114 protein-coding genes and 1 tRNA gene (1 of these 115 running past the window's edge) are annotated in these 109873 nt (G+C 69.0%); 44 read left to right on the top strand and 71 right to left on the bottom strand.

The window, feature by feature from the left end; translation table 11 throughout:
- Positions 1–32 precede the first annotated feature (32 nt).
- The 4 genes from flgK to BM109_RS06920 all read left to right on the top strand — a co-directional run bounded on the left by flgK (position 33) and on the right by BM109_RS06920 (position 5476).
- Positions 33–1916 carry a flagellar hook-associated protein FlgK gene (gene flgK, locus BM109_RS06935; RefSeq protein ID WP_093341639.1) on the top strand — a complete coding sequence of 628 codons (1884 nt, stop codon included), beginning with the start codon at positions 33–35 and terminating at the stop codon, positions 1914–1916.
- A gap of 20 nt (positions 1917–1936) precedes the next feature.
- On the top strand, positions 1937–3139 hold the full coding sequence (gene flgL / locus BM109_RS06930; protein WP_093341638.1) for a flagellar hook-associated protein FlgL: 1203 nt from the start codon (positions 1937–1939) through the stop codon (positions 3137–3139).
- Positions 3140–3183: 44 nt separating this feature from the next.
- On the top strand, positions 3184–4416 hold the full coding sequence (locus BM109_RS06925) for an HDOD domain-containing protein (protein WP_093341636.1): 1233 nt from the start codon (positions 3184–3186) through the stop codon (positions 4414–4416).
- Positions 4417–4609: 193 nt separating this feature from the next.
- Positions 4610–5476, top strand: coding sequence for an EAL domain-containing protein (locus BM109_RS06920; RefSeq protein WP_256222405.1), 867 nt, complete (start codon positions 4610–4612; stop codon positions 5474–5476).
- A 261-nt stretch (positions 5477–5737) separates the two neighbouring features.
- Here BM109_RS06920 and BM109_RS06915 read toward each other — a convergent pair whose 3' ends face one another.
- The 6 genes from BM109_RS06915 to BM109_RS06890 are packed head-to-tail and all read right to left on the bottom strand — an operon-like array spanning position 5738 to position 11168.
- Positions 5738–6520 carry an SDR family oxidoreductase gene (locus BM109_RS06915; RefSeq protein WP_093341635.1) on the bottom strand — a complete coding sequence of 261 codons (783 nt, stop codon included), beginning with the start codon at positions 6518–6520 and terminating at the stop codon, positions 5738–5740.
- Positions 6521–6538: 18 nt separating this feature from the next.
- Complete coding sequence (locus BM109_RS06910) at positions 6539–7126, bottom strand: cysteine hydrolase family protein (RefSeq protein ID WP_093341633.1); 588 nt, start codon at positions 7124–7126, stop codon at positions 6539–6541.
- Positions 7123–7617 carry an aromatic-ring-hydroxylating dioxygenase subunit beta gene (locus BM109_RS06905; protein ID WP_093341632.1) on the bottom strand — a complete coding sequence of 165 codons (495 nt, stop codon included), beginning with the start codon at positions 7615–7617 and terminating at the stop codon, positions 7123–7125. Before BM109_RS06905 ends, BM109_RS06910 begins: the two co-directional genes overlap by 4 nt.
- The gene (locus BM109_RS06900) at positions 7614–8918 is read right to left on the bottom strand and encodes an aromatic ring-hydroxylating dioxygenase subunit alpha (protein WP_093341630.1); all 1305 of its coding nucleotides are present in this window, start codon (positions 8916–8918) and stop codon (positions 7614–7616) included. The genes BM109_RS06905 and BM109_RS06900 overlap by 4 nt, the downstream gene beginning before the upstream one ends.
- Positions 8919–8943: 25 nt before the next feature.
- Positions 8944–9909 (bottom strand): PDR/VanB family oxidoreductase, encoded by a 966-nt coding sequence (locus BM109_RS06895; protein WP_093341629.1) that lies wholly within the window; start codon positions 9907–9909, stop codon positions 8944–8946.
- Positions 9906–11168, bottom strand: a complete 1263-nt coding sequence (locus tag BM109_RS06890) for a dienelactone hydrolase family protein (protein ID WP_093341627.1) — start codon at positions 11166–11168, stop codon at positions 9906–9908. Before BM109_RS06890 ends, BM109_RS06895 begins: the two co-directional genes overlap by 4 nt.
- 220 nt (positions 11169–11388) lie before the next feature.
- On the opposite strand from BM109_RS06890, the gene BM109_RS06885 reads away from it, so the two are divergent.
- The gene (locus BM109_RS06885; RefSeq protein WP_256222403.1) at positions 11389–12603 is read left to right on the top strand and encodes an ABC transporter substrate-binding protein; all 1215 of its coding nucleotides are present in this window, start codon (positions 11389–11391) and stop codon (positions 12601–12603) included.
- A 9-nt stretch (positions 12604–12612) separates the two neighbouring features.
- On the opposite strand, the gene BM109_RS06880 is transcribed toward BM109_RS06885, so the two are convergent.
- Entirely contained in the window at positions 12613–13611 is a 999-nt protein-coding gene (locus tag BM109_RS06880) for an AraC family transcriptional regulator (protein ID WP_093341626.1), read from the bottom strand.
- Between the two features lie 256 nt (positions 13612–13867).
- Between BM109_RS06880 and BM109_RS41170 the strand changes: the two genes are divergently transcribed.
- The 3 genes from BM109_RS41170 (at position 13868) to BM109_RS06865 (ending at position 15764) form a co-directional block, all read left to right on the top strand.
- Positions 13868–14491: a YiiG family protein gene (locus BM109_RS41170; RefSeq protein WP_177239270.1), complete on the top strand. Its 624-nt coding sequence runs from the start codon at positions 13868–13870 to the stop codon at positions 14489–14491.
- Complete coding sequence (locus tag BM109_RS06870) at positions 14488–15417, top strand: hypothetical protein (RefSeq protein WP_093341624.1); 930 nt, start codon at positions 14488–14490, stop codon at positions 15415–15417. Before BM109_RS41170 ends, BM109_RS06870 begins: the two co-directional genes overlap by 4 nt.
- Before the next feature lie 125 nt (positions 15418–15542).
- Entirely contained in the window at positions 15543–15764 is a 222-nt protein-coding gene (locus tag BM109_RS06865; protein WP_093341623.1) for a hypothetical protein, read from the top strand.
- Positions 15765–15794: 30 nt separating this feature from the next.
- On the opposite strand, the gene BM109_RS06860 is transcribed toward BM109_RS06865, so the two are convergent.
- On the bottom strand, positions 15795–16235 hold the full coding sequence (locus BM109_RS06860; protein WP_093341621.1) for a hypothetical protein: 441 nt from the start codon (positions 16233–16235) through the stop codon (positions 15795–15797).
- A 66-nt stretch (positions 16236–16301) separates the two neighbouring features.
- Between BM109_RS06860 and BM109_RS41165 the strand changes: the two genes are divergently transcribed.
- The 3 genes from BM109_RS41165 to BM109_RS06845 all read left to right on the top strand — a co-directional run bounded on the left by BM109_RS41165 (position 16302) and on the right by BM109_RS06845 (position 18334).
- Positions 16302–17351: an alpha/beta hydrolase gene (locus tag BM109_RS41165; RefSeq protein ID WP_177239269.1), complete on the top strand. Its 1050-nt coding sequence runs from the start codon at positions 16302–16304 to the stop codon at positions 17349–17351.
- Positions 17352–17462: 111 nt separating this feature from the next.
- Complete coding sequence (locus BM109_RS06850; RefSeq protein ID WP_093341618.1) at positions 17463–17693, top strand: hypothetical protein; 231 nt, start codon at positions 17463–17465, stop codon at positions 17691–17693.
- A gap of 128 nt (positions 17694–17821) precedes the next feature.
- Positions 17822–18334, top strand: coding sequence for a hypothetical protein (locus BM109_RS06845; protein ID WP_093341616.1), 513 nt, complete (start codon positions 17822–17824; stop codon positions 18332–18334).
- Positions 18335–18822: 488 nt separating this feature from the next.
- On the opposite strand, the gene BM109_RS06840 is transcribed toward BM109_RS06845, so the two are convergent.
- Complete coding sequence (locus BM109_RS06840; protein ID WP_093341615.1) at positions 18823–20634, bottom strand: hypothetical protein; 1812 nt, start codon at positions 20632–20634, stop codon at positions 18823–18825.
- Positions 20635–20649: 15 nt separating this feature from the next.
- Here BM109_RS06840 and BM109_RS41585 point away from each other — a divergent pair, with 15 nt between their 5' ends.
- The 4 genes from BM109_RS41585 to BM109_RS40675 all read left to right on the top strand — a co-directional run bounded on the left by BM109_RS41585 (position 20650) and on the right by BM109_RS40675 (position 24184).
- Positions 20650–21066: a thermonuclease family protein gene (locus tag BM109_RS41585; protein WP_371268783.1), complete on the top strand. Its 417-nt coding sequence runs from the start codon at positions 20650–20652 to the stop codon at positions 21064–21066.
- Positions 21063–21359 carry a hypothetical protein gene (locus BM109_RS06830; RefSeq protein WP_093341611.1) on the top strand — a complete coding sequence of 99 codons (297 nt, stop codon included), beginning with the start codon at positions 21063–21065 and terminating at the stop codon, positions 21357–21359. Before BM109_RS41585 ends, BM109_RS06830 begins: the two co-directional genes overlap by 4 nt.
- Before the next feature lie 153 nt (positions 21360–21512).
- Positions 21513–22076, top strand: coding sequence for a hypothetical protein (locus BM109_RS40680; RefSeq protein ID WP_143129100.1), 564 nt, complete (start codon positions 21513–21515; stop codon positions 22074–22076).
- A 1418-nt stretch (positions 22077–23494) separates the two neighbouring features.
- A complete protein-coding gene (locus BM109_RS40675) occupies positions 23495–24184 on the top strand; it encodes a hypothetical protein (RefSeq protein WP_143129098.1) in 690 nt (229 codons plus the stop codon).
- 112 nt (positions 24185–24296) lie between these two features.
- On the opposite strand, the gene BM109_RS41790 is transcribed toward BM109_RS40675, so the two are convergent.
- Positions 24297–24878: a hypothetical protein gene (locus BM109_RS41790; protein ID WP_371268782.1), complete on the bottom strand. Its 582-nt coding sequence runs from the start codon at positions 24876–24878 to the stop codon at positions 24297–24299.
- Between the two features lie 24 nt (positions 24879–24902).
- Positions 24903–25175, bottom strand: coding sequence for a cation:proton antiporter domain-containing protein (locus tag BM109_RS41785; protein WP_371268781.1), 273 nt, complete (start codon positions 25173–25175; stop codon positions 24903–24905).
- Between the two features lie 169 nt (positions 25176–25344).
- Between BM109_RS41785 and BM109_RS06810 the strand changes: the two genes are divergently transcribed.
- Entirely contained in the window at positions 25345–25533 is a 189-nt protein-coding gene (locus BM109_RS06810; protein WP_093341607.1) for a tyrosine-type recombinase/integrase, read from the top strand.
- A 38-nt stretch (positions 25534–25571) separates the two neighbouring features.
- Here BM109_RS06810 and BM109_RS06805 read toward each other — a convergent pair.
- From BM109_RS06805 to tolB, 5 genes are all read right to left on the bottom strand, one after another.
- Positions 25572–25647 (bottom strand) — tRNA-Lys (locus tag BM109_RS06805).
- Positions 25648–25732: 85 nt separating this feature from the next.
- The gene (locus BM109_RS06800) at positions 25733–26611 is read right to left on the bottom strand and encodes a tRNA threonylcarbamoyladenosine dehydratase (RefSeq protein ID WP_093341605.1); all 879 of its coding nucleotides are present in this window, start codon (positions 26609–26611) and stop codon (positions 25733–25735) included.
- Positions 26612–26630: 19 nt separating this feature from the next.
- Positions 26631–27389: a tol-pal system protein YbgF gene (ybgF, locus tag BM109_RS06795; RefSeq protein ID WP_093341603.1), complete on the bottom strand. Its 759-nt coding sequence runs from the start codon at positions 27387–27389 to the stop codon at positions 26631–26633.
- On the bottom strand, positions 27389–27913 hold the full coding sequence (gene pal / locus BM109_RS06790) for a peptidoglycan-associated lipoprotein Pal (protein WP_093341601.1): 525 nt from the start codon (positions 27911–27913) through the stop codon (positions 27389–27391). The genes ybgF and pal overlap by 1 nt, the downstream gene beginning before the upstream one ends.
- Positions 27914–27937: 24 nt before the next feature.
- Positions 27938–29263, bottom strand: coding sequence for a Tol-Pal system beta propeller repeat protein TolB (tolB, locus tag BM109_RS06785; RefSeq protein ID WP_172705446.1), 1326 nt, complete (start codon positions 29261–29263; stop codon positions 27938–27940).
- A gap of 201 nt (positions 29264–29464) precedes the next feature.
- Here tolB and msbA point away from each other — a divergent pair, with 201 nt between their 5' ends.
- Positions 29465–31255, top strand: a complete 1791-nt coding sequence (msbA, locus tag BM109_RS06780) for a lipid A export permease/ATP-binding protein MsbA (protein ID WP_093341598.1) — start codon at positions 29465–29467, stop codon at positions 31253–31255.
- Here the strand turns inward: msbA and BM109_RS06775 are convergent.
- Entirely contained in the window at positions 31237–31980 is a 744-nt protein-coding gene (locus BM109_RS06775; RefSeq protein ID WP_093341597.1) for a GntR family transcriptional regulator, read from the bottom strand. The two genes, msbA and BM109_RS06775, sit on opposite strands and share 19 nt — an antisense overlap.
- 100 nt (positions 31981–32080) lie before the next feature.
- Between BM109_RS06775 and BM109_RS06770 the strand changes: the two genes are divergently transcribed.
- From BM109_RS06770 to BM109_RS06760, 3 genes are all read left to right on the top strand, one after another.
- The gene (locus BM109_RS06770) at positions 32081–32863 is read left to right on the top strand and encodes an SDR family oxidoreductase (protein WP_093341595.1); all 783 of its coding nucleotides are present in this window, start codon (positions 32081–32083) and stop codon (positions 32861–32863) included.
- A gap of 43 nt (positions 32864–32906) precedes the next feature.
- Entirely contained in the window at positions 32907–33839 is a 933-nt protein-coding gene (locus BM109_RS06765; protein ID WP_093341593.1) for a 3,5-dioxohexanoate:acetyl-CoA acetone transferase, read from the top strand.
- A gap of 88 nt (positions 33840–33927) precedes the next feature.
- Positions 33928–35262 carry an MFS transporter gene (locus BM109_RS06760; protein WP_093341591.1) on the top strand — a complete coding sequence of 445 codons (1335 nt, stop codon included), beginning with the start codon at positions 33928–33930 and terminating at the stop codon, positions 35260–35262.
- A 12-nt stretch (positions 35263–35274) separates the two neighbouring features.
- On the opposite strand, the gene rng is transcribed toward BM109_RS06760, so the two are convergent.
- The 8 genes from rng to BM109_RS06720 form a co-directional block, all read right to left on the bottom strand.
- Positions 35275–36801, bottom strand: a complete 1527-nt coding sequence (gene rng, locus BM109_RS06755) for a ribonuclease G (RefSeq protein ID WP_093341590.1) — start codon at positions 36799–36801, stop codon at positions 35275–35277.
- Positions 36802–36826: 25 nt separating this feature from the next.
- Entirely contained in the window at positions 36827–37438 is a 612-nt protein-coding gene (locus BM109_RS06750) for a Maf family protein (RefSeq protein WP_093341588.1), read from the bottom strand.
- A gap of 88 nt (positions 37439–37526) precedes the next feature.
- Positions 37527–37994 (bottom strand): 23S rRNA (pseudouridine(1915)-N(3))-methyltransferase RlmH, encoded by a 468-nt coding sequence (gene rlmH / locus BM109_RS06745; protein ID WP_057593347.1) that lies wholly within the window; start codon positions 37992–37994, stop codon positions 37527–37529.
- Positions 37991–38686, bottom strand: coding sequence for a ribosome silencing factor (gene rsfS / locus BM109_RS06740; protein ID WP_093341587.1), 696 nt, complete (start codon positions 38684–38686; stop codon positions 37991–37993). The genes rlmH and rsfS overlap by 4 nt, the downstream gene beginning before the upstream one ends.
- Positions 38686–39312: a nicotinate (nicotinamide) nucleotide adenylyltransferase gene (gene nadD / locus BM109_RS06735; RefSeq protein WP_093341586.1), complete on the bottom strand. Its 627-nt coding sequence runs from the start codon at positions 39310–39312 to the stop codon at positions 38686–38688. The genes rsfS and nadD overlap by 1 nt, the downstream gene beginning before the upstream one ends.
- Complete coding sequence (hemF, locus tag BM109_RS06730) at positions 39309–40235, bottom strand: oxygen-dependent coproporphyrinogen oxidase (protein WP_093341584.1); 927 nt, start codon at positions 40233–40235, stop codon at positions 39309–39311. The genes nadD and hemF overlap by 4 nt, the downstream gene beginning before the upstream one ends.
- Positions 40235–41536, bottom strand: coding sequence for a phosphoribosylamine--glycine ligase (gene purD / locus BM109_RS06725; protein WP_093341583.1), 1302 nt, complete (start codon positions 41534–41536; stop codon positions 40235–40237). The genes hemF and purD overlap by 1 nt, the downstream gene beginning before the upstream one ends.
- 57 nt (positions 41537–41593) lie before the next feature.
- Positions 41594–42319 (bottom strand): YebC/PmpR family DNA-binding transcriptional regulator, encoded by a 726-nt coding sequence (locus BM109_RS06720; RefSeq protein ID WP_093341582.1) that lies wholly within the window; start codon positions 42317–42319, stop codon positions 41594–41596.
- Between the two features lie 286 nt (positions 42320–42605).
- On the opposite strand from BM109_RS06720, the gene BM109_RS06715 reads away from it, so the two are divergent.
- The 3 genes from BM109_RS06715 to BM109_RS06705 are packed head-to-tail and all read left to right on the top strand — an operon-like array spanning position 42606 to position 45176.
- Complete coding sequence (locus tag BM109_RS06715; RefSeq protein ID WP_256222401.1) at positions 42606–43601, top strand: chorismate transformation FkbO/Hyg5 family protein; 996 nt, start codon at positions 42606–42608, stop codon at positions 43599–43601.
- Between the two features lie 28 nt (positions 43602–43629).
- On the top strand, positions 43630–44433 hold the full coding sequence (locus BM109_RS06710; protein WP_256222400.1) for a lysophospholipid acyltransferase family protein: 804 nt from the start codon (positions 43630–43632) through the stop codon (positions 44431–44433).
- Positions 44400–45176 (top strand): glycosyltransferase family 2 protein, encoded by a 777-nt coding sequence (locus BM109_RS06705; RefSeq protein WP_093341579.1) that lies wholly within the window; start codon positions 44400–44402, stop codon positions 45174–45176. Before BM109_RS06710 ends, BM109_RS06705 begins: the two co-directional genes overlap by 34 nt.
- Before the next feature lie 13 nt (positions 45177–45189).
- On the opposite strand, the gene BM109_RS06700 is transcribed toward BM109_RS06705, so the two are convergent.
- The 11 genes from BM109_RS06700 to BM109_RS06650 all read right to left on the bottom strand — a co-directional run bounded on the left by BM109_RS06700 (position 45190) and on the right by BM109_RS06650 (position 56744).
- A complete protein-coding gene (locus BM109_RS06700; RefSeq protein ID WP_093341578.1) occupies positions 45190–46575 on the bottom strand; it encodes an efflux transporter outer membrane subunit in 1386 nt (461 codons plus the stop codon).
- The gene (gene macB, locus BM109_RS06695) at positions 46568–48553 is read right to left on the bottom strand and encodes a macrolide ABC transporter ATP-binding protein/permease MacB (protein WP_093341576.1); all 1986 of its coding nucleotides are present in this window, start codon (positions 48551–48553) and stop codon (positions 46568–46570) included. The genes BM109_RS06700 and macB overlap by 8 nt, the downstream gene beginning before the upstream one ends.
- Positions 48550–49716, bottom strand: a complete 1167-nt coding sequence (macA, locus tag BM109_RS06690; protein WP_093341575.1) for a macrolide transporter subunit MacA — start codon at positions 49714–49716, stop codon at positions 48550–48552. The genes macB and macA overlap by 4 nt, the downstream gene beginning before the upstream one ends.
- 233 nt (positions 49717–49949) lie before the next feature.
- Complete coding sequence (locus BM109_RS06685; protein WP_093341573.1) at positions 49950–50453, bottom strand: disulfide bond formation protein B; 504 nt, start codon at positions 50451–50453, stop codon at positions 49950–49952.
- A complete protein-coding gene (locus BM109_RS06680; RefSeq protein ID WP_093341571.1) occupies positions 50450–51550 on the bottom strand; it encodes a sulfate/molybdate ABC transporter ATP-binding protein in 1101 nt (366 codons plus the stop codon). Before BM109_RS06680 ends, BM109_RS06685 begins: the two co-directional genes overlap by 4 nt.
- A 14-nt stretch (positions 51551–51564) precedes the next feature.
- Positions 51565–52458 (bottom strand): sulfate ABC transporter permease subunit CysW, encoded by an 894-nt coding sequence (cysW, locus tag BM109_RS06675; RefSeq protein ID WP_093341569.1) that lies wholly within the window; start codon positions 52456–52458, stop codon positions 51565–51567.
- A 90-nt stretch (positions 52459–52548) separates the two neighbouring features.
- Entirely contained in the window at positions 52549–53436 is an 888-nt protein-coding gene (gene cysT / locus BM109_RS06670; RefSeq protein WP_093341567.1) for a sulfate ABC transporter permease subunit CysT, read from the bottom strand.
- On the bottom strand, positions 53437–54453 hold the full coding sequence (locus tag BM109_RS06665) for a sulfate ABC transporter substrate-binding protein (RefSeq protein ID WP_093341565.1): 1017 nt from the start codon (positions 54451–54453) through the stop codon (positions 53437–53439). It abuts the gene before it with no gap.
- Complete coding sequence (locus tag BM109_RS06660; protein ID WP_093341564.1) at positions 54450–55025, bottom strand: RBBP9/YdeN family alpha/beta hydrolase; 576 nt, start codon at positions 55023–55025, stop codon at positions 54450–54452. The genes BM109_RS06665 and BM109_RS06660 overlap by 4 nt, the downstream gene beginning before the upstream one ends.
- A gap of 34 nt (positions 55026–55059) precedes the next feature.
- The gene (locus tag BM109_RS06655) at positions 55060–55701 is read right to left on the bottom strand and encodes a peroxiredoxin (protein ID WP_093341562.1); all 642 of its coding nucleotides are present in this window, start codon (positions 55699–55701) and stop codon (positions 55060–55062) included.
- Positions 55702–55829: 128 nt separating this feature from the next.
- Positions 55830–56744: a LysR family transcriptional regulator gene (locus BM109_RS06650; protein ID WP_093341560.1), complete on the bottom strand. Its 915-nt coding sequence runs from the start codon at positions 56742–56744 to the stop codon at positions 55830–55832.
- 135 nt (positions 56745–56879) lie between these two features.
- Here BM109_RS06650 and BM109_RS06645 point away from each other — a divergent pair, with 135 nt between their 5' ends.
- The 4 genes from BM109_RS06645 to BM109_RS06630 all read left to right on the top strand — a co-directional run bounded on the left by BM109_RS06645 (position 56880) and on the right by BM109_RS06630 (position 60814).
- Positions 56880–57527, top strand: a complete 648-nt coding sequence (locus BM109_RS06645) for an FMN-dependent NADH-azoreductase (protein ID WP_093342420.1) — start codon at positions 56880–56882, stop codon at positions 57525–57527.
- Positions 57528–57661: 134 nt separating this feature from the next.
- Positions 57662–59071 (top strand): hypothetical protein, encoded by a 1410-nt coding sequence (locus tag BM109_RS06640; RefSeq protein WP_143129096.1) that lies wholly within the window; start codon positions 57662–57664, stop codon positions 59069–59071.
- Positions 59068–59805: a hypothetical protein gene (locus BM109_RS06635; RefSeq protein ID WP_093341557.1), complete on the top strand. Its 738-nt coding sequence runs from the start codon at positions 59068–59070 to the stop codon at positions 59803–59805. Before BM109_RS06640 ends, BM109_RS06635 begins: the two co-directional genes overlap by 4 nt.
- 22 nt (positions 59806–59827) lie before the next feature.
- Positions 59828–60814 (top strand): hypothetical protein, encoded by a 987-nt coding sequence (locus tag BM109_RS06630; protein WP_093341555.1) that lies wholly within the window; start codon positions 59828–59830, stop codon positions 60812–60814.
- A 21-nt stretch (positions 60815–60835) separates the two neighbouring features.
- Here BM109_RS06630 and BM109_RS06625 read toward each other — a convergent pair whose 3' ends face one another.
- The 4 genes from BM109_RS06625 to BM109_RS06610 all read right to left on the bottom strand — a co-directional run bounded on the left by BM109_RS06625 (position 60836) and on the right by BM109_RS06610 (position 63727).
- On the bottom strand, positions 60836–61393 hold the full coding sequence (locus BM109_RS06625) for an NADPH-dependent FMN reductase (protein ID WP_057593371.1): 558 nt from the start codon (positions 61391–61393) through the stop codon (positions 60836–60838).
- A 57-nt stretch (positions 61394–61450) separates the two neighbouring features.
- The gene (locus BM109_RS06620; protein WP_093341553.1) at positions 61451–62182 is read right to left on the bottom strand and encodes an amino acid ABC transporter permease; all 732 of its coding nucleotides are present in this window, start codon (positions 62180–62182) and stop codon (positions 61451–61453) included.
- Positions 62179–62805, bottom strand: coding sequence for an amino acid ABC transporter permease (locus BM109_RS06615; RefSeq protein WP_218159366.1), 627 nt, complete (start codon positions 62803–62805; stop codon positions 62179–62181). Before BM109_RS06615 ends, BM109_RS06620 begins: the two co-directional genes overlap by 4 nt.
- Before the next feature lie 88 nt (positions 62806–62893).
- The gene (locus BM109_RS06610) at positions 62894–63727 is read right to left on the bottom strand and encodes an ABC transporter substrate-binding protein (RefSeq protein WP_093341551.1); all 834 of its coding nucleotides are present in this window, start codon (positions 63725–63727) and stop codon (positions 62894–62896) included.
- A 197-nt stretch (positions 63728–63924) separates the two neighbouring features.
- On the opposite strand from BM109_RS06610, the gene BM109_RS06605 reads away from it, so the two are divergent.
- The 3 genes from BM109_RS06605 (at position 63925) to BM109_RS06595 (ending at position 67167) form a co-directional block, all read left to right on the top strand.
- Complete coding sequence (locus BM109_RS06605) at positions 63925–64908, top strand: aliphatic sulfonate ABC transporter substrate-binding protein (RefSeq protein ID WP_093341550.1); 984 nt, start codon at positions 63925–63927, stop codon at positions 64906–64908.
- A gap of 14 nt (positions 64909–64922) precedes the next feature.
- Entirely contained in the window at positions 64923–66137 is a 1215-nt protein-coding gene (gene solA / locus BM109_RS06600) for an N-methyl-L-tryptophan oxidase (protein WP_218159361.1), read from the top strand.
- An 88-nt stretch (positions 66138–66225) separates the two neighbouring features.
- Positions 66226–67167: a ketopantoate reductase family protein gene (locus BM109_RS06595; RefSeq protein WP_093341548.1), complete on the top strand. Its 942-nt coding sequence runs from the start codon at positions 66226–66228 to the stop codon at positions 67165–67167.
- Between the two features lie 157 nt (positions 67168–67324).
- On the opposite strand, the gene BM109_RS06590 is transcribed toward BM109_RS06595, so the two are convergent.
- Positions 67325–68683, bottom strand: a complete 1359-nt coding sequence (locus BM109_RS06590; protein WP_093341547.1) for an NAD(P)/FAD-dependent oxidoreductase — start codon at positions 68681–68683, stop codon at positions 67325–67327.
- 107 nt (positions 68684–68790) lie between these two features.
- On the opposite strand from BM109_RS06590, the gene BM109_RS06585 reads away from it, so the two are divergent.
- Together BM109_RS06585 and BM109_RS06580 are read left to right on the top strand one after the other, a co-directional pair.
- Entirely contained in the window at positions 68791–69645 is an 855-nt protein-coding gene (locus BM109_RS06585; protein WP_093341545.1) for an AraC family transcriptional regulator, read from the top strand.
- A 20-nt stretch (positions 69646–69665) separates the two neighbouring features.
- Positions 69666–70661 carry an alpha/beta hydrolase family protein gene (locus tag BM109_RS06580; protein ID WP_093341544.1) on the top strand — a complete coding sequence of 332 codons (996 nt, stop codon included), beginning with the start codon at positions 69666–69668 and terminating at the stop codon, positions 70659–70661.
- Here BM109_RS06580 and BM109_RS06575 read toward each other — a convergent pair.
- From BM109_RS06575 to BM109_RS06555, 5 genes are all read right to left on the bottom strand, one after another.
- Positions 70658–72538 carry a family 2A encapsulin nanocompartment cargo protein cysteine desulfurase gene (locus BM109_RS06575; protein WP_256222463.1) on the bottom strand — a complete coding sequence of 627 codons (1881 nt, stop codon included), beginning with the start codon at positions 72536–72538 and terminating at the stop codon, positions 70658–70660. The two genes, BM109_RS06580 and BM109_RS06575, sit on opposite strands and share 4 nt — an antisense overlap.
- Positions 72539–72628: 90 nt before the next feature.
- Complete coding sequence (locus BM109_RS06570; protein ID WP_093341542.1) at positions 72629–73561, bottom strand: family 2A encapsulin nanocompartment shell protein; 933 nt, start codon at positions 73559–73561, stop codon at positions 72629–72631.
- Positions 73562–73694: 133 nt separating this feature from the next.
- The gene (locus BM109_RS06565) at positions 73695–73964 is read right to left on the bottom strand and encodes a helix-turn-helix domain-containing protein (protein ID WP_057593379.1); all 270 of its coding nucleotides are present in this window, start codon (positions 73962–73964) and stop codon (positions 73695–73697) included.
- 7 nt (positions 73965–73971) lie between these two features.
- The gene (gene epsC / locus BM109_RS06560) at positions 73972–74883 is read right to left on the bottom strand and encodes a serine O-acetyltransferase EpsC (RefSeq protein ID WP_093341541.1); all 912 of its coding nucleotides are present in this window, start codon (positions 74881–74883) and stop codon (positions 73972–73974) included.
- A 32-nt stretch (positions 74884–74915) separates the two neighbouring features.
- A complete protein-coding gene (locus tag BM109_RS06555; RefSeq protein ID WP_093341540.1) occupies positions 74916–75395 on the bottom strand; it encodes a rhodanese-like domain-containing protein in 480 nt (159 codons plus the stop codon).
- A gap of 206 nt (positions 75396–75601) precedes the next feature.
- Here BM109_RS06555 and BM109_RS06550 point away from each other — a divergent pair, with 206 nt between their 5' ends.
- Both BM109_RS06550 and BM109_RS06545 read left to right on the top strand, forming a co-directional pair.
- Positions 75602–75943: a hypothetical protein gene (locus BM109_RS06550; RefSeq protein ID WP_093341538.1), complete on the top strand. Its 342-nt coding sequence runs from the start codon at positions 75602–75604 to the stop codon at positions 75941–75943.
- 54 nt (positions 75944–75997) lie between these two features.
- Positions 75998–76729: a DUF4261 domain-containing protein gene (locus BM109_RS06545; protein ID WP_218159360.1), complete on the top strand. Its 732-nt coding sequence runs from the start codon at positions 75998–76000 to the stop codon at positions 76727–76729.
- 75 nt (positions 76730–76804) lie between these two features.
- Here BM109_RS06545 and BM109_RS06540 read toward each other — a convergent pair whose 3' ends face one another.
- The 11 genes from BM109_RS06540 to BM109_RS06490 form a co-directional block, all read right to left on the bottom strand.
- Complete coding sequence (locus BM109_RS06540; RefSeq protein WP_042579699.1) at positions 76805–77020, bottom strand: TOBE domain-containing protein; 216 nt, start codon at positions 77018–77020, stop codon at positions 76805–76807.
- A 60-nt stretch (positions 77021–77080) separates the two neighbouring features.
- On the bottom strand, positions 77081–77677 hold the full coding sequence (locus BM109_RS06535) for a malonic semialdehyde reductase (RefSeq protein WP_093341537.1): 597 nt from the start codon (positions 77675–77677) through the stop codon (positions 77081–77083).
- A gap of 20 nt (positions 77678–77697) precedes the next feature.
- On the bottom strand, positions 77698–78987 hold the full coding sequence (locus BM109_RS06530; protein WP_093341535.1) for an O-acetylhomoserine aminocarboxypropyltransferase/cysteine synthase family protein: 1290 nt from the start codon (positions 78985–78987) through the stop codon (positions 77698–77700).
- Positions 78988–79018: 31 nt separating this feature from the next.
- Positions 79019–79864, bottom strand: a complete 846-nt coding sequence (locus tag BM109_RS06525; protein WP_093341533.1) for an ATP-binding cassette domain-containing protein — start codon at positions 79862–79864, stop codon at positions 79019–79021.
- A gap of 1 nt (position 79865) precedes the next feature.
- The gene (locus BM109_RS06520) at positions 79866–80852 is read right to left on the bottom strand and encodes an aliphatic sulfonate ABC transporter substrate-binding protein (RefSeq protein ID WP_093341531.1); all 987 of its coding nucleotides are present in this window, start codon (positions 80850–80852) and stop codon (positions 79866–79868) included.
- Between the two features lie 10 nt (positions 80853–80862).
- Positions 80863–81711: an aliphatic sulfonate ABC transporter permease SsuC gene (gene ssuC, locus BM109_RS06515; protein WP_057593388.1), complete on the bottom strand. Its 849-nt coding sequence runs from the start codon at positions 81709–81711 to the stop codon at positions 80863–80865.
- A gap of 10 nt (positions 81712–81721) precedes the next feature.
- Positions 81722–82891, bottom strand: coding sequence for an FMNH2-dependent alkanesulfonate monooxygenase (ssuD, locus tag BM109_RS06510; RefSeq protein WP_093341529.1), 1170 nt, complete (start codon positions 82889–82891; stop codon positions 81722–81724).
- Complete coding sequence (locus BM109_RS06505) at positions 82891–83847, bottom strand: sulfonate ABC transporter substrate-binding protein (protein WP_093341527.1); 957 nt, start codon at positions 83845–83847, stop codon at positions 82891–82893. The genes ssuD and BM109_RS06505 overlap by 1 nt, the downstream gene beginning before the upstream one ends.
- Before the next feature lie 38 nt (positions 83848–83885).
- Positions 83886–84923 carry a sulfonate ABC transporter substrate-binding protein gene (locus tag BM109_RS06500; protein ID WP_093341524.1) on the bottom strand — a complete coding sequence of 346 codons (1038 nt, stop codon included), beginning with the start codon at positions 84921–84923 and terminating at the stop codon, positions 83886–83888.
- Between the two features lie 128 nt (positions 84924–85051).
- Complete coding sequence (gene ssuE, locus BM109_RS06495; protein ID WP_093341522.1) at positions 85052–85636, bottom strand: NADPH-dependent FMN reductase; 585 nt, start codon at positions 85634–85636, stop codon at positions 85052–85054.
- A gap of 106 nt (positions 85637–85742) precedes the next feature.
- Positions 85743–86786 (bottom strand): sulfate ABC transporter substrate-binding protein, encoded by a 1044-nt coding sequence (locus BM109_RS06490; protein WP_093342412.1) that lies wholly within the window; start codon positions 86784–86786, stop codon positions 85743–85745.
- Positions 86787–86930: 144 nt separating this feature from the next.
- On the opposite strand from BM109_RS06490, the gene BM109_RS06485 reads away from it, so the two are divergent.
- Both BM109_RS06485 and mnmC read left to right on the top strand, forming a co-directional pair.
- Entirely contained in the window at positions 86931–87203 is a 273-nt protein-coding gene (locus BM109_RS06485; protein ID WP_093341520.1) for an oxidative damage protection protein, read from the top strand.
- 19 nt (positions 87204–87222) lie between these two features.
- Positions 87223–89085, top strand: coding sequence for a bifunctional tRNA (5-methylaminomethyl-2-thiouridine)(34)-methyltransferase MnmC2/FAD-dependent 5-carboxymethylaminomethyl-2-thiouridine(34) oxidoreductase MnmC1 (gene mnmC / locus BM109_RS06480; protein ID WP_093341519.1), 1863 nt, complete (start codon positions 87223–87225; stop codon positions 89083–89085).
- A 6-nt stretch (positions 89086–89091) separates the two neighbouring features.
- Here the strand turns inward: mnmC and BM109_RS06475 are convergent, their stop codons facing one another.
- Positions 89092–89421: an antibiotic biosynthesis monooxygenase family protein gene (locus tag BM109_RS06475; protein WP_093341517.1), complete on the bottom strand. Its 330-nt coding sequence runs from the start codon at positions 89419–89421 to the stop codon at positions 89092–89094.
- Positions 89422–89542: 121 nt separating this feature from the next.
- On the opposite strand from BM109_RS06475, the gene BM109_RS06470 reads away from it, so the two are divergent.
- Together BM109_RS06470 and BM109_RS06465 are read left to right on the top strand one after the other, a co-directional pair.
- Complete coding sequence (locus BM109_RS06470) at positions 89543–90445, top strand: transglutaminase family protein (RefSeq protein ID WP_093341516.1); 903 nt, start codon at positions 89543–89545, stop codon at positions 90443–90445.
- Between the two features lie 183 nt (positions 90446–90628).
- Positions 90629–92143 carry an alpha/beta hydrolase family protein gene (locus BM109_RS06465; protein WP_093341514.1) on the top strand — a complete coding sequence of 505 codons (1515 nt, stop codon included), beginning with the start codon at positions 90629–90631 and terminating at the stop codon, positions 92141–92143.
- A 46-nt stretch (positions 92144–92189) separates the two neighbouring features.
- Here the strand turns inward: BM109_RS06465 and BM109_RS06460 are convergent, their stop codons facing one another.
- The 4 genes from BM109_RS06460 to BM109_RS06445 form a co-directional block, all read right to left on the bottom strand.
- Entirely contained in the window at positions 92190–93392 is a 1203-nt protein-coding gene (locus BM109_RS06460) for a glycerophosphodiester phosphodiesterase (RefSeq protein WP_093341512.1), read from the bottom strand.
- 138 nt (positions 93393–93530) lie between these two features.
- Positions 93531–94454, bottom strand: a complete 924-nt coding sequence (locus BM109_RS06455; protein WP_093341511.1) for a crotonase/enoyl-CoA hydratase family protein — start codon at positions 94452–94454, stop codon at positions 93531–93533.
- Positions 94455–94570: 116 nt separating this feature from the next.
- Positions 94571–96064: a sensor histidine kinase gene (locus tag BM109_RS06450; protein WP_093341509.1), complete on the bottom strand. Its 1494-nt coding sequence runs from the start codon at positions 96062–96064 to the stop codon at positions 94571–94573.
- Positions 96061–96792 (bottom strand): response regulator transcription factor, encoded by a 732-nt coding sequence (locus BM109_RS06445; RefSeq protein WP_093341507.1) that lies wholly within the window; start codon positions 96790–96792, stop codon positions 96061–96063. Before BM109_RS06445 ends, BM109_RS06450 begins: the two co-directional genes overlap by 4 nt.
- 97 nt (positions 96793–96889) lie before the next feature.
- On the opposite strand from BM109_RS06445, the gene BM109_RS06440 reads away from it, so the two are divergent.
- The 5 genes from BM109_RS06440 to BM109_RS06420 all read left to right on the top strand — a co-directional run bounded on the left by BM109_RS06440 (position 96890) and on the right by BM109_RS06420 (position 100030).
- The gene (locus BM109_RS06440) at positions 96890–97522 is read left to right on the top strand and encodes a cytochrome b/b6 domain-containing protein (RefSeq protein ID WP_093341505.1); all 633 of its coding nucleotides are present in this window, start codon (positions 96890–96892) and stop codon (positions 97520–97522) included.
- Positions 97523–97820: 298 nt separating this feature from the next.
- Complete coding sequence (locus BM109_RS06435; RefSeq protein ID WP_093341503.1) at positions 97821–98612, top strand: molybdopterin-binding protein; 792 nt, start codon at positions 97821–97823, stop codon at positions 98610–98612.
- A gap of 105 nt (positions 98613–98717) precedes the next feature.
- Positions 98718–98969 (top strand): pentapeptide MXKDX repeat protein, encoded by a 252-nt coding sequence (locus BM109_RS06430; protein ID WP_093341501.1) that lies wholly within the window; start codon positions 98718–98720, stop codon positions 98967–98969.
- Positions 98970–99075: 106 nt separating this feature from the next.
- Positions 99076–99777, top strand: coding sequence for a peptide-methionine (S)-S-oxide reductase MsrA (gene msrA, locus BM109_RS06425; protein WP_093341500.1), 702 nt, complete (start codon positions 99076–99078; stop codon positions 99775–99777).
- A 7-nt stretch (positions 99778–99784) separates the two neighbouring features.
- On the top strand, positions 99785–100030 hold the full coding sequence (locus tag BM109_RS06420; protein ID WP_093341498.1) for a hypothetical protein: 246 nt from the start codon (positions 99785–99787) through the stop codon (positions 100028–100030).
- Between the two features lie 36 nt (positions 100031–100066).
- Here BM109_RS06420 and BM109_RS06415 read toward each other — a convergent pair whose 3' ends face one another.
- From BM109_RS06415 to BM109_RS06390, 6 genes are read right to left on the bottom strand one after another with little or no spacing between them, the layout of a single operon-like run.
- Positions 100067–100846, bottom strand: a complete 780-nt coding sequence (locus BM109_RS06415; protein WP_093341497.1) for a tetratricopeptide repeat protein — start codon at positions 100844–100846, stop codon at positions 100067–100069.
- Positions 100843–102138 carry an acetyl-CoA hydrolase/transferase family protein gene (locus BM109_RS06410; RefSeq protein WP_093341495.1) on the bottom strand — a complete coding sequence of 432 codons (1296 nt, stop codon included), beginning with the start codon at positions 102136–102138 and terminating at the stop codon, positions 100843–100845. The genes BM109_RS06415 and BM109_RS06410 overlap by 4 nt, the downstream gene beginning before the upstream one ends.
- Before the next feature lie 47 nt (positions 102139–102185).
- A complete protein-coding gene (locus BM109_RS06405) occupies positions 102186–103211 on the bottom strand; it encodes a class I fructose-bisphosphate aldolase (protein WP_093341493.1) in 1026 nt (341 codons plus the stop codon).
- A 46-nt stretch (positions 103212–103257) separates the two neighbouring features.
- Positions 103258–104430: an NAD(P)/FAD-dependent oxidoreductase gene (locus BM109_RS06400; RefSeq protein WP_093341491.1), complete on the bottom strand. Its 1173-nt coding sequence runs from the start codon at positions 104428–104430 to the stop codon at positions 103258–103260.
- A 28-nt stretch (positions 104431–104458) separates the two neighbouring features.
- Entirely contained in the window at positions 104459–105358 is a 900-nt protein-coding gene (locus BM109_RS06395; RefSeq protein ID WP_093341489.1) for a delta(1)-pyrroline-2-carboxylate reductase family protein, read from the bottom strand.
- A 10-nt stretch (positions 105359–105368) separates the two neighbouring features.
- Positions 105369–106532 carry a branched-chain amino acid ABC transporter substrate-binding protein gene (locus tag BM109_RS06390; RefSeq protein ID WP_093341488.1) on the bottom strand — a complete coding sequence of 388 codons (1164 nt, stop codon included), beginning with the start codon at positions 106530–106532 and terminating at the stop codon, positions 105369–105371.
- 206 nt (positions 106533–106738) lie between these two features.
- Here BM109_RS06390 and BM109_RS06385 point away from each other — a divergent pair, with 206 nt between their 5' ends.
- Positions 106739–107638 (top strand): LysR substrate-binding domain-containing protein, encoded by a 900-nt coding sequence (locus BM109_RS06385; protein ID WP_057596715.1) that lies wholly within the window; start codon positions 106739–106741, stop codon positions 107636–107638.
- Between the two features lie 6 nt (positions 107639–107644).
- Here BM109_RS06385 and BM109_RS06380 read toward each other — a convergent pair whose 3' ends face one another.
- From BM109_RS06380 to BM109_RS06370, 3 genes are all read right to left on the bottom strand, one after another.
- Positions 107645–108673, bottom strand: coding sequence for an aldo/keto reductase (locus tag BM109_RS06380; protein ID WP_093341486.1), 1029 nt, complete (start codon positions 108671–108673; stop codon positions 107645–107647).
- A gap of 104 nt (positions 108674–108777) precedes the next feature.
- Positions 108778–109644 carry an alpha/beta hydrolase gene (locus BM109_RS06375; protein ID WP_093342410.1) on the bottom strand — a complete coding sequence of 289 codons (867 nt, stop codon included), beginning with the start codon at positions 109642–109644 and terminating at the stop codon, positions 108778–108780.
- Between the two features lie 137 nt (positions 109645–109781).
- Positions 109782–109873 carry the end of a demethoxyubiquinone hydroxylase family protein gene (locus BM109_RS06370; protein ID WP_218159358.1) on the bottom strand. Its footprint extends 436 nt past the window's final position, so only the last 92 of its 528 coding nucleotides appear in the window; its start codon lies beyond the right edge, outside the window — the gene reads right to left on this strand; its stop codon occupies positions 109782–109784.

Raw genomic sequence — 109873 nt, 5'->3', positions numbered from 1 at the left:
CGCACAGGCCAGTCCCCGAGAAAGATCCCGCCATGAGTCTGCTCAACGTCGGCGCCCGCGCCCTGCTCGCGAACCAGGTCGCGCTGTCGACCACCGGCCACAACATCGCCAACGCCAGCACCGTCGGCTACTCGCGCCAGACCGCCGTGATGGGCCAGGTCGCGGGCCAGTACACCGGCAGCGGCTACATCGGCAAGGGCGTCGAGGTCACGACCATTGAGCGCGCCCACAACGAGTTCCTCACGCGCCAGGCCGCGGCCGCGCAGTCGGTGCAAGCCATGGACGCCACGCGCGCGGCGCGCCTGTCCTCGCTCGAGGACATCTTCAAGGGCGGCAAGACCGGCCTGGGCGCGGCCGTGTCGGACCTGCTCAACGCCTTCTCCGACATCGCGAGCGCGCCGACCGACGTGACGGCGCGCAACGTGGTGCTCACGCGCGCCGACGAGATGGCCGCGCGCATGCGCGATGCCCAGACCCGGCTCGACGACCTGCAGAAGGGCGTGAACTCGCAGCTCGGCGACGCGGTGCGCAGCATCAACGGCTTGGCCGCGCGGCTGGCCACGCTCAACGAGCAGATCGCGCGCGCCAGCGGCGGCGGCCAGAGCCCGAACGACCTGCTCGACCAGCGCGACCAGCTGCTGCGCGAGCTCAACCAGCAGGTGCAGACCACCACCGTGCAGGCCGACGACGGCTCGCTCAGCGTGTTCGTGGGCAGCCAGGCGCTGGTGCTGGGCAACAAGGCGGCGCAGGTCGCGATGAGCACCGACGACGCCAACCAGAGCAAGCTGACGCTGATGCGCAGCGGCCTCTCGACGACCATCGACGAGGCCACGCTCGGCGGCGGCGCGGTCGCGGGCCTGCTGCGCTTCCAGAACAGCGACCTGGCCGAGGCGCGCGACGGCCTGGGCCGCATGGCGCTCACCCTGACGACCGAGATCAATGCCCAGCACCGGCTCGGCGTGGACCTCGACGGCAAGGCCGGCGGCGATTTCTTCAAGCCGATCGCGATCCCCGATGCCATGGGCGCCGCGAGCAACACCGGCAACGCGGTGATCGGCGCCACGGTGTCCAACACCTCGGCGCTCGCGGCCTCGAGCTACCAGGTCAAGTTCGGCGCGGGCGGCAGCATCGAGGTGCAGCGGCTGTCGGACGGCAAGACCACCAGCTTCGCGGGACCGATGCCGATCGAGATCGACGGGCTCAAGCTCGACCTGAAGTCGGGCAGCGCGGCCGAGGGCGACAGCTTCGTGCTCAAGCCCTATGCCTCGGCCGCCGGCGACATGGCCACCGTGCTGCGCTCGGCGCGCGGGCTGGCCGCGGGCAGCCCGGTCGAGGCGCGCGTGGGCACCGGCAACACCGGCGGCATGGCGGTCGGCAGCCTGGCCGCGACCTCGGCCAATGCCAACCTCAACCAGCCGGTCACGCTGACCTTCAACGGCGCGGGCGGCTTCGACGTGTCGGGCAACGGCACTGGCAACCCGACCAGCGTGCCCTATGTGGCGGGCCAGCCGATCAGCTACAACGGCTGGACCATCGTGCTGTCGGGCACGCCCAAGGCCGGCGACACGATCACCGTGCAGGCCGCCACCACCGCCTACGGCGGCAGCAACGCGGGCAATGCGCAGGCGCTGCTGGCACTGCGCGACAAGACGGTGTTCGACGGCGCCCCCATGACCGACGGCTATGCCGCGCTGATGGCGCAGGTCGGCGTGCGTTCGCAGAGCGCGCAGTACGCGGCCGAGATCTCGGGCTCGATCGCCACCTCGCTCGAGACCGACCGCACCAGCCAGGCCGGCGTGAACCTCGACGAGGAAGCCGCCAAGCTGCTGCAGTACCAGCAGGCCTACCAGGCCTCGTCCAAGATGATCCAGATCGCGCAGAGCATCTTCGATTCGCTGCTGCAGAACATGAACTGACCCGGGAGACAGGAAGAACCATGACAGCCACCCGCCTCGCCAGTGCCACCACCTACGACAACGCGGTGCGCCAGCTCACCACGCGCCAGTCCCAGCTCTCGAAACTGCAGGAACAGCTCAGCGCCAGCAAGAAGGTGCTGCGCCCCAGCGACGACCCGACTGGCGCCGCACAGGCCGAGCGCGCCATCACGCGCATGGCGCGCGTCAGCACCGACCAGCGCGCGCTGGAACTGCAGCGCAACGCGGTCTCGACCGCCGAGTCGACCCTGGGCAGCGCGACCGCGGCCATGGCCGAGTTCCGCACGCTGGTGGTGAACGCCGGCAATGCCACGCTGTCGGCGGCCGACCGCGCCACCATCGCGCAGCGCCTGACCACGCTGCGCGGCCAGCTGCTCGGCTATGCCAATGCGCAGGACAGCAACGGCCAGTCGCTGTTCGGCGGCCTGGGCAGCACCGCGGCGCCTTTCGTCGACAACGGCAGCGGCGTGCGCTTCGACGGCATCGCGGGCCAGGCCGGCGCCGCCAGCGACACCGCCATCCCCTCGATGCTCGACGGCTACGGCACCTGGATGGACGTTCCCACCGGCAACGGCGTGTTCACCGTGAGCCAGGCCGCCGGCACGCGCAACGTCTACAGCGACGCCGGCAAGGTGGTCGATCCCTCGGCGCTGACCGGCCACGGCTACCGCGTCGCGTTCAGCGTCGCCAACGGCGTGACCACCTACGACGTGATCGACACCACCACGCAGGCCACGCTCAAGTCGGGCCAGCCCTACACCGCGGGCCAGGCGATCGAGTTCGCCGGGATCTCGCTCACGGCCAGCGGCGTGCCGGCCGACGGCAACGCTTTGACCGTCGCGCCCAGCGGCAAGACCAGCCTGTTCGGCGTGCTCGACCAGGCGATCGCGGGCGTGAAGGACGGCAGCAACAGCAGCGGCCAGCTGGCGCAGAACGTGGCGCAGTCGCTGGTGCAGATCGACGCCGCGAGCGCGCGGCTGTCGGCCTCGCGCGGCCGCGCGGGCGACCTGCTGAACCAGGTCGACAGCATCTCCGACCGCCAGTCCTCGCGCAGCCTGCAGCTCGAGGCCGACCGCTCGCGCGCCGAGGACCTCGACACGATCCAGGCGCTGTCCGACTTCAAGACCCAGCAGACCGCCTACTCCGCGGCCCTCGGCTCCTATGCCGAAATCCAGAAACTCTCGCTGTTCAACTTCATCGGCTGACGCGGCGTGACCGCCCTTTCGTTCTTTCTCTCCTTCTCGTCTTCATGTCTCAATCGGTACTCGGCAGCCTGACCTTCGGCTACCGCCCGTTCTGGAACCGGCCGCGCGCGCTCGCGGGAGTCCAGCTGTTCGTCCACGAGGACCGCCAACGCATCGACGGGCGCCACCTGCTGCGCACGCTGGCCGAGACCTGGAACGCCGATTCGCCGACCCTGCTGCTGTCGATCCAGACGCCCGAGTTCCTGCGCGACATCGCGAGCAGCGCCGAGGCGGCCGGCCCGATGCTCGAGATTCCGCTCGGCTGGATGCAGGACGCCGGCCTGCGCCCCGCGGTGCGCGCCGCCGCCCGCCGCGGCGTGCGCATGGTCGCGAGCGGCGTGCCGACCCAGATCCCCGATGCCGAGGCCGCGCCCTGGTTCGAGCGCCGGCTGCTGCGGCTGGCACCGGAAGACGCGATGGACGCGCTGCGCCTGGCGCAGGTGGAGCGCGACACCACGGTGTTCGACCGCGGCATGACGCACCCCGGCGAGAGCAGCCCGGTGCGCCCCGATGCGCTGATCGACGGCGTGGCCAGCCGCGCGCTGGCCGAGCATGCGCTCGACCAGCAGAACGCCTGGGCCGTGGCCGGCTGGCCCAGCGAGGACGTGCTGCACGGCTACGGCGGCCAGCCGCTGCCGCCGACGCGGCGCGCCATCGTGCGCGTGATGAACGCGATCGACGCCGAGGAATCGCTCGAGCGCATCGACCAGCTCGTGAGCCGCGAGGCGGCGCTGGTCTATGCGCTGATGCTCTACCTGAACTCGCCCGGCCTGGGCCTGCCGAACCGCGTGGCCTCGCTGCGCCACGGCTTCATGATGATCGGCTTCCAGCGCCTGAGCACCTGGCTGTCGCAGCAGCTGCCGACCGCCAGCGAGGACGCCAACCTGCGTCCGCTCAACACCTCGATGGCGATGCGCGGCCACCTGGTCGCGCAGCTGATGGACGCCGGCATCGAGGACGACCTCAAGCGCGAGGTCTACCTCTGCGGCCTGTTCTCGCAGCTCGACCTCGTGATGGGCGAGCCGCTGCGCACCAGCTTCGGCCGCATCCCGCTGACCGACCGCATCGTGGCCGCGACCATCGCGCAGAACGGCCCCTATGCGCCCGCGCTGCAGCTCGCGACCGCGCTCGAATCGAGCAACCCGACCGCGCTGCGCAACCTGCGCCGCACCCATGCGGTCGATGCCGAGGAAGTCAACCGCGCGCTGCTGCGGATGATCGCCGCGGGCGGGTTCTAGGCCAGCCCTCCTCCATTGGGAGGAGCCCGCCTTTTTTTTGCCTGCCGACCCGCTTTTTTCCTCAAGTCTTCCGCCGCCGCGCCGAAAAAGCGGACATGCGGCCCCACGTGGCCGCGCCCAGGAACCGGAGAACAGCATGTCGAGCATCCCGCAACGACTTTTCATCCACGGCCCCCGGGCCTGAAGGCCATCCGTGTCCAGTTCGGCATCGTCGTTGGCCCTCGATCTCAACGCCCGCCCGCCGGGCTACTGCAGCGCCGCGCGCGCGCTGACCATCAACCGCCTCCAGCAGCCGGCCACCCAGGCCAGCAACGATGCCTCGGCGGTGCTCGACTTCGCCGCCAGCTGCCCCGCCTTCACCATGGCCTTCCAGCCCATCGTCGACGTCGACAAGGGCGAGGTCTACGCGCACGAGGCGCTGGTGCGCGGCATCCACGGCGAAGGCGCCGGCCACATCCTCGGGCTGGTGCATGCGCGCCACCGCGTCGAGTTCGACCGCGCCTGCCGCGCCAAGGCGATCGAGCTCGCGGCCGGGCTGCGCATGGCCTCGCGGCTGAGCCTCAACGTGATGCCCAACGACACCGGGCGCCAGGGCGAATGCTTCCAGAGCGCGGTCGAGACCGCCGAGCGCTTCGGCTTCCCGAAGGAGCGGCTGATCTTCGAGGTGACCGAGTCGGAACGCGTCGAGGACCTGCCGCACCTGGTGAAGGCTTTCGAGATGCACCAGCAGCACGGCTTCTCCTCGGCCATCGACGACTTCGGCGCCGGCTTCGCGGGCTTCGAGCTGTTCGTCGCGCTCAGGCCGCACATCGTCAAGCTCGACATGGAGCTGATTCGCAACATCCACACCGACGGCGTGCGGCGCGCCGTGGTCAAGGGCTTCGTGTCGACCTGCGGCGAACTCGGCATCCACGTGGTGGCCGAGGGCGTGGAGATCATGGAAGAGGTGGTGGCGCTGCGCGAGCTCGGCATCCGGCTGTTCCAGGGCTACCTGTTCGCGCGGCCGGTGGTCGAGACGCTGCCGGCGGTGAACTGGGAGTGGGAGCAGCGCTTCGACTAGGGCCTGTTAACACTATTCAAGGGGTCGCGTTGCCCCGCAAAGGGGCTGGATGCAAGGCGCCCGCGCGCAGCAAGGCTGATGCCTTGCAAGCGCGGGCAACGCCGCAGACGGCCCCTTTGCGGGGCAACCCGGAGGGAAGCTCGCCAAAGCCCGCCCCTCGGCGTTGCGCTCCTAGCGTGTGCGGACGCACACGCGTCGTCGCGCGCCTTGATGGGCGGGCTTTGGCGAGCTTCGCGACCCCTTGAATAGTGTTAACAGGCCCTAGCTCGCGAACCAGTCGCGCGCCGAGCGGCCCTGGTCGGGGCCCAGCATCGAGAAACCGCCATCGACCGGGATGTCGGCGCCGGTCACGAAACGCGCCGCGTCCGAGCACAGGAACAGCACCACCTGCGCCACGTCGTCGCCGTCGCCTGCGCGGCCCAGCGGATGCAGCGGCGCCGCCATACGGTCGGCCTTGGCGCGGTCGCCGCCGGCCATGCGCGAGAGCGCGTCCGACCAGGTCCAGCCCGGCGACACCGAATTCACGCGGATGCGCCGCGGCGCCAGGGTCGCGGCCTGGTTGCGCGTGAGCTGCAGGATCGCCGCCTTGGCCGCGGGATAGAGCGCGCGGTCGGCGGTGCCGAACTTGCCGCCCACGCTGCCCATGTTGACGATGGCGCCGCCCTGCGCGGCCAGCGCCTCTGTCGCCTTGTGCACGAGCAGCGCGCCCGACACCAGGTTGACGTTGAGCGCGCTCAGCCACTCGGCGCGCTTCGCGCCCATGCCGCCGTCGTTGTAGACCACGGCGTTGTTGACCAGGCAGTCGATGCGGCCCTCGATGCGCAGCGCATCGGCCACCAGCGCGTCGAGCGCCTCGTCGTTCGCGATGTCGCAGGCGGCGAAGCGGCAGGCCGCGCCGAGTTCGGCCGCCAGCGCCTGGCCGCGCGCCGCGTCGATGTCGACCGCGACCACGCGCGCGCCGGCCTGCGCCAGGGTGCGCACGATGGCGCTGCCCAGCATCGCGGCGGCGCCGGTGACGATCGCGACCTTGCCTTGCATGTTCATGAGATGTCCTTCATCGGTTCAGGGGCCCATCTGGGCGAGTGCGTCCTCGACGCCGATCACCTGCGCGAGCATCGACAGATTCTCCAGGCTCGCGGCATGCAGGTGCGGCTGCGCCGTGTTGCAGGCATCGGCCACCACCGCCACGTCGTAGCCCAGGTCGCTCGCATGGCGCGCGCCGTGCTCGACCACGTGGTTGGTCGCGATGCCCGCCACGTAGAGCCGGTCGGCGCCGGTGGCGCGCACCGCCTGCTCGAGCCCGCTGGCCCAGAAGGGGTTGTTGCGCTTGTGCGTGACCACGGCCTCGCCCGGCAGCGGCGCGAGCTCGTCGTAGAACTCGGCGCCCCAGCTGCCCTCCTGCACCGCGCCGCTCTGCGCCACGCGCCGGAACAGCGTGCAGTTGTCGAGGCAGTCGACGTAGCCGGGCGCGAAGGCGATGCGCACGAAGATCACCGGCACGCCCGCGGCGCGCGCGCCCGCGATCAGCCGGCCGGCCGAGGCGATCAGCCGCGGGCGTGCCGGATCGTCGGCCGCGACGCCCACGCGCACCTTGCCGTCGGCGTGCAGCACGTCGTTCTGGTAGTGCATCGCGAGCAGCGCGGCCGTCACACGAACACCTGCAGCGCTTCGTGCGCGGCGTCGCAATTGACCAGCTCGACGCGCTTGAGGTGGATGCGCAGCTCGCCCTCGTGGCGGCGCAGCGTGTGCAGCACGCTGCCGCCGAACATGCGCTGCTCGGTCTTGCGCCATTCGAGCAGCACGAAGGTGGAGCGCACGGTGCAGCCGCCGTTCTGACCCTCCTCGCGCGCCTCGATGCCGATGTTGCCCACCACGTGCACGGTGCGCGTGGGCGGCTGCTGCGAATAGGCCCGCGCCTGCTCGAGCCGGCGCGCGCGCATCGAGCGCAGCAGCGCGTCCTCGCAGAACAGCGAGGCATGGTTGAGGTGGTCGGCCTGGCCGTGCACCAGCGGCACCCAGTACAGGCCGTCGGGCGTGAACAGGCGCTGCCATTCGTCCCAGCGATGCTCGTCGAGCAGCCGCGCCTCGTGGTGCAGGAACTGCGTGATCTCCTGCTGTTCGTTCCAGTCGAGGAAGTTCATGCGGCGCTCCCGGTGTCCACGCCCATGTACTTGGCCCAGGCGCCGAACATGTTGCGCGCGGGCATCTCGCTGTTGCCATTGGAGGCGCGCCCACCGGGCAGCGGCTGGTCGCGTCCCACGGCGCGGTGCATGCTGACCCAGTCGCCGCCGTCCGAACCCAGGCCCTCCTGCACCCGGTTGTAGGCCTCGAGGTCGTCGGGCATCACGTTCGACGAGGGCGAGTTGACGATGTTCGTGTACTTGAGCGTGCGCTGGAAGGTGGCCTCGGGCGCGCCCTTGAGCCGGAAGCTGAAGATCTCGACCAGCGTGCGGTCGACCGACAGCGGCCGGATCACGCGGATCTGCTGGAACGAGGTGTGGGGCGAGCAGCTCGGGTAGACGATGGTGTTGTGGCGGTTCACACGCAGGATCTGGTCGGCGCGCTCGGCGCCCTGCGCCGCCTCGAGCGCGGCCACGTAGGCCAGGCTCACCGGGTCGGTCGGCGGCACGAAGATGCCTTCCATGAAGCCGTGGCCGTTGTCGTAGCCCTTGAGCTCAAGCTTCTCCCAGAACTCGAGCGGCTCGCCGTTGCCGTCGACGATCACCACCTCGAAGGGTTTCTGCGTGCCGGCCGGCATGGCCTCGAACTCCTCCTTGGCCGCGCGCCACGACGACTCGTGCGTGGCCACCGCATGGATGGTGTCGTGCAGGTTCTCGAAGAAGATCTTCCAGTTGTTGCGCTGGATCACGCGCTGCACGCCGCCGGCCACCTCGACCTCGCCCTCGGGCGCGCGGTCGCAGAAGTTGTCGAGCGAGGTGGCGACGCCGCCGAGGAACTCCTTGAGCTCGGGCCCTTCCTTCGACAGGCTCGCGAACACGAAGCCGCGGTGGGTGGCGACGCGCGCCACGTTGCGCACGCCGTACTGCGGGTCCTTGAGGTCGAGCCCCGTGTCCTCGTAGCCGCTGCGCAGCGGCACCGACAGCAGGCTGCCGTCGCACTTGAAGGTCCAGCCGTGGTAGAGGCAGCGCAGGAACTTGCCGGCGCTGCCGCTGCCGTCGGGCACGATCTTGGCGCCCTTGTGCGGGCAGCGGTTGAACATCACGTGGATCTGGCCGTCGGTGTGGCGCACCATCACCACGGGCTCGCGGCCGAGCCGGGTGGTGAAGTAGTCGCCGGGCTTGGGCACCTGGCTCTCGTGGCCGACGTAGAGCCAGGCCTGGCCGAACACGCGGTCCATCTCGAGCTCGAAGATCGCGGGGTCGGTGTAGACGCGCTTGTGGACGCGGTCGGGCTGCACGAGGGACTGCAGGTCGATGGTCATGGATGGGTCTCCTGGAATCGTGGGATCAGATGTCGAGCACCAGCTGCGGCGTCCTGGCGCGCGACACGCAGGTGCAGATGGTGCGCCCGTCGGCTTTCTCGCGCGGGCTCAGGTTGTGGTCGCGGTGGTCGGGCACGCCCTCGACCACGTCGACGGCGCACACGCCGCAGTCGCCCTGGCGGCAATCGTAGAGCGGGTCGAGCCCCGCGGCGATCAGCACGTCGAGCAGGCTCCGGCCCGGCGGCACCGTCAGCAGATGGCCCGAGCGCAGCGTGCGCACCTCGAAGGCCGCGTCGCCGGCCTGCGCGAGCGCGCCCGCGAACAGCTCGAAGTGCACGTGGTCGTCGGCCCAGCCCTGGACACGCGCGGTGTCGACCACGGCCTGTACGAGGCCGCGCGGGCCGCAGACGTGCAGATGGCGCCCGGGCACCGGCGCGGCCAGCAGCGCGCGCAGGTCGAGGCCGCGCGCGGGATCGCCGCCGTCGTGCACCACGCGGCCGCCGAGCGCGCGCACCTCGTCGAGGTAGGCGGTGGCTTCGGGGCTGCGCGTGGCGTAGTGGAACTCGAAGGCGTGGCCCTGGGCCACGAGCGCGCGCGCCATGCACAGCAGCGGCGTGATGCCGATGCCGCCCGCGATCAGCAGCGGCGCGGCCTCGCCCCGGCGCAGCGCGAAATCGTTGCGCGGCGCCTGCGCGAGTACGCGCGCGCCCTCGGCCAGGCCATGCATCCAGGCCGAGCCGCCCGCGCCGTCGGGCTCGTGCAGCACGGCGATCTCGTAGCGGTCCGGCGCGCCATGGGGTTGCGCCAGCGAGTACGCGCGCTGGCCGGCCTGCCCGTTGGGCTGCATCACCTGCACGCCCAGGTGCGCACCGGGTTCGAACGGCGGCAGCGCCTCGCCGTTCGCGCTGCGCAGCACGAAAGCCTTGATGGCCGGCGTGAGCGCGCTGACCGAGGCCACCACCAACTCGAGCATGGAAGGCGCGGTGCTCATCCGAGCGGCAGCGCCGGGTCGGCGATGGTCAGCGCGGTGGACTTGGCCCAGCGCGGCATCAGCGTGTTCGACGGCAGCGTCTCGTCGACCAGCTTGCGCGCCGTCTCCACGCCGGCCACCGGCAGGCCCTTCGGATCGAGCAGGCCGATCTGCGCGAGCACGCTGGCCTGGTCCCAGTAGATGTGTTCGTGGTAGAGCTTGTCGCCGCGGAACTTGACGATGGCCACCAGCGGGATCTCCACCGGCCGGCCCGTGGGCGCGATGCCCGGCAGCATCCAGTCGATCTCGACCGTGTGGGTGAAGCAGAACAGCATCTCGTCGACGATCTGCGTGGCGCCCACGGTGCGCGAGATCGGCGTGAGCCGCGTGTCGGGCGGCGTGGTGGGAATGAAGTGGTGCTTGTAGAAGCGCGACAGCTCCTTCGCGCCCACGCCGCCGGTCATGGTGGGGATGTGGTTGACGTAGGGCTCGGCGACCATGGTGCCCATGGTGGCGACCACGTCGCGCGTGGCGAACTCGTACTCGCAGTGCTTGTCCCACAGCGCCGACAGGTCGTAGACCGGGCCGATCGCCTCCTTGAACAGCGCCATGGAACGCTGGTGCGCCATCAGCGTCGAGGGCTTGTCGAAGTGGTCGCCGCCGGTGCGCGCGAAGGCATGGTCGACGCCGGGGTAGACGTACATCTGCGCGCCGGGCCGGCCCGCGAAGGCCTCGAGCACCTGGGCGCGCGCCTCGGGCGGGCAGAACTTGTCGAGCTCGGCGAAGTGCAGCGCGATCGGGCACGCGATCTTCGGCACCAGTTCGAGCGCGCCCTCGATGCCGACGCCGTAGTAGCCGACCGCCGCGTCCACGCCCGAATGCGCGGCCGCGAGGTAGGCCAGCTTGCCGCCGAGGCAGAAGCCCAGCGCGCCGACCTTGCCGGTGCAGGCCGGGTGTGCGCGCAGCGCCTGCACGCTGGCGGTCACGTCGGCGATGCCGGCCTCGATGTCGAACTGCTGGAAGAAGCCGAAGGCGCGCTGCCAGTCCTCGGGCGAGTAGCCGAGCTCGACGCCGGGCTCCATGCGCCAGAACAGGTCGGGCGCGAGCACCACGTAGCCTTCCTCGGCATAGAGGTCGGCCACCTCGCGCACGTAGTCGTTGATGCCGAAGATCTCCTGGCACAGCACGATGCCGGGGCCGCGGCCCGAGGCCGGCAGGGCCAGGTAGCCGCGGAAGCTCTGCGCGCCGTCGCCGGCCGGGATGTCGATGTAGTGGCTCATCGGGGTGTCTCTTTCGAAGGGGTGGATCGTCGTGGCGGCGATTCTGGCGAGCGCCCGCGTCGGCTGTCTGTCCATTTCCGGCAGCGGGCGGCGCTGCAGGAAATGGATAGCCGCGCCGAGGGGCGCTGCCCAGACTCCGGCTTGCGTACATTTTCCTGACGCTTTTTCCATCCAGCCTTGCCACCCACGTTCGGCGGACCACCGCCAGAGGAGTTCCTTCATGCCGTACAGACGCCAGCGCACGACCACCGCCGCCGTGCCCTCGGTCATCGCCCTCGCCGCCTTCGCCGCGGTGCTCGCCGTGTCGCCGCAGGTGCGCGCGCAGACCGTCAAGGTCGGCCTCGCGATGGACCTGTCGGGCCCCTTCGCCGTCGGCGGCGCCGAATCGAAGGCCGGCTTCGCGGTCGCGATCAAGCAGCTGGGCGGCAAGCTCGGCGGCGTGCCGGTCGAGTTCGTCGAGGCCGACACCGCGGGCAACCCCGAGACCGCGCGCCAGGTGGTCGAGCGCATGCTGATGCGCGACAAGATCGACCTGTTCACCGGGCCGGTCGGCTCGTCGGTGGCGCTGGCCGTGGCACCGCCGCTGTTCGCGGCCAAGGTGCCCTACCTGTCGAGCAACACCGGGCCGAGCGACCTCTCGGGCGCGCGCTGCAATCCCTACTTCTTCGGCGCCTCGTACCCCAACGATGCGTACCACGAGGCGGCCGGCAAGTTCGCGGGCGACAAGGGCTTCAAGAAGGTGGCGCTGATCGCCCCCAGCTACCCGGGCGGCAAGGACGCCATCACCGGCTTCAAGCGCACCTACAAGGGCGGCACGGGCGACGAGCTCTACACCAAGCTGGGCCAGCTCGACTACTCGGCCGAGCTCGCGCAGATCCGCGCCTCGAAGCCCGACGCGCTCTACTTCTTCCTGCCGGGCGCGATGGGCGTGGCCTTCATCAAGCAGTTCGTGGGCGCGGGCCTCTCGAAGGACGTGGCGCTGATCTCCACCGCCTTCTCGGCCGACGAGGACATGATCCCCGCGGTCGGCGAGCCGATGCTCGGGCTGTTCAACACCGCGCACTGGTCCTTCGACCTCGACAACCCGGCCAACCAGCGCTTCGTGGCCGCGTTCCGGCAGCAGAACAACGGCCGCAACCCCTCGTTCTACGCGGGCCAGGCCTACGACGTGCTGATGGCGATGGACGCGGCGGTGCGCGACGTCGGCGGCAAGGTGGCCGACAAGCCCGCGCTGCTGAAGGCGATCAAGGCCGCCAACTACAAGTCGGTGCGCGGCGACTTCCGCTATGGCGCCAACAACTTCCCGGTGCAGAACTACTACCTGCGCGTGATCGCCAAGGACGGCAGCGGCCGCATCGCCAACAAGGTGATCGGCACCGTGCTGACGAACTACCAGGACACGACCGCGGCGCAGTGCGCGATGAAGTCGTCCTGATCCCGTGCCTCAATGCCGCGCGGTCTCGCGCGGCAGGTGGCCGAAGCGCTCGCGGTAGCAGGCCGCGAAGCGGCTCAGGTGCGAGAAGCCGCAGTTGAGCGCCACCTCGGTCACGCTGGCGCCGTCGTGGCGCGCGAGCTGCGCATGCGCGGCGTCGAGCCGCATGTTGCGCAGCACCTCGCCGGGCGAGAGCTCGCGGTAGCGCCGGAACAGCAGCGCCAGCCCGCGCCGCGTGAGGCCGGCGGCGCGCGCCACGTCCTCGAGCGACAGCGGCGTGTCGAGCCGCTCCTGCATGAACTCCTCGGCGCGCCGCAGCTGGCGCAGGCTCGCGGCCTCCGAGCCGTGCCGCGCCTCGTCATGCCGCTCGCGCACCGAGTTCGGCCGATGGCACAGCAGGTAGAGCATCAGGTTGTCCTCGCAATGCGAGAGCCAGCGCGCGTCGTAGCCGGCATCGCCCGCCGCGGGCAGCAGCGAGGTGAGGCTGGCCACCATGCGGCGCCATTGCGTGCCCGCCGTGTCGTCGAGCCGGAACGGCATCTCGAAGTCGATCTCGCCCACCGCATCGGCGCCGCGCAGCGGGAAGGCATGGCGCGCCACCTCCTGCAGCCGGCTCAGCTCGATCTTGAGCATCAGCTGTTCGCAGTCGGCATGCCAGCGCAGCCGCACCGGCTTGTGGGCCGAGATCACCGCGCCCTGCCCCGGATGGATCTGCAGGCTGCCGCCCGCGTGATGGATGTCGGCGTGGCCGCGCAGCGGCATCTGCACCAGCACGAAGTTACCGAGCGCATCGGGCTCGATGTCCACGTCGCAGCCATAGCGCAGGATGCACAGCGAGAGTGCGCTCAGCTCGGCGCGGCAGAAGATGGCATCGACGTCGCCGCGATGCCAGACGCTGCGGTGCGGCTTCAGCTCGCAGGCGATGCGCGCATGGGTTTCGTCCGCCGCGCGGGAACGGAAGACCTCGCGCCCGTACAGCGGCGAGAGTTGCTGGCTCGACCATGCTTCCACGGACACTCCTGCGATTTCAAGGTGGGGAACCGAACGCTTGTTGCGTCTTGTGCGGCGGCGAATCTACGTGCAAACGCCGCGGGCCGCCATGGCGGTTGCCCTGAGGCGATGCACACGGAGGTATTCGCGCAGCAAGAAACCTGCCCGCGAGGCTGAAGCGCAAAGCAGCGGACGTTGCGATTGCTTGCATGTCGCACGGCCGTTCTGGCCGAGGGCGTGGCTATCATCCGCGCCCTTCGGGAGAGAAAAGACGCCCATGAGCGAACGAGAAAGAGGGAGGGTGGCGCATGCGCGCCTGCTGCTGCCGGGCCTGTGCTGCGCCCTGCTCGCGGCCTGCGGTCCGAGCGACCGCACTGCGACGGCGCCTTCGAACGCGGCTCCCCCGGCCCTGGCCCGCCCCACCCTCGACAGGCTGCAGGCCACCACCCGCGGCGCCTACGGCACGGCCTACTACCGGCTGGTCGCCGACAACCGCAGCGTGGCCGCGAAGTACCGCAGCTACCTGCGCATGAACGTGCCCGGCACGACGCCGAACGTAAGCGCCTTCCATGGCAGTCCCTCCGAGCTGCATCCCATCCTCTCGGACCTCGAGGCCGCGCGCATCGACGGCTCGGGCGACGCGGCACTCGACGCCGCCGTGGACGGTGTGCTGGCTGCGGGCGACAGGCTGGTCGACGTGTGGACGCCGCTCGACGCCTATTACGCGTCCAAGGGCTTCCTCGAGGACCACTGGGCCCGGGCCCGCGCTGCCGACGACGACATGCGCCGCGCCTTCATCGGCCTGCTCGAACGCATCGACACGCTCGGCACCGAGCTCGACCGCGTGCAGGATGCGTTGCATGCCCAGCGCTCACCCCGGCTCAAGGAGATCGTCGAATGAGGAAATCGACCGCCATCGCGGTGCTCGCCGCGCTGCTGCAGGCCACCGTGCCGGTGGCGGCCCAGGCTCCTGCCGACTCGGCCTCGCCGAGGCAACAGGAGCAGCAACCCTCGTATGACCTGCGGATCTTGACCGAGAAGCTGGCGTTCCGGGTGTACGTCAACGACCTGCTGATCCAGGCCTTCCCGACCCGGCGGATCGGCTCGATGAGCATGCCGCTCAACCCCGCGATCCTGCGCAGCGGCCCGCAGAAGCTCACGATCCGCCTGCTGCCCGCGGCCGGGCAGGACCGGCTGCCCGACACGGACGACCTCAAGGTGGAGCTGGTCGTGCGCAGCAAGACCGCGCCGCCGCGCCACACCATGCTCTATGAACTGCCCCCGCTGCGCGACGGCAGGCAGGCGCAGTTCACCGACCCGCGGGGCTTCAGCCAGACCGTGCAGTTCGAGGCCCAGGTGCCCTACAGGCTGGCCGGCTGGGAACGCAGCGTGCCGCTGCTCGATGCCGGCGATCCCAAGCTCGAGGCCGAGGTGGTCGAGGCCTACCGCCGGCTGATCGACGACATCGGGAACAGGAAGGGCGAGGCCTTCATGGGCGCGCTGGCCAAGGCCCAGCGGCTGCTCTACCCGACCATCTACCTGTCGGCCAGGGAGGCGCGGGAGCGGGATGCCGAATGGGTGAGCTTCATCGACAAGGGCACCGGAACCGTCGTGCCGCTCGAGCACCACGCGCTCGAGATCCGCGGCGACGGCAAGCTGGTGCGGCTCAGGCGCACCGATCCGGCCAGCGTCGACGAAGGCGTGGTGCGCATCGCGTACAAGCGGGGGCCGCAGCCCCGGACCATCGTCTACGACATCTACCTGCACCGGCCCGCGCCCGGCGCGAAGCTCGAGCCGATCTGGTACTTCATGACCGACTTCAACTGACGAGACGGCCCTGAAGGCCGGCCGCTGCCGATGCCGGATCGCCCACGGCAATCGGTAGCAATAAGTTGAGAACCAAGGTACTATTTCCTGGCTTCGCAGGCCTCTCGCGCCTACGCTCGCCACCCATGCACTCAGCCCACATCTCCGTCGACCTCCAGGATGGCTGGAATGGTTCGTTCTTCTGCAGGGAGACGGTGCGCGGCAGCTATTCGGGCGTGGCCCGGATCACCTGGCACGGCATCCCCAAGGGCGACCTCGTCGTGATGCGCCAACCTTCGCTGGAAGCGGCCGTCGAACGCGTGCGGCTGCGCGGCGGCCAGTTCATCAAGGCACGCACCCAGCCCTGAGCCCGCCCCTCTCGTTCGCGCGCGGCCTCGTCAACCGAGGCTCGAGCGCTTGCAGTTGAACACCGTGCCGCTGTCCGCCGCGCGCAGCATGGGCACCTTGCCCACGAAGCTCAGCGTGGCGCTGGTCAGCCGCCATTCGCCGGCCTTGAACAGCTTGAACAGCGTGGTGGTCTCCACCTCGGAGGTCGGGATCGAATTGAACACGTAGACCGGCTCGCCGGACGATTCGTCCATGCCGACCAGGTCCGCGCGCATCTTGCCCAGCGTCTCGGTCTCGCGCGTCTTCGACCGCACCACATCGAGATTGACCGTGCGCGAGAACTCGTCGATCGCGATCCTGCGCACCGTGTTGAACGGCGCATTGCCCGCGACCGGCCCCGGCGTGCAGACGATGGTGGCGGCCGATGCGGCCGTGCAGGAGGCCGCCAGTGCCAGCAGCAGGCAGGCCGGGCGGCTTCTTCGGGTGGTCATGGATCGTCCCTGGTCTGTGGTTCCGGAGGTGGACCACTGTAGCGTGCGGCCATACCCCCGATCTTCGTGCGCCCGCGTCGCTCGCGCCCCCTGCCGACTACAACGATCTTCGTAACTTCCATTCGACGACATCTTCTGACCCAATCGCTCTCCACCAATGCGCAAGCCATTGGCCGCGCGATGCCATCCCGCATCGGCGAGCACAAGCAGGATGCCCCGCGCATCCGCAGCACGAGGAGATTCAGCATGCAGGTTCATCGGATGTTCCGCCGATTCACGTTGACTCTGGCCGCCGCATTCGTGCTCGGCCTCGCCGCCTGTGGCGGGGGTGGCGGCGGCGGCGGTGGTGGGCTGCCGCTGCTTCCGCCGGTGGCCGGTGAACCGCCGCCCGCGCCGCCACCGTCCAGCACGAGCCGGGTGATCAATGCCACGCTGAAGTCGAACGCGAACGGCGACACCTATCCGATCCAGATCTACCTGCCCGCCGCCTACGATGGCGGGACATCGACCTATCCCGCGATGTACCTGACGGACGGCGATGCCAAATTCAATTTCGGCACGTCGCGCTTCCAGAACTTCGTCGACATCCTCGAGCAGCAGGGCAAGAAGGCCATCGTCGTCGGCATCGGCGGCACCGCGCACCGCAACACCGACTACCTGCCGCCCGGCTCCACGGCGTATCACGACTTCGTCACGCGCGAACTCGTGCCGTACGTCGAATCGAACTACCGCGCCAACCCGGCCAAGCGCATGCTCTCGGGCCTGTCGAACGGCGGCATCTTCGTCGCGAGCGCCTTCTTCATGGAGGGGGCGGGCCAATTCACCTTCCAGTACTTCTTCTCCTCCGAAGCGCCCTTCAACGGCCCGCTGGCCGCGCCGATGGATCAGCTCGAGAAGCAGATGTACGCCAACGCCGGCACCCGCGATGTTCCCGTGACGCTGCTGCTGGCCTATGCCCTCAACAACAGCGGCGGCCCCACGATCACCGCGATGCACGACACGATCGCCAGCCGCAACTACAAGGGCCTGAAGCTGAGCCTGAAGGGGTATGCGGGCGGGCACACGCAGATGGATATCCCTTCGCTCGGGGACATCGCGGCGCGGTTCATCGACTAGCTGCACGCGCTTCGGACCTCGCTCGCGTGCGCCCTTCCTCCTCCTCCCAACGGAGGAGGGATCGAACTCCATGGCAGGCACAGAATCGCGGCCAGCCAGAAGGAGTCATCGATGCTCGAGAACAAGACGCTCGTCACCGCCTGCCTTGCGCGGGTCAGCGCGGGGGCGTGGCCGGAGGTCGAGGGACATCACCTCGAGGTGCTGCAGACGGCGGGGTTGATTGCGGCGGTGGAGACGCCCTCGCTGCAGATACATGCGAGGCCGTCGCGGCGGTTTGCTTATCAGTTGACGCCGGCGGGGAAGGAGTTGCTTTGGCCGCGGAAGAGTCGGCCCGCGACGTGAATCGACCCGGTGGTTCCGGGAGCACCCGGACTTCATCCGCTTGTTGACCATCTGGATCCGGCGGACAAAGGTGGATCCGGCATGCTTATGGGTGTACATCTGGATTCAACCCAGCCATCGAAATCCCCATGAGCATGCACATCTGGAACACGCGAAAACTCAGAGACGATCTGGTCCATGACAGGCTCGATGAAACCGATGGCCTGAAGTACATGCTGGCGGCGGCGCTGCTCTATGTGATCCTGAACTATTCGGCGCTCTGGTTCGGTGGCTACCGAAACTGGACCTTGCTCTTCGAGGCCGCCCTCACCCTCGCCATCAGCTTCGTAGGCACGCACGAAGCATTTGTCGCGAACGGTGCGGCTTCCGGGCGCGACTTCGTTCGTCGCTATTGCGTCATTGCGGTTCCCATCGGATTCAAGGTCCTGGCCCTCAATCTTCTGGTGGCGACGCTCATGCACTTTGGACTGCCGCATGTGCTGACAAGCGACACGTTTCGGGATCCGGCTTTCGTTTATCGCCTGCTCGTGTTCGTCGCGTCGCTTGCCTACACCATCATCTACTTCATGCGGATTGCTCATCACATGCGCAAGGTGGCGATGGCTACATCGATTCGCGGCGGGGGCGATCGATCTGAATGATGAAAAAGAGCGAGTGCGCGTTGGCATCGAAAGCACTCGCCATGGCAGGGCTGCGGGACAGCGATCGGATGATGGAAGGGAAGCAGCGAAGGGCGCCAACCCCAAGCGGCCACCTCTTCAGTGAAGCCGCTGTGGTTGGCTACACACTTCAGGCGTCTGCATTTGCTGCGAACGAAGACATGGTAGGACGTACTGCATCCGCAAGAAGCCCGAGAACCCGCATGGCGCTTTTATTTTCCTCCACACTCAGGGCCTCAATACCATCCACCGAATTTGGAGACCCTCTTCGACTGAGGGGCCTTCCACTAGAAGACGCTGCCGCATGACGCGATGCTTTGCAGGTTCAGCGCGAATCGATGACCCGCACGAACCGAGCGAGAGTTGGAGAATGCAGAGCGCCTGCCCCCTCAGCGCTTTGGTGAGGTGCAACCTTTCACCAATCGTCGATCGCGTGGCTCGGTCTGCAGAGCAGCTTTCCGAACCGAAAATTAGATGCTCATCGTCTCGATATAGACGCGGCCATAGGCATAGATGCCGTTCCCGTTGGTCATTTCAACATAAACGCCATCGGTCACCACGGTATCGACGGGGATCGGAAGGTCATACATTTTCGGAGTAGTACTAGCGCCTCCTGTCATGGCGATGGTGGACCCGATCTGAATAGTCTTCGCGGCGTCGGCAAACACCTTGATGGTTCCATTGACCACCACCGCCTGCGAGTGTATTAACACACGCACAGCCCGAAGGAATGCTGGCTGCCCGTAGTGGGGCATCGAGAACGTCACGGGAGTGGTTCCATTCAGCAGCGCGCCACCTACCGAAGCACCTGTGAACGTCGCCCGGTTGAGAACCGCTTCAGCAGGCACCGCTGCATTGAAGCCCTGTCCGTTTGCCACACCGGTGATGCAGATGTTCGGACGGTCTTGGCAGTCCTGCCACACGGCGCCGGGGTACGACTGGTTTGTTCCTCCGGTCGCATCGAACACGAGATTCGCAGGGCTCGGTGAGATGGTGCAGTTCTTGAACTTCGTGTAGGTCGCGAACACCTGCGCGCCGAAAACCGACGTTGGTACCTGCTTGTAGTGGCGCATCTTGATCGTCGCTGCCCAGTTCCCGCCCTCGAACTCGATCGTTCCATTGGAGTTGCGATTCACGATCTGATAAACGGATGGATCGGGCGTGCCGCCAGCAAGGCCGCCACCCTTGAAAAGTACTTTCGCCGTGGTCGCGACATTCATGACGACGAGTTGCGTGGTGCCAATTGCGCCACCCTGCGGCCAGTGTTCGAACTTGCAGTTGTCGGCCACATACAGGGACTGAGGGCCGCCGTTGCCTGAGAGGTCCAGAAACTTGCCGGACATGACCACGTTGCAAGTGTCGAAATGCGTGTGCCCAAAGCCCGCGACCTTCAAAACGCTATCCACTGTGCCGATGAAACTGCATTTTGAAAAGTTGTTGATGATCCCTTGATTGTTCGTGGCCTCAAGGAAGATATTGAAATTGGTGAAGTAGCACTCGGATGCGTAATTGGTGTCACCGTTGAGGCTGCGGCTGCCGAAGTCAATTTGCTTGTTGAAGCCATGCACGCGGAGGCGCTTGAGGATCAAGTTCTGCCCGATGCCAGAGCCGGAAAGGTCGAGCCACGTCGTCGTCCAATCTCCTTTTTTGGCTAGGGCGCCGGCATGGTTGATACCCATGTCAGCAAACGTCAGGTAGGAGTACAGCGTTTGCGTGAACATCGCGCCCGTGTCCACCGTGCGGCGAAGTTCGGTCGCACCGAACCCTTGGCCGCGAATGACAAGCCCGCGAGCCTCTCCCAGAGCGATGGAGCCATTGCACAAGTACACGCCGCGCCCAAAAACCAACGCGCCCAGTCCTAGCCCAACGCCGGACCTCGTTGCCATCAGATAGGCAGCAGCAACAGACACGGCGGAAGAGCTGTCGACCTCGCCAGTGTTGTCAGCGCCAAACCAATCGACCATCACGTCACCGGTGAAAAGGCGCTTCCAGCGACGGTTACTAGCATCCAAGATGATCGTTCCGCCATTGTCTGCAGAGGTGGTGTCACTGATGTCGCGCTGGAAGGTGCCTGCGATGCCGGCACTCGTGATGCGCAGGCCGAGCGCGCGTCCCGTGTACGCACGCAGCTCGGCGTAGTTCTGAAGGGGCAGTGCGTTGTCAAAAATGCTCTGCGCCTCCTCGGCGTCATACCCATATGCAGCCAAGTTAGCTGGGGCAGCAAGGTCTTCACGCGTGACATAGGTAGCCATGAAACGGATCTCCTCGCAGTCGTTGAGCAAGGCACGATTGCCAGGTTGTCTCGTGACCGCATAAGCCAAAGACTACCGTTCACTGTTCAATTGCCGTGGTTAAACGTTGATGCTCGGCGGCGCTCCGGCCTCTCATCACGTCGGCGTTCGGAGCCCGTCGAGCTCGACTGCCGCAAGGTCGACCGGTACGGCCGCAGCGTGTGCCGCGTGCACGTCGCGCCCGCCTCCGCGCCGCGCGGCCCAGCCACGCTGGACGCCGGCTTAGCCATGATCACACTAGGTTTGGCTTGGTGGTATCGCGACTACGCGCGAGAGCAGACAGCGCAGGAGCGGGGCCAGTATGAGTTCGCTGAGCAGGAAGCTCGAGCCAAAGGCGTCGGTCTCTGGAGCGACAAGCAGGCGGTTGCACCATGGGAGTGGCGCCAGCTTCAGCACTCCGCGAAAGACCGCCTCGACCCATGAAGGCCGCGGATCTCGCAGGCGCGGCGTTGAACGCGTGGATCTCAAAGGCTTCGGGCGAGCCGGCCATCGACTACCTCGCCGACTGGCCCGGCTTCGATCGTTTGCTCGAGCGCGAAGCAATCCATGTCGCCCCGATGCCTGGCAAGAACCGGCAGTGGTGCGCGATCGTCATCAGCAAGCCTGGCGGTCGGCTGCCTGAAGGCCGCGGCCCCTGGCCGGAAGGCGCGACGCCGCGCGCCGCCGTTGGCCGCGCCATTGTTGCGGTGCGGTATGGTGCCGAGGTGCCCGATTGACCGGCGTTCCATGCGCTGGCACGCTCGGCGAAGATCACCCCTCGCTTAGCAATGCGGACCGCTCAACGAGAGCCCGATACCTGGGAACGCTGATTCGCACTGAGCCTGGGCTAATGCCTGTATCGGACCGAAAAGTCTTAAAACGGAGGATCGATGAAGAATTTTTTTATTGGCGTCGCTATGTCAGCGGTCGCTCTGGGCGCTGGAGCGCAATGGGCCCAAGAGCCAACGTCTGTCATGGGCGTCGAGCTCGGCGGTCGGAGGGAAGCCATTCCGCCTTGCCCGCGTGGTGCAGCCGCGTTCAAATCCAAAACGGTGTGCCTCGAGAGCATCGCGGGAAACCCCGCGGTCGGAATACTGTGGGGGTTGCCGCTGAACTTTACTCGTGACGGCGCCAACGTAAATTTCGTCGATGGCCGTGTGCAGCTCATCACTTTTGCCGTTAGCCGCGATCAGAACTATCAACGCCTCAAGGCAACCCTTGCCGAGCGATATGGCCCCGCCCATATGGTCGAGACTGCTCATGTGACTGCAAACAGCGGCGCGGTGCTGAGCTCGGAGGAAAGTACCTGGGGAGGCCCGAACGTGGTGATTGCGCTCTCCGAACGTTCGGGCAGCATCGACCGATCAGTCGTGATCTTTGGTTATCTTCCCTTGGGCGAGAAAAAGCGCCGAGACGACGCCAGAGACGCAAAGTCAAACGCCTCCAAGCTGTAGTCCTCAACGAGAGCCCGATACCTAGAGGGTGAGGCGGCGGCCACCAATGCGCTGCAAAGCGCGAACGACCACCACGGCGGCTACGCGCTTGCAAAGGGCGCGATGGAGTTGATCCGCCCGATAGCTGCGCAGTTGGCATCGGCACCTGTTGCCCAGATCGCCTAACGGCATCCGAGAGCCGCAAGCCCGCTCTCCGGCCGGCACGGTAGTCAAGCGGGGATCGCTCGCATGACCAGCAAGATTGCATTCACGTCTCAAATCACCGCTCGCGGCCTTGCGGCGAGGCCGGCATGCTGGCTCCTTTGAAAGGAAGTTCCCATGCCTACGCGCCCTGACCTCTTCTCCTTCGCCAGTGACCTCGTACAAGTGGACCATCAGAACCTTGAACACTTGCTCGGTGGCCCAGGCTGCATGACCGTGGACGATTTCGATCTCCTGCGCAGCTATGTGCTATTGCAAGACTCGAACGCCAAGCCCGTCTACCGCCTTGAGCCGTAGCACCCGAAACACGCTGGGGCGGATACTGCATCCTCGTTGGCGAAGTCTGCTCACCGGGCGACCGCAGGGGCCAACCATGTCTGATGAAAATTCGCGGCATGCGCTTCCGCCACAGTGATGACCGGGCTTCCGGATAGTCGAACCTGGCCAATTTCTCCCGCCCCTTCTGCGTGACCGCCAGCACCTGGGCAGCCAGACTGTCACCCGAAAGTGTGAGCGGATTGGACGGCGCAGGAATCATCGCCACTACGAGTCCCGCCGCCCTCAGGATCCGGACTTGATCGATGTCTTCGGTTCGGTAGAACGAGACAGGCAGGCGGGAAGTCGCGATCTGCCGTAGCAAGTTCATGGTCATTGAAGCCTCCTTTTTGGTTGACCAAAACTTCGACGGTGGTCAATCCAGGAGCGGCGGGGCAAACTTTCAAGACCCCAGGTGACCAACGCTCCCCACCGAGGGCCGTCCACAAAAAAAAGAGCCCGGCGCGCGGCCGGGCTGAGGTTTACAGCAAGGTGCCACGGCAAACGCCAGGGCGTCAGAAATGTAGGGCTCCCGCGCTTTACGCCATGTCGGACAAATTTGATTCCTGTTATTTGTGACTGCCAAGATCATGCCCGCACGCTGACGGGAAGGCGCCAGCGACGACGCGCGAGCCCGTGGCATCAGGTGTAGCCGGCCTCCCCTAGAGCGGGGCCGGCACGAAATCTAGGCTCGTCGCGCGGTTCTCGCGGCCGCATCCGTGTAGGTGCCTAGGCTGGCTGACCGCAATCGCCGCGCCCCAGCAGCAGGGACGAGCCTTGCCCCGTGAAAAACGCGCCGCACCCACAGATTCTGGTAGTTGCCTTTGATGAATGCAATTCTGAGAATCACTCATGACCGCAGGCTAGGCTGCACTTTTCTCAATCAACCGGAGTGAATCCTAATGGCGTCCTTCTACATAGAAATGGGTCAGGGCGTTATGGCTCAATCTTGGTTTGAAGATAAGACGGAGATGGCTCAACCTTCGCTTAAAGAAAAGTACGAGCGAAGCGAAGTTCGCGTGACAACGTCCCAATTGTATTCATGCGCATTCATAGGTGGATATAACGAAAACACCGGTTGGGCAGGCGCGTTTCACTATCCTGCGGAAGAACTAAGCTACCTCACTATCGCGGAGACCTTGAAGAGGCGATTCCCCCTTAGATTCAAGGGCCAAATGAAGGAATCCGAATGGAGCAAAAAAAACTGGGCAACGGCTAACAAGTATCTGGATTGCGGCATAAAGACGACAGACGGAATGTTGTCGTGGGCTCAAACTCTTCGGCCGACGGCATGCATATTATTAGAAGGCCCAGAGTCTAGCGTTCAGGATATGAACAAGCTCCAAACATTTCTTGAAGGACACGCACGAGTAAAGGTGATCCGTCGAAAGGCCCGAGGCCGCGACGTCGCAATGATGTCGACTCGTAGCAATACCCTACAGGTTGCAGATCAATTCGACTTCTCTGACCGCATCGACTTTCGCACGCGCATCGACGTTCAAAGGTTTTCGGCCGGCCAATTTTTCGCCATCGGGTCACGAGAAATGTTCATCGTGGATGGACACAACGTTGAGGCACTAGACCTCTCCTAGCACGGCTTCAAGTGAAAGGCGAAAGCGCACGAAGTTGGGTGGCCCCGCAGTGATTGCGACATAGAACAACCCGACATCGCCATTGTCGGGACCCTCGACCGCCTCACGGGCATCACGGCGAGTGATGAACACTCTTCTCAATCACGACAAAGTCCATTCCGAAGTACACGACCAGTACCTTTGTTTCGAGGGTCAGCGGCACAGGGTAGTTGTACTGCAGCGCCCACATTGGCGCGCAAAGTTGTCCGTCCGTGCACTTGTGTGTGCGGCTCAGAGCGCTTAATTGCGAAGTCTCTATTCGGTCACTCCAGCGCGGAGCTCCCATGAGTCCGTGCACTTCGGGCAAGGTCATCCCAACCCGCACCTCATCGAATGCAGAGCCTTGAGGAAGCAAACTGCTAAGACGTTGTAAGAGCGTGACCACGACCAGGATCACCAGCCCAACGAGCATCTTCCTGCGCAAGGGCATCCGGCTGAAGCGTTGAAAGTTTCGAGAGAGAAAAAACATGCCGTCAAGAATCTTGATGCCTTGAAATGACGACATCGTAGTCAAGCGGATCAGCGCGCGCGGCCACATGCGCGTGCAGGCGGCGATAAGAGCCGTGCGCCCCGACCAGATTCTGATCAGCTGCGCCGTGAACGTCTCGTTGGTGACGATCGCCTTGTCCAGCAGCACGTTGGCGAAGATGATCATGATGAGGGCCTTGATCTACAGCAGTCAGCCGATCAACGAAGACTCACCCGGTTGCCAGCGCAATAGCCGCCCGGCCAGGCGAAGCCCGATCAGTTTTCCGGCCACAGACGCAACCAGCAGCACGGCAGCCGTGAGGAAGACCGCGGCGCCACCGACCTGCCAGTTGGTGCGCAGGCCGGTGCTCAGAAAGAACACCGGCATGATCGCCAGCAGCACGTCGTGGCGTAGCCCGTCCACCTGCTGCTGGTCAACCCACTCCGCGTCCATCACTGCGCCGGCGATGAAAGCCCCCACCATGTAGTGCAGGCCCGACCAGTCAGCGCCGAGCCCGCAGGCTGCCGGTCAGATCAGTCCGGCGTGTGATCGCGCTCCGGGACGCGGACCATCAGCCAGCGGAACAGGATCGAAGCGACTTCGAAGACTGCCAGGAAGCCCGCCTGCCTACGGCCACGCCAAGCTGCACGACATGCGCCACAGCACCGCGAGCGAGATGCTCAACGGCGGCGCGCACCTCAACACCGTGGGCAGCGTGCTGGGTCACCTGTCGCCAGTGAGTACGCGCCGATACGCGCACCTGGTGGTCGGCACGCTGTCGGCCGCCGTGAAGCTGGTGGGCAAAAAGTCCCCCACAATGGCAAATAAAAAGGCCGCTTAAAAGCGGCCTTTGAGGGTGGTTTTCATTGGGAAAACGGGTGGTAGGACGTACTGGATTCGAACCAGTGACCAACGGATTAAAAGTCCGCTGCTCTACCAACTGAGCTAACGTCCCGAATTCGGTTTCCCTTGGAAGGGAGTTCCTCGTTCTTGTTCTTCCTGGTGCTTCGCCGCTGTGTCAAACGCGGCAAAGCCCGAGATTATAGCGTGGTATTTGCAGCCACCCGATCGAGGACCCACCCCGCCGCGCACTGGCCGAAGGTGGCGGTCACGCTGACCACCGATCCGTAGCCATGGCAGTTGAGCGAACCGTCGCCGCTCTCGATGGCGCACGAAGCATCGGGCGGGGCCACGCTCTCGCGGCTGAAGACACACGTGACGCCGATCTTGCGACCCTCGCGCGGCGCGCCGTGCGACTTGCGCAGGCGTTGCCGCAGCTGCGCGAGCAGCGGGTCGTGCGTGACCTGCGAGAGGTCGTCGATGTCTACCTTGTGGGCGAGCCGCTTGCCGCCCGCCGCGCCGACGGTGACGAAGTCGGTGCCCCGCGCGACGCCGCGGGCCCAGGCGGCCATCGCGAGCTTGGCCTTCACCTGGTCGCAAGCATCGATGACGGCATGCACGGGGCCGTTGGCGGCCTGCGCGGCTTCGAGTAGCGCGGGCCAGTTGTCGGGCTCGACGAACTCGTCGATCGGCAGCACGCGGCACTCGGCATTGATCTGCGCGATGCGCTCGCGCATGGCCTCGACCTTGGCCTGGCCCACGGTGCTGTCGAGCGCATGGATCTGGCGATTGATGTTCGACTCGGACACGTGGTCGAGATCGATCAACGTGAGCCGCCCCACCCCGCTACGCGCCAGCGCCTCGACGGCCCACGATCCGACGCCGCCGATGCCCACGACGAGCACGTGCGCGTTGCGGATGCGCGAGGCGCCGCTCACGCCGTACAGGCGCTCGAGGCCGCCGAAGCGGCGCGCGAAATCGGGCGCCAGCGCGTCGTCGCCAGACGCGACAAAACCGGCGGCTGCCTCGGGGGCAGTCGCCGGTTCGGTCGTGGAGACGGGCTCGTGAACGGCGCTCAAGCGGAGGGCTCTGCCGGCACTAGCGCAGTCGCGAGAGACGCTCGCGGCCTGCCTGCGCGGCTTCCGATTGCGGGTAGGCCTTGGTCAGGTCTTCCAGCGTGCGGCGCGCGGCGCGCGTGTCCTTGAGCTCGATCTGGCAGTTCGCGATCGACAGCACGGCCTCGGGGGCCTTGGCGTGGTCGGGCGCGAGCGAGAGCATCGACCGGAAGTTGGCGATGGCCTCGTTGTAGTTGCGCGTGGCGTACTGGGCATTGCCGAGCCAGAACAGGGCCGAAGCGTTGTAGCCGCTTTGCGGGTAGCGCTTGACGAACTCGGCGAAGGCGGTCTGGGCCTGGGCGAACTGCCCGGCGCGGAACACGCCGAGCGCGGCTTCGAAGTCGGCCTTCTCGCGCGGATCGGCATTGAACTCGCGGCCATCGACCGTGACCTTCGAGGGCTCGTTCTGCTTGAGCCGATCGTCGATGGTGGTCTGCTTGGACTGCAGGTCGCTCACGGCGCGCGTGAGCTGCTCGTTCTGGCCGGTCATGCGCGCCAGGTCGCCGCGCATCTGCTCGATCTGCGTCTGCAGGTCGAGCAGGCTGCGCCGCAACTGGCCGTTCTCGTCGCTCAGACGCTGATCGGTCTGCTGGCGCACGGCCTCCACGCGCTGGCGCAGGTCGAGGATGGCCTTGCGGGCCTCGTCATCCTCGAACAGCGCGGCCTGCGATCCGGCCGAGGCGCACAACAGGGCGGCCGCCAGGGCCGCGCCACGCCACAGAGCGCGTTGGGCGGGTCGCATCACCGGGTGTAGCGGATTTCGGCGCGACGGTTCTGCGCCCAGACTTCTTCACCCGCGCCGGTCACGGCGGGCTTTTCCTTGCCGAAGCTCACGGCTTCGATCTGGCTGTCGTTCACGCCCAGCAGCGTGAGCGCACGGCGCACGGCTTCCGAACGCTTCTGGCCCAGCGCGAGGTTGTACTCGCGGCCGCCGCGCTCGTCGGTGTGGCCTTCGATCGAGATGCGACGCTGTGCGTTGGCCTTGAGGAAACGGGCATGGCCGTCGATCAGCGACTGGAACTCGGGCTTGACCGTGTAGCTGTCGTAGTCGAAAAACACGATGCGCTCGACGCCCACCGGGCCTTGCGCGGTGCCGGCGTTGGGATCGATCGTGACGGGCGCCACGGAAGTGGTCGCGCCCTGGTTGCCGGCACCACCGGTGGTGCCGGTGCGGTCGGTCACGGGCGTTTCGTTGAGCTTGGTGCCCGACGAGCAGCCTGCGATCAGCGCCACGATGGCCAGCGAATAAATCGTACGTTTCAACATTTCGAACTCCTCAGATAAACCTAATCATTGCTTTTGAAACGGACCCCAGTCCGGTTCCCTGATGTCTCCTGCCTGACCCGCCAGCCGTGCCTTTATTTTTCCGTCCAGCGTGGTCGTCATGAGGGCTTCGCGACCTTGCAGTTGCGTGGCGTAGACGATCAGCTTGCTATTGGGGGCAAAACTCGGACTCTCGTCCGCCGAGGTGTCGGTGATGGCGGTGACATTGCCGCTGGCCAACTCCATCACATGGAGTTTGAAGGCCCCTCCCACACGGGAGATGTAGGCCAACCACCGGCCGTCGGCGCTGACGGAAGGAGAAATGTTGTAGGTACCGCTGAAGGTGACCCGGGTCGGGTTGCCGCCGTTGGCACCCATCTTGTATATCTGCGGCGCGCCGCCGCGGTCGCTCACGAAGTAGATGGTGCTGCCGTCGGCCGAGTAGACCGGTTCGGTGTCGATGCTCGCGCTCTGGGTCAGCCGGCGCGGCTCGCCGCCGCTGGCCGGGATGGTGTAGAGCTGCGAGCCGCCGTCGCGGCTCAGGGTGACGGCGAGCGTGCTGCCGTCGGGCGCCCAGGCCGGCGCGCTGTTGGAGCCGCGGAAGTTGGCGACCAGCCGGCGCTGGCCGCTGGCCACGTTGTGCACGTAGACGACGGGCTTGCGCGACTCGAAGGACACGTAGGCCAGCTGCTGGCCGTTGGACGACCAGACCGGCGAGATGATCGGCTCGGGGCTGGCCAGCGCGGCCTGCGCGTTCTCGCCGTCGGCATCGGCCACCCACAGCGAGTAGCGACTGCCGCCCTTGGTCACGTAGGCGATACGGGTCGAGAAGATGCCCTTGTCGCCCGTGAGCTTCTCGTAGACGTAATCGGCGATGCGGTGCGAGGCGAGCCGCAGGTCGCCCTGGGGAACGATGTAGCTCTGGCCGCCGAGATCGCCGCCGTTCGGTCCGCGCACCACGTCCCAGAGACGGAAGCGCACGTCGTAGCGGCCGTCGGCCAGGCGCGTGACGCTGCCGACCACGAGCGAGTCGGCGGTGCGCTGGCGCCAGACGGAGAAATCAGGACGCGAGCCCTCGTCGAGCGCCTGGCCCGAGGCATCGACGCCGCGGAACTGGCCGCTGCGCTCGAGGTCGGCCTGGACGATCTCGGAGATCTTCTGCGGCGAGGAATCCTGGCCGCGGAACGGCACGAGCGCAATGGGCAACTGGGTCAGCCCCACGCCCGACACCTCGACCTTGAACTGGGCGAGTGCGGGCAAAACGGGGGAGGCAGCCAGGGCCGCAATGACCGTGCGGCGACCCAAAAGCGATGAAGAAGGAGTTGGAGAGAGGGCTTGCAACGGCTTGTTCATGCGGTTTCGGAGAGATCTCGGGTTGAAAAAGTTTCTCCCCTTGTAACGGGGCCACATGGTACACATTGCTTTGATGGCGCCATGGCAAAACGTTCCATGCGGGGCCGGGTCCTACATTCAAAATGCTTCAGGAAAGCGGTCCGAAGCACCGGCCCGGGCGGCTGAAAGGGTGTTCCGACCCGCCCCGTAGAATCCGCCGCCATGCAGACACCCCCCGGCAGCGAAGCCGCACGCCCTCCCCTGATGCGCCGGCTGGCGCGGCTCATGACCTGGTTCGGCGGCTCGCGCCAGTGGTGGGCGCTGGGACTGAGCGGCGCGATGCTGGCCGCCATCACCGAGCCGCTGATGGCGGCCCTCCTCAAGCCGCTGCTCGACCGCGGCTTCACGCGCGGCGAAATGCCGCTGTGGTTCGTGCCGGCCGCCGTGCTGCTGCTGTTCGCGGTGCGCGGCATCGCCCAGTTCATCTCGCAGTACGCGCTCTCGCGCATCGCCAACGAAGGCATGCAGCGGCTGCGCAAGGTGCTGTTCGACCGGCTGCTGGGCGCCGAACTCGCGCTGTTCGCGCGCCAGTCGGCCAGCACGCTGTCGAACACCGTGGTCTATGAAGTGCAGACCGGCGCGATGCTGCTGGTGCAGGCGCTGCTGGGGCTGTCGCGCGACGGCTTCACGCTGGTGGCGCTGCTGGGCTACCTGGTCTACCTGAACTGGAAGCTCACGCTGATCGTGGCCTTCCTGGTGCCGAGCATCTCCTGGATCATGAAGGTGTTCTCCAAGCGCCTCTACAAGCTGACGCAGCAGGGCCAGCAGGCCACCGACGAACTGGCCTACGTGGTGGAAGAGAACGTGCTGGCCCACCGCATGGTGCGCCTGCATGGCGCCGAGACGGCCCAGGCCCGGCGCTTCGAGCAGCTGAGCCAGAAGCTCAACCGGCTGGCCGTGAAGTCCACCATCGCCCAGGCCGCGACCACCCCGCTCACGCAGATGATGGCCTCGCTGGCGCTGTCGGTGGTGGTGATGATCGCGCTCTGGCAGAGCGGCAAGCAGGGCTTCACCGTCGGCGGTTTCGTCGCCTACATCACGGCGATGCTGATGCTGATCGCGCCGATCCGGCGCCTCGCCGAAGTGGCCGGCCCGATCACCCGCGGCCTGGCCGCCCTCGAGCGCGGCCTGGCGCTGGTCGACGAGGTGCCGACCGAGCCGCAGGGCAGCTTCGGCATGGCGCATGCCCAGGGCCGTATCGAATTCCGCGACACGCGCGTGAACTACCGCGGCGACGACGAGCGCCCCGCCCTCGACGGCGTGAGCATCGCCATCGAGCCGGGCCAGAACGTGGCCTTCGTCGGCCCCTCGGGCTCGGGCAAGACCACGCTGATGAACCTGCTGCCGCGCTTCGTGCTGCCCAGCGGCGGCCAGGTGCTGCTCGACGGCCACGACATCTCGGAATGGGAGCTCAAGAGCCTGCGCTCGCAGTTCGCCATGGTGAGCCAGGACGTGGTGATGCTCAACGACACCCTGGCGGCCAACGTGGCGCTGGGCGCCGACGCCGAGATCGACCGCGACCGCGTGCTGGCCTGCATCGCGGCCGCCAACCTCAGCACCCACGTCGAAGGCCTGCCCCAGGGCATCGACACCGTGCTGGGCCACAACGCCACGCAGCTCTCGGGCGGCCAGCGCCAGCGCCTCGCGATCGCGCGCGCGCTCTACAAGGATGCGCCGGTGCTGCTGCTCGACGAGGCCACCTCGGCCCTCGACACCGAATCCGAGCGCCTGGTGCAGGACGCCCTGCAGCGCCTGATGCAGAACCGCACCACGCTGATCGTGGCGCACCGGCTGTCGACCATCCAGCATGCCGACCGCATCATCGTGATGGAACAGGGCCGCGTGGCCGAGCAGGGTTCGCATGCGCAGCTGATGGCGCTCGACGGCCTCTATGCGCGGCTGCAGACGAACGCAGTGCGCAGCGCCGCCGCGGGTCAGGATCCGACGCTCTGATCCCGGCCGCCGGGCGACGCCGGCCTTGAAACGCCCTCCGTCACCAGCACGCCCGCCGAGAGGATGAACTCGGCCGCGCTGCGGATGTCACCCTCGAGCGCGGCCCGGGCCTTGGCGCCGTCGCGCCGCTTCAGCGCCGCGAGCAGCGCCGCATGGTGCACCACCCCCGTCTTCTCGCCCACGCGGCGCGAGCCGGCGCGCAGGTCGTAGTTGAGGATCGGCCCGATGCGCAGCCACAGCGCCTCGATCATCTGCAGCAGCATCGGCATGTCGGCCGCGGCATAGACCGCGAAGTGGAATTCCTTGTTGAAGGTGACCAGCCTCGAGCCATCGGGACTCGCGGCCTTCATCTCGGCGACGAAGGCATCGTGACGTTCGGCGATCTCGCGCAGCGCCACGGTGCCGACCGCCGCGGCCGCGGCCTCGGTCGCCAGCCCCTCGAGGTTGGTGCGGATCACCGTGATCTCCTTGAACTGCGCGGCCGTCATGCGCGGCACGCGCAGGGTGCGGCTGGGTGTCAGCTCGAGCGCCTGCTCGGCCACCAGCCGCTGCATCGCCTCGCGCACCGGCATCACGCTCACGCCCAGCGCCGCAGCGGCGCTGCGCAGCGAGATCTGCTCGCCCGGCATCATCTGCCCGCTCATCACCAGGTCGCGCAACTGGTCGTAGACGTTGGCGCTGAGCGTCTGGCGCTTGAGCGGGGTGACGAGGTCGGAGAGCTCCATGCCGCGGAGTATACGGTTCGGGGTATACCCTATGCGATATCTGTGATCACAGATCTACGATGCCGATCGTTCACTGTCACACCCCAAGGAGCTATTCAGAATGTGGAACGGAAATTCCCTCGCCGGCCAGCGCGTGCTCGTCACCGCGGGCGCCAGCGGCATCGGCCTCGAGATCGTGCGTGCCTTCGCCGCGGCCGGCGCCCGTGTCTTCGCCTGCGACGTGCAGGCCGAGGGCCTGGACCGGCTGTCGACCGAACTGCCCGAGGTCGGCAGCTGCCTCGCCGACGTCTCGAGCGAGGAACAGGTCGCCCGGCTGTTCGAAGCCGCGGACCGCAAGCTCGGCGGCCTCGACGTGCTGGTCAACAACGCCGGCGTGGCCGGCCCGACCGGCGGCATCGAGACCCTGTCGCTCGACGACTGGAACCGCACGCTGGCCGTCAACATCACGGGCCAGTTCCTCTGCGCCCGGCTCGCGGTGCCACGGCTGCGCCAGGGCCGCAATCCCTCGATCGTCAACCTGTCCTCGGCGGCCGGCCACCTCGGCATGCCGGGCCGCTCGCCCTACTCGGCTTCGAAATGGGCCGTGATCGGCTTCACCAAGACGCTCGCGCTCGAACTCGGCCATGACGGCATCCGCGTCAACGCGATCCTGCCGGGCGCGGTCGACGGGCCGCGCATCCGCGCCGTGATCGCGGCCAAGGCCCAGGCGCTCGGCAAGCCCATCGAGGAAGTCACGCGCATCTACACCTCGCAGTCCGCGCTCAACCGCATGGTGACGGCGGGCGACATCGCGAACATGGTGCTGTTCGCCGCCAGTGACTTGGCGGCCAGCGTCACCGGCCAGGAGCTCGTGGTCGACGGCCACACCCAGGCGCTGAGCTGACCCGCCCTCTTCCTCTCTTCCCGACCTCACCCGAATCCCGACCATGGCCACCCGCACCAAAGCCATCATCACCTGCGCCCCCACCGGCGCGATCCACACGCCGAGCATGTCGCCGCACCTGCCGGTGACGGCCGACGAGATCGCCGCCGCCTCGATCGAGGCGGCCCGCGCCGGCGCCGCGATCCTGCATCTGCACGCGCGCGATCCGAAGGACGGCCGCCCCTCGCAGGACCCGGACCTGTTCCGCCCCTTCCTCTCGAAGATCAAGGCCGCCACCGACGCCGTGATCAACATCACCACCGGCGGCAGCCCGCACATGAGCGTCGAGGAACGCATGCGCCCGGCCACCACCTTCAAGCCCGAGCTGGCCTCGCTCAACATGGGCTCGATGAACTTCGGCCTGTTCCCGATGCTCGAGCGCTTCAAGTCCTTGGAGCACGACTGGGAGCGCGAGCACCTCGAGAACAGCCGCAACCTGATCTTCAAGAACACCTTCGCCGACATCGAGAACATCCTGCGCCTGGGCGAAGCCAACGGCACGCGCTTCGAGTTCGAGTGCTACGACGTCAGCCACCTCAACAACCTGCGCCACTTCATGGACCGCGGCCTGGTGCGCGCGCCGGTGTTCGTGCAGACGGTGTTCGGCATCCTCGGCGGCATCGGCGCCGATCCCGAGGACCTGATGCACATGCACCGCACGGCGGCGCGACTGTTCGGCGACCGCTTCCAGTGGTCGATCCTCGGCACCGGCCGCAACCAGTTGCCGCTGGCCACCATCGGCGCGGCCATGGGCTCGCACGTGCGCGTCGGCCTCGAAGACTCGCTGTGGATCGGCCCGGGCCGGCTCGCCGCCTCGAGCGCCGAGCAGGTGCTGCGCATCCGCGCCGTGCTCGAGGCGCTGAACATCGACATCGCGACACCCGACGAGGCGCGCGAGATCCTCGGCCTCAAGGGCGCGGCGAAGGTCGACTTCTAGCTCCCCTCCATCGCCCCGCAGCGCCGCCGCACCGCACGGCGCGCCGCTGCATTCCTTCACCAGAACAAGACTTCAGAGAGAGACACCGATGGCACACACCTCCATCCCCGGCGCCCGTCTCGGGCCCGCGGCCGACACGGCCACCACCGACGAGCAGGCCTCGCTCAATGCGCTGATCTTCCGCAAGCTGATGCCACTGCTGGTGCTGGCCTACGTGATCAGCTTCATCGACCGCACCAACATCGCGCTCGCCAAGAGCCACATGGCGGTCGACATCGGCATCTCGGCCGCGGCCTACGGCCTGGGCGCGGGCCTGTTCTTCCTGAGCTACGCGCTGCTCGAGGTGCCGAGCAACCTGGTGATGCACCGCGTGGGCGCGCGCTGGTGGATCGCCCGCATCATGATCACCTGGGGCCTGCTGTCGGCCGGCATGGCCTTCGTCACGGGCGAGACCTCGTTCTACGTGATGCGCGTGCTGCTCGGCGCGGCCGAGGCCGGCCTGTTCCCGGGCGTGATGCTCTACCTGAACTACTGGTTCGGCCGCAAGGACCGGGCGCGCGCCACCGGCTACTTCCTGCTCGGCGTGTGCATCGCCAACATCCTCAGCGGCCCGGTCGGCGGCGCGCTGCTGCAGATGGACGGCCTGCTGGGCTGGCACGGCTGGCAATGGATGTTCGTGATCGAGGGCCTGCCGGCCGTGGCGCTGGCCTTCGTGGTCTGGCGCAAGCTGCCCGACGGGCCGGCCGATGCGAGCTGGCTCACTCATGCACAGGCGAGGGCGATCGAGCAAGGCCTCGCCGCCGAACGCGCCGAGGACGCCGCCCATGGCCAGGTCGGCGAATCGTTCCGCGCCTGCCTGGTCGACAAGCAGATCTGGCTCGCGATCTTCGTCTACTTCTGCCACCAGATCAGCATCTACACGGTGATCTTCTTCCTGCCGAGCATCATCGGCACCTACGGCAAGCTCACGCCGCTGCAGATCGGCGCGCTCAACTCGCTGCCCTGGGTCGCCGCCGCGGTCGGCGCGATCGCGCTGCCGCGGCTCGCGGTCACGCCGCAGCGCGGCCGCCTGCTGCTGCTGATCGGGCTGGTCGCCATGGCCGTGGGGCTGGGCATCGCGGCCTTCGCGAGCCCGGCCGTCGCGCTCGCGGGCTTCTGCCTCACGGGCTCGATGTTCTTCGTGGTGCAGTCGGTGATCTTCCTGTTCGCTTCCTCGCGCCTGGCCGGCGTGGCGCTCGCGGGCGGACTGGCACTGGTCAACACCTGCGGCCTGCTGGGCGGCTTCATCGGACCGTCGGTGATGGGATGGATCGAGCAGAGCACGGGCAGCACGAAGAACGGCCTGCTCGCGATGGCCGTGCTGCTGGTGCTGGCGGCGCTCGCCAGCATCGGGATGCGCCAGGGGCGCGAGTCGCGGCGCTAAGAGCCCGAAGGCTCAGAGCAAGACGATGTCGTACTGCCCCTGCCCGATCGCCGGCTCGGACTGCAGCGAGATCGGCTTGCCGATGAAGTCGCTGAGCCCGGCCAGGTGCTGGCTCTCCTCGTCGAGGAACAGCTCGATCACCTGCGGCGACGAGACGATGCGGAACTCGCGCGGCGTGAACTGCCGCGCCTCGCGCAGGATCTCGCGCATCACGTCGTAGGCCACGCTGCGCGCGGTCTTCACGATGCCCTGGCCGCCGCAGGCCACGCAGGGCTCGCACAGCATGTGGGCCAGCGATTCGCGCGTGCGCTTGCGCGTCATCTCGACCAGGCCGAGCTGCGAGAAGCCGCCGGCCGTGGTCTTCACGCGGTCGCGCGCGAGCTGCTTGCGGAACTCGCCGAGCACCTGCTCGCGGTGGTCGTCGCGCGCCATGTCGATGAAGTCGACGATGATGATCCCGCCCAGGTTGCGCAGCCGCAGCTGGCGCGCGATGGCCTGCGCCGCCTCGAGGTTGGTCTTGAAGATGGTGTCGTCGAAGTTGCGCGCGCCGACGAAGCCGCCGGTGTTCACGTCGATGGTGGTCAGCGCCTCGGTCTGGTCGACCACGAGGTAGCCACCCGACTTGAGGTCGACCCGGCGCCCCAGCGCGCGCGCGATCTCCTCGTCGACCGAATAGAGGTCGAAGATCGGCCGCTCGCCGCGGTAGTGCTGCAGCTTGCCGGACGCCTTGGGCATGAACTCCAGGCCGAACTTCAGCAGCAGCTCGAACTGCTCGCGCGAATCGATGCGGATGGTCTGCGTGTCCTCGGTGGTGAGGTCGCGCAGCACGCGCTGCAGCAGGCTCAGGTCCTGGTGCAGCAGCGACATCGGCGGCAGCCGCGTCGAGGCCTCGCGGATGCGCGACCAGGTCTTGCGCAGGTAGGCGATGTCGTCGGCGAGCTCGGCGTCGGTCGAGTCCTCGCCGTTGGTGCGCAGGATGAAGCCGCCGGTGTTCTCGGGCACCACGCCGCCGCTGTCGGCGGCCGCGGCGGCCTCGATCAGCGCGAGCATGCGCGAGCGCAGCGCATCGCGCAGGTCGGCCGGGATCTTCTGCGACACGCCGATGTGGTTGTCCTGCGGCAGGAACACGAGCAGCCGGCCCGCGATGCTGATCTGCGTCGACAGCCGCGCGCCCTTGGTGCCGATCGGGTCCTTGATGACCTGCACCAGCAGCGACTGGCCTTCGAACACCTGCTTCTCGATCGGCACCATGGTGCCGCCGTTACGGTGGTCGCGTTCGGCCGGCGCGGCGCTGGGCCGCGAGCCCGGCGTGAACGGGGCCACGATGTCGGCCACGTGCAGGAAGGCGGTGCGTTCGAGCCCGATGTCGATGAAGGCCGACTGCATGCCCGGCAGCACGCGCGAGACCTTGCCCAGGTAGATGTTGCCGACCAGTCCGCGCTCGAGCGTGCGCTCGACGTGCAGCTCCTGCACCGCGCCGTGCTCGACCACCGCCACGCGGGTCTCCTGCGGGGACCAGTTGATCAGGATGTCTTGCATGGAGTTCTCGGTTGTCTCGGTTGTCTCAAATGGGGAAACCGGCGCGCCGCAGCAGTTGCGCGGTCTCGAACATGGGGAGGCCCATGATGCCCGAATAGGAGCCGCTGATGTGCTCGACGAAGGCGGCCGCCGCGCCCTGGATGCCATAGGCGCCGGCCTTGCCCAGCGGCTCGCCGCCTTCGACGTAGCGGCGGATCTGCGCGCGGCTCATGGGCGCGAAACGCACGCGCGACACGCTCAGCGCGGCCTGCCAACGGCGGCCCTGCTGCAAGGCAACGGCCGTCAGCACGCGGTGCGTGGTGCCCGACAGCAGCGCGAGCATGCGCTCGGCATCGCGCGCGTCCTCGGGCTTGCCGAGGATGGTGCGGCCCAGCGCCACGGTGGTGTCGGCGCACAGCACGGGCGCATCGGTCAGGCCGCGGCGACGCTGGCGCGCCACGGCGGCATCGAGCTTGAGCGCGGTCACGCGCTGCACGTAGGCAGTGGGCGATTCGCCGGGCAGCACGGTCTCGAGCGCCTCGGCATCTTCATCGTCGGCGGCCAGCAGCAGTTCATGGCGCACGCCGAGCTGGCCGAGCAGCTGGGCGCGGCGCGGGCTCTGCGAGGCGAGGTAGAGGAAGGTCGGGGTGGTCGGCACGGCGGTCGTCTCTGTGAAGCGGAAGAAAAGACGGGGTCGATGGAGGAACGCGGCGAGGTCCTCGTCGCGCGGCGGCTCGACGGGCCGCTCATTCGCGGTGGTAGGGATGGCCCGCGTTGACCGACCATGCGCGGTAGAGCTGTTCCACCAGCAGCACGCGCGCCATCGCATGCGGAAGGGTCAGGTCGGACAGGCGGATGCGCTCGTGGGCCGCGGCCTTGAAGGCCGGGTCGAGCCCGTCGGGGCCGCCGATCACCAGCGCGACATCGTCGCCCTCGCCCTGCCAGCTCTGCAGCCGCGCGGCCAGCGCCTTGGTGGTCAGCGCGGTGCCGCGCTCGTCGAGCACCACGATGCGCATGCCGCGCGCGATGGCGGCCTCGATGCGTTCGCGCTCGGCGGCGTAGAGGGTCTCGAGCGACTTGGAACCGCGCGGCTCGGTCTTGACCGCGCGCAGTTCGAGCTTGAGTTCGGGCGGAAAGCGCTTGGCGTAGTCGTCCCAGGCAGTCTGTGCCCAGTCGGGCATGCGCTGCCCGACTGCGACCACCAGCAGCTTCATGCGCTGCGCGAAGCGGTCTTGCGCGCGGGTGCCTTCTTCGCCGCGGGCTTGGTCGCCGGCTTCGCGCCCGTCTTGGCGGCGGCCTTCTTGGCCACCGGCTTGCCGACCACCACCACCGGGGCCTTCTTGGCAGGTGCCTTCTTCGCGGCGGTCTTGGCGCCGGTCTTGCCCGCCGCCTTCTTCGGCGCGGCCTTGGCTTCCTTGGCCTCGCGCTCGGCGGCACGGATCGCGGTCTTGGCGGCGCTCGCGCGACGCAGCGAGGTCGGCGCCTTGGCGGCAGCGGGCTTGGCTTCCTTGTCCTCGGAGGCACGCGCCGGCTTGCTCGCGCCGAGCTTCAGGCGCACGGGCTTGTCGCCCCAGATTTCCTCGAGGTGGTAGTACTGGCGGATCGCCGGCTGCATGATGTGCGCGACGGCCTGTCCGCAGTCCACGATGATCCACTCGCCGTTTTCCTCGCCCTCCACGCGCGGCTTGCCGAAGCCGGCATCGCGCACCGCGTCGCGCACGCTCGCGGCCAGCGCCTTGGTCTGGCGGTTCGAGGTGCCCGAAGCCACGATCACGCGCTCGAACAGCGGCGAGAGATGCTCGGTGTCGAATACCTGGATGTCCTGCGCCTTGACGTCTTCGAGCCCATCGATGATGGCTCGCTGGAGTTTCTGGGTGTCTTTCTTGGCGGCGGCTTCAGTGGTCATCAGGCAGAGCGATAGAGGAAGTGTTGGTCAATATAGCGTGCAACCGTGGACGGAACCAGTGAGGAAATCTCCTCGCCCAGCGACGCACGCCGCCGGATGTCGGTGGCGCTGATGTCCATGGCAGGCAGTTCGAGCGCCTCGAAACGCGCGCCGGCCGGGAGGCCGGGCAGCGTATTCGGATCAAAACGGGCAGTGTCGGCCGTCGATAGTGCGCGATACGCTACAGAAATAGTAGCGACCGCGAGTATATCCTGCCAGCCGTGCCAGCTCGGCAGGGCCCGCGCCTGGTCGGCGCCCATGACCAGCACGAGCTCGGCGTCGGGCTGCGCCTGCTGCAGTTCGTGCAGGGTGTCGATGGTGTAGGTCGGGCCGTCGCGCAGCATCTCGCGCGAATCGACCACCACGCCCTGAATGTCGCCGAACGCCAGCTGCGCCATCGCGAGGCGGTCTTTCGCGGGCGTGAGTTCGCGCACCTTGTGCCAGGCATGCCCGGTCGGAAAGACATAGAGCGCCGTGAGGCCCAGCTGCTCGAGCGCGGCCCGCGCCAGCGCCACGTGGGCGTGGTGCGGCGGATCGAAGGCGCCGCCGAACACGCCGATGCGCGGCGCGTTCTTCGAAGCGTTCACGGCAGCCACGCGCGGCGCACGATGAAGTCGCTGTAGAGCGCCGCCTCGGGCGACCCCGGCTCGGGCTCGCGGCGGTAGGCCCAGCTCGCCTGCGGCGGCATCGACAGCAGGATCGATTCGGTGCGTCCGCCCGACTGCAGCCCGAAGTGCGTGCCGCGGTCCCACACGAGGTTGAACTCGACGTAGCGGCCGCGCCGGTAGAGCTGGAACGCGCGCTCGCGCTCGCCCCAGGCCATGCCGCGGCGGCGTTCCACCAGCGGCAGGTAGGCCGGCAGGAAGGCATCGCCCACCGAGCGGATCAGCGCGAAGCCGTTGTCGATGCCACCCTCGGCGAAGTCGTCGAAGAAGATGCCGCCGATGCCGCGCTGCTCGTTGCGGTGCTTGAGGAAGAAATACTCGTCGCACCAGGTCTTGAAGCGCTGGTACTTGTCCTCGCCGAAGGGCGCGAGCGCATCGCGGCAGACGGTGTGGAAATGCACCGCGTCGTCTTCGAAGCCGTAGCAGGGCGTGAGGTCCATGCCGCCGCCGAACCAGCAGACCGGCTCGCCGCCGGCCGGCAGCGCGGCCAGCATGCGCACGTTCATGTGGACGATCGGCACGTAGGGGTTGCGCGGATGGAACACCAGCGACACGCCCATGGCCTCGAAGGGCGCGCCGGCCAGTTCGGGCCGGTTCTGCGTGGCCGAGGGCGGCAGCTTCGGGCCGCGCACCTGCGAGAAGCCGCAGCCCGCGCGCTCGAACAGCTCGCCGCCTTCGAGGATGCAGGTGAGGCCGCTGCCCTGCAGCGGCTCGTCGGGCGCCTTGTGCCAGGCATCGCGCACCGCGGTGCCGCCATCGGCCGCCTCGATCGCGGCGACGATGGACTGCTGCAGCCCGCGCAGATAGTCGCCGACCGCCTGGGGATCGGAGGGTTGCCGCTGCATCAACCGTTGGTGCCGTGGCTGCGCGCCTGCACGGCACGGAAGCCGATGTCGCGGCGGTACTGGGCGCCGTCGAAGCGCACCCGCGCCGCCACCTCGTAGGCGCGCTGCTGCGCGAGCTTCACGCTGTCGGCCAGCACGGTCACGCAGAGCACGCGGCCACCGCTGGTCTGGAGTTCGCCGTCCTTGACGGTGGTGCCGGCGTGGAACACCACGGCATCGGGCGCCTCGGCGGGAATGCCGTCGATGCGGTCGCCCTTGCGCGGCGAGAGCGGGTAGCCGTGCGCGGCCATCACCACGCCGAGCGCGACGCGGCGGTCCCACTGCAGCTCGACCTGGTCGAGCGTGCCGTCGGTGGCGTGCCAGAAGACCTCGAACAGGTCGGACTTCAGCCGCATCATGATCGGCTGGGTCTCGGGGTCGCCCATGCGGCAGTTGAACTCGAGCGTCTTGGGATGGCCCTGCGCGTCGATCATCAGGCCGGCGTAGAGGAAGCCGGTGTAGGGGATGCCGTCCTTCTCCATGCCGCGGATGGTCGGCAGGATGATCTCGCGCATGGCGCGCGCATGCACCTCGGCCGTGACCACGGGCGCGGGCGAGTAGGCGCCCATGCCGCCGGTGTTGGGGCCTTCGTCGTTGTCGAGCAGGCGCTTGTGATCCTGGCTGGTGGCCAGCGCGGTCACGTTCTTGCCGTCGCACAGCACGATGAAGCTGGCTTCCTCGCCCTGCAGGAACTCCTCGATCACGACGCGCGCGCCGCCTTCGTTGTGCGACACGCCGAACTTGTTGTCGACCAGCATGAAGTCGACCGCATCGTGCGCTTCCTGCGCGGTCATGGCCACCACCACGCCCTTGCCGGCGGCCAGGCCGTCGGCCTTGACCACGATCGGCGCGCCCTTGGCGTCGATGTAGGCGTGGGCGGCGGCGGCGTCGGTGAAGGCCTCGTACTCGGCCGTCGGGATCTTGTGGCGCTTCATGAAGGCCTTGGAGAAGGCCTTCGAGCTCTCGAGCTGGGCGGCGGCCTTGGTCGGGCCGAAGATGCGCAGGCCGTGCGCGCGGAATTCGTCGACCACGCCCGCGGCCAGCGGGGCCTCGGGGCCGACCACCGTCAGCGCGATCTTTTCCTTGAGCGCCCACTCGCGCAGCGCGGCGGGCTCGGTGATGTCGATGCTGTCGTAGCGCGGGTCGGTGACCGTTCCGCCGTTGCCGGGCGCCACATAGATGCGGCTGACCCGGGTGGCCTGCGCCAGCCGCCATGCCAGGGCATGTTCGCGGCCCCCTCCCCCAATCACCAGTACCTTCATTCTCGGGCCTTCATACGCTGTGTTCTTTCCATCATTGCTGCTGCCGGGTGCCGGCCCTCATTCGGACAGCGAGGCGTTGTGATAGACCTCCTGCACGTCGTCCAGGTCCTCGAGCACGTCGAGCAGCCGCTGCATCTTCGCGGCGTCCTCGCCGACGACGTCGATGGTGTTCTCGGCCCGCATCGTGACCTCGGCCACCTCGGGCTTCAGGCCCGCCGCCTCGAGCGCGTTCTTCACCGCCTCGAAATCGCCGGGCGCGGTGATCACCTCGATGGCGCCGTCGTCGTCGGTCACGACGTCTTCCGCGCCGGCCTCGAGCGCCACTTCCATCACCTTGTCTTCATCCGTGCCCGGGGCGAAGACGAACTGTCCGCAATGCTTGAACTGGAAGGCCACCGAGCCTTCGGTGCCCATGTTGCCGCCGTGCTTGGCGAAGGCGTGGCGCACTTCGGCCACGGTGCGCACGCGGTTGTCGGTCATGGTGTCGACGATGATCGCCGCGCCGCCGATGCCGTACCCTTCGTAACGAATTTCTTCGTAATTGACGCCTTCGAGGTTGCCCGTGGCCTTGTCGATGTTGCGCTTGACGGTGTCGGCCGGCAGATTGACCGCCTTGGCCTTTTCGACCGCCAGCCGCAGGCGGGGGTTGGCGCTCAGGTCGCCGCCGCCGGCCCGGGCCGCCACCATGATTTCACGGATGGCGCGGGTCCAGAGCTTTCCTCGTTTTTCGTCCTGCCGGCCCTTCCGGTGCTGAATATTTGCCCATTTGCTGTGTCCGGCCATGGCTTTTCTCTCGCTGTCCTGTGTTTTCGAAGCAGGCTGCGAGTTTACTGTCCGGCGCGCACAACGGACCGGCGCCGCGGGCGGGCGGGCCGGTCAAACCTTTTGGTGATAATCCCTCGATGACGCCATTGCCTTTCGCCGGGTCGGGACATCCGACGCTGCCGCCCACCCGCCACGCACGCCGTGCGAGCCGGGCGGACACCCCGCAGGCAGGCCCCGATCCCCTCGCAAAGGCTTCCTGATCGTGCGCTTCCAGGGCGAAACACCCTCCTCTTCCTCGTTGCGTGTGGAGCGCCTTTCCCTCGCGGACAGCCTGGCGCTGGCCGCCGACGGACCGGCGCCCTTCGCCGCCATCGGCTACGGCACGCCCGAGCAGCTCGACTGGATGCCGCCGGTCGACGCCAGCGTGCTGTCGGAGCGCGGCGCGGTGGCCGACGTCTGGCATGCCGCCGGCCCGGCGGTCCAGACCGGCCGCACCGGCCTCGTGCGCTGGCGCGCCGACGACCACTGGCTGCTCGGCGCGATCGACCTCGACGAAAGCGTCGAGAAGCAGGGCCTGGCCGAGCTGGCGCACCGCGCCTACCGCGACCTGTTCGCCACGCTCGACCAGAGCGGCATCGCCCATCCGCTGCGGATCTGGAACTACCTGCCGCAGATCAACGGCGACGGCGGCGGGCTCGAGCGCTACCGCCAGTTCAACCTGGGCCGCCAGGACGCCTTCCTCGAAGCCGGCCGCGCCGCCTTCGAAGGCGCGCCGGCCGCCTGCGCGCTGGGCATCCACCGCGGCGCACTGTCGGTCCGCTTCCTGGCCGGGCGCCGCGCCCCGCTGCCGATCGAGAACCCGCGCCAGGTCTCGGCCTACCGCTATCCCTCGACCTACGGGCCGCGCGCCCCGACCTTCTCGCGCGCGGCGCTGGCCGACATCGGCGACGAACGCTGCGCGCTGTTCATCTCGGGCACCGCGAGCATCGTCGGCCACGAGACCGTGCACCGCGGCGACGTGCGCGAGCAGACCCGCGAGACGTTGCGCAACCTCGAGGCCGTGGTGCATGCCGCCAATGCGCAGGGATCGGCGCGCTTCTCGGTCGCGGCGCTCGACGGCGTGGTCTACGTGCGCCACCCGGGCGATCTCGAAGCCGTGCGCGGCGTGCTCGAAGACGCGCTCGGGTCCGACGCGCCGATGGTGCGCGGCGCGGTATATCTCGAGGCCGACATCTGCCGCGGCGACCTGCTGGTCGAGATCGAAGCCCATGCCACCGCCCCCGGGCGGCGGCGGGACTGACGCTCGAACGGCAGCCCTACCTTTTCCGATGATCCTCCGCGTGCTGCGCATTCTCACGGCCGTTCCCCTGGCGCTGATGCTCTATGCGCTGCTGCTGTTCCTCGGCGTGATCTCGCTGGTCTGGAACGCCTTCGCGATGCTGATCCATCCGGTGATGCCAGTGAAGCCGGCGCGCGCGCTGGGCCGCGCCACCATCGCCTTCGCTTACCGCACCTTCTGGGGCCTGGCCTCCATCACCGGCATGATGCGCATCGACGCGAGCTGCCTCGACGCGCTGCGCGACGAGCCCGGCGTGATCTTCGTGGCCAACCACCCGACCATGCTCGACGCGCTGCTGCTGGTGGCGCGGCTGCCGCGCAGCGCCTGCATCATGAAGGCCGAGCTGCTGCACAACATCTTCCTGGGCGCGGGCGCGCGGCTGGCGCGCTACATCAGCAACGAGTCGGCGCGCACCATGGTGCGGCTGGCGGTGGCCGACCTGCGCGAAGGCGGCCAGCTGGTGATCTTTCCCGAGGGCACGCGCACCGTCACGCCGCCGCTCAATCCGTTCCGTCCCGGCGTCACGCTGATCGCCAAGCTCGCGCAGGCGCCGATCCAGACCGTGTTCATCGACACCGACTCGCCCTACCTCGGCAAGGGCTGGCCGATCTGGCGCGTGCCACCGCTGCCGATCGTCTTCAAGCTGCGCCTGGGCCAGCGCTTCGCGCCGACGCAGGACAGCGACGTGCTGCAATCCGAACTCGAACAATATTTCCGCCACCACCTGGAACGGCGCGCCGCCGACGCCGACTCTCCCGAATGCCAGACGCCTCGCGCACCCACCTTGTCCTGATCCCGAGCTACAACACGGGCGAGCGCCTGTTCTCCACCGTCGAGGCGGCGCTCGCGCAATGGAGCCCGGTGTGGGTGGTGGTCGACGGCAGCGACGACGGCACCGGCGAGCGGCTGCAGCAGATGGCCGCCGATCGCCCCGGCCTGCGCGTGTGGCTGCTGCCCGAGAACCAGGGCAAGGGCGCGGCGGTGCTGCACGGGCTGCGCGCGGCGCGCGACGCCGGTTTCACGCATGCACTCACCATGGATTCCGACGGCCAGCATCCGGCCCCGCTGATCCCGGCCTTCATGCAGGCCTCGCTGGCACGGCCCGAGACCATGGTGCTGGGCCGCCCGGTGTTCGACGCCAGCGCGCCGCTGCTGCGCGTGCGCGGGCGCCGCGTCTCCAACGGCTGGACCCAGCTCGAGACGCTGTTCGCCGGCGTCGGCGATTCGCTCTACGGCTTTCGCGTCTACCCGGTGCAGGACCTGATCGCGGTGATGCAGCGCCAGCCCTGGATGCGCCGCTTCGACTTCGACACCGAGGCCGTGGTGCGGCTGGCCTGGCGCGGCGTGAAGCCGGTCAACATCGACGCGCCGGTCAAGTACCTGACGGCCGAGGAAGGCGGGGTCTCGCACTTCCGCTACGGGCGCGACAACGTGCTGCTGACCTGGATGCACACGCGGCTGATGGTGGAGTTCGTGCTGCGGCTGCCGGGCCTGCTCTGGCGCAAGCTGCGCGGCGCGCCGCCGTTCCAGGCCTGATCCACCGCGCCCGCTATTCGACGGCTCCGCCGCCGAGTGCCTTGTAGAGCGTCATCGTCGCATTGAGCTGGTTGACCCGGTTCTGCGCCAGCGACACCTCGGCCGCGCGCCGCCGGTCCTTCGCGTCGAGCACCGGCTGCAGCGCGGTCGCCCCCGCGCGGTAGCGCACCTCCGACAGCCGCTCGGCGCGCTGCGCCAGCTCCAGCGCCACCACCAGCTTCGCGCTCTCGTCGCGCAACTGGGTGCGCGACGAGAGCGCGTTCTCCACTTCCGACAGCGCCGTGTACAGCGCTTGCCGGAAGCCCACCACCGCTTCCTCGTACTGGCTCTGCGACACCGCCACCGTCAGGCGCGCCGTGTTCCATTGCAGGAAGGGCAGCGCCAGCCCCGCACCCAGCGTCGCGACCGGGTTGCGCAGCAGTTGACCCAGCGCCGTGCTCGAGGTGCCGAGCGAGCCCGTGAGGCTCAGCGCCGGATAGAAGCCGGTGCGCGTCGCGTCGACATTGGCGAGCGCGCCGCGCAGCCGCTGCTCGGCCGCGCGCAGATCGGGACGCCGGCCCAGCAGGCTGGCCGGCAGGCCCGCGTCGATGGCGGGCAGTGCCGCATCGGGCAGGCTCGCGGGTTCCTCGGCCGCCACCTCGGGCGGTCGGTCGAACAGGATCGCGAGCGCATTGCGCGTTTCCACGCGCTGCTGCAGCAGCTGCGTGTGCGCCGCCTCCTGGCTCGCGAGGTTCTGGCCGGCCTGCGCCACGTCGAGGCCCGAGACCGCGCCGGCCTCGTAGCGCGCGCGCACCAGCGCCACGATGCGCCGCGCGTCCTCCATGCCGGCCTCGCTCAGCGCGATGCGCTGGTTCAGGTAGCCGGTCTGCCAGTAGAGATTGGCGGTGGTGGCGACCAGCGCCAGCGCCGCGGCCTGCCGGTCGGACTGGGTCGCCTTCAGTTCCCAGTCGGCCGCGCTGCGCGCCGCCGCGAGACGGCCCCAGAGGTCGAGCTCGTAGCTCAGCGTCACGAGCGAACTCGAACTCGAGCCCGCGACACCGCCGCGCTTGAGGTCGTAGCCGCGGCTGGTGGCGGCCTGGCCGACCACGCCGGGCGTGAGGTTGGTGTCGGCCAGGCCGGCCTGCAGCTGCGCGCGCTGCACCCGGATGCCGGCGGCCGCGAGGTCGTTGTTGACCTGCAGCGCCTGGTCGACCAGCGCATCGAGCCGCGGATCGCCGAAGGCCGACCACCACTTCGCCGGGAACACCGAGGCCGCGCTGGCCGTGCCCGGCTGCGGCTGCTGCCAGGCCGAGGGCAGCTCGAGCGGTTTCTCGGGCCGGCGCTCGGGCTGGAACGCGGTGCAGCCGGCCGCGAGCAGCGCGGCCGCCAGGGCCAGGGGGAGCAGGCGCGCCTTACTCACGGGCCAGTGCCTCGATGGGGTCGAGCCGCGCCGCGTTGCGTGCCGGCAGGTAGCCGAACAGCACGCCGATCAGCGAGGCGCAGAAGAAGGCCGACAGCACGGCACCGAGCGAGAAGATCATCTGCCATTGCTTCACGAACAGGGAGAACAGGAAGCTGATGCCATAGGACAGCAGCACGCCGATCAGCCCGCCGACCAGGCACACCAGCACGGCCTCGGTCAGGAACTGCTGCAGCACGTCGCTCTGGCGCGCGCCCACCGCCATGCGGATGCCGATCTCGCGCGTGCGCTCGGTCACCGACACCAGCATGATGTTCATCACGCCGATGCCGCCCACCACCAGCGAGATCACCGCGATCAGCGACAGCAGCAGGGTCAGCGACTGGCTGGTGCGCTCGGCCGTCTTCACGATGCTGTCCATGTTGAAGGTGAAGAAGTCCTTGCCGCCGTGGCGCAGGGTCAGCAGCTTCACGATGCCGTCCTCGGCCGCCTTGGTCGGCTGCTCGTCGCGGATGCGCACCGTGATGCCGTCGAAGTGCTGCTGGCCGAACAGCCGGCTCGCCGCCGTGCTGTAGGGCAGCCAGATGTTGAGCTGCTTGTTCTCGCCGAACATGCTCTTCTTCTCCTGCGCCACGCCGATCACGGTGCACGGCAGGCTGCCGACCAGGATGATCTTGCCGAGCGGATCCACGCCCTCGGGGAACAGCTTGCGGCGCGTGTTCTGGTCGATCACCACCACCTGCGACTGGTGCCGCACGTCGTTGGCGTTGAAGGCGATGCCGCTGGCCATCTGCACGTCGCGCACCGCGAAGTAGTTGTCGCTGACGCCGTTGACGTTGCCGTTGATGTCGATGCTGCGGTAGCGCAGCCGCAGGCTGCGCATGGTGGCCGGCGTCACGCTGTGCACGAAGGGCTGCGCCGCGATCGCCTGCAGGTCGGCCGGCACCAGCGTGCGGATGCTCTGTGCCTTGTCGTCGCCGAAGTCGCGGCCCGGGTAGATGTCGAGCGTGTTGGTGCCGATGGCGCGGATGTCGGACAGCACGAAGCGCTTGGCGCCCTCCCCGATCGCCACGATCGAGACCACCGAGGTGATGCCGATCACGATGCCGAGCATGGTGAGCGCGGTGCGCATGCGGTGCGACATCATCGAGCGCCAGGCCATGCGGAAGGCCTCGGCGAAGCGCGACCAGCCGGTGCTCAGCCGGCCGCCCGTGGCGGGCCGGGTCACGGGCTGCGGTGCCTCGCCGGCACCGGTGGCTTCGGGCGCGGGCACGGTCGGCACGTTGGGCCGGTCGCCCACGATGCGGCCGTCGGCGATCTCGATGATGCGCTCGGTGCAGCTCGCCACCTGCATGTCGTGGGTCACGATGATGATGGTGTGGCCCTGCGCATGCAGCTCGCGCAGGATCGCGATCACCTCCTGCCCGCTGCGGCTGTCGAGCGCGCCCGTGGGCTCGTCGGCCAGGATCACCTGGCCGCCGTTCATCAGCGCGCGCGCGATGCTCACGCGCTGCTGCTGGCCGCCCGAGAGCTGGCTCGGCCGGTGGTCGCCGCGGTCGTCCAGGCCCAGGCGCGCGAGCAGCTGCCGCGCGCGCGCCTCGCGCGCCGCGCCATCGGTGCCCGCGTACACCGCCGGCACCTCGACGTTGCCGGTGGCCGTCAGGTGCTGCATCAGGTGGTAGCGCTGGAAGATGAAGCCGAAGTGCTCGCGCCGCAGCTCGGCCAGCGCGTCGCTGTCGAGCGTGCCCACGTCGTGGCCCGAGACCGTGTAGCTGCCGCTGCTGGGCCGGTCGAGGCAGCCCAGGATGTTCATCAGCGTCGACTTGCCCGAGCCCGAGGCGCCGACGATCGCGAGCATCTCGCCGTGGCCGATGTCGAGGTTCACGTCCTCGAGCACCTGCACCCGCGTCTCGCCCGAAGGGAAGCTGCGCCCGATGCCGCGCAGCGACAGCAGGGCCTGCCGTGGCGGCTGCGTCATGGGCCCTTGCCGCGGCGCTCGCCGCCGTTGGCCTCGCCATCGCGCGGCTCCACGGCCGAAGCGTCGCCGGTGATGACCTGGTCGCCTTCCTTCAGCCCCTCGAGCACCTGGGCCTGGAAGTTGTTGGTGATGCCGGTGCGCACCTTGCGCGTCTCGGGCGTGTGGTCGGCCTTGAGCACGCGCACCTCGTAGCGGCCTTCCTTGTCGCGGTTGCCGAGCGCGGTCAGCGGCACGGTCAGCGCCTGCTTGGCCTCGCCGAGCATGATCGCGACCTGGGCCGTCATGTCCACGCGCAAGGTGCGGTCGGGGTTCGGCACGTCGAACAGCGCGTTGAAGAACACCGCGTTGTTGATCTTCTCGGGCGAGGGCTGCACCGCGCGCAGGGTGCCGTGGTAGCGCTTGTCGGGGTCGCCGAGGATGGTGAAGTAGACCGGCAGCCCGGCGCGCACGCGCACCACGTCGGCTTCGGACACCTGGGCCTTGATCGTCATCGTCGACAGGTCGGCCAGGGTCATCAGCGTGGGCACCTGGAACGACGCGACCACGGTCTGGCCCTCGAGCGTCTTGATCGAGATCACGTCGCCGTCGATGGGCGCGATGATCCGGGTGTACGAGAGGTTGGTCTGGGCCGAGGACACGGCCAGGCGCTGCTGGCGGATCTGCGCGTCGAGCGACACCGCGTCGGCGCGCAGCGCGCGCAGCTCGGCGTCGGCGCTCTCCATGTCCTGCCGCGCCGAGGCGTCCTGCGCCAGCATCTCGCGCTGGCGCGCCCAGGCCAGCTCGGCCTGCTTGACGCGCACTTCCTTCGCCACCTTCTGGGCCTGCAGGTTGTCGAGCCGGGCCTGTTCTTGCGCCAGCGTGTTCTGCGAGATCGCGGGATCGATCTCGGCCAGCCAGTCGCCCTTCTTCACGGTCTGGCCCAGCGACACCTTGAGCGACTTGAGCTGGCCCGTCACCTGCGCGCCCACCTCCACCTGCCGCAGCGCCTGCAGCACGCCGGTGGCCAGCACCGCGTTCTCGAGGTCGGCGCGCTGCACCGTCGCCGTCAGGTACTCGGGTTTCTTGGCCGGCGTGAGCACGATCGCGGCCGCGATGCCGAGCACGACGAGGGCCAGGATGCCGTAGAGGAGCTTGCGCGAACGCCGGGGGGGAGTCTGGGGCATGCAGCGGGAAGGAAGTGGAACGGGCGGGGGATGCATTCGCCGGGCTCTGCGGCCGGGTCGCCATGCAAGGGGGATGGGGGCATCCTAGTCCCGCTGTCTGAAGCGTTCCTAAAGACGGAGTTCCGCGGCGGGGTTACTCCGCCCTCGCCGCCCACCTTAGCGTGACGGGCGCCACAAAGACGAAAGGCGGACCCGCGGTCCGCCTTGGAAGGCCGATGCGGCGAACGCCGCGCTCAGCGCGCCGGACGCCGGCGGAACAGCAGCACCAGCAGCAGGACCGTCAGCACCGCGAAGGCGATGAAGGACCAGTTCGCCAGCGTCAGGCCGAACAGCGTCCAGTCGATCTTGGAGCAGTCGCCGCCGCCGCGGAAGATCATCGGCAGCGCCCGCTTGAGCGGGAAGGTCTCGATCATCCCGTAGAGGTCGCGGCCGCACGACACCACCTCGGGCGGATACCACTGCAGCCAGCTCTGCGAGGCCGCCGTGTAGGCGCCGCCGAGGGCCGACAGCAGGGCCAGCAGGCCGCCGCCGACCTGCAGCGCGCGGCCGCGGAAAGCCCCGGCCAGCCCCGTGAACACCGCCACCAGCACCAGCGCATAGCGCTGGACGATGCACATCGGACAGGGCTCGAGCCCCACCACGTGCTGCAGGTAGAGCCCGAAGGCCAGCATGAGCACACAGGCCAGGCAGATCAGGCCGTAAGCGCGGCGCGGCGCGCCGAAGTACCAATCGATCAAGGAGACACCCAATCCTCTTCTACGAACACCCTGGCCTTGCGTGGCGTGGCGACGACGGTGTCGCCCTCCTTCAAGCCCAGGTCACGGAACTGTTGCGCAGGGAGTTGCGCCTCGATGATGGTTCCGGAGCCCGGATTGTCTGGATTCGTGTCGACGGGTTCAAGTTCCAGCCGCGCGATCGGACCGACGACGATCGCGCGCGCCAGCGTGGCGACGATGCCGCTCGTCGCGCCCGGCACGTGGGCTGTCACCTCCAGGTCATGCGGACGGACGTAGGCCAGCGCCTTGGCGTCGCGCGCGCCGCTGTGCTCGGGCGAATCGAGGCGCACGTCGCCCAGCTGCACCGAGCCGTTGTCGGCGCGGCCGTGGAACAGGTTCACGTCGCCGAGGAAGCCGTAGACGAAGGGGCTCGCGGGCTGGTCCCAGACCTCCTGCGGCGATCCGACCTGCTCGATGTGGCCCTTGTTGATGACCACCACGCGGTCGGCCACTTCCAGCGCCTCTTCCTGGTCGTGGGTGACGAAGATCGAGGTGACGTGCAGCTCGTCGTGCAGCCGGCGCAGCCAGCGGCGCAGTTCCTTGCGCACCTTGGCGTCGAGCGCGCCGAAGGGCTCGTCGAGCAGCAGCACCTTGGGCTCGACCGCGAGCGCGCGGGCCAGCGCGATGCGCTGGCGCTGGCCGCCCGAGAGCTGCGGCGGATAGCGGTCGGCCAGCCAGTCGAGCTGCACGAGCTTGAGCAGCTCGGTCACCTTGGCCTTGATCTGGGCCTCGCTCGGGCGCTCCTTGCGCGGCTTCACGCGCAGGCCGAAGGCCACGTTCTCGAACACGGTCATGTGGCGGAACAGCGCGTAGTGCTGGAACACGAAGCCGACCTGGCGCTCGCGCACGTGCACGTCGGTGGTGTCCTCGCCCGAGAACAGGATGCTGCCGGCGTCGGCCGTTTCCAGCCCGGCGATGATGCGCAGCAGCGTGGTCTTGCCGCAGCCCGAGGGGCCGAGCAGCGCGACCAGCTCGCCCGATTCGACGTTCAGGTTGACGTCGTTCAAGGCCCGGAAGGTGCCGAACTGCTTGCTGATGTTGCGGATTTCGATGCTCATGAAATTCTTTCTTCCTAGGCCGCCGTCGGCCGCTCCGGCGGCAGCTCGGCGATCGCCTTCATCTCGCGCTCGTGGCGCCATTCGATCACCGACTTGATCACCAGCGTCACCAGCGCCAGGATCGCCAGCAGCGAGGCCACCGCGAAGGCGGCCACCGACTGGTATTCGTTGTAGAGCACTTCCACGTGCAGCGGCATGGTGTTGGTCTGGCCGCGGATGTGGCCCGAGACCACCGACACCGCACCGAACTCGCCCATGGCGCGCGCATTGCACAGGATCACCCCGTACAGCAGGCCCCACTTGATGTTGGGCAGGGTCACGCGCCAGAAGGTCTGCCAGCCGTTCGCGCCGAGCACGATCGCGGCCTGTTCCTCGTCGGTGCCCTGCGCCTGCATCAGCGGGATCAGCTCGCGCGCGATGAACGGGAAGGTCACGAACACGGTGGCCAGCACGATGCCGGGCACGGCGAAGATGATCTTGATGTCGTGCGCGGCCAGCCACGGGCCGAACCAGCCCTGGGCGCCGAACACCAGCACGTAGATCAGGCCCGCCACCACCGGCGACACCGCGAACGGCAGGTCGATCAGCGTGGTGAGGAAGGCCTTGCCGCGGAACTCGAACTTGGCGATGGCCCAGGCCGCGGCCACGCCGAACACCAGGTTCAGCGGCACCGCGATGGCGGCCGTGATCAGCGTCAGGCGGATCGCGCTCCAGGCATCGGGTTCCTTGAGCGCCTCGAGGTAGGCGTTGAGGCCCTTGCGCAGCGCCTCGGTGGCCACGGCCGCCAGCGGCAGCACGAGGAACAGGAACATGAAGACCAGCGCGAGGCCGATCAGCAGCCAGCGGACCCAGGCGGCCTCGGTGGTGCCGGCCTGGGTGCGGCGGATGACTTTGGACGGTGCGCTCATATCGGGCCTCCCGCCGGGCCGCCCCAAGGGAGGCCCGCGCCCCCTCGGGGGGCAGCGAATACACGAAGTGATAAGCGTGGGGGCTTCATTTCAACCTCCTGCCCGGCGACGCTGCCATGCCTGCAGGCCGTTGATGACCAAGAGCAGCAGGAACGAGATCACCAGCATCACCAGCGCGACCGCCGTGGCGCCCGCGTAGTCGTACTGCTCGAGCTTGCCGATGATGATCAGCGGCGTGATCTCCGAGATCATCGGCATGTTGCCGGCGATGAAGATCACCGAGCCGTACTCGCCGATCGCGCGCGCGAAGGCCATGGCGAAGCCCGTGAGCAGCGCCGGCGCGATCGAGGGGAAGATCACCTTGGTGAAGGTCTGCAGCCGCGTCGCGCCCAGCGAGGTGGCGGCCTCCTCGAGTTCCTTCTCGGCGTCTTCGAGCACCGGCTGCACCGTGCGCACCACGAAGGGCAGCCCGATGAAGATCAGCGCGATCACCACGCCCGCGGGCGTGAACGCGAGCTTGATGCCGTGCGGCTCGAGGTACTGCCCGACCCAGCCGTTGCCGGCCAGCAGCGCGGTCAGCGAGATGCCGGCCACGGCCGTGGGCAGCGCGAACGGCAGGTCGACCAGCGCATCGACGATGCGCTTGCCCGGGAACTTGTAGCGCACCAGCACCCAGGCCACGAGCAGCCCGAACACCAGGTTCACCAGCGCCGCGAGCAGCGAGGCGCCGAAGGTCAGCCGGTACGAGGCCAGCACGCGCGGCGCGGTCACGGCGACCCAGAACTGGTCCCAGTTCAGCGTGAAGGTCTTGAAGACCAGCGCCGACAGCGGGATCAGCACGATCAGGCAGAGGTAGAAGACCGCGAAGCCCAGCGTCATCGAGAAGCCGGGCAGCACGCGCTTGGCGCCACCGCCGCCGACCGCACGCGAAAACGGCGCTGCCGGTGAGGACAGCGCCGAGGAGGTTGCCCCGCTCATTTACCGGGCGCCGGGCGTGTAGAGCTTGTCGAACTGGCCGCCGTCGTTGAAGTGCACCTTCTGCGCTTCGCCGAGGCTGCCGAACAGTTCCTGCACCGTGAACAGCTGCAGCGGCTTGAAGGTCGCGGCGTACTTCTTGAGCACGGTCTGCGAACGCGGGCGCAGTGCGTGCTTGGCGGCGATTTCCTGCGCTTCTTCGGAATAGAGCCAGTCAAGGTAGGCCTTGGCGAGTTCGCCGGTGCCCTTCTTGGCGACGGTGCGCTCGACCACGGCCACCGGGTTCTCGGCCACGATGCTGATCGACGGGTAGACCGAGTCGACCTTGCCGGTGCCGAATTCGCGGTCGATCGAGACCACTTCGGATTCGAAGGTGATCAGCGCGTCGCCGATGTTGCGTTGCAGGAAGGCGGTGGTGGCATCGCGGCCGCCGCGCGCCAGCACCGGCGTGTTCTTGAACAGCTTGCCGACGAACTCGGCCGCCTGGGCGTCGGTGCCGCCCTTCTTCTTGACGTAGCCCCAGGCCGCCAGGTAGGCGTAGCGGCCGTTGCCGCCGGTCTTGGGGTTGACGATCACGACCTGCACGCCGGGCTTGACCAGGTCGTCCCAGTCCTTGATGCCCTTGGGATTGCCGTTGCGCACCAGGAACAGCATGGTCGAGGTGGTCGGCGATGCGTTCTCGGGGAATTTCTTGGTCCAGTCCTTGGCGACCACGCCGGCGTTGGCCAGGAAGTCGATGTCGGTCGAGGTGTTCATGGTCACCACGTCGGCATCGAGGCCGTCGGCCACCGCGCGCGCCTGGGCGCTGGAGCCGCCGTGCGACTGGTCGATCTTGACGTCCTTGCCGGTGGCCTTCTTGTAGTGCGCCGTGAAGGCCGCGTTGTAGTCCTTGTAGAACTCGCGCGCCACGTCGTACGAGGCGTTCAGCAGGCCGGTGCCCTGGGCCAGGGCGCTGCTGCCGACGAGTGCGGAGGACGCCAGCGCGAGCACGGCGGCGAAGGTCTTGATTCTGGAAGTCATGTGGTTGCCAAGGTTTCTGAAAAATCACGGCCCGCCGCCCAGGGGGCGGGCTCGTCGGTCAGCGACTGGAGCAGGGCCAGGCCGAGCGGCCATTCCCCGTGTCCCGAGTCGACGTTGATGTGGCCCGCATTCTGCATGCGAACGAACTCGCTGCCCCAGGCGCGCGAGTATGCGCCGGCCAGGCGGATCGGGCAGTACGGGTCGTTGCTGCTGGCCACCACGATGCTGCGGTACGGCAGCGCCGCGTAGGGCACGGGCGCGAAGTCCGACAGCACGGCGCGGCGCTCCGGATCGGCCGGCGCCACCAGCAGCGCGCCCTGGATCCGGGCCGCGGCCTCCGCCGGCAGGTGCGCCGTGGCGATGCAGCCCAGGCTGTGCGCCGCGATCACCACCGGCTGCGGCGATTCGAGCACCAGCCGCGCCAGCGTCGACACCCAGGCCTCGCGCCGCGGCGAGGCCCAGTCGTCCTGCTGCACGCGCGCGGCGCCCGGAATGCGCTCCTGCCACAGGCTCTGCCAGTGGCCGGGGCCGGAGTCGCGCCAGCCGGGAACGATGACGATGCGGGTCTGCATGCGAAGGTGGTGGGCCTGGGCCGATGCCGCCGGCTTACTTGTTCGGCTGCGGCGTCAGGCGCAGGTAGGGACGCACCGCCTTGTAGCCCTTGGGGAAGCGCTGGGCGATCTCGGCCGGGTCCTGCAGGCTCGGGATGATGACCACGTCGTCGCCGTCCTTCCAGTTCACGGGCGTCGCCACCTTGTGGCTGTCGGTGAGCTGCAGCGAGTCGATCACGCGCAGGATCTCGTCGAAGTTGCGGCCGGTCGAGGCCGGGTAGGTGATGATGGTGCGGATCGTCTTCTTCGGATCGATGATGAACACGCTGCGCACCGTGGCCGTGGCCGAGGCGTTCGGGTGGATCAGGTCGTAGAGGTCCGACACCTTGCGGTCGGCGTCGGCCACGATCGGGAAGTTGACCGTGGTGTTCTGCGTGTCGTTGATGTCGCCGATCCATTCCTTGTGCTTGTCGGCCGGGTCCACGCTCAGCGCGATCGGCTTCACGCCGCGCTTCTGGAACTCGCCCGACAGGGCCGCCGTCTTGCCGAGTTCGGTGGTGCACACGGGCGTGAAGTCGGCCGGGTGCGAGAAGAACACGACCCACGAATCGCCGGCCCATTCATGGAATTTGATCGGGCCTTCGCTGGAATCCTGGGTGAAATCGGGGGCGCTGTCGCCGAGACGGAGGGTTGCCATGGTCGTTCCTTGGATGGAATGGAAGACCTGGATTGTCCGAACCCCGCCAAGGATGCCAAACGAATATCTGATTGTTTGGTTATGACGTTTTTTGCATAACGAGGCGATCCAGCGCCCCGAAATCGTCGTCAGAACATGCGGTGCGCCCCGTGTTCCAGGTGCTCGACCAGGAAATCGATCAACCGCCGCACCGCCGGCACCAGCGCGCGCCGCGCCGGAAACACCATGTGCGCGACCACCGGCGCCGGCCCCCAGTCGCACAGCACCCGGGTCAGCCGCCCTTCGTTGAGGTCGGCGCGGCACATGTAGTCGGGCAGCAGGGTCGCGCCCACGCCGCCGAGCACCGCGTACTGCAGGGTGGCGAGGTCGTCGGCCACGTAGCGCGGCGTGTGGGCATGCACGTGGATCCGGCCCTTGGGCCCCTCGAGCCGCCATTCGCTGCGCCCCTCCCCGTTGACCGACATCGCCGCGGTCGGCAGCTTCGCGAGGTCGTCCGGCCCCTCGATCGGCCCCAGCCGCCGCACCAGTTCGGGCGTGGCCACCAGCACGCCGCGGCTGGTGCCGAAGGTGCGCGCCACCAGGGTCGCGCTGTCCTCGATCTGCGGCCGCACGCGCAGCGCGATGTCGATGCCCTCCTCGATCAGGTCGACCGGCCGGTTGATCACCCGCATGTCGATGCGCACCGCCGGATAGCGCTCGAGGAAGCTCGGCAGCACCTGCGCCAGCCCGCTGTGCGAGATCGTGACCGGGCAGCTGAGCCGCACCAGCCCGCTGGGCTCGGTCTGCACCTGCGCCACGGCCTCGGAGGCGGCGCGCGCCGCGTCGCGCACCGAGGCCGCGTGACGCAGGTAGATCTCGCCGGCCGGCGTGAGCGACAGCCGCCGCGTGCTGCGCTGCATCAGCTGCACGCCGAGTTGCTCCTCGAGCTCGGCCACGCGCCGCGACAGCCGCGACTTCGGAATGCCCAGCGCCCGGCTCGCGGCCGCGAAGCCGCCGCGCTCGGCCACTTCGGCGAAGAACACCATGTCGTTGAGGTCCTGCATGACTCTACTGTCCTGTTTTTGAAACGATGTGGCTTATTTTTACCTACTTATCACTCACTCGCACCAAAAATAGAATTCTGACCACGCCGGCCACCTTTGAGCGCCGACATCGAAAGAAAGAAAGCGATCAACATCATGAAGCTGCTTCACGTCGACTCCAGCATCCTCAGCGGCAACTCGGCCTCGCGCCTGCTCACCGCCGAAACCGTGGCCGCCTGGCGCGCCGCCCATCCCGACACCACGGTCGAGTACCTCGACCTCGCGGTCGACACCCCCTCCCACTTCAGCGCCGACGCGCTCGGCATCAAGACCGGCGTGCAGGCCCAGCCGACCGAAGCCCAGCAGCGCGAGAACGCGCTGTCCGAGAAGCTGGTGAGCCAGTTCCTCGCCGCCGACGTGGTGGTCGTGGGCGCCCCGCTGTACAACTTCACCATCCCGAGCCAGCTCAAGGCCTGGATCGACCGCCTCGCGCAGGCCGGCCGCACCTTCAAGTACACCGACAAGGGCCCGGTCGGCCTCGCCGGCGGCAAGACCGTGATCGTGGCATCGAGCCGCGGCGGCATCTACTCGACCACCGAAGGCGGCCAGGCCACCGAGCACCAGGAGAGCTACCTGAAGGTGATCTTCGGCTTCTTCGGCATCACCGACGTGCGCTTCGTGCGCGCCGAAGGCCTCGGCATGGGCGACGCGGTCAAGAACGCCGCACTGGCTTCGGCCCGCAGCGACATCGGCACGGCGACCGCCGAAGCCGCGAACCAGAGCGTCGCGGCCCTCGCGGCCTGATGGCGGCGCGCCGTTCGCGGCGCACCCCGACGACAAGCCGGCCGAAGCGCCGGCTTTTTTCATGGGCAACATCACGGCTGACATAGGCGCTTCGGCCAATGGCTGGCGCGCGGCGCGCTCGACAGAATCGCCGCATGCCCGCAGCCCGCCTTCCGGCTTCCCGCATCCCTCTTCTTCCCGCGACCGAACCCATGGCGGCGGTCGCGCTGCTGGCGCTGTGCCTCGCCGCCTGGGCCGCCGGGCTGGCCGGCGGCTTCCAGTACGACGACCTGCCCAACATCGTGCTCGACCCGGCCACGGCCGGCGGCGAGGCCCTGCGCGAGCGGCTGACCAACGGCTTCCGGTCGCTGCTGCGGCTGAGCTACGTCGCCGACTATGCGCTGTGGGGCTTCGACGGCACCGGCTTCCTGGCCACCAACCTCGCGCTGCACGCGGCCACTGTTCTTGCCGTGTGGCGGCTCGCTCTCGGCCGGCTGGCCGATCCGCTGGCCGCCTTCCTGGCCGCCGCGCTGTTCGCGTTGCAGCCCGCGCACGCGGCGGTGGTGAGCTTCGTGAGCGGGCGCTCGACCGGACTGATGTCGCTGGGGCTGGTTCTGGCGCTGCTGGCCCATGAACATGCGTGGCGCGAGGGCCTGGTCCGCGTGCGCCGCGCCGTCTTCGAAGCGCTGTCGCTCGTCGCCTTCGCGCTCGCGGTGTCGGCCAAGGAAGTGGCGCTGGTCTACCCGCTGCTGCTGACGCTCTGGGAAGCGACCCGACCCCGCTCCACGGCTGGTCGCATCGCGCGGCGCGTGGCCTGGCCCGCGTTCGCCGCGCTCGCCGGTGCCGCGCTGCTCTGGGCCTTCGGCTCCCGGCTGCGCGAACTGGCCGGTTATTCGCTCGCGCTGGCCGACCCGCTCGAGGCACTGGCCCGGCATGCCGCCGCGCTGCCGCTGTCGCTCGCGCTGTGGTTGCGGCCCTGGGCGCTGTCGGTCGAGCATCCGGCGCCCGGTGCGAACGCGGTGCTGCCGGGCGCGCTCGCGCTCGTGGGCCTGCTGCTCGCCGCGCTCGCTCTGCGCCGGCGCTGGCCGCTGGCGACGCTCGGACTGCTGTGGCCGCTGGCCATGCTCGCGCCGACCCACACGCTGATCGCGCGGCTCGACTGGGTCGTGGAAAAGCCGCTGTACCCCGCGTGGATCGGCCCCGCACTGGCACTGGGCGCCCTGCTCGCGACCTGGCTGCGCCGGCCCGGCCGCGCAGTTCCGGGACTCGTCCTGCTGGCGGCACTCACGGCCACCTGCGCCTGGCGCGCCGCCACCTGGGCCGACCCGGCCGTGCTCTGGCGCGAAGCCACTGAACGCGCGCCGCTATCAGCCCGCGCCTGGCACAACCGCGCGCTGGCCGAATCCGCCGCGGGCCGCGATGCCGATGCGCGTCGAAGCATCGACATGGCCCTTGCGCTCGACGCCGACGCGCCGCGCACCCAGGCACTGGCGCTTGCGATCTCGCTGGCGGCCGACGACGAAGCACCGGCCCCCTCCCTTCCCTCCAGGAGCCCCTCACCGTGAAGCTGCTTCCACGCCCCTCGCGCGCGCTGGCCGCGCTGGCGCTCGCGCTCGGCTGCGCCGCCGCCCAGGCCGCGCCCGACTGCGACCGCTGCCAGGACCTGCCGCGGCTGTACCGCGAAATGCTCGAGCAGGAATTCCTGCGCGCCAAGTTCCAGACCTGGATCTCCCAGGCCTACTACCCCCTGAGCATCGATGCGATGCAGACACAGGCCACCAGCGCGCTCACCGCGGCCATGCAAGGCAACCTGTACGGCGTGCTCGCGCCGCCGGCCAGCGACGCCGGCACGGCCGGGGCCGCGGCGCCCTCCTTCGGCACGGTGATCAGCGGCGGCAGCTGCCAGCTGGTGGAGTACGTTCCGCGCCCGGGCCAGTCGCCGACCACGCGGCCGGTGACCGAGCAGCAGATCCGTCAGAAGCTGTGCAAGCCGCTGGCCGAATTCACCATCGAGCACGAGAACACGCACATCAAGGCCTGCGCGGCCGCCTACAAGGCCGGCGACAAGTCGGTCGAGTCGGTCGAATGGTTCGTACAGAGCGACGCCAGGGCCTACGACGCCGGCGTGCGGGTGCTGCGCGACCACATCGCGGCGCTGGCGCGCAAATGCCAGTGGGCCGGCTCGACCAATGTGCGCAAGCCCGACAACAGCATGGTGGTGCCGACGCCCGAGGAGATCGTCACCCTGACGAAGAACGTCAAGGCCAAGGGCAACGCGATGCGCCGCGCCACCCAGTGAGCCCCCATCCGGAGTCATCGCCATGAACGAAGCCCTGTTGCTGAGCGCCGCGCTGCTGATCGGCGGCCCGCGCACCGAGATCCCGCCCGAGCAGGTGCTGCCGCGCTTCGAGGCCCAGTGCGTCGACGGCCGCTGGAACGCCGCCTGCCCCGGCCTGCGCGCCGAACTCGAACTGTCGCTCTACGGCGAACTGCAGATGCTGCAGTCGCGCGGCGAGATCGACCGCGAGGTGCTGCGCAGCGCCGCGCGCGCCCGCTTCCCCATGCTGGCCGAGATGGGCCTGCGCCGGCTCGGCAAGATCGGCTCGCCCGAGGACCGCGAGGCGGTGCTGGCCGCGCTCGACCACACCTCGCCCGGCGTGCGCGCGATCGCGCGCCAGATGCTCGAGGTGCAGGACGACCGCTTCCGCAAGGGCCTGGGACCGTGGATGCGCGCCGGCCAGCGCAACGGCTTCGGCGCGCTGGTGCCCGACGAGCAGCCCGATGCCACGCGGCTGGGCCTGGCCAGCGCCGTCGGCGCGAAGGACGCGGCCACGCTGCGCTGGCGCCCGTTCGCGAGCGACGCGCGCGAAGGCCGCGTGGTCTTCACCACGCGACTGTCGCCCGAGCAGGTGCTGCAGCTGGTGGCCAAGGGCCAGAAGACCTTCGACGGCTCGCAGGTGCCCGGCCGCAAGCAGCAGGAGGCGGCGATGAAGTCGATGGATTCGATCAAGCAGGAATTGCAGGCCGCGGCGGCACGCGGCGACCTCAAGGCGCTGCAGGAACTCTCGCAGCGCGTGAACCAGCAGATGCAGGCGGTGGCGCCGCCACCCGGCGCGACCTCGCTTCGCGCGGTGGCCGAGTTCGCCGCCGCGCCGGCGCAGGTGCGCTACGTGCAGTTGAACGCGCCCTTGCCGCCGAGGATCGACAAGGACGGCAAGGCGGGCAAGGTCGCCACCCGGCCGGTCACGGCCGCCGTGGCCCGCGACGAGGCCTTCGGCGGCGAGACCGTGCTGGTGATCCTCTATTGAGAACCCGCGTGCGGACCGTGCTCAGGCCGCCTTGTGGCTCTTGATCCAGCCCACGTACTTGTCCATCCAGCCCTGCAGGAACTTCTTCGAGCCTTCGTTGCCGATGTGGCCCTTGTCGTCGAACAGGTCGTCCTTGGTCTGCAGGAACACCTCGGGCGCGCCGAGCGTGGGCACGTCGAGGTAGGCCAGCACGTTGCGCAGGTGCTGCTGCGCCAGCGCGGTGCCGATGGCGCCGACCGAGATGCCGACCACGCCGGCCGGCTTGCCGGCCCAGGCGCTCTGGCCGTAGGGGCGCGAGGCATGGTCGATCGCGTTCTTCAGCACGCCGGGCACCGAGCGGTTGTATTCGGGCGTGACGAACAGCAGGCCGTCGGCCGCCGCGATCTCGGTCTTCAGGCGCTTGACCGACGCCGCCTGGTTGCCGTCGTCGTCCTGGTTGTACAGCGGCAGGTCGTCGATGCGCACGTGCTCGAAGGTGAAGTCCTCGGGCGCCAGCTTGGCCAGCGCGAGCGCCAGTTTCTGGTTGAACGAGTCCTTGCGCAGGCTGCCGACGATGACGGCGATCCGGGTCTGGGCCATGGGTGAAGCTCCTTGAATGAGAGAGTCGTAGTGATGGTTGTCGATTGACGCCCGCGATTATGCGAAGCGTTCAAGACCTTTTCCGGAAAAGTTCTTGGCCTCGGCGCCCTCGGCGCGCGCCCGCCGCAGCCACGCGTTCGCCAGCCGGTCGAGCCCGCTGCACAGCAACCAGTAGATCGCGCCCACCAGCATGAAGATCTCGGCCGGATAGACCATGGTGCGCGCATTCACCTGCGCGGCCACGAACGACAGCTCGCCGACGCCGACGATGTAGGCCAGCGAGCTGTCCTTCACCAGCGTGACCCACTGGTTGACGAACGAGGGCAGCATCATGCGCAGCGCCTGCGGCAGCACGATGACACGCAGCGTGCCCCAGCGCGTGAGCCCGAGCGACAGCCCGGCCGCCCATTGCCCGGCCCCCACGCCGCGGATGCCCGCGTGCACCGCGTGCGCGAGGTAGGCGCCGCCCACCAGCGACAGCGCGCACATCACCGACAGCACGCCCGGCACGCTGACGCCGAAGGCGAAGGGCAGCAGGAAGTAGGTCCAGAAGATCAGCATCAGCACCGGGATGGCGCGCAGGAAGCCCAGCACCAGCACCAGCAGCGCCTTGAGGCCGCCGCGCGCCGTGGCGAGCCCGATGCCCCCGGCCAGCCCCAGCAGTGCCGAGGCCACGGCCGAGCCGGCGCTCAGCAGCAGCGTGAGCGCCGCGCCGCCCAACGGCCCCTGCGGAAAGGCGCCCCACAGCAGGTACGGCAGGCTGTCCCACAGCGTCTCGAACACCGTCATGCCACCCTCGCCTGCCGCCGCGCGGCCCAGGCCGCCAGCAGCTCGATCGCGCCGATGGTCGCGATGTAGAGCAAGGTCGCGATGCCGAAGGCCTGGAAGGTCTTGAAGGTCTCGGCCTCCACCTGCCGCGAGGCATAGGACAGCTCGACCAGCCCGACCGCCATCGCGAGCGAGGTGTTCTTGACGATGTTCATGTACTGCCCCAGCAGCGGCGGCAGCGCGATGCGCAGCGCCTGCGGCAGCACCACCTGCGCCAGCACCTGGGCGCGCGTGAAGCCCAGCGCCGACGCGGCCAGCGTCTGGCCCACGGGCACGCCGCGGATGCCCGAGCGGATGTCCTCGCCCACGTAGGCGGCCGCGTAGAGCGTGAGCCCGACCAGCGCCGACAGCAGCTCGAACGACAGCACGTGGCCCGCGTAGAGCCATTCGCGCGCGGCCTCGGGCAACACCGAGGGCGCGCCGAAGTACCAGAAGAAGAGCTGCACCAGCAGCGGCGTGTTGCGGAACAGCGAGACGTAGGCCGCGGTGGCGCGCCGCAGCGCGGGCCGGTCCGAGGAACGGCCGGCCGCGACCGCCACGCCCAGCACCGTGGCCCCGGCCACCACCAGCAGCGAGCTCCACATCGTCGTCAGCCAGCCGTCGAGCAGCCAGCCCAGGTAGCGCGGCGCGAGCAGCTGCTCGCGCAGGAGATCGATCAAGGCCGTGGCGCCTTCAGCGCGCCGCCACGCGCTGGTCGCCGATCTTCAGCAGCCGCGGCAGCGGCGCCTTGCTGTTCGGGCCGAACCAGGTGTCGTAGATCGCCAGCGCGCGGCCGTTCCTCTCGCTCTCGGCCAGCCAGGTGTTGAGCGCCTCGAGCAGCCGGGTTTCGCCCTTGGGCACGGCCGCGCCCAGGTACTCCTTCGAGACCGTGATCGCGGGGATCTCGTACTTCTCCTTGTCGGGCAGCGCGTTCCACTGCGCGGTGAGCTTCACGCCGTCGTTGGTGATGGCCTGCACGTTGCCGTTGCGCAGCGCGGCCAGCGCGAACGGCGAGTCGTCGTAGAGCACGACCTTGGCCTCGGGGTAGTTCTTGCGCAGGTTCGATTCCATCGTCGTGCCCTTCTCGGTGCCGATGCGGATCTCGTTGATCTGCGCCACGTCCTTCAGCAGGCCCTTCTTCGCGAGGAACTGCTGGCCGACCAGGAAGTACGGCGTGGTGAAGTCCACCGCCTTGGCGCGCTCGTCGGTGATGGTGAAGCTCGCGAACACCACGTCGGCCTTGCCCGAGGTCAGCAGCGGGATGCGGTTGGCGGGGTTGGTCGGCACCAGCTCGATCTTCACGCCCAGGCTTTTCGCGAACTCGGTCGCGAGGTCGATGTCGTGGCCCACCTGCTTCTTGCTGGCCGGGTCGATGTAGCCGAACGGCGGGTTGCCGTCGAAGGCGGCCACGCGCAGGACGCCGGCCTTCTTGACGTCGTCGAGCCGGTCGGCCCATGCGGCGCCGGCCAGGGTGAAGGAGCCGATGGCAAGTGCCAGGCTCGAGAGAATGAATGTGCTGCGGGTCATGCCTGCTCTTCGGAATGAAAAGCCGCGACTCTAGGCAGCGCGCGCGCCAGGTCCAACGAAGCAATTTCCGCTTGCATATGCCCCGCGGAGTTGCGCATGAGCTCATGCGAAAAGCTTCGTCGCGCGATGCGCGCGCGGCCCCTAGAGTCGCCGGCCTCTACGCTCACTTCTCCCACCGCGCCGCGCGCGGCATCGCCATGAACACTCCCCGTTTGTCCTCCTCCGCTCTCTCGCGGCGCCTCGTGCTTCGCGCCGGCGCCGGTGCCGCCATTGCCGCGGCCGCCATGCCGCTGTTCGCGCAGGCGCGCGCCAAGACCCTGCGCATCGGCTACCAGAAGTTCAACACGCTCAACATCCTCAAGGGCACGGGCCGGCTCGAGCAGGCGCTCGCGCCCGCGGGCGTGAAGGTGGAATGGGCCGAGTTCCTCGGCGGTGCGCAGCTGTCGGAGGCGCTGGCCGCCGGTGCCATCGACTTCGGCCATGCCTCCGACGGCATCGGCGTGTTCCAGCAGGCCAGCGGCAAGGGCCTGGTCTACCTCGCGGCCGAGAGCCCCTACCCCGGCGGCGTCGGCTTCCTGGTGCCGCGCGATTCGCCGATCCGTTCCGTGCGCGACCTCAAGGGCAAGAAGGTGGTCACGGGCCGCGGCTACAACACGCAGTACGTGCTGATCCGTGCGCTCGAGGCCGCGGGCCTGCGCTACGAGGACATCGAGCCGGTCTACATCGTCACCGCCTCCGACACGGTGGCGGCCTACCAGTCGGGCAGCGTGGCGGCCATCGGCCTGTGGGATCCGTTCCTCGCCGGCGCGCAGCAGGCCACCGAATCGCGCCTGCTGTTCGACGGCACCGGCCTCAGCGGCAACCGCACCTACCACTTCGCGCAACCCGAGTTCGCGCGCGCCAATGCCGATCTGCTGCGCACCGTGTTCGCCGAGCTGCGCAAGACCAACGACTGGGCCCAGGGCCATCCGGCCGAGGTGGTGGCCACCCTGGCGCCGCAGCTCAAGGTCGAGCCCAAGGTGCTGGCGCTCGCGACCGAACGGCGTCAATATGGCGTGGTCGCGCTCACGCCGGCCATCGCCCGCGAACAGCAGGGCCTGGCCGACGTGTTCGCGCAGCTCAAGCTCATTCCCAAACCGATCGAGGTGAAGGACGCCTTCCTGGACCTGAACCTCATCTGACACCCCTGTCCGCCTTGACTTCCAGCTCCCACCACGACGTCATCGTCATCGGCCTCGGCGCACTCGGCGCCGCCACGCTCCACCAGCTCTCGCAACGCGGCGCGCGCGTGCTCGGCATCGACCAGTTCGCGCCGCCGCACGAGCTCGGCTCCTCGCATGGCGATTCGCGCATCACGCGGCTCGCGATCGGCGAAGGCGACGAGTGCGTGCCCTTCGTGCAGCGCTCGCACGCCATCTGGCGCGACCTGGAAGCGCGCACCGGCCGTTCGCTGATGACCACCACCGGCGGCCTGGTGCTGGCGCCGCAGGGCCGCGTGGCCGAGCACCACGGCAAGCCCGACTTCGTGCGCCGCACCATCGCCTGCGCCGAGCGCTTCGGCATCGCGCACGAGGTGCTCGACGCGGCCGGCATCCGCGCGCGCTTCCCGCAGTTCCAGCTGCAGGGCGACGAGATCGGCTACCACGAGCGCGAGGCCGGCTTCGTGCGGCCCGAGGCGGCGATCGAGGCCCAGCTCGCGGTGGCGCGAGCCTCGGGCGCGCAGGTGCGCACCGGAGAGAAGGTGCTGGCCGTCGAGCCCGTGGGCAACGGCGACACCGTGCGCGTGCGCACCGAAACAGCGAGCTTCGAGGCCGGACGCGTCGTGGTCGCGGCCGGCGCCTGGCTGCCCGAGTTTCTCGGCCGGCAGGCGCGCGCCGACTGGCAGCGCGACTTCTCGGTGCACCGCCAGGTCATGCACTGGTTCGACACCGGCGCGGCCGCCGCCGACTTCGCGCCCGGCCGCTTTCCGGTCTTCATCTGGATGTTCGGCGACGGGCCCGAGGACTACATGTACGGCTTTCCGTCCTCCGACCCCGCGCAGCCCGCGCTCAAGGTCGCGACCGAGCAGTACGTGGAAGCCACCACGCCCGACGCCATCGACCGCAGCGTGCGGCCCGAGGAAAGCGTCGCGATGTTCCGCGAGCGCGTGGCCGGGCGCTTCCCGCAGATCGAGGGCCGCGCGCTCAAGGCCCGCGCCTGCATGTACACCGTGACGCCCGACCGCCGCTTCGTCATCGACGCGCTCGACGGCCTGCCCGGCGTGCTGGTGGTCTCGGCCTGCTCGGGCCATGGCTTCAAGCACTCGGCCGGGCTCGGCGATGCCATCGCCGATCATGTGCTGGGGCGCGCGAGCACGCTCGACCTCTCGCCCTTTGCCCGCCAGCGGCTGCTGGAGAAGCCGAGCGCCTAGGGCCTGTTAATACCAGGCCCTGGAGCAGCCTCGCGCGATCTTCGGCATCATCGCCGCCGGTTCTTTGTCTGATTCAGGAGCAAGCGCGATGAGATTTCTGGTGGTGGGTGCCGGCGCACTCGGTGGTTATTTCGGTGGCCGCCTGCTGGCGGCGGGACGCGACGTCACTTTCCTGCTGCGCGCGCGGCGCGCAGCGCAGATCGCGGCCACCGGCCTCGTGATCCAGAGCCCGCAGGGCAACCTGCACATTCCCTCGCCGCCCCACGTGCCGGCAGAGAACATTGGCGGCCCCTACGACGTGGTCGTGGTCGGCAGCAAGGCCTACGACCTGGCCTCGACCATGGACTCGTTCGCGCCCGCCGTCGGCCCCGAGACGATGATCCTGCCGCTGCTCAACGGGATGCAGCACATCGACGCCCTGGTCGAGCGCTTCGGCGAGGCGCGCGTGCTCGGCGGCCTGTGCCTGATCTCGGCCACGCTCGACGACGAGGGCCGGGTGCTGCACCTCAACGATTCGCACGGCCTCACCTACGGCGACCGCGCGGGCGGCATCCCGCCGCGCATCCAGGCGATCCAGCAGCAGTTCGAGGGCGCCGGCTTCGAGGCCAAGGCCAGCGACAACGTCTTGCAGGACATGTGGGAGAAGTGGGTCTTCATCGCCTCGATCGCCGGCCTCACCAGCCTGATGCGCGGCGCCATCGGCGACGTGGTCGCCGCGGGCGGCCAGGACGTGGCGCTGGCCCTGTTCGACGAATGCGCCGCCATCGCCGCGCACAACGGCTTCGCGGTGCGCCCCGGCGCCATCGAGCGCGGCCATGCCTTCATGACCGCGGCCGGCTCCCCGATCACCGCCTCGATGTACAAGGACCTCGCGCGCGGCGGCGCCGTCGAGGCCGACCACATCCTGGGCGACCTGCTGAGCCGCGCACCCCAGCCCGCGCCCGCCGTGCCCTCGGTGCTGCGCATCGCCTACGTGCACCTCAAGGCCTACGAGGTGCAGCGCGCCCGCGCGCAGGGCGCGGCGAGCTGAGCCTTTGGCCGGCGCGCGCCGAGTATCTATTCACGAATCCATTCAGCTTCCCGGGTTTCCCCAGCGAAAACCCGCGTGAAGCCGCGCGATTTATCTATTCACCTTGCTATTCACGGGGCCGCCCCGCTGAATGGCAAAGGCGAGCGCGCCCGCCCTGTCAATCCGACTTGAGGATCGTCTCCCCCTTCAACATCCCCATGTCCTGGATGTTGACGCGGTGCCGCTTCCACCCGGCCCAGGTGCGGCGCGGATGCATCGCCGAGATGAAGTAGTACAGCACCTTGAACATGCCCAGCGCGCGCCAGAACGGCGTGCCGCGATAGATGTCGCCAGCCAGCAGCGACATCAGGCCCTCCTTCACGCGGAAGGGATTGCCCGGGTACATGAACATCTCGCGGATCGTCGGGTTGGTCACGCGGTAGATGAACCACGAGTACTCGCGCGGGCCCTTGCGCATCATGGCCTCGAAGTCGGCGCGCGCGCCCGCGTACTCCATTGGGCGGTCGAGTGCCTTGGCCACGGCCTCGGCGCCGTCGAAGGCGCTGTGCATCGCGAGGTAGACGCCCGAGGAGAACATCGGGTCGATGAAGGCGAAGGCGTCGCCCAGCAGCAGGTAGCGGTCGCCGGTGGCATGGGTGCTGGCGTAGGAGAAGTTGCCGGTGGCGTGCACGGCGTCGTCGACCAGCTCGGCGTCCTTCAGGCGCTCGACCAGCACCGGGCACAGCGCGATGGTGTCGTAGAAGAAGTCCTTGAGCGGCTTCTCGCGCGACTTCAGGTAGTAGGGCCAGCAGACCGCGCCCACGCTGGTCGTGCCGTCGGCCAGCGGAATGAACCAGAACCAGCCGTGAGGGAACCAGCAGATGCTGATGTTGCCTTCCTTGCGGCCCTCGAGCCGCTTGGCGTTGCGGAAATGGCCGAACAGCGCGGTGCTGTTGTGCTCGGGGTTCTTCTCCTTGCAGCGGAACTGGTTGGCCAGCAGGGTGTCGCGACCGGTCGCATCGACCACGAAGCGCGCGCGCCAGCTGCGGCGCTCGCCGTCGTCCATCTGCGTGCGCACCGTGGCGCCGTCGGCGTCGAAGCTCACGTCGCGCACCCGGCAGCCCTCGATCGCCTCGGCACCGCGCGCCGCGGCGTTGCGGAACAGCAGCTCGTCGAGCTCCGAGCGGCGCACCTGCCAGGCCGAGTCGAGCGACTTGTCCCAGCCCTCGGCGAAGTCGACGTAGCTGCGGTGCTCGTGCTCGGGCGAGACGAACTCGATGCCGAACTTCGGCATGCCGATCTTCTCGACCTGGTCGCGCACGCCGAGCTTGTCGAACAGCTCGACATTGGCCGGCAGCAGCGATTCGCCGATGTGGAAGCGCGGGTGCTGCGCCTTCTCGAGCAGCACCACCTTGCGGCCCTGCTGGGCGAGCAGCGCGGCCACGGTGGAGCCGGCGGGGCCGCCGCCCACGACGAGCACGTCGCAGGATTCGTCGGTGATCGAGGAGGCGGGAGTGGAAGCGGGAGGCTGGGACATGCGAGGGACAGGCTACGTTGTCGACGACCGCAAAGCATAGCCTGTGCGTCGCGGACTCCGCAAAGTCGGCTAAGCGGCCGCCGCCGCCCGGCGGCACACTGCGGGACATGACCGCCCCCCGCGCCGAACACGACTACCGCGAACGCGTGGCGCGCGCCGTCGCGGCCATCGTGGCCGACCCGATGGCCAACCACCGGCTCGAGGACCTCGCGGCGCTCGCGCATTTCTCGCCCTTCCACTTCCACCGCATCTACCAGAGCGTCGCGGGCGAGACCGTGGCCGCCACGGTGCGGCGCGTGCGGCTCGCCATGGCCACGCGGCTGCTCGTGCGCGGCGGCCAGAGCATCACGGAGGTGGCGCTGGCCGTGGGCTACGAGAGCCCGCAGGCCTTCACGCGCGCCTTCGGCCAGTTCACCGGGCAATCGCCGCGCGAATTCCAGCAGCAGATGCACGCGGTGGTGCTCGACGCGATGCCCGCGGCGCGGGACCGGAGCGACGAGGCGCCGCCCGCCGTGCGGATCGTCGAGCGCCCGGCGCAGCCGGTGCATGCGCTGCGCCACCACGGGCCAGCCTCCACCATCCCGCACACGCACCGGCGGCTGCGCGCCCGGCTGGGCCCGCGCCGCGTGTCGGGCTGGTTCGGCATCTCCTGCGGCAATCCCGAGGCGCGGCCGGATTTCCGCTACTACGTGGCGGCGGCCTCGCCCGATCCCTGGCCGGCCGGCGACACCGAGATCGAGGCCTTCGACATGCCGGGCGGCCTCTACGCGGTGCACACGCTCGCCGGGCCCTACACGCGCATCAACGCCGCCGTCTACGCGCTCTACGCACGCTGGCTGCCCGGCAGCGGCTACGAGCCCGACGACCGACCCACGCTCGAGCACTACCTGAACTCGCCGCGCCAGGTCGCGCCGGCCGCGTTGCGCACCGACCTGCTGATTCCGATCCGTCCCGCCGGCTGATCCCGGCCTTCACTGCCGCCATGAACCTGCTTCGCTACCTTCTTCCCCTCGCGCTCGGCCTGGGGGCGGCCTGCGCCCACGCCGCGGGCTTCAGCACCCTCGAGATACCGGCCGATGCCGACGGCCCGGCGCTGCGCGGCGCGGTATGGACGCCCTGCGCCGCGCCCGACGGCCAGATCCAGCTCGAGCGCAACACCCTGCCCGGCGTGCGCGACTGCCCGATCGCGGGCGACCGGCTGCCGCTGGTGGTGCTGTCGCACGGCTACGGCGGCTCCTTCCTCGGCCACCACGACACGGCCGAGGCGCTCGCGAACGCGGGCTTCGTGGTCGCCGCGATCAACCACTCGGACGACAACTTCCGCATCCGCGGCGGCCCCGAGGACAGCATCGTGGCGCTCGCGACGCGCACCACCGACATCCGCCGCCTGGTCGACCACATGCTCGCGCGCTGGCCCGCGCATGCGCAGCTCGCGCCCGGCAAGGTCGGCTTCTACGGCTTCTCGCGCGGCGGCTACACGGGCCTGGTGCTGATCGGCGCGCGGCCCGATTTCGAGAAGCTGCCGCCGCTGCCCGGCTCGCCCTGCAGCGCGGCGCCGCAAGGCCCGGCCTGCACGGCCATGCGGCAGCGCTTTCGCGCGCTGCTCGCGGCACCGCTGGCGCACGACGAACGCATCCAGGCCGCGGTGATCGCCGATCCGCTCAGCATGCTGTTCGATGCCGGGAGCCTGAAACAGGTGAAGGTGCCGGTGCAGCTCTGGGCCTCGGCATACGGGGGCGATGGCGTCACGCCCGACAACGTGGCGGCCGTGCGGCGCAACCTGCCGGCGGCCCCGGACTGGCGCGTGGCCGACAAGGCCGGCCATTTCGGCTTTCTCGCGCCCTGCTCCGCCGCGCAGCTCGCGGCGAATCCGGAGATCTGCCGCGACGGCCCGGGCTTCGACCGCGTGGCCTTCCATGCGGCCTTCAACGCCGAGGTGCTGGCCTTCTTCAGGCAGCACCTCGGGTCGTCGAATTAGCCCGCGCGCCGCTGGCCCGCGAGCCTTCTCACCACCGCCACGAGCCGGTCGATCTCGTCGAAGGTGTTGTAGAAGGCCAGCGAGGGCCGCACCGTGGTCTCGACACCGAAGCGGCGCAGGATCGGCTGCGCGCAATGGTGGCCGGTGCGCACCGCGATGCCTTCCTCGTTGAGCGCCTGGCCCACCTCCTCGGTGCTGTAGCCGTCGAGCACGAAGGACATCACGCTGGCCTTGTCCGCCGCAGTGCCGATCAGCCGCACGCCGGGGATCGCGCCGAGCTGCGCCATGCCGTAGACCAGCAGGTCGTGCTCGTAGCGCGCGATGTTCTCGATGCCGACCTTGTTGACGTAGTCGATCGCCGCGCCCAGGCCCACAGCGTCGGCGATGTTGCCGGTGCCGGCCTCGAACTTGTTCGGGATCGGCTGGAACACGGTCTTCTCGAAGGTCACGTCGGCGATCATGTTGCCGCCGCCCTGCCACGGCGGCATGTCCTCGAGCACCTCGCGCTTGCCCCACACCACGCCGATGCCGGTCGGGCCGAACACCTTGTGGCCCGAGAACACGAAGAAGTCGGCGCCGATGTCCTGCACGTCCACGCGCATGTGCGAGACCGACTGCGCGCCGTCGACCAGCGCCCGGGCGCCCGCGCGGTGCGCGAGTTCCACGATCTCCTTCACCGGCACCACGGTGCCGAGCGCGTTCGACACCTGGGTCACGGCGACGATCCTGGTGCGGTCGTTGAGCAGCTTGCGGTACTCGTCGAGCAGCACCTGGCCCGAGTCGTCGACCGGGATCACGCGCAGCTTCGCGCCCTTGGCGGCGGCGAGCTGCTGCCACGGCACGATGTTGGCGTGGTGCTCGAGGTTCGAGACGATGATCTCGTCGCCCTCGCCCACGTGCTGGCCGCCCCAGCTCTTGGCCACCAGGTTGATGGCCTCGGTGGTGCCGCGCACGAAGATCACTTCTTCCACCTCGGGCGCGTTGATGAACTTGCGCACGCGCTCCCGCGCGCCTTCGTAGGCGTCGGTGGCGCGCGCGGCCAGCTCGTGCGCCGCGCGGTGGATGTTCGAGTTCTCGTGTTCGTAGAAGTAGGCGATGCGGTCGATCACCGACTGCGGCTTGTGCGTGGTGGCCGCGTTGTCGAACCACACGAGCTGCTTGCCGTTCACGCGCTCCTGCAGGATCGGGAAGTCGCGCCGCACGGCGTTGACGTCGAACGGCGGATGCTGGCCGCTGCCGGCCAGCGGCACCGCCTCGGGTCCGCGCGGATCGGCCTTGGCCGGCGTGACGAAGCCGCTGGGCAGCCGCACCGCGTCGACGAAGTAGAACTGCGCATCGCGGCCGTTGGCCGGTGCCGAGGGCGCGGACGGCGCCACGGCGGGCTCGCGCGACACGGCCAGCGCCGCGAGGTCGGCGAAGGGATCGTGCACCGCGAAGCCGCCGGCACCGGCCGGCTGGCCATGGCTGCCGCCGAGGAAGTAGTACGGCGAGGCGGCGCTCGATGCGGCCTGCGAGGGCTGCACCGGCGGCACGCCGAGCACGTGGCCGCCCGAGCGTGGCTCGAAGGCCGGCGCCACCGACAGCACCGTGTCGGGCACGCCGTTGCCGGCCACCGCATGCGGCAGCAGCGCGGGCGCGCGGTTCGCGAGCGAAGGGAGTTGCGTGGGCGAGGCCGGCAGCAGGTTGGTGCCCGGCACCTGCCCCTGCGGGATCGGCGTGCCCGGAACGCTGGGCCCGAAGCCGGCCGGGCTCACGAGCGGCGAACCCGGCGGCGCGATGTTGGCGGGGAACTGCGCGCCCGGCACCAGCCCGCTGGCGGCCCCCGGTAGCGAAGCCGGCGGCGTGCCCGGCAGCGCGGCGAACATCGCGCTCGCCATGCGCGCCAGCAGCGCCGGATCGAACGGCGCCTCGGCGGACGACGGCACCGAAGGCAGGCCGCCTGGAGTCAGTGGGGAGCTCACCGCGGCTTACTTGTAGGTGTCGGCGTAGTCGTGGTACTTGCCGATCTCCACGTCGTCGAGCACCGCGAGCGCGTCGGTGGTCAGCACTGCGAGCGAGCAGTACAGCGAGATCAGGTAGGAAGCGATCGCATGGTTGTTGATGCCCATGAAACGCACCGACAGGCCCGGGCTCTGTTCCCCCGCGAGGCCCGGCTGGAACAGGCCGACCACGCCCTGGCGCTTGTCGCCCACGCGCAGCAGCAGGATCTTGCTCTTGCCGTCGGCCACCGGCACCTTGTTCGACGGGATCAGCGGAATGCCGCGCCAGGTGATGAACTGCGAGCCGAACAGGCTCACGGTCGGCGGCGGCGTGCCGCGGCGCGTGGCTTCGCGGCCGAAGGCGGCAATCGCCAGCGGGTGCGTGAGGAAGAAGGCCGGCTCCTTCCAGACCTTGGTCAGCAACTCGTCGAGGTCGTCGGGCGTGGGCGCGCCGGTCAGCGGGAAGATGCGCTGCTCTTCGCTGACCTGGGCCAGCAGGCCGTAGTCGGGGTTGTTGATGAGCTCGCTCTCCTGGTTCTCCTTGATCGTCTCGATCGTCAGGCGCAGCTGTTCCTTGATCTGGTCGTGCGGGCTGCTGTAGAGGTCGGAGATGCGGGTGTGCACGTCGAGCACGGTGCTCACGGCATTGAGGTAGTGCTCGCGCGGGTTCTCCTCGTAGTCGACGAAGGTGCGCGGCAGCTGGTTCTCTTCCTCGCGCGAGGTGCAGGTGACCTTGATCGACTCGGGGTTCTTGACCTTGTTGACGCGGTAGATGCCCGCCTCCACCGGCACCCATTGCAGCAGGTGCGTCAGCCAGCGCGGGCTGATGGTCTCGAGCTGGGGAACGGTCTTGGTGGCATTGGCCAACTGCCTTGCGGCGTTGTCGCCGAGCGCGGTGGTTCCACCGACGGTTGCGGTCATGAAGAAAACTCCGATGTGGTCAGGCCCACCGGGTCACCGCGAGCGGTGCCGGCGACTCCGAAAGGCCGTGGGAATGAAGAAAAGGGACGAACGCGACTGACGGCGGGAGTGTCCCGGCGCCAAGGGTTTCCCCTCAACAGGCTATAGCCGCCAAGTTGATCCGGCGTGCCAGGCGCGACTGGCCGAGCTGCTCGCAGCGCGAGAGCAGGTGCACGATGTTGATCTCGAGCGCGGTGGCGAGCTTGTGCGCGGTGACGATCGAAGGGATCACGCGGCCGCGTTCCACCTCGCCCACGTAGGAGCGGTTGAGGTCCGAGCGCTCCGCGAGCTGCTCCTGCGACCAGCCATGGGCCTCGCGCAACTGCCGCACGGCCACTCCGAAATCTTCGACGAATGCATTCATGGTGTGTTCACCCCCTCGGTGCGTTGTTCTTCTGCAGGCTGGCCTGCGTGACGCTCGCGCCCGGCGGCACGTCGTCGGTGATCCAGACATTGCCGCCGATGACGGCGCCCTTGCCGAGCGTGACGCGCCCGAGGATGGTGGCGCCGGCGTAGATCACGACGTCGTCCTCCACCACCGGATGGCGCGGCAGGCCCTTCTGCAGGTTGCCCTCGGTGTCGGTCGGAAAGCGCTTGGCGCCCAGCGTCACGGCCTGGTAGAGCCGCACGCGCTTGCCGATGACCGCGGTCTCGCCGATCACGACACCGGTGCCGTGGTCGATGAAGAAGCCGGCATCGATCCGCGCGCCCGGATGGATGTCGATGCCGGTCTGCCCGTGCGCGAGCTCGGCCACGATGCGCGCCAGCAGCGGCAGGTCGAGGCGGTAGAGCTCGTGCGCGAGCCGGTGATGGATCATCGCGAGCACGCCCGGATAGCACAGCAGCACCTCGTCGACGCTGCGTGCCGCCGGGTCGCCCTGGTAGGCAGCGAGCACGTCGCTGTCGAGCAGCCGGCGCAGCTCGGGCAGACGGTTCGCGAAGCTGCGCACCGCCGCGGTGGCGGCCTCGTCGATCTCGCTGGCGCTGCGCGGTGCGTGGCGCGCATTGAAATGCAGTTCCAGCCGTGCCTGCGTCAGCAGCGCCTGCAAGGCGGCGTCGAGCGTGTGGCCGACATAGAAATCCTCGCTCTCGTGGCGCAGGTCGTGCGGGCCGAGCCGCATCGGAAACAGCGCGCCCTTGAGCGACTCCACGATCTGGGCCAGCGCGTCGCGCGAGGGGAACTCGCGCGCGCCGGGTTCGCGCGAGCGGCGCTGCAGGTCGCGCCACTCGTTGCGCACCGCATGCAGCGCGGCGACGATCTCCGCGACTTCGAAATGGGCCATGGGCCGTTCTTCCTTCCGTGCGTGGGGAGAAATCAGTCCTGCACCCAGGGCAGGCCATGGAAGCGCCAGCCGTCGGAGCCGCCGCGATGCTGCTGCCCGTCGATCTCGCCCTCGAAGCCTTCGAGCACGTTGTAGACCTGCGAGAAGCCGGCCTTGGCGGCCGCCTCGGCCGCGAGCGCCGAGCGCTTGCCGCTGCGGCACAGCAGCAGCGCCACCGCGTCCTTGCCGCCGTCCTTGGCGAGCTTGGCCTCGAGCTCGCGCACGAAGCGCGGATTGCGCGTGAGCGCGGTGCCGGTGGCCCAGGCCACGTGCAGGCTCTCGGACACGTGGCCGACGAACTTGCGTTCCTCGCCCGAACGCACGTCGACCAGCACCGCCTTGCCTTCCTGCACCAGCTGCCAGGCCACGGGCGGCGTCACCCCGCCGGCATAGGGCCAGCCGGCTTCGGCGGCATGGGCGCGCGCCTTCTCGAGCGCTTCGGGCAGGACGAGGTCTTCAACTTCCACGGACATGGTGTGCGGGCTCCTGGTGTGCGTTGCTGTCGGGATGGATGCATGCGCCGTTGGTGGCGATGACCATCACTGTAGGAGCCCGTCCGCGATCCTCAAACGACTGAAAAGTCGATTCTTAACAACCGGGCGTTCTAAGTGCTTTTCGCGCCTCCGGGCGGGACTCTGGCCTACGCCGCGGCCGGCTCCGATCGTGTCTGCTCTGCTCGATGCATATCCGCACCACCCTGGTCCTGGCTGCCGGCTGCGCCGCCGCCACCCTCGCCTGTGCCGACGAACCCAAGCTCCCGGTGAAGACCGACGACGGCACCATCCTCTACGTCGCGCCCAAGATCGCGCCCACCGAGAAATCGGCCGACACCCTCGGCGCGACCATCGGCGTGCAACGCCCCAGCGGCGCCGCGGCCTATGGCGGCATGGACACCTCGGGCTCGCGCCCGATCTATTCGGTGGGCGGCAGCACGGGCGGCAACACCTCGTTCTCGGCCGGCGTCGAATCCGACGGCAAGCAGAACAACGGCGTGAAGGCCGGCATCACGATCAAGTACTGAGATGTCGGAGGCCGACGGCAGAATGACCGCTTTCAGCACCGAGAAGGCACCCACGTGAGCGAGCCCGCCGACCTCCCCGAGATGGTCCTGTGCATTCCAGGCCCCTGGACCGACACCACGGAACTGATCCGCGACCTGATCGCGAACGACAGCGGCTATCTGTTCGCCGGCCGCATCCTGATGTGCGCGCGAACGCGCTTCAGTTGCGAGCTGGTCTTCGAGGGCCCCGACGAGCGCATGCCCCATGCCTTCCGCGCCGCGGCGCCGCACTGGCGCGACACGCCCGAAATGGAGGCCGTCGACGGCCACCGCTCGGTGGTCTACCTGGTCGGCTCCGGCGGCAGCCACGAGAACGCCACTTCGCTGATGGAGGCCGGTGCCGCGCTGGTGCGCGCGGGCGGGCTGGGCGTGAAAGTCGAGAGCACGGGCCTCGCGCACACGCCGGCGGCCTGGCTCGACCACTGCGAGCACCTGCACCTGTTCTTCGCGCACCGGGCGCTGGTGCTCTACCTCACGGGCGAGCCCGTGAGCTCCTGCGGCATGCACAACCTCGGCCTGCGCGACGCGGTCACCGACGGCCAGGACGACATGGCGGCCGCCGTCGAACTGCTGCGTGCGTTCACGCACTACCTCTACGCAGAGGAGCCCGAGATCCGCGCGGGCCAGACCTTCTCGGTCGCGCGCGATGCGCCGGGCTACCGCATCGAGGAAGCGCAGGACCAGCCCTACGGGCCGGACTCGCTGTTCCACAACCCCTACGGTTTCTGGCGCCTCGTCCCGCTCTGAGCCGATGAAAAAAAAGCCCGACGCCATCGCTGGCGCCGGGCCGAGGGGGAATGCGCCACGCGCACTCCAGGGGATTCAGAGCTTGGCGATCGACACTTCGGTGGACTTCACCAGCGCGACGACGTCGGAGCCGACCTTGAGCTGCAGCTCGTCGATCGAGCGCGTGGTGATGACCGAGGTCACGATGCCCCAGGCGGTCTCGACATCGACTTCGGAGACGACGTCGCCGCGGATGATCTCGCGGACCTTGCCCTTGAACTGGTTGCGCACGTTGATGGCTTGGATGGACATGATGGTTCCCTTTGGTTGGATGGTGTGGATGGATGGATCGGTGGATGGAAGGCGTGGCGCTCAGGCGATCTCGGCCACGTCGTCGAACGCGAGCCGGGGCCCGCGCTCGAAGGTGCCGGCATGGTCGGCCACGCCGAGGTTGACGAGGAAGTTGGCGCGCCAGCGACCGTCGGGGAAGAAGGCCTTGTCGACCAGCTCGGCGTTGAAGCCCGACTGCGGCCCGGCATCGAGGCCCAGCGCGCGCGCCGCGAGGATCAGGTAGGCGCCCTGCAGGCTGCTGTTGCGGAACGCCGTGGCCTGCGCCGCCTCGGCGCTCTTCTCGAAGAAGGGCTTGGCGTCGTAGGCCGGGAACAGCACCGGCAGCTGATCGTAGAAGCGCGTGTCGTGCGCCACGATCACGGTCACGCCCGCGGCCAGCGTCTGCGCGGTGTTGCCCGACGACAGCGCGGGCTTGAGCTTCGCCTTGGCCTCCTCGCTGCGCACGAACACGTAGCGCGCGGGCTGGGCGTTGTAGGCCGTCGGGCCCCACTTCAGCAGCTCGTAGAGCTGGCGGATGGTCTCGTCGCTCACGGGCACCGGCTTGAAGGCATGCACGGTGCGCGCCTTGCGAAACAGCTGGTCGAGCGCGGCGTCGGGAATGGATTGCAGTGTTGTCATGGTTTTGCTTTCGCGCTGCCTCAGGCCGCGGCCGCGGCCAGCGCCTGGTCGAGATCGGCGCGCAGGTCGTCGATGTGCTCGATGCCGACCGACAGGCGCACGGTCTCCTCGCTCACGCCGGCGCGCGCGAGTTCCTCGGGCGAGAGCTGGCGGTGCGTGGTCGAGGCCGGATGGGTGGCGAGCGAGCGCACGTCGCCGATGTTGACGAGGCGCGTGAACAGCTTGAGCGCGTCGAGGAACTTCGCGCCCGCCTCGCGGCCGCCCTCGATGCCGAAGGTCAGCACACCGCTGGCCTTGCCGCCCAGGTACTTCTGCGCCAGCGCATGGTCGGGATGGTCCTCGAGCGCCGCGTAGTTGACCCACTTCACCGACTTGTTCGCCTTCAGGTGCCGTGCCACGGCCAGCGCGTTGTCGCTGATGCGCTCCACGCGCAGCGACAGCGTCTCGATGCCCTGCAGGATCAGGAAGGCATTGAACGGCGAGATCGCCGCACCCGTGTTGCGCAGCGGCACCACGCGCGCACGGCCGATGTAGGCGGCCGGGCCGAGCGCGTCGGTGTAGACCACGCCGTGGTAGCTCACGTCGGGTTCGTTCAGGCGCTTGAAGCGCTGCTTGTGCTGCGCCCACGGGAACTTGCCCGAATCGACGATCGCGCCGCCGATGCTGGTGCCGTGGCCGCCGAGGTACTTGGTCAGCGAGTGCACCACGATGTCGGCGCCATGCTCGATCGGCCGGCTCAGGTACGGCGAGGGCACGGTGTTGTCGACGATCAGCGGCACGCCGTGGTGATGGGCGATCTCGGCGATGGCCGCGATGTCGGTCACGTTGCCGGCCGGATTGCCGAGCGACTCGACGAACACCGCCTTGGTCTTCTCGTCGAACAGCTTCTCGAAGCTCGTCGGATCGCGGTGGTCGGCGAAGCGCGTGGTGATGCCGAACTGCGGCAGCGTGTGGGCGAACAGGTTGTAGGTGCCGCCGTAGAGCGCCGTGCTGCTGATGATGTTGTCGCCGGCTTCCGCGATGGTCTGGATCGCGTAGGTCACGGCCGCCTGGCCCGAGGCCAGCGCCAGCGCGGCGATGCCGCCCTCGAGCGCGGCGATGCGCTGCTCGAGCACGTCCTGCGTCGGGTTGTTGATGCGGGTGTAGATGTTGCCCGGCACCTTGAGGTCGAACAGGTCGGCGCCGTGCTGCGCGCTGTCGAAGGCGTAGGCCACCGTCTGGTAGATCGGCGGCGCCACGGCGCGCGTGGTCGGGTCGGGCGAATAGCCGGCGTGCACCGACAGGGTCTCGAATTTCCAGTGTTGCGACATGCGAAGCCTTTCAGATGGGAGGAAGGAACGCTCAGATCGCCCAGCGCAGTTCGTGCGCGGGCTTGCCGAGCCAGCTTGCTTCGGCGCCGCTTTCAGCCTCTTCGGTTGCCCCGGGCTTTTGCAGCACCCTGTCGAGGATGCGTTTTTCGATGGCCGCGAAGGCCGGGTCGCCCTGCGAGCGCGGACGCGCGAGGGCGATGTTCTCGTCGAGCGCGATGCGCCCGTCTTCGATCAGGATCACGCGGTCGGCCAGCGCCACCGCTTCCTGCACGTCGTGCGTGACCAGCAGCGCGGTGAAGCGGTGGCGCTGCCACAGGTTCTCGATCAGCCGGTGCATCTCGATGCGCGTGAGCGCGTCGAGCGCGCCCAGCGGCTCGTCGAGCAGCAGCAGCCGCGGGTGGTGCACCAGCGCGCGCGCCAGGGCCACGCGCTGGCGCTGGCCGCCCGACAGGCGCGCCGGCCATTCGTTCTCGCGGTCGGCCAGGCCGACGTGCGCCAGCACTTCCTTGCCGCGCGCCCTGGCGTCCTTCGACAGGCCCAGCGTCACGTTGTCGAGCACGCGGCGCCAGGGCAGCAGGCGCGCCTCCTGGAACATGATCCGGGTGTCGTCGTGCAGGCCGCTGACCGGCTTGCCGTCGGTGTAGAGCGCGCCGGACGAGGCCTCCTCGAGGCCGGCGATCAGGCGCAGCAGCGTGCTCTTGCCGCAGCCGCTGCGGCCCACGATGGCGATGAACTGGCCCGGCTCGATCGCGAGCTGCGTGTTGCGCAGCACCTCGCGTTCGCCGTAGCGCTTGTGCAGGCCGCGCACTTCCAGGCGCACGCCGCCGGGGATCGCCAGCGGCGCGTCGTTCTGCGGTCGGTCGAGGACGGCACTCATCTCAGGCTCCAGGCTTGAACAGCGCCACGTCGAGCGCATTGATTTTCTTGGGCAGCAGCTTCTCGGCCAGGAAGGCGTCGGCGATGCGCTGCTGCTCGCCGAGCACCTCGGGCACCACCGGCCGCACCGCGTAGCTGCGGCGGCCGTTGGCCTGCTCGATGGTGGCGGCGTCGAGGCCCCACACGGGCGACAGCAGCGCGGCCGCCTCCCTGGGGTTCTGCTTGACCCACCGGCCGGTCTTCTCGAGCTCGGCATAGACCACGCGCAGCACGTCGGGCCGCGCCTTCGCGAACTTGGTGCTCGCGAGGTAGTAGCGCTGATAGGACGCGATGCCCGCGCCGTCGGCCAGCACGCGCACCTTCGACTGGCGCTGCGCGGCGGCGAGGAACGGGTCCCACACCACCCAGGCGTCGATCGCGCCCTTCTCGAAGGCGGCACGGCCGTCGGCCGGCGTCAGGTAGGCGGGCTCGATGTCCTTGAACGAGAGGCCGGCCTTGTCGAGCGCGGCGATCAGCAGGTAGTGCGCGCCGGCCGCTTTCGCGAAGCCGACCTTCTTGCCTTTCAGATCGGCCACGGTCCTGAGCGGCGAGTCCTCGCGCACCAGGATCGCCTGCGCCGCGGGCGACGGCGCTTCCTGCGCGATGAAGGTCAGCTCGGCACCGGCCGCCTGCGCGAACACCGGCACGGTGTCGGCCACGTCGGCGCTGATGTCGAGGTTGTCGAGGTTCAGCGCCTCGAGCAGCGGCAGGCCGCTGGTGAACTCGTGCCAGCTCAGGGTGGCGTTGAGCGGCGCGAGTTGCTTCTCGAGCACGCCCTGCGCCTTGAGCACCGCGATCAATGTCGATGACTTCTGGTAGCCCAGGCGCACGGTGGCGGGCCGCGCGGCCGTGCCCTGCGCGAAGGCGCCGGGCGTGCCCGTCAGGCCGAGCACGCCGGCTGCGCCGAGCGTCGCGATCGCCTGGCGGCGGGAGATGGTCGTGTGCGTCATTCCCCTGCCCTCACTTCGTCGTCTTCTTCTGGTAGCCCGGATGCCAGCGCAACCACCACTGCTCGAGGCCGCGCGCGAACAGGTCGGCCAGCTTGCCGAGCAGCGCGTACAGCAGGATGCCCACCAGCACGATGTCGGTCTGCAGGAACTCGCGCGCGTTCATCGTCAGGTAGCCGATGCCGGCCTGCGCCGAGATGGTCTCGGCCACGATCAGGATCACCCACATCAGGCCCAGCGAGAAGCGCAGGCCGACCAGGATCGAGGACAGCGCGCCCGGCAGGATCACCTCGCGGTACAGCTGCCAGCGCGTGAGGCCGTAGGTGCGGCCCATCTCGATCAGCTGCGGATCGACGTTGCGGATGCCGTGGAAGGTGTTGAGGTAGATCGGGAAGAACACCGACACCGAGATCAGGAACAGCTTGGCCGACTCGTCGATACCGAACCACAGGATCACCAGCGGGATCAGCGCCAGCGCCGGGATGTTGCGCACCATCTGGATGGTGGAATCGAGCAGCGTCTCGAAGAACTTGACCGAGCCCGTGAGCAGGCCCAGCGCCAGCCCGGCGCCGCCGCCGATGGCCAGCCCCGCGAGCGCGCGGCCCGCGCTGACCTTCACGTGCGTCCACAGCTCGCCCGACACCGTGAGGTTCCATGCAGCCTTCACCACGTCGACCGGCGCCGGCAGCACGCGGGTGCTGAGCCAGCCCAGCGACGACGCGATCTGCCACACCACGATCAGCCCCACGGGCACCAGCCACGGCACCAGCCGCCTGGCGACATTGAGGCCGAAGCCACGCAGCGCGGAGCCCGCGCCCTCGGCCGGCGCGACCGCCGGCAGTTCCTGAACCTGTTCCGTCATGGCGTGTCCTTCAGCTTTGCGAGACGAGGCGCGAAGGCGCGTCGAGGTTGGCGACGACTTCGCCGAAGGGCCCGCTCAGCGAGCCACCGGCCAGCCGTGCCTTGGCCTTGCGCGAGAGCAGCGGGAACACCAGCTCGGCGAAGCGGTAGGCCTCCTCGAGGTGCGGGTAGCCCGAGAGAATGAAGCGGTCGAGCCCGAGCGCGGCGTATTCCTCGATGCGCGCGGCCACGGTCTTGGCGTCGCCGACCAGCGCCGTGCCGGCACCGCCACGCACCAGCCCCACGCCGGCCCAGAGGTTGGGCGCGATCTCGAGTTCGGCGCGCGTGCGCCTGGCGCCGCCCGCATGCAGCGCGGCCATGCGGCGCTGGCCTTCGGAGTCCATGCGCGCGAAGGCGGCCTGGGCGCGGATCACGGTCTCGTCGTCGACGCGGCTGATCAGGTCCTCGGCGGCCTTCCAGGCGGCCTCTTCGGTCTCGCGCACGATCACGTGCAGCCGGATGCCGAACTGCACCTGGCGGCCCTGGCGCTCGGCGCGCGCGCGCACGTCGGCGAGCTTCTTCGCCACCTCGGCCGGCGGTTCGCCCCACGTGAGATAGGCATCGACCTGCTCGGCCGCGAGCTCGTGGGCCGCGGCCGACGAGCCGCCGAACCACACCGGCGGATGCGGTTTCTGCACCGGCGGATAGAGCAGCTTGGCGCCCTTCACGCTCAGGTGCTTGCCTTCGTAGTCGAAGGCCTGGCCGTCGTGGCTGCGCGCGAGGATCTCGCGCCAGATGCGGATGAACTCGGCCGACTGTTCGTAGCGCGCGGCATGGTCGAGGTAGACGCCGTCGCCCTCGAGCTCGGCCTGGTCGCCGCCGGTCACGAGGTTCACCAGCAGGCGTCCGTTCGAGAGCCGGTCGAAGGTCGCGGCCATGCGCGCGGCCAGGCTGGGCTGGTGCAGGCCGGGTCGCACCGCGACCAGGAACTTGAGCTTCTTCGTCGCACCGATCAGGCTCGAGGCGATCACCCACGGGTCCTCGCATGAGCGACCGGTCGGGATTAGCACGCCCTCGTAGCCGAGATGGTCGGCCGCGCCCGCGATCTGCTGCAGGTAGTCGAGGTCGACCGGGCGCGCGCCTTCGCTGGTGCCGAGGTAGCGGCTGTCGCCGTGCGTGGGCAGGAACCAGAAGATCTGCATCACGCGATCCCCGTGGCGGCTTCGAGCACGTTGATCTTCTTCGGGATCAGCTTGAGATCGAAGAAGGTGTCGGCGATCTTCTGCTGCTCGCCGAGGATGGCCTTGGTGATCGGCGTGGTGCCGTAGGCGGTGCGCGCCACCGTGAGGTCGGCCACCGGCTTGGGCAGGCCCCACAGCGCGGCCAGTTCGGTCGCGAGCTCGCCGCGGTTGGCCGAGCCCCAGGCGTCGACCTTGTTGAGTTCCTCGATCGCGATCGCCACCACGTCGGCGTTCTTCGCCGCGTAGTCGAGCGACGAGAAGTAGTAGGCGCGGTTGCCCACCACGCCGGTGGCGTCGGCCAGCACGCGCGCCTCGAGCGTCTTCTCGGCCGCGGCCAGGAACGGGTCCCAGATCACCCAGGCGTCGATCGAGCCCTTCTCGAAGGCCGCGCGCGCATCGGCCGGCGGCAGGTAGACCAGGTTCAGGTCGGCATACGAGAGGCCGTGCTTCTCGAACAGCTTGACGATGAAGTAGTGGACGTTCGAGCCCTTGTTGAGCGCGATCTTCCTGCCCTTGAGTTCGGCCACCGTCTTGATGGCCGAGCCCTTGGGCACCAGCACCGCTTCCGACTGCGGACGCGGCACCGTGGCACCCACGTAGGCCAGCGGCGCGCCGGCGGCCTGCGCGAAGATCGGCGGCGCCTCGCCCACGTCGCCGAAGTCGATCGAGCCGACGTTCAGCGCCTCGAGCTGCACCGGGCCGGCCGTGAACTCGGTCCACTTGAGGCTCACGCCCAAAGGCGCGAGGCGCTTCTCGAGCGTGCCGCGGCCCTTGAGGATGTTGAGCAGGCCCTTCTGGTTGCCGATGCGGAACTGGCGCGCGGGCGCCTGCGCCAGCGCACCGAAGGCGGAGGGCAGCGCGATGGCGGCGGCGGCGCCCTGCAGCAGGCGGCGGCGCGGGAAGGAGATGGTGGTCATGGCGGGTGTGGCTTGCGAAAGATGAAGGGGACCGGTGCTCAGGGCTGGGCCGCGACGACGGCGTCGCTGACCTTGATCGGCTTGGGAATCAGCTTGAGCGCGTAGAAGGTGTCGGCGATGCGCTGCTGGTCGGCGGCGACCTCGGGCGTGATCGGCTTCACGTTGAACTCGTAGCGGCGCAGCGCGAGCTCGACCACGTCGACCGGCAGGCCCTGCAGCGGCGCGATCAGCTCGGCCGCCTGGCGCAGGTTCTTCTTGAGCCAGATGCCCTGGGCCACCGAGTCCTCGAACAGGGCCTCGATCACCTTCGGGTTGTTCTTCACGAAGCCGCGCTCGCCCAGGTAGTACTGGTAGTTGCTGACCACGCCCGGCGTGCCGTCGGCGAGCACGCGCGCGCCGGTGGCCTTCTCGGCCGCGGCCTGGAACGGATCCCAGATCACCCAGGCGTCGACGTTCCTGCTCTCGAAGGCGGCGCGGCCATCGGCCGGTGCCAGGTACACCGGCTGGATGTCGCTGAACTTCAGGCCGTTCTTCTCGAGCTGCTTCACGAGCAGGTAGTGCACGTTGCTGCCCTTGTTGAGCGCGACCTTCCTGCCCTTGAGGTCGGCCACCGACTGGATCGGCGAATCCTTGGTGACCAGGATCGCCTCGGCGCGCGGCGCGGCCGGGTCGTAGCCGAAGTAGACGAACTTGGCGCCCGCGGCCTGCGCGAAGATCGGCGGCGCCTCGCCCACGTAGCCGACGTCGACGGCGCCGACGTTCAGGCCCTCGAGCAGCTGCGGGCCGGCCGGGAACTCGACCCACTTCACGCCCACGCCCAGCGGCGCGAGGCGCTTCTCGAGCGAGCCCTGCGCCTTCTGCAGCACGAACAGGCTGGCCGATTTCTGGTAGCCGATGCGCAGCTCCTTGGCGGCGCCGGCCTTGCCCTGCGCATGCGCGGAGGTGGCGGACAGGAAGCTCACGATCAGTGCGATCGCGGCGACCACGACGATGCTGACGGCGAGGTCGCGCAATGCGCGCCAGAGCGAGCGCGGCGGCACGTCGAGCACGGAGTCTTCGGTGGCAACGGGGTTCATGCGGGGTGGTCCTTGGACTGGATCGAAACTGGAGGCGAAGCCATCCCTCGCGGCGCGAATCGCCGCGTTCGGAATGGTCGGGAATGGGATGAAGCGGTGGTGGCGGCCGGGTCGTGCGCCGGCCGGCTTCAGACGCTACATCGCACGCGCGAGAACGGCACCGGCTCGAAGCCGTGTGTCGCCGGCAGCTTCAGCCCCTCGGTGACCAGCACCTCGACGGCCTCGTTGAGCCGCTCCGCCAGGTCGTTGTGCACCTGGTAGGCGTTCTCGGGCGTCAGCGCGATCTGCGAATCGCTCGCGTAGACGCCCGGCAGGATGTGGCGCGCCGACAGCGACTGCAGCACGGGCCGCAGCGCGTAGTCGAGCGCGAGCATGTGATGCGGGCTGCCGCCGGTGGCCAGCGGCAGCACCGTCTTGCCCTTGAGCGCGTTCTGCGCCAGCAGGTCGAGGAAGACCTTGAGCACGCCGCTGTAGGCGGCCTTGTAGACCGGCGTGGCCACCACGATGGCGCGGGCTCGCGTCACCTGGGCGATGGCCTGCACGATGGCCGGATGGTTCCAGTCCGCCAGCAGCAGCGCCTGCGCCGGCAGGTCGCGGATCGCGAGCCGTTCGATCTGCGCATGGCGCCGCGCCAGGCGCTCGGCCACCGCGTCGAGCAAGGCGGTGGAGCGCGAAGGCGCCGAGGGGCTGCCGGCAATCAGGAGAACGGACACGGAAGGCTTTCGGGTGGCGGTATCGGGAGGGTCGAAGCGAACCGGTCCCCGGCATCCGCCGCAGCGGGCGCCATCGGGGTCGGTCGCCGCGGGGTGAATGCCGCGCTTACTTCTGCTTGGCGGTGTAGATCTGGTCGAACGAGGCGCCGTCGGCGAAGTGGTCCTTGTCCGCCTTGCCCCAGCCGCCGAAGGCCTGGTCGATGGTCACCAGCGTCAGCTTGGGGAACTGCTTCTCGTACTTGGCCTTCGCCTTGTCCGAGGTCGGGCGGTAGAAGTTGCGGCCGGCGATGTCCTGGCCTTCGTCGGAATACAGGTACTTCAGGTATTCCTCGGCCACGGCGCGCGTGCCCTTCTTGTCGACCACCTTGTCGACCACCGCCACGGTGGGTTCGGCCAGGATGGAGATCGACGGCACCACGATCTCGAACTTCTCGGGGCCGAATTCCTTCAGCGCCAGGAAGGCTTCGTTCTCCCAGGCCAGCAGCACGTCGCCGACGCCGCGCTGGACGAAGGTGATGGTCGAGCCGCGCGCGCCGGTGTCGAGCACGGGCACGTTCTTGAACAGGTTGCCCACGTATTCCTTGGCCTTGGCATCGCCGCCGTACTTGCGCTTGGCGAATTCCCAGGCCGCGAGGTAGTTCCAGCGGGCGCCGCCCGAGGTCTTGGGGTTGGGGGTGATCACCTGCACGCCGGGCTTGACCAGGTCGTCCCAGTCCTTCAGGCCCTTGGGATTGCCCTTCTTCACCAGGAACACGATGGTCGAGGTGTAGGGCGCCGAGTTGTGCGGCAGGCGCTTCTGCCAGTCGGCCTTGAGCAGGCCGCCGTGGGTCACCAGCGCGTCGACGTCGCCGCCAAGGGCCAGCGTGGCCACGTCGGCGTCGATGCCGTCGATGATCGAGCGGGCCTGCTTGCCCGAGCCGCCGTGCGACTGCTTGATCGTCACGTCCTGGCCGGTCTTGCCCTTCCAGTACTTGGCGAAGGCCTGGTTGTAGTCCACGTACAGCTCGCGCGTGGGGTCGTAGGAGACGTTCAGCAGCGTCACCGGGCCGGCGGCGCTGCCCTGTGCAAACGCCGGCAGCGCCGACAGGGCCATGGCGCCGGCCACGCCGGCACCGAGGGAAAGCTTGATAAAGTCGCGGCGGAGGCTCATGGTGTTGTCTTCGAATGGCATATCAATGAAGCTGCGTATTCTCAATACGACATATAGGAACTGGAACGACCAAGTTTTCAGTTCTAAATAGCTAAATCAACTAAGAGCAGCTTTTTCGCGCTCCCCCACCCAAAGGCAATCGACATGGCACGCATGATTCAGTGCATCAAGCTCGGCAAGGAAGCCGAAGGCCTCGACTTCCCGCCCTATCCCGGCGAACTCGGCAAGCGCATCTGGGAGAGCGTCAGCAAGGAAGCCTGGGCCGCCTGGCTCAAGCAGCAGACCATGCTGGTGAACGAGAACCGCCTGAACCTCGCCGACCAGCGCGCCCGCCAGTACCTGGCACGCCAGATGGAGAAGCACTTCTTCGGCGAGGGCGCCGACGTCGCCCAGGGCTACGTCCCGCCGTCGGCCTGAGGCCGCGCAACGACCCGCAGTGACGGCCGAACCGGTCGCCTGGCGCACGGACGGCACACCGCACAGCGAGCGCTTCGGCGACATCTATCACACGGAGGCCGGCGCGCTCGCGCAGTCGCGCCACGTCTTCCTCGGCGGCTGCGGCCTGCCGGCCGCCTGGGCCGGCCAGCCGCGGTGGCGCATTCTCGAAACCGGCTTCGGGCTGGGCCTCAACTTCCTCGCGACCTGGGCCGCCTGGCGCGCCGATCCGGCACGCCCGCGGCTGCTTCACTTCGTCTCGATCGAGGCCTGGCCGGTGGCGGCCGAGAGCCTGCTGCGCGCCGCTGGCGCCTATGAGGAACTCGCGCCGCTCGCGCGCGAGCTGGCCGCGCGCTGGCACGGCCTGCTGCCGGGCTTCCATCGACTGGCCTTCGACGACGGCCGGGTGCTGCTTACGCTCTGCGTGGGCGCAGTGCAGACTATGCTGCGCGCCCAGCGCTTCGAGGCCGACAGCCTGTATCTCGACGGCTTCAGCCCGCAGTGCAATCCCGAGATGTGGTCGCCCGAGACGCTGAAGGCGCTCTCGCGCTTCGCGCGCCAGGGCACCCTGCTCGGCACCTGGACCTATGCGCGCGCCGTGCGCGACGCGCTGGCGCAGAACGGCTTCCAGCTCGAGCGCCGCCCGGGCCTGCCGCCCAAGCGCGACTGCCTGGGCGCGCGCTTCGCACCGGCCTGGACCGTGCGCCGGCGCGAGCCGCTGCCCGAGACCGTTTCAGCGCCCGGCCGCTGCGCCGTGATCGGCGCCGGCCTCGCGGGCGCGGCCGTGGCGGCCAGCCTCGCGCGGCGCGGCTGGCAGGTCGAGGTGCTCGACGCCGCAGCGCGGCCGGCCGAAGGCGCCTCGGGCCTGCCCGTGGGCCTGCTCGCGCCGCATGTGTCGCCCGACGACGCCCTGCTCTCGCGGCTCACGCGCGCCGGCATCCGCGCCACCTGGAACGAACTGGCGCAGCGCCTGGAAGAAGGCCGCGACTGGCGCGGCACCGGCACGCTGGAGCGCCGGCCCGATGGCGATGTGCGCGTGCCCGCGGGCTGGCAGGCCGACGGGCCCAACGAATCCTGGCCCGCGAGCGCCGCGCAGCTCGCGGCCGCGGGCCTGCCGCCCGACGCGCCCGCGCTGTGGCATGCGCGCGCCGCCTGGGTGCGCCCGCGTGCACTGGTCGAGGCCTGGCTGTGCGAGCCTGGCATCGCATTCCGCGGTGGCTGCCGCGTCGAGCGGCTGGAGCGCGATGCGGCCACCGGCGGCTGGCGGCTGCTGGCCGAAGACGGTGCCGTGCTGGCCGAGGCCGACCGCGTGGTGGTCGCGATGGGCCATGGCTCGGGCCTGCTGGCGCCGCGCCTGCCGCTGCAGCCGGTGCGCGGCCAGGTGGCCTGGGGCCGCAGCGACGCGGCCGCGTTGCCCGCCGCGCCCGTGAATGGCGACGGCCACCTGATCGCCGGCGTGCCCGAACCCGCTGGCGGCGCGCCGCTTTGGCTGACCGGCGCCACCTTCGACCGCGACAGCCATGACCTGGCGCCGCGCGACAGCGACGCCGAGGCCGTGCGCGAACGCGCCGCCCGGCTGCATCCGGCCAGCGCCCCATCGATCGACCAGGCCTTCGCACGCGGCGAGGCCCAGGCCTGGGTCGGCGTGCGCTGCGCCTCGGGCGATCGCCGGCCGCTGGTCGGGCCGCTCGGCGATGCGCCCGAGGACAAGGGCCTGTGGACCTGCACGGCGCTCGGCTCGCGCGGGCTCAGCTTCGCCGCGCTGTGCGCCGAACTGCTGGCCGCGCAGTGGCATGGCGAGCCCTTGCCGCTGCCGGCGGCGCTGGCCAAGGCCCTCGATACGCGGCGCACCACGCGGGCCTGAGGGCCGCTACGCGGCGTCAAGTGCCGGCAGCAGGTGGTCGATGCGGCCATCGCCATAGCTGCGCACCACCTCCGAGATCACCACCCGGTAGCCATCGAGCCAGTTCGCCTGCGCCGCCTTGGCCTGCAGATGCGAGGGATGCGTCATCAGCGCCTGCAGCGCCTCGAGCGAGCGCCAGTAGTAGACGTTCGACACCAGCCCGTTGGCGCTGTTCTCCCAGCTCTCCTCGCCCAGGTAGCCGGGCAGCGCGCGGGCGGCTTCGGCGATCGCCTGGTCGAGCCGGTGGAAGGCGTCGTCGAACTGGCGGGTGGCGAAGATGAAAGTCGATGCGTACATGGTCCTCCATGGGCGAACGGCGCGGCCACGCGGGCCGAAGGGGCGCGGATTATGCGGCAGTCCTGCCTGCTCCCATCACCGCGGACATGTGCGGCGACACACGAACGCAGGAGAATGCCCCATGCCCAGCACCCAGTACGACATCCGCCACACCACGATCTACCGCTACAACGAGCCGGTCAGCTTCGGGCTGCACCGCGTGATGTTCCGTCCACGCGACAGCCACGACCTGCGCGTGCTGGCCACCGACCTGCAGGTGAGCCCGTCGGCCCACACGCGGCTGATCCAGGACCCGCACTCGAATTCGGTGGCGCTGGTGCAGCCGATGGGCGAAGCCACCGAACTGCGCATCGTCTGCGCCTTCACCATCGAGACCGTGCCCGCGGCCACGCAGGACCAGCTCGCGATCGACCCGGCCGCGGAGTTCCTGCCCTTCGCCTATTCGGTGCAGGACCGGCTCGACCTCGAGCACTACCTGCGCCCGCACCACGACGACCCCGACGGCACGCTGATCCGCTGGGCCCACCAGTTCCTGCACACCGACAAGCCCAACAGCACGCGCGAGGTGCTCACGCGCATGAACGCCCACATCGGCCAGAGCCTCGAGTACCTGGCGCGCGACGAGGAAGGCACGCAGACGCCGCTCGAGACGCTGGCGCTGGGCAGCGGCAGCTGCCGCGACTACGCGCTGCTGATGATGGAGGCGGTGCGCCGCCTGGGCATCGCCACGCGCTTCGTCTCGGGCTACATCTACGACGCCGCGCTCGACAGCACGGTGCAGGCCAAGGGCGAGGCCATGACCGGCGCCGGCACCACCCACGCCTGGCTGCAGGCCTACCTGCCGGGCGCGGGCTGGGTCGCGTTCGACCCGACCAACAACCTCATGGGCAGCGGCCAGCTGATCCGCGTCGGCGTGACGCGCGACCCGGCCCAGGGCGCGCCGATCTCGGGCAGCTGGTACGGCCCGGCCGAGGCCTACGAAGGCCTCGAGGCCACGGTGACGGTCACGCGCCGGCGCAACTGAGCGCGCGGCGCCGCTGTCGCGCAGGCGATAGCGGCTACGGGAAAGCCCCCACCGTTTGCAGGGACGGCGCCTCTACGCTGCGCCGCCGGTCCGCAAGAAAAGCACGGTCGTGCCAGCCTCATGGGCACCTCCGGACGACGGCGGCCGGCATTCCTCGCCCCCAGAAAACGGAGACAACGAACCATGCATTCCGCGCGCCTCAAGCTCATCGTCATCGCCGCCAGCATCGCCGCCGCTTCCTGCGGCGGCGGAGGCGGCGGTGGGGCCATCTTCCCGATCGTGCCGCCCGCGCCCGCCCCCGCGCCGCCGGCACCGCCCCCGCCGCCCCCCGCGCCCGAGGAGCGCCGCGCGCAGGACGACCGCAATTCCTTCGCGCCGGCCGATGCCGCCGCCACCACCTTCACGGCCCTGGCCGCCGCGGCCGGCGACACGGTCGACAACGCCACCACCAGCCGCTGGGCCGGCGTGCTCGGCGGCGCGGCCTACCGCGTGGAGGTGCCGTCCAACTGGAACGGCAAGCTCGTGATGTACGCGCACGGCTATGCCGGCGAAGGCAACGTGCTCGCGGTCAGCAACCCCTCGATCCGCCGCTACCTGATCCAGAACGGCTATGCCTGGGCGGCCTCGAGCTACAGCAAGAACTTCTACGACGTGCGCGTGGGCGTGGAGGACACCAACGCGCTGGCGCTGGAGTTCAACAAGATCGCCAAGGCCAACGGCCGCGAGCTCGCCGCGCCCTCGAAGATCTACATCACCGGCCACTCGATGGGCGGCCACATCACGGCCGCGGCGATCGAGGACGAGGCCTATGCCACGGCCAACCACAAGGTGCGCTACAACGGCGCGGTGCCGATGTGCGGCGTGGTCGGCGACACCGAGCTGTTCGACTACTTCGCGGGCGCGCAGGTCACGGCGCAGGCGCTGGCGGGGCTGCCGAAGTACCCGACGGTGAACTGGTCGGACATCGCGGCGCAGGTGACGGGCACGCTGTTCGCCGACTTCACGGTCTCGCCGATCCCCAACATCACCACCACGCCCACCGGCACCAAGTACGCCTCGGTGATCGAGAACCTCACCGGCGGGCCCCGTCCGATGTTCGATCTCGGCTTCAAGTCGGGCGGTTCCTTCGCCTTCGTGTGGGGCGTGCTCGGCAGCGACGGTACGGTCAACGGCATCCTCAACAAGAGCACGCTCGACACCAACCGCTTCACCTACACCATCGAAGGCGACGCGGCCGGCTCGACGGCGCTCAACGGCTCGGTGCTCAAGCTCACCGCCGTGCCCGACGCCAACCGCCTGCGCCGCGACGGACTGCGCTGGATTCCCAAGGCCAATGGCGAGTTCAAGATCCCGGTGGTCACCCTGCACACGCTCGGCGACCTCTACGTGCCCTTCAGCATGGAGCAGATCTACAACAAGCGCGTGGCGGCCAAGGGCAACAGCGGCTGGCTGGTGCAGCGCGCGGTGCGCGGCATCACCCATTGCGACTTCACGCAGGCCGAGCAAGTCGAGGCCTTCGACGCGATGATCAAGTGGGAACGCGACGGCGTGAAGCCCGCGGGCGACGACGTGGTGACCGCGGCGACGGTGGCCGATCCGGCCTATGGCTGCAAGTTCACCCGTCCGCTCGGCACGGTGGACGAGACGAGCATCGCCTCGCGCACCGTGGCGGCCGGCACGCATCCCTGCCCGCCCTGAGCGGCAAGGGGCGGGAACCGCCTTCGCAGGCGTTTCCCGATCGCCTTCAGCGCTTCTGCGCGCTGTAGGCCTTCACCACCGGCACCGCGGTCGCGGCGCTGTCGACGAACAGCCCGTCGATCCCGGCATCGAGGAAAGCGGTGATCTCCGCCGCCGTGTCGCCGTGCACGGTGCCGTCGGTCTTCGGCTCCTTCTTGAGGCTGTCGGGCAGGAAGGCGTTCTCGGGCCGGACCGTGTAGATGTGGACGAACAGCTTTTTGTCGTGCGCATCCTTCACCAGCGTGGTGGGCGTGCCCAGCTTGCCGGCCACCACCGGGATCACGCGCGACTTGTCGGGACCGATGCCCTGCGCATAGGTCGCGATCTCGGCCAGGCCCTCGGGCTTCAGGAGGTCGGCATAGGTGCGCTTGTCGCCGAGCGCCACCAGGTCGTAGGGCGCGCCCGAGCCGCCGATCAGCTGGACGATCTTCACCGTGCTGCGCAGGCGCACGTCCTTGAGGTTGCCGGTCTCGAAGGACTGCACGAACACCGGCGCATCGGCCTTGTTGAGGCCGTGCTTCTGCAGCGTGTCGAGCAGCTTGTTCTCGAGCGGCAGGCCGATCGAGCGGAAGTAGGTCGGGTGCTTGGTCTCGGGATAGATGCCGATGGTGCGGCCCTTGGCCTGCGACTGCGCCTTCGCGAGCTCGATCACCTCGTCGAGCGTGGGCACCTGGAACAGGTCGTTGTACGAGATGTTGGCCGGGCGCTGCGCCGGAATGCGCTCGCGCGCGCGCAGTTCCTTGAGCTCGGCCAGCGTGAAGTCCTCGGTGAACCAGCCGATGACCTGGCGGCCGTCGATGGTCTTGGTGGTCTTGCGGCTCGCGAACTTCGGCACGTCCATCACGTTGGTGGTGGCTTCGAGCACCTTGCCGCTGGCGTCGACGATGGCGATCGCGTTCTCGTGGCGCGCCACCAGCTCGCCGTCCCTGGTCGGCACGAGGTCGGGTTCGATGAAGTCGGCGCCGTCGTCGATGGCCTGCTGGTACGAGGCCAGCGTGTGTTCGGGCCGCTTGGCCGGTTCGCCGCGGTGCCCGATCACGAGCGCGGCGGGCACGGGGGCCGGCGCGGGCGGCGGCGGTGCCGGCGGCGCGGGGGCCGGTGCGGGCGGCAGGATCGGGAAGACGGCAGTGCCGCCGCCTCCGCCGCAAGCGCTCATGAGCGCGCAGGCGCTGACCGCCAGGGCGATCCTGGCCAGGGAAAATGACTGCATGGGAGACCCTCTCTCTCGCTGTGTGGCTGGTACGGATTCGTCGCCACCCGCCGCGCGTTGTTATGGGTTCTTGGCGGGCGTCGGATCATTGCGAGGCCATGTGTCTGCGCCGTGACATGCACGGCCCCCGCGCCTCGCTCAGGAGCGCGCGGCCAGCTTCGCCTCGAGCGCGGCGATCAGCGCCCTCGCCTCGTCGCTCTCCGGGATGTCGCGCCCGCTGTCGCGCCACTGCACCGCGCTCTTGAAGCCCTCGGCCTCGGCCTGGCGGCGGAACCACATGCCCTCGGGGTTGTGGCGCGTGATGCCGTCGAACACGGTGGCAAACATCTGGCTTTGCTCGAGGCCCATCGAGTGCCAGACCTGGTTGACCACCAGCTTGTGCATCATCAGGTGCGAGCGCGGCACGCCCGCGATGCGCAGCGCCAGCTTCAGCGTGGCGGCGTCGAGTTCTTCGGCCGGCACCGCGAAGTTGGCGAGGCCCCAGTCGGCCGCCTGCGCGCCGTCGATGGTGTCGCCGGTGAACATGAGCTGCTTGGCGCGCAGCGCGCCGAGCCTGTAGGTCCACATGGCCGTGGTCGGGCAGCCCCACACGCGCGTGGGCATGTAGCCGATGCGCGCATCGTCGGCCATGGCCAGCAGGTCGCAGCACAGCGCGATGTCGCTGCCGCCGGCCACCGCGTAGCCATGCACCTTGGCGATGGTCGGCTTGGTGCAGCGCCACAGCGCCATGAAGTCGTCGGTGTTGCGCTTCATCGCGGCGTAGTCGAGCATCGGGTCCCAGGGCGTCTTTTCCTGCCGGCACGGATGCTCGCCCTGCCCCTCGCGCCCGTGGCCCTCGGCATAGTCGCCGAGGTCGTAGCCGGCGCAGAAGGCGCGGCCCGCGCCCTCGACCACGATCACGTGCACCGCGTCCTCGGCCTGCGCCCACTCCACCGCATGGCGGATGTCGGTCGGCGTGGTCTCGGCGATGGCGTTGAGCTTCTCGGGGCGGTTGAGCACGAGGCGCGCGATGCGCGGATGCTGCGGATCCTGGTCGATGACGACGGTGCGGAAGTCGGGCATGGGCGGTGTCTCCTGGGTGGATCGTCGGGCACAGGTCGACGTGCCTGCATCCCGCATCCGCTTGTAGCATCGGCCGCCGCGCGCGCAACCGGCGCTTGCACCGATGCGCCCGGTGCTCAGGCGCCCGAGAGCCGGAAGCGGAACACCGCGCCGCGCCCCGCCTGCGGCACCAGCCGGATGTCGCTGCCATGCAGCTGCAGGATGCGCTGCACGAACACCAGCCCCAGCCCGCCGCCGGCCGAACCGTCGCTGCGCACGCTGCCGGTGAAGGCCGGGCGCGTGAACAGGCTGGGCTGCAGTTCGCGCGGAATGCCGGGCCCGGTGTCGCTGACCTGCACCGCCACGCCCGTGCCCTCGTCGCCGGTGGCCGCCCGCAGCTGCACCACGATCTCGCCGCCGGCCGGCGTGTGGCGGATCGCGTTGTCGAGCAGGTTGGTCAGCACGCGCTCGATCATCCCGAGGTCGGCCGACACCACCGGCAGGCCCGGCGCGATGTCGGGACGCAGCTTCTGCTGCCGCGACTCGGCCGCGAGCTCGAACTTCTGGAACACGTCCTGCACCAGGTCGGCCAGCGCGAAACTCTCCTTCTCGGGCTTGACCACGCCGTACTCGAGCCGCGCCAGCTCGAACAGCTCTTGCGCGAGCCGCCCCACCTTGCGGCTCTGGTCGAGCGCGATGTCGAGGTAGCGGCGGCGCTCCTCCTCGTCGAGCGTGCCGGCCTTCAGGCGCAGGGTCTCGAGGTAGCCGTGCAGCGAGGTCAGCGGCGTGCGCAGGTCGTGCGAGACATTGGCGAACAGCTCGCGCCGCTGCTGGTCCTGCAAGGTGAGCTCGCGCCACTGCTCGGCGATGCGCCGCATCATCTGCGCGAAGGCCTGCGCCAGCAAGGCGATCTCGCCGCCGCCGCGCGCGATGCGCTCCAGCGTCGGCGCCTGGCCCTCGATCGCATCGATGCCCTCGGTCTCGAAGCGCCGCACCGCGGCCGTGAGCTCGCGCAGCGGCCGCGTGATGAGCCAGAACGCGGCCGTGCCCGCGACCAGCCCGAGCAGCGCCACCAGCCCCATCGACCACAGCGTGGTGCGCAGCGCGTTGTCGGCCGCCACGTGGGCGGCGAGCGCGTCGTGGTCCTCGCCCTGCAGCACCACGTAGACATAGCCGGCGTCGCGGCCGTCCATGCGCAGCGGCGCGGCGCTGAAGACCTTGGCGGTCTGCAGGTTGCGCGGATCGTCGCCGAGGATCGGCATCGGCGCGCCGGCCAGCAGGCGCCGCACGGGCGCGAGGTCGACGCGGTCGCGCTTGAGGTGCCCCTCGGGCGCGGCCTGGGCCTCGATGCGGCCATCGAGCGCGAGCAGGTAGACCTCGACGCTGGGGTTGACGGCCATCAGCTGGTCGAACAGCCGCTTGACCGCGGCCGGGTCGAGCCCGCCCGGGCGCATCAGCTCGGCGTTCTCGGCGATGTGCGCGGCCAGGCCGCCCGACAGGCGCTGGATCACCTCCTGCTCGTGGCGCCCGTTCGCGCGCACCTGCAGCCAGGCCGAAGCACCGCAGCACACCAGCAGCAGCAGCGCGAACACCAGCGACAGCCGGCGCGAGAGCGTGGCCCAGCCCGTCATGCAGCGCCCTCGTCCTTGCCATCGGCCGTGGCCGAGAGCTTGTAGCCGCGGCCCCAGACGGTGAGGATGCGCCGCGGCGCGGCCGGGTCGGCCTCGACCTTGGTGCGCAGCCGGTTGATGTGGGTGTTGACGGTGTGCTCGTAGCCGTCATGCTGGTAGCCCCAGACCTGGTTGAGCAGGTCGAGCCGCGAGAACACCTTGCCCGGGTGGCGCGCGAAAAAATACAGCAGGTCGAACTCGCGCGGCGTGAGCTCGATGGGCTTGCCGTCCACGCGCACCTCGCGTGCGAGCGGCTCGATTTCGAGGTTGCCGAGCGCGAGGCTGCCCGACTCCAGCCGCGCATTGCGCGCCAGCGCATCGGTGCGGCGGATCAGCGCCTTCACGCGCGCCACCAGCTCGAGCACCGAGAAGGGCTTGGCGAGGTAGTCGTCGGCGCCGAGCTCGAGGCCGAGGATGCGGTGCACCTCGCTCGAGCGCGCGCTGATGATGATGATCGGGGTGTAACGTGCCATGGCGCGTGCGCGGCGGCAGATCTCGAGCCCGTCGATGCCGGGCAGCATGAGGTCGAGCACCAGCGCGTCCCACTGGCCGCGCTCCAGTTCGCGCAGGCCCGCGTGCCCATCGGCCGCATGCACCACCGCATAGCCTTCGTCGCGCAGGTGCATGCGCAGCAATTCGGCGATATGGGCGTCGTCTTCGACCAGCAGCACGCGCTTGGGGGTGTCCATGGCGCCGATTGTCCCGCGATACGGATTCCCGAGTTATCACGATTCTTTGAACTTTGCGTGATGAATCGGCCAGGGGGTGGGCCCAAGAATCCGCTCCATGAACAGCACCGCCCTCGCCGCCCCGGACACCCGTCCCGTCCATCCGCTGTGGATGCGCATCACGCATTGGCTCAACGCGCTGGCGGTGCTGGTGCTGGTGACGAGCGGCTGGCGCATCTACGACGCGGCACCTTTCCTCCCGTTCCGTATCCCGACCGAGATCACGCTCGGCGGCTGGCTCGGCGGCGCGCTGCAATGGCACTTCGCGGCGATGTGGCTGCTGGTGTTCAACGGCTTCGTCTACCTGGCGCTCAACATCGCGAGCGGACGGCTGGCCACCAAGTTCTTTCCGGTCACGCCGGGCGGTGTGTGGCACGACGCGCTGTCGGCGCTCAAGGGGCGGCTCTCGCATGCCGATCCGCGCCGCTACAACAACGTGCAACGGCTGGCCTATCTGTTCGTGATGCTCGACATCGTGGTGATCGTGCTGTCGGGGCTGGTGCTCTGGAAGTCGGTGCAGTTCGCTGTGTTGCGTGATCTGCTGGGTGGCTACGAGTTCGCACGGCGCATTCACTTCTTCGGGATGGCTTCTTTGGTTGCCTTCGTCGTGCTTCACCTGGTGATGGTGGCGCTGGTTCCTCGGACCTTGCTTGCGATGGTTTGGGGCCGTTCTTCTCGGGGTCTGAAATGAATGCACTGGCTCTTGATGTGCCGCGTTCGGGGCGGGCTCACGCCGACGGGGTACTCCCCTCCGCGAATGTCCCCCGCCCTTCGGGCTCCTCCTTTATTTCGCTGCGGGGAGTACCCCATCGACGTGAGCCTGGGCACGGTCGTCGAACCGGCCGCACAACGACTGCGCTCCTCGTGCACAGGGCAGTGGGTGCTTCCCGCAGCGAAATCAAGGAGGAGCCGAAGGCGGGGGACATTCGCGGAGGGAAGTACCCGCTGTCCTGTGCACGCGCTCCGACCTCCAACAACCAAAGCCAGACATGAGAATCTTCAAAGCCCCAAAGATGACCGCCGTCGACAGCGAGGCAGTGGTCCAGGAAGCGCGAGCACTGATCGCGAAGAAGGTCGAGCACCCCGCACGCCGCGCCTTCCTTCAACGCTCATTGACCCTGGGCGGCCTGTCGCTGCTCACAGGCTGCAGCATCAGCGACGACACCCACGTCGAGGCCGCGCTCTCGAAGATCTCGCGCATCAACGACAAGGTGCAGGGCCTGATCTTCAGCCCCACGCAGCTCGCCGAGACCTATCCCGCCTCGATGATCACCCGGCCGTTTCCGTTCAATGCCTACTACGGCGAGGACGAGATCCGCGAGGTCGACGAAGCGAGCTACCGGCTCGAGGTCACCGGCCTGGTCGCCGACAAGCGCCGCTGGACCCTGCCCGAGCTGCGCGCCATGCCGCAGCACGAGCAGATCACGCGCCATATCTGCGTGGAGGGCTGGAGCGCCATCGGCCGCTGGGGCGGCGTGCGCTTCGCCGATTTTCTGCGCCACGTCGGTGCCGACACCACCGCGCGCTATGTCGGCTTCAAGTGCGCCGACGACTACTACACCAGCATCGACATGGCGACCGCGCTGCATCCGCAGACCCTGCTGGCGCTGACCTACGACGGCGAGGTGCTGCCGCCGAAGTATGGCTTTCCGATGAAGCTGCGGATGCCGACCAAGCTTGGCTACAAGAACCCCAAGCACATCCAGGCGATGTTCGTCAGCAATACCTATTCAGGTGGCTACTGGGAAGACCAGGGCTACAACTGGTTCGGAGGGAGCTGAGTCGTCGCCCGCGACGATTCGACTGCCGATGAAAGCGCGAGGCCGTGTTCCTCGATGAACCGCGCCTCTCTTGAAAAAGTGAAACTCAACCCGAAAGACTTCCCAATGAACAAGCTCAGCGCAACCCTGCTCGCCACCTGCCTGGCCTTTGCCGGTGCCTCCGCCTTTGCCGCCGACGAGATGGCCAAGGATGGCATGGCGAAGGACTCGATGTCCAAGGACGCCATGAAGAAGGATTCGATGGCGAAGGACTCCATGTCGAAAGACGGCATGAAGAAGGACTCGATGGCAAAAGACTCCATGTCCAAGGATGGCATGAAGAAGGATGCCATGGGCAAGGACGAGATGAAGAAGTAAGAAAAGGACGCCCGAACCGGACGCGGCATTGACGGCCGCCGGAATCGGCGGCAATGTCGCCTCCGGCGGCCGCGCCCGCGCGGCAACCTCCCCTCAAGGACCACCCATGAAATCCCTCGCATTCACCGCCGCCACCCTCGCCGCCGCGGCCCTGGTCTGGCATGCCGTGCCCTCCTCGGCCGAACCGGCGCGCCGCGTGCCCGCTCCCACCGCCGACCTCGTGGCACCACCCGCCGCTAAGACCGAAACCGCCGTCTTCGCGGGCGGCTGCTTCTGGGGCGTACAGGGCGTGTTCCAGCGCGTGCAGGGCGTGAGCAACGCCGTCTCGGGCTACGCGGGTGGCGATGCGAAGACCGCCAAATACGACGAGGTCGGCTCCGGCCGCACCGGCCATGCCGAATCGGTGCGCATCACCTACGACCCGAAGCAGATCAGCTACGGCAAGCTGCTGCAGATCTATTTCTCGGTCGCGCACGACCCGACCGAGCTCAACCGCCAGGGCCCCGACACCGGCACCCAGTACCGCTCCACCGTGTTCGCCGAGAACGCCGAGCAGGCCCGCATCGCGAAGGCCTACATCGCCCAGTTGAACCAGGCCAAGACTTTCGGCAAGCCGCTCGCCACCACCATCGAGACGGGCAAGCCCTTCTACGCCGCCGAGGACTACCACCAGGACTTCCTCACCAAGCACCCGGACCACGGCTACATCGTCGTCAACGACTGGCCCAAGATCGACGACCTGAAGAAGCTCTTTCCCGAGAGCTACCGCTCGGCGCCCTCGCTGGTGAGCGCCGCGAAGGGCGGTTGATCCGCTCGTGAGCGTGCTGCTTCGCATCGCCTTCATCCTCGCCGGCGCCCTGCTGCTCGGCGTGGCCGCCAACGAAGCGCTGCGCGCGGTCGGGCACTGGTACGAGATGAACCGCGCTCAAAGCGAAAGCGACCTCTCGCAGGCCTTCGTCATCGCGCTCGCGGTGCATGCGGCCTGCGTGCTTGCGGGCGGCTGGCTCGGCAACCTGCTGTTCCGGCACTGGCGGCGCCGGCGTACGGCAAGCCGGCACTGAGCGCCGAGGCTGGCGAAGCACCCTCTCTTCGGCGAATCAATCGCGGGCCGGCCCCGCCATCGTCCTCGCCTCCGCCTCGCGCCCCATCTTCCGCAGCAGTTGCGCGTACTGCTTGCGCACCACCTCCACGCGCCACCGGTCCGGCCCCTTCGACACCAACGGCAGCGCCTGCCGGTAGAGCGCCTCGGCCTCGGCATAGCGCCCCGCTTCCGCCAGCCCATAGGCCGCGTTGTAGAGCACCACGCCGCGCGTCGACCCGACCGCCGGTGTCTGCTCGAGCGTGTCGAGCACGGCCAATGCACGGCGGCTCAGGCGCTCGGCCTGCGGGAAATCGGGCACGGCCTGATAGGCGACGCTGAGGTTGTCGAGGTCGATCGCGTTCAGCACCTTCGGCACGCTCGCCTCGCGCGCGGAGATCGCCTCTGCCTCGGACAGCAGCGCGATCGCTTCGGCCGCGCGGCCGCGCTCGCGCAGGAAGTTGCCGCGGTGCACCAGCGCGTTGCGCAGCAGCGTCGGGTTGCCCGCGTGATAGGTGCGCGCGGCACGCAGTGCGCGGCCGTAGTTGTCGTCGGCCACCTCGTGCCGGCCGGCCGCGGCGGCCATGTCGCCGAGCGCCAGGTAGGCGGTCGGCAGGCGCGGGTCGGCGGGGTTCTGGCGTTCGAGTGCCGGCACGCCGTCCACGAGACGCGGAGCGGCCTGTGCCCACAGCCCGGCCTGGTGGTGCCAGAGGCCGGAATTGATCTGGTCGCCAGAGCTCGCGCAGCCCGCCAGCAGCGCTGCAGCGAGCAACAGGCCGCCCGCCAGCGCGCGCCTCACAGCAACCTCAGCCGCTGCGCCTGCTCCTCCAGCTCCGCCCGGAACGCCGGATGCGCGATCGCGATCAGCTCGCGCGCGCGCTGCTTGGCCGACTTGCCGCGCAGTTGCGCCACGCCATGCTCGGTCACCACGTAGTCGATGTCGTTCTTGCTCGTGCTCACGTGCGTGCCGGGCGACAGCGAGGGCACGATGCGCGAGATGGTGTCGCCCTTGGCGGTCGAGGGCAGCACGATGAAGGCCTTGCCGCCGCGCGAGCGGTTGGCCGCGCGCACGAAGTCCGACTGCCCGCCCGTGCCCGAGTACGGCGCATGGCCCAGGCTCTCGGAGCCGCACTGGCCCAGCAGGTCGATCTGCATGGTGGCGTTGATGGCGACCAGGTTGTCGTTGAGGCCCGCGAGCGCGGGGTCGTTGGTGAAGTTCACCGGATGCATCTCGAGCGCCGGGTTGCGGTCCATGAAGCGGTAGAGCTTGCTCGAGCCCAGCGCGAAGGTTGCGATCGACTTGCCCGGCAGGTGGTTCTTGCGCCGGTTGGTCACGGCGCCGCTCTCCACCAGCGTGAGGATGCCGTCGCCGATCATCTCGGTGTGGATGCCGAGGTCGCGCTTGGCCGTGAGCTGCATCACCACCGCGTCGGGAATGCCGCCATAGCCGATCTGCAAGGTTGAGCCGTCGTCGATGCGCTCGGCCACGTACTTGCCGATGGCCTGCTGCACCGGGCCGATCTTCGGCAGGCCCACCTCGAGCACCGGCGCCTCGCTCTCGACCAGCGCCGCCACCTGCGACACGTGCACATGGCAGGCGCCATGCGCGAAGGGCACGTTCGGGTTGACCTCGAGCACCACCGCGCGCGCCTTGGCCACGGCGGCCATCGTGTAGTCCGCGCCCAGGCTCAGCGCGAAGTAGCCGTGCGCGTCCATCGGCGAGGCCATGCTGAAGACCACGTCGGCCGGAATCTGGCCGCGCTCGATCTGCGCCGGAATCTCCGAGAAGTAGTTGGGCAGGAAGTCGATCCAGCCCTCCTGCCCGCCCGCGCGCGTGGCGCCGCCGAAGAACAGCGCGACGTGGCGCACGTGCGCCACCGTCTCGGGATCGATGTAGGCGTACTTGCGCATCGCGAGGATCTGCGCGACCTTGACGTCGCGGAAATCGCGCCGCTGCTCGGACAGCGCTTCGAGCAGCGCGGGCGGCTCGCCCACGCCGGTGGGCACGATGATCATGTCGCCGTTGCGCACCTGGCGCACGGCATCGGCGGCGCTGGCGCGCTTGCGGCGGTACTGGTCCTGGAAGTCCATGAAGCGTCTCGTCTCTTTTTCTGAAGGGATGGGAATGGGGGGTCGGCCTACGCCGGCGCGTCGTTGCGCGCATCGTAGGTGCCGCGCCGCGCGGCCCGGTTGCAGCGCGCACGGAACACCAAGGCTTTCTGCGCCTCGGCCACGCGCGCCGGGTCGCCCTTCCAGAGCTCGAGCGCGGGCTGCTGCACCGCGCGCGAGAACGAGAAGCTCAGCGCCCACGGCAGCCGCGCGCCGAAGCGGGCATTCATCGCATTGAGCCGCGCCGAGGCGAGCTGCGCCGACTGCCCGCCCGAGAGGAAGGCCACGCCCGGCACCGCCGCGGGCACGCTGCGCAGCAGGCAATGCACCGTGGCGTCGGCCACCGCGGCCACGTCGTCCTGCACGGCGGCGTTCTGCGCCGGCAGCACCATGTTCGGCTTGAGCAGCATACCCTCGAGCAGCACGCCCTGCGCGCGCAGCTCGGCGAAGGTGCGGTGCAGCACTTCTTCCGTGACCTCGGCGCAGCGCGCGAGCGAATGGTCGCCGTCCATCAGCACCTCGGGTTCGACGATAGGCACCAGGCCGGCTTCCTGGCACAGCGCCGCATAGCGCGCGAGCGCATGGGCGTTGACGCGGATGCAGGCGCGGCTGGGCAGGGCCGCGCCGATCGCGATCACGCCGCGCCACTTGGCGAAGCGCGCGCCCAGGCCCGCGTACTCGGCCAGCCGTTCGCGCAGGCCGTCGAGGCCCTCGGTCACCGTTTCGCCCGGATGGCCCGCGAGCGGCTTGGCGCCGGTGTCGACCTTGATGCCCGGCACGATGCCCGCGGCGGCCAGGGCCTGCGCGAAGGGCACGCCGGCGTTGGTGGTCTGGCGCAGCGTCTCGTCGAACAGGATCGCGCCGCCGATGCTGTCGGACAGCCCGGGCGCCGTGACGATCAGCTCGCGCCAGTCGCGCCGCGCCGCCTCGGTCTGCGGGATGCCGAGCGCGGCGAAGCGCTTGTTGCAGGTGGCGTTGCTCTCGTCCATCGCGAGCAGGCCCTTGTCGGCGGCCAGCAACGCGGCGGCCGTGTCGGTCAATGTCTTGGCGGTCATGTCGGGACACCTTTCGGGGGCCATCCTACGCCCGCGAGGTTTGCCCCTAGATGACGTTGCGCTCCAGCAGCGGCGCGTTGCGCAGGATGCGCTCGAAGCCCACCGCCGACAGGTCGAGGCTGCGGTAGCCGCCGAAGCGGATCAGCTCGGCCACGCCGCGCCCCGCCGCCGGGCATTGCTGCAGGCCATGGCCCGAGAAACCGTTGGCGAAGTAGAGGTTGTCGCAGTCGGGGTGCAGGCCGAGGATGGCGTTGTGGTCGAACAGGTTCATCTCGTAGTAGCCGGCCCAGGCGCCGGTCATGCGGATGGCTTCGAAGGCCGGCACGCGTTCGGCCAGCGCGGGCCAGATGAAGCTGTCGAAGGCCTCGTACTCGACCTCGAGCGCGGCGTCGTCGGGGTCCTGGTCCTCGGGCGGCGCGAAGCCGCAGATGAACTGGCGGCCCTCGGGGCGCAGCCAGATGCCCGAGGTGTCGATCACCAGCGGGCAGCCGGGCAAGGCCTCGGGACACGAGAAGCTGAACACGCTGCGCCGACGGCCGCGCACTGGCAGGTCGATGCCGGCCCAGCGCGCCACCGTCGCGGCCCAGGCGCCCGCGGCATTGACGACCACGTCGGCCTGCAGGGCCTGGCCGTCGGCGAGCACGACGCCGCGAACAAGGCGCCCTTCGCATTGCAGCCCGGTCGCCTGCGCCTGCACGTAGCGCACGCCCTGCGACACGGCCTTCTTGCGGAAGGCCTGCAGCAGGCTGTAGCCGTCGTACCAGCCCTCGCCCGACAGGCCCAGCGATCCCAGCGCGACGCCCTCGGTGTTGAGCCACGGAAAGCGCGCCTTCAACGCCTCGGGCTCGAGCAGCGCCACGTCGACCGCATGGGCCTTCTGCAGCGCATGGTTCTCGCGCAGCACGCCCTCGCCCGCCGCGGAGGCCAGGTAGAGGTAGCCGGGCTCGACCAGGCCGATGTCGGGTGCGTCGTCGCCCACGCGCAGCGTCTGGCCCAGGCTGCGGAAGAAGTCGATGCCGTAGCGCGACATCTCGATGTTGATGGCGGTCGAGAACTGCTGGCGGATCGAACTGGCCGACAGCGCCGAGGAAGCCTGGCTGTACGAGAAGTCGCGCTCGACCACCGTGACCTCGAAGGGCTCCCGCGCCGGATCGCGGGTCAGGAAATAGGCGATGGCCGAGCCGATGGCTCCGCCGCCGATGATCACCACACGCCGCATGGAATGCCTTTCGCTCCGCTCGTCATCGTCACTGTCCTTCGTCATGCGCCAGCCGCGCCGCCGCCAGGTCCCACAGCGCATGGCCCACGGTCTTGACCAGCACCGGCGCGCCGGCCGCCGCGGGCACCGCATGCGCGAAGTCCTGCACGGCGCGCCAATCGACGTCGGCGCGGATCAGGTCGCCGGCCTCGCGGCGCGCGCCCTCCAGCGTATCCACAAACACGCTGCCGCGGCGCACCAGCGCGGTGGGCACCTCGGCCATGTCGGCGCGGTAGGCGCCGATCGCGATCACGCAGGCATCGGGGCGCAGATCGGGCGGCACCACGGGGTCGAGCGCATTGGTCGCGGCGACGACGAGGTCGGCCTCGCGCGCGGCGGCGTCCGGATCGGCGATCGCCTGCGCCTCGACGCCGAGCGAACGCATGTGCCGCGCGAGGTCCTCGGCATGGGCCGCGGTGCGCGCATGGATCGCGAGCCGCCGCACGCCCCACAGTTCGGCCAGCGCCTCGGCATGCGCGCGCGCCTGCACGCCCGCGCCGATCAGCAGCACCCGTTCCGCACCCTTGCGCCCGGCCCGCATCGCGCCGGCCAGCGACAGGGTCGCCGTGCGCCGCGCGGTCAGCACATTGCCGTCGAGCGCGAGCAGCCGCGTGCCGGTGGCCGCATCGAGCAGCACAACCTCGCCCTGCACCACCGGCAGGCCGCGCGCCGCGTTGCCCGCATGCACGGTCACGGTCTTGAGCGCGGCGAAGTCGGCGTCGGCCGCGGGCATCAGCAGCATCGTGCCGCCGGCCGCAAGCGGCACGGCGGTGCGCGGCGCGGCCCGTGCCTCGCCGCGGCGTTCGCGCTCGAACATCCGCAGCATGGCCTCGACCAGCGGTCCCCAGGGCAAGGCCGCGGCCGTCTCGGCCGCATCGAGCGTGCGCACCGAGGCCGCCTCAGGAACCGGCGACGCGCACGCGCTTGCCGTCCTTGTAGGTGAAGACGGTGAAGTCGGGCTTCTGCAGGTTGCCCTTGGCATCGAAGGCGATGGCGCCGGTCACGCCGTCGAACTTCACCTTGCGCATCGCCGGCAGGTAGGCCGCGGGCTCGACCGAGTTGGCCTCGCGCATGCCGGCGGCCAGCGCCATCATCGCGTCGTAGAGGTAGGGCGCGTAGGTCAGCACGTCGACGCCGAAGCGCGCCTTGTAGCGCTGCTCGAACTCGGCGCCCTTGGTGGTCTTCTCGACCTCCTTGCCGCCGCGCGTGCAGTAGAGCAGCCCGTCGACCGCGCCGCCGCTGATCCTGGCGACCTCGTTGGTGCACAGGCCGTCGGTGCCCAGCAGCTTGGCCGTGATGCCGAGCTGCTTCATCTGCCGCGCGATCAGCCCGCCCTGCGCGTCCATGCCGCCGTAGAACACGACCTCGGGCTGCCTGGCCTTGATGCTGGTGAGGATCGCCATGAAGTCGGTCGCCTTGTCGCTGCCGTACTCCTGCGCGACGATGGTGCCGCCCAGCGCCTTGACGCCGCGCGCGAACACCTCGGCCGCGCCCTGCCCGTAGGCGGTGCGGTCGTCGATCACGGCGATCTTCGTGGCCTTGAGCTCCTTCACCGTGTAGTTCGCGATCGCCATGCCCACGTCGTCGTCGCTCGCGAGGATGCGGAACACGTTGTCGTAGCCCTGCTTCGTGAAGCTCGGATTGGTGGCGGTCGACACGTCGGGCAGGCCGGCGCGGCTGTAGACCGCCGAGGCGGGAATCGCGGCGCCCGAATTGAAGTGGCCGAGGATGCCCTTCACGCCCATGTCGGCCAGCTTGTTGGCGACCACCATGGCCTGCTTGGGATCGGCCTGGTCGTCCTCGGACTGCAGCACGAACTTGATCTTCTTGCCGCCGATCAGCAGGTTCTGCCTGTTGAGGTCCTCCACCGCGAGACGCGCGCCGTTGTCGTTGTCCTTGCCCCAGTGGGCGGCGCCGCCGGTGAGCGGGCCGGCATGGCCGATCAGCACCGTCTGCTCGGACTGGGCCCAGGCCGGCAGCGCCAGGGCGCCGGCCAGGACGCCGGTCAGCAAGCAAGCCGAGGCGGCGACATGGTGCCGCGGCGATACGCGCGAAGCGGTCATCGAAAGTCTCCTTGTGTTTGTGCGTGCGGGCCGCGCTGGAGGCCCGAACGCAGAATAGAGTCGCGCTGGCGGGCGCAACAAACGCTCAATGCGCACGACGTTGTGCGATCCCGGAAGGAAGCTCCCCGGATCGGCGGCGCGATGAATGCTTTGGTTGACGGAAAGCGGGCCGCGCCAGAATCGGCCCACCAGGACAAGCAGGCGAGATGAGAAAAGACATACCCAACCTCGGCGCGCTGCAGGCCTTCGAGGCCTCGGCGCGGCTGGGCAGCTTCACGCGCGCCGCGAGCGAACTGGCGCTCACGCAGAGCGCGGTCGGCCGCCAGGTGGCGATGCTCGAGCAGCGGCTCGGCGTGGCGCTGTTCTCGCGCGTGCGGCGCCGGCTCACCCTGACCGACGTGGGCCGCGAGTACGCGGCGCGCATCCGCCGCCACCTCGACCAGATCCGGCGCGACACGCTGGAGATCGCCGCCGGCCACGACATGGGCTTCGTGCTCGAGGTGGCGGTGGTGCCCACCTTCGCGACCCAGTGGCTGATTCCGCGCCTGCCCGATTTCAGCCGGCTGCATCCCAACATCACGGTCAACCTGTCGGCGCGCTCGCAGCCCTTCTCGTTCCAGGAGAACGCCTACGACGCCGCGATCTACTTCGGCGACCAGTTCTGGCCCGACACGCGCGGCGGGCGCATCTTCTCCGAGGGCGAGATGGTGCCGGTGTGCAGCCCGGCCTTCCGCGATGCCAACGGCCCCTGGGACGAGGCCGCGTTCGCGCGCTGCCGCCACGTGCACCTGAGCACGCGCGCCCATGCCTGGCGCGACTGGTATGCGCAGCAGGGCTGGGACTACACGGTGCATGCCTCGCGCGGACCGCGCTACGAGCTCTTCACCATGGTGACGGCCGCCACCGCGGCCGGCATGGGCGTGGGCCTGGCGCCGCGCCTGCTGATCCAGCACGAGCTGCGCACCGGCGAGCTCGTGATCCCGATCGACCGCAGCCTCGACGTGAGCCAGGGCTACTACTTCGCCTATCCCGAGGGCCGGCCGGCCTCGGGGGCGCTCGAGCACTTCAAGCGCTGGGTACTGAGCCTGACGCCCGAGAAGGGCTGAGCCCGATCAGACCGGCGCCGGGTTGCGCTCCGCGAAGCCGCGCTGGTGCCAGTACGGATAGGCCAGCGTCGTCGTGCTCGCCACGTCGAGCTCGGCCACCTGCTCCTTCGTGAGGCTCCAGCCCACCGCGCCGAAGTTCTGGCGCAGCTGCTGCTCGTCGCGCGCGCCGATCACCACGCTCGACACCGTCGGGCGCTGCAGCAGCCAGTTCAGCGCCACCTGCGGCACCGTCTTGCCGGTCTCGCCGGCGATCTTCTCGAGCGCATCGACGACGCGGTAGAGCAGCTCGTCGGGCACCGGCGGACCCATGTCGGCCGTCACGTGCAGGCGGCTGTTGGCCGGCAGCGGCTGGCCGCGGCGGATCTTGCCGGTGAGGCGGCCCCAGCCCAGCGGGCTCCACACCACCGCGCCCACGCCCTGGTCCTGCGCCAGCGGCATCAGCTCCCATTCGTAGTCGCGGCCCACCAGCGAGTAGTAGGCCTGGTGCGCCACGTAGCGCGGATAGCCGTAGCGCTCGGCCACGCCCAGCGACTTCATCAGGTGCCAGCCCGAGAAGTTGGAGGCGCCCACGTAGCGCAGCTTGCCGGCGCGCACCAGGTCGTCGAGCGTCGAGAGCGTCTCTTCCACCGGCGTGGCGGCATCGAAGCCGTGCAGCTGGAACAGGTCGATGTAGTCGGTGCCCAGGCGCTGGAGCGCGGCGTCGACCGCGGCGACCAGGTGGTAGCGCGAGGAGCCGACCTCGTTGGCGCCCTCGCCGCTGCGGAAGGTGGCCTTGGTCGAGATCAGCAGCTTGTCGCGCGGCCGGCCCTTGATCGCCTCGCCGAGCACCGATTCGGCCGCGCCGCCCGAATAGATGTCGGCGCTGTCGAACATGTTGACGCCCGCGTCGAGGCAGATGTCGATCAGCTTGCGGGCCTCGGCCACGTCGGTGCTGCCCCAGGCCTGGAAGAATTCGCCCTTGCCCCCGAAGGTGCCGGTGCCGAAGCTCAGGACGGGGACCTTGAGGCCCGATCGGCCCAGATGACGGTATTCCAAGATGCTGCTCCTTCGGCCCGCGGGCCAGGGTGGTGCGGGCCGGCGGCCCGCGGATGACCGCCATTGTTGGCCGCGGGACTGAACCCCGGCCGGCAGTCGGGCTTCTAGGGCAGCAGTTTGGAGATCGCGTCCTCGAAGGCCAGCACGTCCGAACCGACGTGCGTGGAGTTGAAGACCGTCTGCGTCAGCTTGAAGTCCTTGTAGTTGCGGGCCGCGAGCCGGTCGTACATCTCCTTCACCAGCGGCCCGTTGCAGTTGGCGTCGCAGCGCGCCAGCACCATGGTCGCGGGCAGCGACTTGCCGGCCAGCGCGGTGAACATCTTCTGCTCGAGGTCGTAGTTGAGGTCCTTCTGCTGCCAGAAGGCGGCCTCGGTCGACAGAAAGTACGAGAACACCAGCTGGTCGGGCGCTTCGAGGAACATCGCGGTCGCGGCCAGGTTGCCGCTGGTCGACAGGCCGGAGAGCATGCGCCGCTTCGGGTCCATGCGGTACTTCGATTCGAGGTAGGGAACCAGCTCCTTCACGAGGAAGCCGTGATAGCCGGTGGCGCCCGGAAAGTTGTAGTCCTCCTGCCGCCGCGCGCTGCCGCCGATGCCCACCAGGATGGCCTTGGTGCCACGCCGTTGCAGGATGTTCTTGAGGTTCGTGAAGCGCGTGTCGGGCAGGCCGTTGGTGGCATCGCCGTCGAGCGCATAGATGGTGGCGTAGGCATCGGTGCTGGCGTCGTAGCCGGCCGGGATGTAGATGTCGATGCGGTAGTCCACGCCGTAGGCCTTGGCGCTGACGGTCTCGCTGACCACGCGGCCGCTGGTGGATGGGGGCGGCGCGGGCTGCTCGGGTGCCGGGCCCGGCGGCAGGATCGGGAGGCCGCCGCCTCCACCGCCGCCGCCGCCACCGCAGGCCGCCATCGCCGCGACGAGCACGCAACCGCACACGGCCGCGAGTGCGCGGCGCCATTTTTCTTGTCTCATGTGGTTCCTCTTCGACCCCGGCACACGTCGTGCCGGGGCGGGATGCTGCGCCGGCGACCGGGCAACGTCAACCTCGCCGGTCGGATCGGCCAGGCTGTGGCGCCATGTCCACACGCCTCGCGACGGCACGATGGCGTCTACAGCCGCATGCCGAGCCAGATCACCGATTCGGTCGAGGCCGCCACGACCGGGCTCAGCAGCCGCGACCAGAAGCGGCCGGGCTCGAGGT

This window comes from Variovorax sp. PDC80, assembly GCF_900115375.1.
In the GTDB taxonomy this organism is placed as follows: Bacteria; Pseudomonadota; Gammaproteobacteria; order Burkholderiales; family Burkholderiaceae_C; genus Variovorax.
Note: the sequence above shows the minus strand (reverse complement) of the source record. Positions and strands in the feature narration are given on the sequence as shown.

What these genes read in the sequence shown, in the direction of transcription:
- BM109_RS06710 (WP_256222400.1), top strand. Translation starts at nt 43,630, where the DNA reads ATGATCCTCCGCGTGCTGCGCATTCTCACGGCCGTTCCCCTGGCGCTG.
- BM109_RS06870 (WP_093341624.1), top strand. Translation starts at nt 14,488, where the DNA reads ATGAGGAAATCGACCGCCATCGCGGTGCTCGCCGCGCTGCTGCAGGCC.
- BM109_RS06630 (WP_093341555.1), top strand. Translation starts at nt 59,828, where the DNA reads ATGAACGAAGCCCTGTTGCTGAGCGCCGCGCTGCTGATCGGCGGCCCG.
- BM109_RS06385 (WP_057596715.1), top strand. Translation starts at nt 106,739, where the DNA reads ATGAGAAAAGACATACCCAACCTCGGCGCGCTGCAGGCCTTCGAGGCC.
- BM109_RS06915 (WP_093341635.1), bottom strand. Translation starts at nt 6,520, where the DNA reads ATGAACATGCAAGGCAAGGTCGCGATCGTCACCGGCGCCGCCGCGATG.
- BM109_RS06660 (WP_093341564.1), bottom strand. Translation starts at nt 55,025, where the DNA reads ATGCAGACCCGCATCGTCATCGTTCCCGGCTGGCGCGACTCCGGCCCC.
- BM109_RS06625 (WP_057593371.1), bottom strand. Translation starts at nt 61,393, where the DNA reads ATGGCCCAGACCCGGATCGCCGTCATCGTCGGCAGCCTGCGCAAGGAC.
- BM109_RS06615 (WP_218159366.1), bottom strand. Translation starts at nt 62,805, where the DNA reads ATGTGGAGCTCGCTGCTGGTGGTGGCCGGGGCCACGGTGCTGGGCGTG.
- BM109_RS06450 (WP_093341509.1), bottom strand. Translation starts at nt 96,064, where the DNA reads ATGACGGGCTGGGCCACGCTCTCGCGCCGGCTGTCGCTGGTGTTCGCG.
- BM109_RS06610 (WP_093341551.1), bottom strand. Translation starts at nt 63,727, where the DNA reads ATGACCCGCAGCACATTCATTCTCTCGAGCCTGGCACTTGCCATCGGC.
- hemF (WP_093341584.1), bottom strand. Translation starts at nt 40,235, where the DNA reads ATGCAGCGGCAACCCTCCGATCCCCAGGCGGTCGGCGACTATCTGCGC.
- BM109_RS06885 (WP_256222403.1), top strand. Translation starts at nt 11,389, where the DNA reads ATGCCGTACAGACGCCAGCGCACGACCACCGCCGCCGTGCCCTCGGTC.
- BM109_RS06505 (WP_093341527.1), bottom strand. Translation starts at nt 83,847, where the DNA reads ATGACCACCATCTCCTTCCCGCGCCGCCGCCTGCTGCAGGGCGCCGCC.
- BM109_RS06500 (WP_093341524.1), bottom strand. Translation starts at nt 84,923, where the DNA reads ATGAACCCCGTTGCCACCGAAGACTCCGTGCTCGACGTGCCGCCGCGC.
- BM109_RS06605 (WP_093341550.1), top strand. Translation starts at nt 63,925, where the DNA reads ATGAACACTCCCCGTTTGTCCTCCTCCGCTCTCTCGCGGCGCCTCGTG.
- BM109_RS06865 (WP_093341623.1), top strand. Translation starts at nt 15,543, where the DNA reads ATGCACTCAGCCCACATCTCCGTCGACCTCCAGGATGGCTGGAATGGT.
- BM109_RS06850 (WP_093341618.1), top strand. Translation starts at nt 17,463, where the DNA reads ATGCTCGAGAACAAGACGCTCGTCACCGCCTGCCTTGCGCGGGTCAGC.
- BM109_RS06390 (WP_093341488.1), bottom strand. Translation starts at nt 106,532, where the DNA reads ATGACCGCTTCGCGCGTATCGCCGCGGCACCATGTCGCCGCCTCGGCT.
- BM109_RS06475 (WP_093341517.1), bottom strand. Translation starts at nt 89,421, where the DNA reads ATGTACGCATCGACTTTCATCTTCGCCACCCGCCAGTTCGACGACGCC.
- BM109_RS06830 (WP_093341611.1), top strand. Translation starts at nt 21,063, where the DNA reads ATGAAGGCCGCGGATCTCGCAGGCGCGGCGTTGAACGCGTGGATCTCA.
- BM109_RS06405 (WP_093341493.1), bottom strand. Translation starts at nt 103,211, where the DNA reads ATGACCGCCAAGACATTGACCGACACGGCCGCCGCGTTGCTGGCCGCC.
- BM109_RS06410 (WP_093341495.1), bottom strand. Translation starts at nt 102,138, where the DNA reads ATGGACTTCCAGGACCAGTACCGCCGCAAGCGCGCCAGCGCCGCCGAT.
- BM109_RS06775 (WP_093341597.1), bottom strand. Translation starts at nt 31,980, where the DNA reads ATGGAGCTCTCCGACCTCGTCACCCCGCTCAAGCGCCAGACGCTCAGC.
- BM109_RS06665 (WP_093341565.1), bottom strand. Translation starts at nt 54,453, where the DNA reads ATGACTTCCAGAATCAAGACCTTCGCCGCCGTGCTCGCGCTGGCGTCC.
- BM109_RS06620 (WP_093341553.1), bottom strand. Translation starts at nt 62,182, where the DNA reads ATGACGGTGTTCGAGACGCTGTGGGACAGCCTGCCGTACCTGCTGTGG.
- ssuC (WP_057593388.1), bottom strand. Translation starts at nt 81,711, where the DNA reads ATGACGGAACAGGTTCAGGAACTGCCGGCGGTCGCGCCGGCCGAGGGC.
- BM109_RS06460 (WP_093341512.1), bottom strand. Translation starts at nt 93,392, where the DNA reads ATGCAGTCATTTTCCCTGGCCAGGATCGCCCTGGCGGTCAGCGCCTGC.
- BM109_RS06540 (WP_042579699.1), bottom strand. Translation starts at nt 77,020, where the DNA reads ATGTCCATCCAAGCCATCAACGTGCGCAACCAGTTCAAGGGCAAGGTC.
- BM109_RS06570 (WP_093341542.1), bottom strand. Translation starts at nt 73,561, where the DNA reads ATGACCGCAACCGTCGGTGGAACCACCGCGCTCGGCGACAACGCCGCA.
- BM109_RS06890 (WP_093341627.1), bottom strand. Translation starts at nt 11,168, where the DNA reads ATGAGCCACTACATCGACATCCCGGCCGGCGACGGCGCGCAGAGCTTC.
- BM109_RS06535 (WP_093341537.1), bottom strand. Translation starts at nt 77,677, where the DNA reads ATGACAACACTGCAATCCATTCCCGACGCCGCGCTCGACCAGCTGTTT.
- BM109_RS06905 (WP_093341632.1), bottom strand. Translation starts at nt 7,617, where the DNA reads ATGAACTTCCTCGACTGGAACGAACAGCAGGAGATCACGCAGTTCCTG.
- BM109_RS06900 (WP_093341630.1), bottom strand. Translation starts at nt 8,918, where the DNA reads ATGACCATCGACCTGCAGTCCCTCGTGCAGCCCGACCGCGTCCACAAG.
- BM109_RS06650 (WP_093341560.1), bottom strand. Translation starts at nt 56,744, where the DNA reads ATGCAGGACCTCAACGACATGGTGTTCTTCGCCGAAGTGGCCGAGCGC.
- rng (WP_093341590.1), bottom strand. Translation starts at nt 36,801, where the DNA reads ATGCAAGACATCCTGATCAACTGGTCCCCGCAGGAGACCCGCGTGGCG.
- BM109_RS06720 (WP_093341582.1), bottom strand. Translation starts at nt 42,319, where the DNA reads ATGGCCGGACACAGCAAATGGGCAAATATTCAGCACCGGAAGGGCCGG.
- cysW (WP_093341569.1), bottom strand. Translation starts at nt 52,458, where the DNA reads ATGAGCGCACCGTCCAAAGTCATCCGCCGCACCCAGGCCGGCACCACC.
- BM109_RS06400 (WP_093341491.1), bottom strand. Translation starts at nt 104,430, where the DNA reads ATGCGGCGTGTGGTGATCATCGGCGGCGGAGCCATCGGCTCGGCCATC.
- BM109_RS06520 (WP_093341531.1), bottom strand. Translation starts at nt 80,852, where the DNA reads ATGACGCACACGACCATCTCCCGCCGCCAGGCGATCGCGACGCTCGGC.
- msbA (WP_093341598.1), top strand. Translation starts at nt 29,465, where the DNA reads ATGCAGACACCCCCCGGCAGCGAAGCCGCACGCCCTCCCCTGATGCGC.
- BM109_RS06435 (WP_093341503.1), top strand. Translation starts at nt 97,821, where the DNA reads ATGAGAATCTTCAAAGCCCCAAAGATGACCGCCGTCGACAGCGAGGCA.
- BM109_RS06645 (WP_093342420.1), top strand. Translation starts at nt 56,880, where the DNA reads ATGAAGCTGCTTCACGTCGACTCCAGCATCCTCAGCGGCAACTCGGCC.
- BM109_RS06580 (WP_093341544.1), top strand. Translation starts at nt 69,666, where the DNA reads ATGAACCTGCTTCGCTACCTTCTTCCCCTCGCGCTCGGCCTGGGGGCG.
- cysT (WP_093341567.1), bottom strand. Translation starts at nt 53,436, where the DNA reads ATGAGCGGGGCAACCTCCTCGGCGCTGTCCTCACCGGCAGCGCCGTTT.
- flgL (WP_093341638.1), top strand. Translation starts at nt 1,937, where the DNA reads ATGACAGCCACCCGCCTCGCCAGTGCCACCACCTACGACAACGCGGTG.
- BM109_RS06765 (WP_093341593.1), top strand. Translation starts at nt 32,907, where the DNA reads ATGGCCACCCGCACCAAAGCCATCATCACCTGCGCCCCCACCGGCGCG.
- BM109_RS06590 (WP_093341547.1), bottom strand. Translation starts at nt 68,683, where the DNA reads ATGTCCCAGCCTCCCGCTTCCACTCCCGCCTCCTCGATCACCGACGAA.
- BM109_RS06465 (WP_093341514.1), top strand. Translation starts at nt 90,629, where the DNA reads ATGCATTCCGCGCGCCTCAAGCTCATCGTCATCGCCGCCAGCATCGCC.
- BM109_RS06640 (WP_143129096.1), top strand. Translation starts at nt 57,662, where the DNA reads ATGCCCGCAGCCCGCCTTCCGGCTTCCCGCATCCCTCTTCTTCCCGCG.
- BM109_RS41785 (WP_371268781.1), bottom strand. Translation starts at nt 25,175, where the DNA reads ATGGTGGGGGCTTTCATCGCCGGCGCAGTGATGGACGCGGAGTGGGTT.
- BM109_RS41170 (WP_177239270.1), top strand. Translation starts at nt 13,868, where the DNA reads ATGAGCGAACGAGAAAGAGGGAGGGTGGCGCATGCGCGCCTGCTGCTG.
- BM109_RS06705 (WP_093341579.1), top strand. Translation starts at nt 44,400, where the DNA reads ATGCCAGACGCCTCGCGCACCCACCTTGTCCTGATCCCGAGCTACAAC.
- BM109_RS06525 (WP_093341533.1), bottom strand. Translation starts at nt 79,864, where the DNA reads ATGAGTGCCGTCCTCGACCGACCGCAGAACGACGCGCCGCTGGCGATC.
- BM109_RS06550 (WP_093341538.1), top strand. Translation starts at nt 75,602, where the DNA reads ATGCATATCCGCACCACCCTGGTCCTGGCTGCCGGCTGCGCCGCCGCC.
- BM109_RS06760 (WP_093341591.1), top strand. Translation starts at nt 33,928, where the DNA reads ATGGCACACACCTCCATCCCCGGCGCCCGTCTCGGGCCCGCGGCCGAC.
- ssuD (WP_093341529.1), bottom strand. Translation starts at nt 82,891, where the DNA reads ATGCAGATCTTCTGGTTCCTGCCCACGCACGGCGACAGCCGCTACCTC.
- BM109_RS06860 (WP_093341621.1), bottom strand. Translation starts at nt 16,235, where the DNA reads ATGACCACCCGAAGAAGCCGCCCGGCCTGCCTGCTGCTGGCACTGGCG.
- BM109_RS06470 (WP_093341516.1), top strand. Translation starts at nt 89,543, where the DNA reads ATGCCCAGCACCCAGTACGACATCCGCCACACCACGATCTACCGCTAC.
- ybgF (WP_093341603.1), bottom strand. Translation starts at nt 27,389, where the DNA reads ATGCGACCCGCCCAACGCGCTCTGTGGCGTGGCGCGGCCCTGGCGGCC.
- BM109_RS06655 (WP_093341562.1), bottom strand. Translation starts at nt 55,701, where the DNA reads ATGGCAACCCTCCGTCTCGGCGACAGCGCCCCCGATTTCACCCAGGAT.
- BM109_RS06680 (WP_093341571.1), bottom strand. Translation starts at nt 51,550, where the DNA reads ATGAGCATCGAAATCCGCAACATCAGCAAGCAGTTCGGCACCTTCCGG.
- tolB (WP_172705446.1), bottom strand. Translation starts at nt 29,263, where the DNA reads ATGAACAAGCCGTTGCAAGCCCTCTCTCCAACTCCTTCTTCATCGCTT.
- BM109_RS06925 (WP_093341636.1), top strand. Translation starts at nt 3,184, where the DNA reads ATGTCTCAATCGGTACTCGGCAGCCTGACCTTCGGCTACCGCCCGTTC.
- BM109_RS41790 (WP_371268782.1), bottom strand. Translation starts at nt 24,878, where the DNA reads ATGATCATCTTCGCCAACGTGCTGCTGGACAAGGCGATCGTCACCAAC.
- BM109_RS06575 (WP_256222463.1), bottom strand. Translation starts at nt 72,538, where the DNA reads ATGGCGAGCGCGATGTTCGCCGCGCTGCCGGGCACGCCGCCGGCTTCG.
- macA (WP_093341575.1), bottom strand. Translation starts at nt 49,716, where the DNA reads ATGCCCCAGACTCCCCCCCGGCGTTCGCGCAAGCTCCTCTACGGCATC.
- epsC (WP_093341541.1), bottom strand. Translation starts at nt 74,883, where the DNA reads ATGGCCCATTTCGAAGTCGCGGAGATCGTCGCCGCGCTGCATGCGGTG.
- pal (WP_093341601.1), bottom strand. Translation starts at nt 27,913, where the DNA reads ATGTTGAAACGTACGATTTATTCGCTGGCCATCGTGGCGCTGATCGCA.
- BM109_RS06375 (WP_093342410.1), bottom strand. Translation starts at nt 109,644, where the DNA reads ATGAGACAAGAAAAATGGCGCCGCGCACTCGCGGCCGTGTGCGGTTGC.
- BM109_RS06895 (WP_093341629.1), bottom strand. Translation starts at nt 9,909, where the DNA reads ATGAGCACCGCGCCTTCCATGCTCGAGTTGGTGGTGGCCTCGGTCAGC.
- BM109_RS40680 (WP_143129100.1), top strand. Translation starts at nt 21,513, where the DNA reads ATGAAGAATTTTTTTATTGGCGTCGCTATGTCAGCGGTCGCTCTGGGC.
- BM109_RS06585 (WP_093341545.1), top strand. Translation starts at nt 68,791, where the DNA reads ATGACCGCCCCCCGCGCCGAACACGACTACCGCGAACGCGTGGCGCGC.
- BM109_RS06485 (WP_093341520.1), top strand. Translation starts at nt 86,931, where the DNA reads ATGGCACGCATGATTCAGTGCATCAAGCTCGGCAAGGAAGCCGAAGGC.
- BM109_RS06455 (WP_093341511.1), bottom strand. Translation starts at nt 94,454, where the DNA reads ATGCCCGACTTCCGCACCGTCGTCATCGACCAGGATCCGCAGCATCCG.
- flgK (WP_093341639.1), top strand. Translation starts at nt 33, where the DNA reads ATGAGTCTGCTCAACGTCGGCGCCCGCGCCCTGCTCGCGAACCAGGTC.
- rlmH (WP_057593347.1), bottom strand. Translation starts at nt 37,994, where the DNA reads ATGAAGCTGCTGGTGGTCGCAGTCGGGCAGCGCATGCCCGACTGGGCA.
- BM109_RS06845 (WP_093341616.1), top strand. Translation starts at nt 17,822, where the DNA reads ATGAGCATGCACATCTGGAACACGCGAAAACTCAGAGACGATCTGGTC.
- BM109_RS06530 (WP_093341535.1), bottom strand. Translation starts at nt 78,987, where the DNA reads ATGTCGCAACACTGGAAATTCGAGACCCTGTCGGTGCACGCCGGCTAT.
- BM109_RS06810 (WP_093341607.1), top strand. Translation starts at nt 25,345, where the DNA reads ATGCGCCACAGCACCGCGAGCGAGATGCTCAACGGCGGCGCGCACCTC.
- msrA (WP_093341500.1), top strand. Translation starts at nt 99,076, where the DNA reads ATGAAATCCCTCGCATTCACCGCCGCCACCCTCGCCGCCGCGGCCCTG.
- BM109_RS06595 (WP_093341548.1), top strand. Translation starts at nt 66,226, where the DNA reads ATGAGATTTCTGGTGGTGGGTGCCGGCGCACTCGGTGGTTATTTCGGT.
- BM109_RS06770 (WP_093341595.1), top strand. Translation starts at nt 32,081, where the DNA reads ATGTGGAACGGAAATTCCCTCGCCGGCCAGCGCGTGCTCGTCACCGCG.
- BM109_RS40675 (WP_143129098.1), top strand. Translation starts at nt 23,495, where the DNA reads ATGGCGTCCTTCTACATAGAAATGGGTCAGGGCGTTATGGCTCAATCT.
- BM109_RS06565 (WP_057593379.1), bottom strand. Translation starts at nt 73,964, where the DNA reads ATGAATGCATTCGTCGAAGATTTCGGAGTGGCCGTGCGGCAGTTGCGC.
- macB (WP_093341576.1), bottom strand. Translation starts at nt 48,553, where the DNA reads ATGACGCAGCCGCCACGGCAGGCCCTGCTGTCGCTGCGCGGCATCGGG.
- BM109_RS06430 (WP_093341501.1), top strand. Translation starts at nt 98,718, where the DNA reads ATGAACAAGCTCAGCGCAACCCTGCTCGCCACCTGCCTGGCCTTTGCC.
- BM109_RS06555 (WP_093341540.1), bottom strand. Translation starts at nt 75,395, where the DNA reads ATGTCCGTGGAAGTTGAAGACCTCGTCCTGCCCGAAGCGCTCGAGAAG.
- BM109_RS06490 (WP_093342412.1), bottom strand. Translation starts at nt 86,786, where the DNA reads ATGAGCCTCCGCCGCGACTTTATCAAGCTTTCCCTCGGTGCCGGCGTG.
- BM109_RS06440 (WP_093341505.1), top strand. Translation starts at nt 96,890, where the DNA reads ATGAACAGCACCGCCCTCGCCGCCCCGGACACCCGTCCCGTCCATCCG.
- rsfS (WP_093341587.1), bottom strand. Translation starts at nt 38,686, where the DNA reads ATGACCACTGAAGCCGCCGCCAAGAAAGACACCCAGAAACTCCAGCGA.
- purD (WP_093341583.1), bottom strand. Translation starts at nt 41,536, where the DNA reads ATGAAGGTACTGGTGATTGGGGGAGGGGGCCGCGAACATGCCCTGGCA.
- BM109_RS06445 (WP_093341507.1), bottom strand. Translation starts at nt 96,792, where the DNA reads ATGGACACCCCCAAGCGCGTGCTGCTGGTCGAAGACGACGCCCATATC.